The sequence below is a fragment of the Thalassobacillus sp. B23F22_16 genome, from assembly GCF_043496955.1.
Lineage (GTDB): Bacteria > Bacillota > Bacilli > Bacillales > Halobacillaceae > Thalassobacillus > Thalassobacillus devorans_A.
Genome location: NZ_JBIEKD010000001.1, coordinates 112913 through 228255, shown reverse-complemented (window position 1 = coordinate 228255; position 115343 = coordinate 112913). Strand labels below are relative to the sequence as shown.

At 44.1% G+C, this 115343-nt stretch carries 106 protein-coding genes and 1 riboswitch (2 of these 107 running past the window's edge); of the genes, 81 read left to right on the top strand and 25 right to left on the bottom strand.

Annotated elements, in window-relative coordinates; translation table 11 throughout:
- The 3 genes from ACGTNI_RS01160 to ACGTNI_RS01150 all read left to right on the top strand — a co-directional run.
- Window positions 1-1136 carry the 3' portion of a flavin-containing monooxygenase gene (locus ACGTNI_RS01160; protein WP_394459325.1) on the top strand. Its footprint begins 478 nt before the window's first position, so the window shows 1136 of its 1614 coding nt (coding positions 479-1614); its start codon lies off the left edge, out of view; it ends in the stop codon at window positions 1134-1136.
- A 32-nt stretch (window positions 1137-1168) separates the two neighbouring features.
- Window positions 1169-2098 (top strand): LipP1 family hormone-sensitive lipase, encoded by a 930-nt coding sequence (gene lipP1 / locus ACGTNI_RS01155; RefSeq protein WP_394459323.1) that lies wholly within the window; start codon window positions 1169-1171, stop codon window positions 2096-2098.
- A gap of 913 nt (window positions 2099-3011) precedes the next feature.
- Window positions 3012-4112, top strand: a complete 1101-nt coding sequence (locus tag ACGTNI_RS01150; RefSeq protein WP_394459321.1) for an NADH:flavin oxidoreductase — start codon at window positions 3012-3014, stop codon at window positions 4110-4112.
- A 211-nt stretch (window positions 4113-4323) separates the two neighbouring features.
- Here ACGTNI_RS01150 and ACGTNI_RS01145 read toward each other — a convergent pair whose 3' ends face one another.
- The gene (locus ACGTNI_RS01145; RefSeq protein ID WP_394459319.1) at window positions 4324-4725 is read right to left on the bottom strand and encodes a DoxX family protein; all 402 of its coding nucleotides are present in this window, start codon (window positions 4723-4725) and stop codon (window positions 4324-4326) included.
- A 182-nt stretch (window positions 4726-4907) separates the two neighbouring features.
- Here ACGTNI_RS01145 and ACGTNI_RS01140 point away from each other — a divergent pair, with 182 nt between their 5' ends.
- The 3 genes from ACGTNI_RS01140 to ACGTNI_RS01130 all read left to right on the top strand — a co-directional run bounded on the left by ACGTNI_RS01140 (window position 4908) and on the right by ACGTNI_RS01130 (window position 6812).
- On the top strand, window positions 4908-5354 hold the full coding sequence (locus ACGTNI_RS01140) for a MarR family winged helix-turn-helix transcriptional regulator (RefSeq protein WP_394459317.1): 447 nt from the start codon (window positions 4908-4910) through the stop codon (window positions 5352-5354).
- Window positions 5355-5358: 4 nt separating this feature from the next.
- On the top strand, window positions 5359-5904 hold the full coding sequence (locus tag ACGTNI_RS01135; RefSeq protein ID WP_394459315.1) for an NADPH-dependent FMN reductase: 546 nt from the start codon (window positions 5359-5361) through the stop codon (window positions 5902-5904).
- Between the two features lie 332 nt (window positions 5905-6236).
- Window positions 6237-6812: a cysteine hydrolase family protein gene (locus ACGTNI_RS01130; protein ID WP_394459313.1), complete on the top strand. Its 576-nt coding sequence runs from the start codon at window positions 6237-6239 to the stop codon at window positions 6810-6812.
- A 68-nt stretch (window positions 6813-6880) separates the two neighbouring features.
- Here ACGTNI_RS01130 and ACGTNI_RS01125 read toward each other — a convergent pair whose 3' ends face one another.
- On the bottom strand, window positions 6881-8407 hold the full coding sequence (locus ACGTNI_RS01125) for a glycine betaine uptake BCCT transporter (RefSeq protein ID WP_394459311.1): 1527 nt from the start codon (window positions 8405-8407) through the stop codon (window positions 6881-6883).
- A 245-nt stretch (window positions 8408-8652) separates the two neighbouring features.
- Between ACGTNI_RS01125 and ACGTNI_RS01120 the strand changes: the two genes are divergently transcribed.
- The 5 genes from ACGTNI_RS01120 (at window position 8653) to ACGTNI_RS01100 (ending at window position 13332) form a co-directional block, all read left to right on the top strand.
- Window positions 8653-9024 carry a VOC family protein gene (locus ACGTNI_RS01120; protein WP_394459309.1) on the top strand — a complete coding sequence of 124 codons (372 nt, stop codon included), beginning with the start codon at window positions 8653-8655 and terminating at the stop codon, window positions 9022-9024.
- 107 nt (window positions 9025-9131) lie between these two features.
- Complete coding sequence (locus tag ACGTNI_RS01115; RefSeq protein ID WP_394459307.1) at window positions 9132-9605, top strand: SRPBCC family protein; 474 nt, start codon at window positions 9132-9134, stop codon at window positions 9603-9605.
- A gap of 70 nt (window positions 9606-9675) precedes the next feature.
- Window positions 9676-10221: a flavodoxin family protein gene (locus ACGTNI_RS01110; RefSeq protein ID WP_394459305.1), complete on the top strand. Its 546-nt coding sequence runs from the start codon at window positions 9676-9678 to the stop codon at window positions 10219-10221.
- Between the two features lie 205 nt (window positions 10222-10426).
- Window positions 10427-11284 (top strand): manganese catalase, encoded by an 858-nt coding sequence (locus ACGTNI_RS01105; RefSeq protein WP_394459303.1) that lies wholly within the window; start codon window positions 10427-10429, stop codon window positions 11282-11284.
- A 134-nt stretch (window positions 11285-11418) separates the two neighbouring features.
- A complete protein-coding gene (locus ACGTNI_RS01100; RefSeq protein WP_394459301.1) occupies window positions 11419-13332 on the top strand; it encodes an SEC-C metal-binding domain-containing protein in 1914 nt (637 codons plus the stop codon).
- Between the two features lie 504 nt (window positions 13333-13836).
- Here ACGTNI_RS01100 and ACGTNI_RS01095 read toward each other — a convergent pair.
- The gene (locus ACGTNI_RS01095; RefSeq protein WP_394459299.1) at window positions 13837-14508 is read right to left on the bottom strand and encodes a GntR family transcriptional regulator; all 672 of its coding nucleotides are present in this window, start codon (window positions 14506-14508) and stop codon (window positions 13837-13839) included.
- A gap of 246 nt (window positions 14509-14754) precedes the next feature.
- On the opposite strand from ACGTNI_RS01095, the gene ACGTNI_RS01090 reads away from it, so the two are divergent.
- The 7 genes from ACGTNI_RS01090 to ACGTNI_RS01060 all read left to right on the top strand — a co-directional run bounded on the left by ACGTNI_RS01090 (window position 14755) and on the right by ACGTNI_RS01060 (window position 21919).
- Window positions 14755-15951 (top strand): CaiB/BaiF CoA transferase family protein, encoded by a 1197-nt coding sequence (locus ACGTNI_RS01090; RefSeq protein ID WP_394459297.1) that lies wholly within the window; start codon window positions 14755-14757, stop codon window positions 15949-15951.
- A 15-nt stretch (window positions 15952-15966) separates the two neighbouring features.
- Window positions 15967-16887: a hydroxymethylglutaryl-CoA lyase gene (locus ACGTNI_RS01085; RefSeq protein ID WP_394459295.1), complete on the top strand. Its 921-nt coding sequence runs from the start codon at window positions 15967-15969 to the stop codon at window positions 16885-16887.
- 60 nt (window positions 16888-16947) lie between these two features.
- Window positions 16948-17199, top strand: a complete 252-nt coding sequence (locus ACGTNI_RS01080) for a hypothetical protein (protein ID WP_394459293.1) — start codon at window positions 16948-16950, stop codon at window positions 17197-17199.
- 3 nt (window positions 17200-17202) lie between these two features.
- Window positions 17203-18690, top strand: a complete 1488-nt coding sequence (locus ACGTNI_RS01075; RefSeq protein WP_394459291.1) for a sodium:solute symporter family protein — start codon at window positions 17203-17205, stop codon at window positions 18688-18690.
- Between the two features lie 57 nt (window positions 18691-18747).
- On the top strand, window positions 18748-20004 hold the full coding sequence (locus ACGTNI_RS01070; protein ID WP_394459289.1) for an MFS transporter: 1257 nt from the start codon (window positions 18748-18750) through the stop codon (window positions 20002-20004).
- Window positions 20001-20609, top strand: a complete 609-nt coding sequence (locus ACGTNI_RS01065; protein WP_394459287.1) for a flavin reductase family protein — start codon at window positions 20001-20003, stop codon at window positions 20607-20609. The genes ACGTNI_RS01070 and ACGTNI_RS01065 overlap by 4 nt, the downstream gene beginning before the upstream one ends.
- A gap of 935 nt (window positions 20610-21544) precedes the next feature.
- Window positions 21545-21919, top strand: coding sequence for a VOC family protein (locus ACGTNI_RS01060; RefSeq protein WP_394459285.1), 375 nt, complete (start codon window positions 21545-21547; stop codon window positions 21917-21919).
- 67 nt (window positions 21920-21986) lie between these two features.
- Here the strand turns inward: ACGTNI_RS01060 and ACGTNI_RS01055 are convergent, their stop codons facing one another.
- Window positions 21987-22259, bottom strand: coding sequence for a hypothetical protein (locus ACGTNI_RS01055; RefSeq protein WP_085507272.1), 273 nt, complete (start codon window positions 22257-22259; stop codon window positions 21987-21989).
- Between the two features lie 179 nt (window positions 22260-22438).
- Between ACGTNI_RS01055 and ACGTNI_RS01050 the strand changes: the two genes are divergently transcribed.
- From ACGTNI_RS01050 to ACGTNI_RS01025, 6 genes are all read left to right on the top strand, one after another.
- Window positions 22439-22636 (top strand): hypothetical protein, encoded by a 198-nt coding sequence (locus ACGTNI_RS01050; RefSeq protein ID WP_394459283.1) that lies wholly within the window; start codon window positions 22439-22441, stop codon window positions 22634-22636.
- 19 nt (window positions 22637-22655) lie between these two features.
- Window positions 22656-22940 carry a hypothetical protein gene (locus tag ACGTNI_RS01045; RefSeq protein WP_394459281.1) on the top strand — a complete coding sequence of 95 codons (285 nt, stop codon included), beginning with the start codon at window positions 22656-22658 and terminating at the stop codon, window positions 22938-22940.
- 18 nt (window positions 22941-22958) lie between these two features.
- The gene (locus ACGTNI_RS01040; RefSeq protein ID WP_394459279.1) at window positions 22959-23246 is read left to right on the top strand and encodes a DNA-binding protein; all 288 of its coding nucleotides are present in this window, start codon (window positions 22959-22961) and stop codon (window positions 23244-23246) included.
- Window positions 23247-23328: 82 nt separating this feature from the next.
- Entirely contained in the window at window positions 23329-23706 is a 378-nt protein-coding gene (locus ACGTNI_RS01035; RefSeq protein WP_394459277.1) for a hotdog domain-containing protein, read from the top strand.
- A 116-nt stretch (window positions 23707-23822) separates the two neighbouring features.
- Window positions 23823-24074: a hypothetical protein gene (locus tag ACGTNI_RS01030; protein ID WP_085507282.1), complete on the top strand. Its 252-nt coding sequence runs from the start codon at window positions 23823-23825 to the stop codon at window positions 24072-24074.
- The gene (locus ACGTNI_RS01025; RefSeq protein WP_085507284.1) at window positions 24075-24353 is read left to right on the top strand and encodes a type II toxin-antitoxin system RelE/ParE family toxin; all 279 of its coding nucleotides are present in this window, start codon (window positions 24075-24077) and stop codon (window positions 24351-24353) included.
- A 63-nt stretch (window positions 24354-24416) separates the two neighbouring features.
- Here the strand turns inward: ACGTNI_RS01025 and ACGTNI_RS01020 are convergent, their stop codons facing one another.
- Both ACGTNI_RS01020 and ACGTNI_RS01015 read right to left on the bottom strand, forming a co-directional pair.
- Window positions 24417-25232 (bottom strand): hypothetical protein, encoded by an 816-nt coding sequence (locus ACGTNI_RS01020; protein ID WP_394459274.1) that lies wholly within the window; start codon window positions 25230-25232, stop codon window positions 24417-24419.
- Between the two features lie 452 nt (window positions 25233-25684).
- A complete protein-coding gene (locus ACGTNI_RS01015) occupies window positions 25685-26137 on the bottom strand; it encodes a hypothetical protein (protein WP_394459272.1) in 453 nt (150 codons plus the stop codon).
- Window positions 26138-26926: 789 nt separating this feature from the next.
- Here ACGTNI_RS01015 and ACGTNI_RS01010 point away from each other — a divergent pair.
- Complete coding sequence (locus ACGTNI_RS01010; protein WP_394459270.1) at window positions 26927-27778, top strand: GyrI-like domain-containing protein; 852 nt, start codon at window positions 26927-26929, stop codon at window positions 27776-27778.
- 39 nt (window positions 27779-27817) lie between these two features.
- Here ACGTNI_RS01010 and ACGTNI_RS01005 read toward each other — a convergent pair whose 3' ends face one another.
- Complete coding sequence (locus ACGTNI_RS01005; RefSeq protein ID WP_394459268.1) at window positions 27818-28576, bottom strand: DMT family transporter; 759 nt, start codon at window positions 28574-28576, stop codon at window positions 27818-27820.
- A 337-nt stretch (window positions 28577-28913) separates the two neighbouring features.
- Between ACGTNI_RS01005 and ACGTNI_RS01000 the strand changes: the two genes are divergently transcribed.
- Window positions 28914-29207, top strand: coding sequence for a GNAT family N-acetyltransferase (locus ACGTNI_RS01000; protein WP_394459266.1), 294 nt, complete (start codon window positions 28914-28916; stop codon window positions 29205-29207).
- Window positions 29208-29444: 237 nt separating this feature from the next.
- Here ACGTNI_RS01000 and ACGTNI_RS00995 read toward each other — a convergent pair whose 3' ends face one another.
- Window positions 29445-29921, bottom strand: a complete 477-nt coding sequence (locus ACGTNI_RS00995) for a CarD family transcriptional regulator (RefSeq protein ID WP_394459264.1) — start codon at window positions 29919-29921, stop codon at window positions 29445-29447.
- 549 nt (window positions 29922-30470) lie between these two features.
- On the opposite strand from ACGTNI_RS00995, the gene ACGTNI_RS00990 reads away from it, so the two are divergent.
- Together ACGTNI_RS00990 and ACGTNI_RS00985 are read left to right on the top strand one after the other, a co-directional pair.
- Window positions 30471-30932 carry a GNAT family N-acetyltransferase gene (locus tag ACGTNI_RS00990; protein WP_176224072.1) on the top strand — a complete coding sequence of 154 codons (462 nt, stop codon included), beginning with the start codon at window positions 30471-30473 and terminating at the stop codon, window positions 30930-30932.
- Window positions 30933-31380: 448 nt separating this feature from the next.
- Window positions 31381-31863, top strand: coding sequence for a hypothetical protein (locus tag ACGTNI_RS00985; protein WP_394459263.1), 483 nt, complete (start codon window positions 31381-31383; stop codon window positions 31861-31863).
- A 166-nt stretch (window positions 31864-32029) separates the two neighbouring features.
- Here the strand turns inward: ACGTNI_RS00985 and ACGTNI_RS00980 are convergent, their stop codons facing one another.
- Window positions 32030-32893 carry an AraC family transcriptional regulator gene (locus tag ACGTNI_RS00980; protein WP_394459261.1) on the bottom strand — a complete coding sequence of 288 codons (864 nt, stop codon included), beginning with the start codon at window positions 32891-32893 and terminating at the stop codon, window positions 32030-32032.
- Between the two features lie 153 nt (window positions 32894-33046).
- Window positions 33047-33463, bottom strand: a complete 417-nt coding sequence (gene arr, locus ACGTNI_RS00975) for an NAD(+)--rifampin ADP-ribosyltransferase (protein WP_394459259.1) — start codon at window positions 33461-33463, stop codon at window positions 33047-33049.
- A 326-nt stretch (window positions 33464-33789) separates the two neighbouring features.
- Here arr and ACGTNI_RS00970 point away from each other — a divergent pair, with 326 nt between their 5' ends.
- On the top strand, window positions 33790-34980 hold the full coding sequence (locus ACGTNI_RS00970) for an NAD(P)/FAD-dependent oxidoreductase (protein WP_394459257.1): 1191 nt from the start codon (window positions 33790-33792) through the stop codon (window positions 34978-34980).
- A gap of 49 nt (window positions 34981-35029) precedes the next feature.
- Entirely contained in the window at window positions 35030-35893 is an 864-nt protein-coding gene (locus ACGTNI_RS00965; protein WP_394459255.1) for a sigma-70 family RNA polymerase sigma factor, read from the top strand.
- A 575-nt stretch (window positions 35894-36468) separates the two neighbouring features.
- On the opposite strand, the gene ACGTNI_RS00960 is transcribed toward ACGTNI_RS00965, so the two are convergent.
- A complete protein-coding gene (locus ACGTNI_RS00960; RefSeq protein ID WP_394459253.1) occupies window positions 36469-36951 on the bottom strand; it encodes a MarR family winged helix-turn-helix transcriptional regulator in 483 nt (160 codons plus the stop codon).
- A 771-nt stretch (window positions 36952-37722) separates the two neighbouring features.
- Here ACGTNI_RS00960 and ACGTNI_RS00955 point away from each other — a divergent pair.
- The 3 genes from ACGTNI_RS00955 (at window position 37723) to ACGTNI_RS00945 (ending at window position 41101) form a co-directional block, all read left to right on the top strand.
- Window positions 37723-39066 carry an NAD(P)/FAD-dependent oxidoreductase gene (locus ACGTNI_RS00955; RefSeq protein WP_394459251.1) on the top strand — a complete coding sequence of 448 codons (1344 nt, stop codon included), beginning with the start codon at window positions 37723-37725 and terminating at the stop codon, window positions 39064-39066.
- 184 nt (window positions 39067-39250) lie between these two features.
- Entirely contained in the window at window positions 39251-39892 is a 642-nt protein-coding gene (locus ACGTNI_RS00950; protein ID WP_394459249.1) for a YczE/YyaS/YitT family protein, read from the top strand.
- A 369-nt stretch (window positions 39893-40261) separates the two neighbouring features.
- Window positions 40262-41101 (top strand): flavin monoamine oxidase family protein, encoded by an 840-nt coding sequence (locus ACGTNI_RS00945; protein WP_394459247.1) that lies wholly within the window; start codon window positions 40262-40264, stop codon window positions 41099-41101.
- A 27-nt stretch (window positions 41102-41128) separates the two neighbouring features.
- Here ACGTNI_RS00945 and ACGTNI_RS00940 read toward each other — a convergent pair whose 3' ends face one another.
- Window positions 41129-42076: an EamA family transporter gene (locus tag ACGTNI_RS00940; protein ID WP_394459245.1), complete on the bottom strand. Its 948-nt coding sequence runs from the start codon at window positions 42074-42076 to the stop codon at window positions 41129-41131.
- Window positions 42077-42261: 185 nt separating this feature from the next.
- On the opposite strand from ACGTNI_RS00940, the gene ACGTNI_RS00935 reads away from it, so the two are divergent.
- The 11 genes from ACGTNI_RS00935 to ACGTNI_RS00885 all read left to right on the top strand — a co-directional run bounded on the left by ACGTNI_RS00935 (window position 42262) and on the right by ACGTNI_RS00885 (window position 53128).
- Entirely contained in the window at window positions 42262-43074 is an 813-nt protein-coding gene (locus tag ACGTNI_RS00935) for a DUF899 domain-containing protein (protein ID WP_394459243.1), read from the top strand.
- A gap of 61 nt (window positions 43075-43135) precedes the next feature.
- The gene (locus ACGTNI_RS00930; RefSeq protein WP_394459241.1) at window positions 43136-43870 is read left to right on the top strand and encodes a DUF899 family protein; all 735 of its coding nucleotides are present in this window, start codon (window positions 43136-43138) and stop codon (window positions 43868-43870) included.
- Window positions 43871-44540: 670 nt separating this feature from the next.
- Entirely contained in the window at window positions 44541-44960 is a 420-nt protein-coding gene (locus ACGTNI_RS00925; RefSeq protein ID WP_394459239.1) for a flavoprotein, read from the top strand.
- A 32-nt stretch (window positions 44961-44992) separates the two neighbouring features.
- The gene (locus ACGTNI_RS00920; RefSeq protein ID WP_394459237.1) at window positions 44993-46024 is read left to right on the top strand and encodes a S66 family peptidase; all 1032 of its coding nucleotides are present in this window, start codon (window positions 44993-44995) and stop codon (window positions 46022-46024) included.
- A gap of 287 nt (window positions 46025-46311) precedes the next feature.
- Window positions 46312-46824 (top strand): GNAT family N-acetyltransferase, encoded by a 513-nt coding sequence (locus ACGTNI_RS00915; RefSeq protein WP_394459235.1) that lies wholly within the window; start codon window positions 46312-46314, stop codon window positions 46822-46824.
- 23 nt (window positions 46825-46847) lie between these two features.
- Window positions 46848-47483 carry a YdeJ family lipoprotein gene (locus ACGTNI_RS00910; protein WP_085509189.1) on the top strand — a complete coding sequence of 212 codons (636 nt, stop codon included), beginning with the start codon at window positions 46848-46850 and terminating at the stop codon, window positions 47481-47483.
- Window positions 47484-47537: 54 nt separating this feature from the next.
- Window positions 47538-48782, top strand: a complete 1245-nt coding sequence (locus ACGTNI_RS00905; RefSeq protein ID WP_394459232.1) for an MFS transporter — start codon at window positions 47538-47540, stop codon at window positions 48780-48782.
- 423 nt (window positions 48783-49205) lie between these two features.
- The gene (locus ACGTNI_RS00900) at window positions 49206-49577 is read left to right on the top strand and encodes an ArsR/SmtB family transcription factor (protein ID WP_085507337.1); all 372 of its coding nucleotides are present in this window, start codon (window positions 49206-49208) and stop codon (window positions 49575-49577) included.
- A 24-nt stretch (window positions 49578-49601) separates the two neighbouring features.
- Window positions 49602-52193, top strand: a complete 2592-nt coding sequence (locus ACGTNI_RS00895; protein ID WP_394459230.1) for a heavy metal translocating P-type ATPase — start codon at window positions 49602-49604, stop codon at window positions 52191-52193.
- 92 nt (window positions 52194-52285) lie between these two features.
- A riboswitch (guanidine-I (ykkC/yxkD leader) is annotated at window positions 52286-52387 on the top strand.
- A gap of 94 nt (window positions 52388-52481) precedes the next feature.
- Window positions 52482-52814 carry a DMT family transporter gene (locus ACGTNI_RS00890; protein WP_139823809.1) on the top strand — a complete coding sequence of 111 codons (333 nt, stop codon included), beginning with the start codon at window positions 52482-52484 and terminating at the stop codon, window positions 52812-52814.
- A complete protein-coding gene (locus tag ACGTNI_RS00885) occupies window positions 52814-53128 on the top strand; it encodes a DMT family transporter (protein ID WP_085507342.1) in 315 nt (104 codons plus the stop codon). The genes ACGTNI_RS00890 and ACGTNI_RS00885 overlap by 1 nt, the downstream gene beginning before the upstream one ends.
- 139 nt (window positions 53129-53267) lie before the next feature.
- Here ACGTNI_RS00885 and ACGTNI_RS00880 read toward each other — a convergent pair whose 3' ends face one another.
- A complete protein-coding gene (locus tag ACGTNI_RS00880) occupies window positions 53268-53705 on the bottom strand; it encodes an RDD family protein (protein ID WP_394459227.1) in 438 nt (145 codons plus the stop codon).
- Between the two features lie 337 nt (window positions 53706-54042).
- On the opposite strand from ACGTNI_RS00880, the gene ACGTNI_RS00875 reads away from it, so the two are divergent.
- Window positions 54043-54690 (top strand): GntR family transcriptional regulator, encoded by a 648-nt coding sequence (locus ACGTNI_RS00875; protein WP_085509190.1) that lies wholly within the window; start codon window positions 54043-54045, stop codon window positions 54688-54690.
- Window positions 54691-54741: 51 nt separating this feature from the next.
- Here the strand turns inward: ACGTNI_RS00875 and brnQ (ACGTNI_RS00870) are convergent, their stop codons facing one another.
- The gene (gene brnQ / locus ACGTNI_RS00870) at window positions 54742-56097 is read right to left on the bottom strand and encodes a branched-chain amino acid transport system II carrier protein (RefSeq protein WP_085507346.1); all 1356 of its coding nucleotides are present in this window, start codon (window positions 56095-56097) and stop codon (window positions 54742-54744) included.
- Between the two features lie 994 nt (window positions 56098-57091).
- Entirely contained in the window at window positions 57092-58777 is a 1686-nt protein-coding gene (locus ACGTNI_RS00865; protein WP_394459224.1) for an amidase, read from the bottom strand.
- 720 nt (window positions 58778-59497) lie between these two features.
- Here ACGTNI_RS00865 and ACGTNI_RS00860 point away from each other — a divergent pair.
- On the top strand, window positions 59498-59956 hold the full coding sequence (locus ACGTNI_RS00860; RefSeq protein WP_394459223.1) for a hypothetical protein: 459 nt from the start codon (window positions 59498-59500) through the stop codon (window positions 59954-59956).
- A gap of 45 nt (window positions 59957-60001) precedes the next feature.
- Here ACGTNI_RS00860 and ACGTNI_RS00855 read toward each other — a convergent pair whose 3' ends face one another.
- Together ACGTNI_RS00855 and ACGTNI_RS00850 are read right to left on the bottom strand one after the other, a co-directional pair.
- The gene (locus ACGTNI_RS00855; RefSeq protein ID WP_394459221.1) at window positions 60002-61444 is read right to left on the bottom strand and encodes an MDR family MFS transporter; all 1443 of its coding nucleotides are present in this window, start codon (window positions 61442-61444) and stop codon (window positions 60002-60004) included.
- A gap of 289 nt (window positions 61445-61733) precedes the next feature.
- Window positions 61734-62453, bottom strand: coding sequence for a vanadium-dependent haloperoxidase (locus ACGTNI_RS00850; RefSeq protein ID WP_394459219.1), 720 nt, complete (start codon window positions 62451-62453; stop codon window positions 61734-61736).
- Window positions 62454-62623: 170 nt separating this feature from the next.
- Between ACGTNI_RS00850 and ACGTNI_RS00845 the strand changes: the two genes are divergently transcribed.
- The 7 genes from ACGTNI_RS00845 (at window position 62624) to ACGTNI_RS00815 (ending at window position 68737) form a co-directional block, all read left to right on the top strand.
- Window positions 62624-63835, top strand: a complete 1212-nt coding sequence (locus ACGTNI_RS00845) for a Bcr/CflA family efflux MFS transporter (RefSeq protein WP_394459217.1) — start codon at window positions 62624-62626, stop codon at window positions 63833-63835.
- 149 nt (window positions 63836-63984) lie between these two features.
- A complete protein-coding gene (locus tag ACGTNI_RS00840; protein WP_394459830.1) occupies window positions 63985-65592 on the top strand; it encodes a catalase in 1608 nt (535 codons plus the stop codon).
- Window positions 65593-65729: 137 nt separating this feature from the next.
- Window positions 65730-66182, top strand: a complete 453-nt coding sequence (locus ACGTNI_RS00835; RefSeq protein WP_394459215.1) for a MarR family winged helix-turn-helix transcriptional regulator — start codon at window positions 65730-65732, stop codon at window positions 66180-66182.
- A 24-nt stretch (window positions 66183-66206) separates the two neighbouring features.
- Window positions 66207-66725 carry a spermidine/spermine N(1)-acetyltransferase gene (paiA, locus tag ACGTNI_RS00830; RefSeq protein ID WP_394459212.1) on the top strand — a complete coding sequence of 173 codons (519 nt, stop codon included), beginning with the start codon at window positions 66207-66209 and terminating at the stop codon, window positions 66723-66725.
- Window positions 66726-66737: 12 nt separating this feature from the next.
- Window positions 66738-67355 (top strand): FMN-binding negative transcriptional regulator, encoded by a 618-nt coding sequence (locus ACGTNI_RS00825; protein ID WP_394459210.1) that lies wholly within the window; start codon window positions 66738-66740, stop codon window positions 67353-67355.
- Between the two features lie 322 nt (window positions 67356-67677).
- Window positions 67678-67938: a hypothetical protein gene (locus ACGTNI_RS00820; RefSeq protein ID WP_394459208.1), complete on the top strand. Its 261-nt coding sequence runs from the start codon at window positions 67678-67680 to the stop codon at window positions 67936-67938.
- 298 nt (window positions 67939-68236) lie between these two features.
- Entirely contained in the window at window positions 68237-68737 is a 501-nt protein-coding gene (locus tag ACGTNI_RS00815) for an SRPBCC family protein (protein WP_394459206.1), read from the top strand.
- 105 nt (window positions 68738-68842) lie between these two features.
- Here ACGTNI_RS00815 and ACGTNI_RS00810 read toward each other — a convergent pair whose 3' ends face one another.
- Window positions 68843-70765: an alkaline phosphatase D family protein gene (locus ACGTNI_RS00810; RefSeq protein WP_394459205.1), complete on the bottom strand. Its 1923-nt coding sequence runs from the start codon at window positions 70763-70765 to the stop codon at window positions 68843-68845.
- A gap of 246 nt (window positions 70766-71011) precedes the next feature.
- On the opposite strand from ACGTNI_RS00810, the gene ACGTNI_RS00805 reads away from it, so the two are divergent.
- Together ACGTNI_RS00805 and ACGTNI_RS00800 are read left to right on the top strand one after the other, a co-directional pair.
- On the top strand, window positions 71012-71812 hold the full coding sequence (locus tag ACGTNI_RS00805; protein WP_394459203.1) for an endonuclease/exonuclease/phosphatase family protein: 801 nt from the start codon (window positions 71012-71014) through the stop codon (window positions 71810-71812).
- 170 nt (window positions 71813-71982) lie between these two features.
- Window positions 71983-72558: a YdeI/OmpD-associated family protein gene (locus tag ACGTNI_RS00800; RefSeq protein WP_394459201.1), complete on the top strand. Its 576-nt coding sequence runs from the start codon at window positions 71983-71985 to the stop codon at window positions 72556-72558.
- Between the two features lie 468 nt (window positions 72559-73026).
- Here ACGTNI_RS00800 and brnQ (ACGTNI_RS00795) read toward each other — a convergent pair whose 3' ends face one another.
- Window positions 73027-74406: a branched-chain amino acid transport system II carrier protein gene (gene brnQ / locus ACGTNI_RS00795; RefSeq protein WP_394459199.1), complete on the bottom strand. Its 1380-nt coding sequence runs from the start codon at window positions 74404-74406 to the stop codon at window positions 73027-73029.
- 178 nt (window positions 74407-74584) lie between these two features.
- Between brnQ (ACGTNI_RS00795) and ACGTNI_RS00790 the strand changes: the two genes are divergently transcribed.
- Complete coding sequence (locus ACGTNI_RS00790; protein ID WP_085507376.1) at window positions 74585-75121, top strand: TetR/AcrR family transcriptional regulator; 537 nt, start codon at window positions 74585-74587, stop codon at window positions 75119-75121.
- Between the two features lie 62 nt (window positions 75122-75183).
- Here ACGTNI_RS00790 and ACGTNI_RS00785 read toward each other — a convergent pair whose 3' ends face one another.
- Window positions 75184-76728: a BCCT family transporter gene (locus ACGTNI_RS00785; RefSeq protein WP_394459197.1), complete on the bottom strand. Its 1545-nt coding sequence runs from the start codon at window positions 76726-76728 to the stop codon at window positions 75184-75186.
- Window positions 76729-77027: 299 nt separating this feature from the next.
- Here ACGTNI_RS00785 and ACGTNI_RS00780 point away from each other — a divergent pair, with 299 nt between their 5' ends.
- The 4 genes from ACGTNI_RS00780 (at window position 77028) to ACGTNI_RS00765 (ending at window position 80081) form a co-directional block, all read left to right on the top strand.
- Window positions 77028-77918 (top strand): beta-keto acid cleavage family enzyme, encoded by an 891-nt coding sequence (locus tag ACGTNI_RS00780; protein ID WP_394459195.1) that lies wholly within the window; start codon window positions 77028-77030, stop codon window positions 77916-77918.
- A 2-nt stretch (window positions 77919-77920) separates the two neighbouring features.
- Window positions 77921-78874, top strand: coding sequence for a 3-hydroxyacyl-CoA dehydrogenase NAD-binding domain-containing protein (locus ACGTNI_RS00775; RefSeq protein WP_394459192.1), 954 nt, complete (start codon window positions 77921-77923; stop codon window positions 78872-78874).
- A gap of 13 nt (window positions 78875-78887) precedes the next feature.
- A complete protein-coding gene (locus ACGTNI_RS00770) occupies window positions 78888-79352 on the top strand; it encodes a thioesterase family protein (protein WP_394459190.1) in 465 nt (154 codons plus the stop codon).
- A 117-nt stretch (window positions 79353-79469) separates the two neighbouring features.
- On the top strand, window positions 79470-80081 hold the full coding sequence (locus ACGTNI_RS00765; RefSeq protein ID WP_394459188.1) for a hypothetical protein: 612 nt from the start codon (window positions 79470-79472) through the stop codon (window positions 80079-80081).
- Between the two features lie 21 nt (window positions 80082-80102).
- Here ACGTNI_RS00765 and ACGTNI_RS00760 read toward each other — a convergent pair whose 3' ends face one another.
- The gene (locus tag ACGTNI_RS00760) at window positions 80103-81380 is read right to left on the bottom strand and encodes a prolyl oligopeptidase family serine peptidase (protein ID WP_394459186.1); all 1278 of its coding nucleotides are present in this window, start codon (window positions 81378-81380) and stop codon (window positions 80103-80105) included.
- 338 nt (window positions 81381-81718) lie between these two features.
- Here ACGTNI_RS00760 and ACGTNI_RS00755 point away from each other — a divergent pair, with 338 nt between their 5' ends.
- The 19 genes from ACGTNI_RS00755 to ACGTNI_RS00665 all read left to right on the top strand — a co-directional run bounded on the left by ACGTNI_RS00755 (window position 81719) and on the right by ACGTNI_RS00665 (window position 111504).
- Window positions 81719-82708: a LacI family DNA-binding transcriptional regulator gene (locus ACGTNI_RS00755; protein WP_394459184.1), complete on the top strand. Its 990-nt coding sequence runs from the start codon at window positions 81719-81721 to the stop codon at window positions 82706-82708.
- Window positions 82704-85067 carry a beta-galactosidase gene (locus tag ACGTNI_RS00750; protein ID WP_394459828.1) on the top strand — a complete coding sequence of 788 codons (2364 nt, stop codon included), beginning with the start codon at window positions 82704-82706 and terminating at the stop codon, window positions 85065-85067. Before ACGTNI_RS00755 ends, ACGTNI_RS00750 begins: the two co-directional genes overlap by 5 nt.
- 38 nt (window positions 85068-85105) lie before the next feature.
- Entirely contained in the window at window positions 85106-86485 is a 1380-nt protein-coding gene (locus ACGTNI_RS00745; RefSeq protein ID WP_394459182.1) for an ABC transporter substrate-binding protein, read from the top strand.
- A 30-nt stretch (window positions 86486-86515) separates the two neighbouring features.
- Entirely contained in the window at window positions 86516-89443 is a 2928-nt protein-coding gene (locus ACGTNI_RS00740; RefSeq protein WP_394459180.1) for an extracellular solute-binding protein, read from the top strand.
- On the top strand, window positions 89436-90323 hold the full coding sequence (locus ACGTNI_RS00735) for a carbohydrate ABC transporter permease (protein ID WP_394459178.1): 888 nt from the start codon (window positions 89436-89438) through the stop codon (window positions 90321-90323). The genes ACGTNI_RS00740 and ACGTNI_RS00735 overlap by 8 nt, the downstream gene beginning before the upstream one ends.
- Window positions 90324-90352: 29 nt before the next feature.
- Window positions 90353-91231 (top strand): carbohydrate ABC transporter permease, encoded by an 879-nt coding sequence (locus tag ACGTNI_RS00730; protein WP_062445098.1) that lies wholly within the window; start codon window positions 90353-90355, stop codon window positions 91229-91231.
- 18 nt (window positions 91232-91249) lie between these two features.
- Window positions 91250-93271 (top strand): YIP1 family protein, encoded by a 2022-nt coding sequence (locus ACGTNI_RS00725; protein ID WP_394459176.1) that lies wholly within the window; start codon window positions 91250-91252, stop codon window positions 93269-93271.
- Window positions 93264-95534: a DUF5696 domain-containing protein gene (locus tag ACGTNI_RS00720; protein ID WP_394459174.1), complete on the top strand. Its 2271-nt coding sequence runs from the start codon at window positions 93264-93266 to the stop codon at window positions 95532-95534. Before ACGTNI_RS00725 ends, ACGTNI_RS00720 begins: the two co-directional genes overlap by 8 nt.
- Window positions 95531-96397 carry a carbohydrate ABC transporter permease gene (locus ACGTNI_RS00715; protein ID WP_394459172.1) on the top strand — a complete coding sequence of 289 codons (867 nt, stop codon included), beginning with the start codon at window positions 95531-95533 and terminating at the stop codon, window positions 96395-96397. Before ACGTNI_RS00720 ends, ACGTNI_RS00715 begins: the two co-directional genes overlap by 4 nt.
- Before the next feature lie 13 nt (window positions 96398-96410).
- On the top strand, window positions 96411-97370 hold the full coding sequence (locus ACGTNI_RS00710; protein ID WP_394459169.1) for a carbohydrate ABC transporter permease: 960 nt from the start codon (window positions 96411-96413) through the stop codon (window positions 97368-97370).
- 514 nt (window positions 97371-97884) lie between these two features.
- Window positions 97885-101232: a GH36-type glycosyl hydrolase domain-containing protein gene (locus tag ACGTNI_RS00705; RefSeq protein ID WP_394459166.1), complete on the top strand. Its 3348-nt coding sequence runs from the start codon at window positions 97885-97887 to the stop codon at window positions 101230-101232.
- A 76-nt stretch (window positions 101233-101308) separates the two neighbouring features.
- Window positions 101309-103723 (top strand): beta-galactosidase, encoded by a 2415-nt coding sequence (locus ACGTNI_RS00700; RefSeq protein WP_394459164.1) that lies wholly within the window; start codon window positions 101309-101311, stop codon window positions 103721-103723.
- A gap of 51 nt (window positions 103724-103774) precedes the next feature.
- Entirely contained in the window at window positions 103775-105247 is a 1473-nt protein-coding gene (locus tag ACGTNI_RS00695; protein ID WP_394459162.1) for a sulfatase family protein, read from the top strand.
- 7 nt (window positions 105248-105254) lie between these two features.
- Window positions 105255-106544, top strand: a complete 1290-nt coding sequence (locus ACGTNI_RS00690; RefSeq protein WP_394459160.1) for a hypothetical protein — start codon at window positions 105255-105257, stop codon at window positions 106542-106544.
- A 36-nt stretch (window positions 106545-106580) separates the two neighbouring features.
- Entirely contained in the window at window positions 106581-107375 is a 795-nt protein-coding gene (locus ACGTNI_RS00685; protein WP_394459158.1) for an endonuclease/exonuclease/phosphatase family protein, read from the top strand.
- A 30-nt stretch (window positions 107376-107405) separates the two neighbouring features.
- Window positions 107406-108347 carry a formylglycine-generating enzyme family protein gene (locus tag ACGTNI_RS00680; protein WP_394459156.1) on the top strand — a complete coding sequence of 314 codons (942 nt, stop codon included), beginning with the start codon at window positions 107406-107408 and terminating at the stop codon, window positions 108345-108347.
- A gap of 169 nt (window positions 108348-108516) precedes the next feature.
- Window positions 108517-110163 (top strand): DUF2207 domain-containing protein, encoded by a 1647-nt coding sequence (locus ACGTNI_RS00675; RefSeq protein ID WP_394459154.1) that lies wholly within the window; start codon window positions 108517-108519, stop codon window positions 110161-110163.
- Between the two features lie 248 nt (window positions 110164-110411).
- Window positions 110412-111194, top strand: coding sequence for an arylamine N-acetyltransferase family protein (locus tag ACGTNI_RS00670; protein ID WP_394459152.1), 783 nt, complete (start codon window positions 110412-110414; stop codon window positions 111192-111194).
- 61 nt (window positions 111195-111255) lie between these two features.
- A complete protein-coding gene (locus ACGTNI_RS00665) occupies window positions 111256-111504 on the top strand; it encodes a DUF3949 domain-containing protein (RefSeq protein ID WP_394459150.1) in 249 nt (82 codons plus the stop codon).
- Between the two features lie 41 nt (window positions 111505-111545).
- Here the strand turns inward: ACGTNI_RS00665 and ACGTNI_RS00660 are convergent, their stop codons facing one another.
- Window positions 111546-112295 carry an SDR family NAD(P)-dependent oxidoreductase gene (locus ACGTNI_RS00660; protein WP_394459148.1) on the bottom strand — a complete coding sequence of 250 codons (750 nt, stop codon included), beginning with the start codon at window positions 112293-112295 and terminating at the stop codon, window positions 111546-111548.
- Between the two features lie 167 nt (window positions 112296-112462).
- Complete coding sequence (locus ACGTNI_RS00655) at window positions 112463-112729, bottom strand: hypothetical protein (protein ID WP_394459146.1); 267 nt, start codon at window positions 112727-112729, stop codon at window positions 112463-112465.
- A gap of 120 nt (window positions 112730-112849) precedes the next feature.
- Between ACGTNI_RS00655 and rraA the strand changes: the two genes are divergently transcribed.
- Both rraA and ACGTNI_RS00645 read left to right on the top strand, forming a co-directional pair.
- Window positions 112850-113329, top strand: a complete 480-nt coding sequence (gene rraA, locus ACGTNI_RS00650) for a ribonuclease E activity regulator RraA (protein WP_394459144.1) — start codon at window positions 112850-112852, stop codon at window positions 113327-113329.
- Between the two features lie 15 nt (window positions 113330-113344).
- Window positions 113345-113716, top strand: coding sequence for an iron chaperone (locus ACGTNI_RS00645; RefSeq protein WP_394459142.1), 372 nt, complete (start codon window positions 113345-113347; stop codon window positions 113714-113716).
- Window positions 113717-113930: 214 nt separating this feature from the next.
- On the opposite strand, the gene alr is transcribed toward ACGTNI_RS00645, so the two are convergent.
- Window positions 113931-115115 (bottom strand): alanine racemase, encoded by a 1185-nt coding sequence (gene alr / locus ACGTNI_RS00640; RefSeq protein ID WP_394459140.1) that lies wholly within the window; start codon window positions 115113-115115, stop codon window positions 113931-113933.
- 76 nt (window positions 115116-115191) lie between these two features.
- A protein-coding gene (ald, locus tag ACGTNI_RS00635; protein WP_394459138.1) for an alanine dehydrogenase crosses the window boundary here: on the bottom strand, window positions 115192-115343 show its end. Its footprint extends 982 nt past the window's final position; 152 of the gene's 1134 nt are visible here — the last part of the coding sequence; its start codon lies beyond the right edge, outside the window; its stop codon occupies window positions 115192-115194.

The following is a 115343-nucleotide window of genomic DNA, read 5'->3' as shown; positions in this document are numbered from 1 at the left end:
ATTTTGAAGGGCAAGCTTATCATACCGGGCACTGGCCTCACGAAAAAGTCGATTTTACAGGTAAGCGTGTCGGTGTTATTGGGACAGGTTCCAGTGGCATCCAGTCGATTCCGGTCATTGCTAAAGAAGCAGCTCACCTGACTGTTTTCCAGCGAACTCCGCAATACAGCGTTCCAGCGCAGAACTATACATACACGAAGGAGTTCGTTGAGGAGGTAAAAGATAATTACAGTGAGATCAGAAGGCAGATGCAGGAGACTGTAGCCGGGTTGCGTTTTGAGTTTGGGGAGCAATCTGTACTCGATGATTCGCCGGAAGTTCGGCGGCAGAAGTTACAGGAAGGTTGGGAAAAAGGCGGCTGGGAGATTTTATTTACGTATAACGACCTTCTCGCTAATGAAGAAGGAAATGAGCTTGTCGCTGCATTCATTCGGGAAAAAATCCAGGAAATCGTGGATGATCCGGAAACAGCGAATAAACTGACCCCTGACCACTTTTATGGAACGAAACGGGCGATCGTTGACACCGACTATTTTGAGACCTATAACCGGGATAATGTCCGCTTAGTCGATGTAAAAGCGTCTCCGATCGAAGCGATTACTCCGAAAGGGATTCGTACGGAAGATAATGAGTATGAACTGGATGCTATTGTATTTGCAACCGGTTTTGATGGCATGACAGGGTCGCTCTTCAAAATTGATATTCGCGGCAAGAATGGGGTCACTTTAAAAGAAAAGTGGGAAAACGGGGCTCAAACAAGAACATATCTTGGATTGACGACGGCTGGTTTCCCGAACATGTTCATGCTGACAGGGCCGGAAAGTCCTTCGGTGTTAGGCAATATGCCGGCGACCATCGAACAGCATGTCGAGTGGGTCTCTGATTGTATCAATCATTTGCGAGAGAATAAGGTAGATATCTTTGAAGCGGAAAGCCAGGCGGAAGAGGAATGGAGTGCGCACTGTAAAGAACTTGCCGATGCTACCCTTTATACGAAGACGGATTCCTGGTATACCGGGGCGAACATTGCCGGGAAGGCCCGTGGATTCCCAATTTATGTGGGAGGATATGGTGCCTATCGGGAAATTTGTGATGATGTAGCGGCGAATGGGTATAAAGGTTTTTCTTTCAAATAATTTGAAAGCGCTATCAAAAAGGAGGCTATTATATGGTTCTTGATTCTCAAGCGAAGTTTCTGTTAGAACAAATGGAAGCGGCGGGTGATCCGCCGATGCACGAGTTAACACCGGAAGAAGCGAGGGCTTCTGCTGATTTTTCTCCTCTTGCAGGGGAACCGGTAGAAGTAGCGAAGGTGGAAAATCGTACGGTTCCAAGTACAGCAGGAGATATTCCCGTCCGTATCTATACACCAGAAGGGGAAGGGCCGTTTCCGGCACTGGTTTTCTATCATGGGGGCGGATGGGTAATCGGTGATTTGGATACCGTTGATGTTCCGTGTCGACTGCTTGCTAATCAAAGTAATTGTGTTGTTATTTCCGTAGATTATCGATTGGCGCCGGAGCATAAATTCCCAGCGGCAGCTGACGATGCTTATGCGGTAGCAAAATGGGCGGTGGAACATGGTGCATCGATTGATGTGGACAGTAATCGTGTAGCGGTTGGCGGAGATAGCGCTGGTGGAAACCTCGCTGCTGTTGTCGCCTTAATGGCGCGCGACCGAGGGGATTTCTCGTTAGCTTATCAATTATTGATCTACCCGGTTACCCACCATTCCTATGAGACGAAATCCTACAAAGACAATGCAGATGGCTACCTGCTGACCAAAGATTCGATGGAATGGTTCTGGGATCACTATTTACGCACGGAATCGGATGGGAGGCATCCGTATGCATCGCCTTTACTTGCCGAGAATCTGAACGGGCTTCCCCCGGCACTGGTCGTTACAGCAGGGTATGATCCGTTGCGTGATGAAGGCCAGGCTTACGCCAAGCGTTTGACAGAAGCAGGTGTTGCTGTCGAAGCGAAGTGTTATGAAGGAATGATTCATGGGTTCTTCTGGATGCCAGGTGTACTAGAGCAAGGAAAGCAATGTATCGATCAGGCGTCCTCTGCATTGAAGCGGGCATTTGAGGAATAGGATTAGAATAAGAGAAAAACACTTCTTATGGCGGAAGTGTTTTTCTCTTTATTATAGATGGTACCTTCCACTGCGCTATTGTTTTGCATGCTGTGAGGGTCAGGCATTGGAAACGAAAGAAGAATTAAGATAGCATGCTTAAGTGGACAGGTTGTTGTAAGAAAAGCACACCTTTGTCTTCAAAGGTGTCTAATAAGGACAGGTTTGCGCTAGAAAAGGGAAAAGTTGTCCGAAAAGGATGCCAATAAGGACAGGATTGCCCTGTCGAAAGAAAAAGTTGTCCAGAAACAAGGTTAATTAGGACAGGTTGAGAGGAAAATAGCCTATTCCTGTCCAATAAATGATTAATAAGGACAGGTTTTGTTAAAAAAGAACAAGATTAGTCCATAACCTTACTTATGGAGCGTGGTGTTACTCGGGCTAATCCAGTAAAACCCCAAGACGTCCAAACAGACAGGAGAATGCCAATGATGATAGTAGCGAATGTCTAGTCTCTTAAGATGGTTGTAAAGAGTTGAGTGGATCACCTATCGGAGAATTTACAAATAATTATAATTGTTAAAGGAAGTTTTTAATGGCACTGTTATTTCAATCGCTTGTAATTGGTTTTATATTTGGATTAGTTATCTTACTGGTAAATCGCGATAAACCTAAGAAATTCTTGACTTTTATTAAATACTTTTTTGTAGGTACGGCTGGTAATTTTTTATATGAATGGATAATGAATAGTCTGTTCAGCTAACGGGGGCATTAGTTGGAATTCTGTTTCAGTATCTCGAAATCAAACCTTCCTTATAGGGGGAGCGATGATAGAGGGAATGAAAGAATTGATGTGCTGGCTAGAAACAGATTTCTTTCGTTTCCTACTTTCATCTGTAATAATTACCTACATCGTTGAAAAAGGAGGCAGATTATGACAAACCAAACGACAATGAAACCTTTATTTGAACCTTTTACTAGTGATAAATTAAACCTTCCGAACCGTACTGTCATGGCACCGATGACACGCGGATTCTCACCTGGAAATGTTCCGAATGAGGAAGTGGCGGCGTATTACCGCAGACGGGCGGAGAATGAAGTCGGGTTGATTATTACAGAAGGAACAGGGATTGACCATCCTGCTTCTGTGTCTGGTGCGAGTATTCCTGTGTTTCATGGAGAGAAGGCATTGAACGGCTGGGCGAATGTGGTGAAAGAAGTGCATGAGGCCGGCGGTAAAATTGCCCCGCAGCTGTGGCATGTAGGAATGACTCGCAGCAAGGGAGATCTTCCGAATGAAGAGTCACAGCCGGTGGGGCCATCAGGACTAAGCTTAGATGGGGAGAAAGTGAATGAACCATTATCTACAGAAAAAGTAGAAGCATTGGTGGATTCCTATGCCAAAGCAGCAGCGGATGCGAAACGCCTCGGCTTTGATGCTATTGAAATCCATGGGGCTCATGGTTACTTGATCGACCAATTCTTCTGGGAAAACACCAATAAACGCACGGACCGTTATGGCGGAGATTTCGTTCAGCGCACGCAGTTTGCCGTAGAGATAGTAGAAGCGTGCCGTCGCGAAGTCGGGGAAGATTTCCCGATCATTTTCCGTTTCTCCCAATGGAAGATGAATGACTTCCAAGCGAAATTGGTCCATACGGCTGTTGAGTTGGAACGCTTCTTACAGCCACTTGTTGAAGCTGGTGTCGATATTTTCCACTGCTCCACACGCAGGTTCTGGGAGCCTGAATTTGAGGATTCCGACTTGAACCTTGCAGGCTGGACGAAAAAGCTATCAAGTAAACCGGTCATTTCTGTCGGTTCTGTCGGTCTTGATGGTGTCTTTACGGACTTCTCTGGTGCCGAAACAACAAAACTTGACGGATTAATGGACAAACTGGATCGTGATGAGTTCGACCTTATAGCTATCGGCCGTTCGTTATTAATGGACCCGGAATGGGTGAAGAAAATCCATGAAGGTAGAGCGGATGATCTGTTAGCCTTTAATAAAGAAGCGCTGCAAAAACTATATTAATGATAAAGTTCGAACGCAGGCGTCCTAATAGCAGGACGTCTGTTTTTACTGTTATTTCACACATGGGCAATATGCCAAATCCAGGTTTTAATTAAAGCGCAAATCCTACTAAGGAATTGCGCTTTTTAGTAATCGGAAAAAATTTTTATCGTCTTTACACCAACGGATAAGATGAAGATACTAGCATAGAAAGAGTCCCATACCATTTCGATCAAACAGGTATTTTACTGTTAATGACCTCTCTATCACTCGAAGTCTCGGAGTTTTGTTTTTTGTGGTAGCAGAAGTAGGAACCGAATAATAACAGGTAAAAGATCAAGAAAGAACTTACAGGATTTCCTACAGAAAAAGTCGAGTACATCGCTCCTGTGAGATCAATGGCAAACCCGGCGTACGCCCATTCTGTAATTCGAGGAAAACCAGGGACCAATATCGCAATCACACCCAGTAATTTGGCAACTCCGATAAATGGAATAATGTAATCAGGGTAACCCAAGTGATTGAATAAGGTAACGGCATCGGGATGAGAAAGAATATTAGTAATCGCACTAAAAAGCATCAAAGCTGTCAGAAGACCGGTGGAAATCCAATAAGCAATTGAAAGTTTTTTCACGTTTACTTTCCTCCTTTGGTTTACTACGGTATAAATCTTATCATTGATAAAAGCGGGAGGTTTCTTCTGAATTGCTAACTTTTTATGGAGGCTTGCACCGGATCATTACTTGAAGTGAAGATATTTTTTTCATATAATTGACTAGTCAACTATATAGTGTCGAAACTACTGAGGTGGTAGCAGTGAATTCCTATGAGAACATTGGGATTTTTATTCGAGATGTAGATTTAACTATTATCAATGCGGTTACAGATCAACTAAAGCCGTTCAACCTTGCTCCGGAGCAGAACCTTATTATGCTTCTGCTTTGGGAGCAGGAGGGCTACACACCAAATGAAATTGCTGAACAACTTAAAAAAGATCGAGCCAGTATTACCCGTATGATTTATAGGCTTGAAACAAAAGGTTATATCCGAAGAGAAAGTGATAAGAAGGATCGTCGATCTTTCAAAGTTTATCTTACGGAAGAAGGAAAAGACCTTGGTAAAGAAGTTATCCCATTTACACAAAGTATTGGTGAGCTTTTAACAACTGGGATCAAGGAGGAAGAGCTAAATACTTTAACAAGGACACTAATGAAGATTAAACAAAATGCTCTGGATATTGGAGCTGAAAATTATGGAGGGTGATGGAATGAAATTTGTCGTTATTGCCGGAAGTATCAGAAAGGAATCTTATAACAAGAAACTTGCTAATTATATCCGACTACGTTATCAGCAGAAAGCTGAAATCGAACTTTTACATATTGAAGAACTGCCTTTTTTTAACCAGGATGAAGAGGAAAATCCAGTAGCGACTGTAAGAGAATTTAAACAGAAGATAGTGGAGGCTGATGGTATTATCATTGTTACACCTGAGTACAATCATTCTGTGCCGGGTGTTTTGAAAAATGCGATAGACTGGTGTTCCAGGGTAGACAAAGTCATGACGAATAAACCAGTGATGATTGCGGGCGGTACGATGGGTGCACTAGGAACGGTCCGTGCCCAAATGCATCTGCGTCAGATCCTTAATGCTCCAGGTGTAGCCGCGCTTACTTTACCGGGAAATGAGGTTTTGATTGGCGCCATTCATCAAAAGATGGATGAAGAAGGAAAATTAATTGATGAACCAACGATTCAATTCTTAGATGACGTGATGAGTAATTTTATCGGCTGGATAGAAAAAACAAATAAATAAATAGATAGAATACGATGTTTTCGCTTGCTATTGCCTGAACTACTTTAGCATGCTCGGCAGGCATTATTTATGAATAAGTATGGAAAAAATGTGTAAATTGCATGTCCTTTTGATTACATCCGGCATTTCGGCCAAAATTTTTGTTAGTATAGAACCGTAGCACAAGCTACCCAACGCCCGCCCCCTGGCGTTCGGTCAAAAATAACTTTCCAACATGAGCAGGGACGCAGACACTATGGTGTCTGCGTCTTCTTTTGTATATTTGTATAGGTGAAAGTGTCTTTACAACTATACATACATATGTAAAATTATATCTGAGAGGAGGCGTTTGGATGAACAGGTGTTTACTTGTGATTGATTATACGAATGACTTTGTGGCAGATGATGGGGCGTTAACCTGTGGAAAGCCGGGACAGGAAATTGAAGGTGACATACAAGGGTTAGTGAAACAGTGGGTGGAAGACAAGGAAGCTGTCGTTTTTGCAGTGGACCTGCATCACCAGGACGATCGGTATCACCCCGAACATAAACTGTTTCCTCCCCATAATATTGAGGGGACCGATGGCAGGGAACTGTATGGCTCCCTTCACGACATGTATGAGAAAAACAAAGCCTTGTCCCATGTGAAATGGATGGATAAAATACGTTATAGTGCGTTTGCAGGAACTGATCTTGATCTTTATTTAAAAGAAAGAGGCATCAACGAAATTCATCTTACTGGCGTCTGCACGGATATATGTGTGCTTCACACAGCTATTGATGCATACAACTTAGGATATTCCATCGTTATTCATGAGCGTGCGGTGGCCAGTTTTAATGAAGAGGGACACCAGTGGGCGCTTGGCCATTTTGAACATGTACTTGGTGCCAAAGTCATAAAAAGCAACGAACGAGCTGAAAAAGCTTAATTTGGATGAGATGAATCAAGAACTGCCCCCAGTGCGTTCATGTTTTCGTGCACCGGGGGCAGCCTCGTTTATTTAGCTTTTTTCTTATTGGGCGGGTGGAACCGTCCAATACCTAATTCTCTTCCCTCTTTATAAATAGCTTTGACAAAGCTGATGACCATTAACAGCATGATAATAGAGAAAGGCAGAGCGGCAATAATCATCGTGTTCTGCAAGGCTTGCAGTCCGCCTGTATAGAGAAGGGCAAGTGCAGTAGCCGACAGCAGGACTCCCCAGGTCAGTTTGATCGTAGTTCCGGGAGTTTCAGAACCTCCGGTTGTCATCATCCCCAAAACGAAGGTTCCTGAATCAGCTGAGGTGATGAAAAAGGTGCCAATCAGGGTCATGGCTACAATCGAAGCAATCATTCCTAATGGCATATTGGAAAAAACACCGAAAAGTGACTCTTCTGTTGCCAGGGAGGAAATTGTGTCCACACCATTATGTTCCAGTGAGATTGCAGCACCTCCGAAGGTAGCAAACCATAAAAAGCCGATGACGGACGGGACGACCAACACCGTAAATACAAATTCCCGGATGCTACGGCCGCGGGAAACCCGAGCGATGAATACGCCGACAAACGGAGACCAGGCGATCCACCAGGCCCAATAAAAAATCGTCCAATTATTGATCCATTCCCGTGTTTCTTCATCTAACGGCGCGATGCGAAAACTCATAGTCGGAAGGTGTTGAAAATATGCTCCGATTGAGCTTGTAAATAAGTTCAAAATGAATAAAGTCGGGCCTACGGAGAAAACAAGCAAGAATAAAAGACCTGCCAATCCCATGTTGACATTGCTGAGTATTCTGATCCCTTTCCCCAGGCCGGTCCAGGCTGAAATCATAAATAATACGGTGACGACCGCGACAATGATAAACTGCACCAGAATGCCCGTTGGGACATTAAACAAGTAGGATAAGCCGCCATTAATCTGTACTGCTCCAAAACCAAGGGTGGTCGCAACACCGATAACTGTGGCAATAACGGCGAGGATATCAATAACTTTGCCAGTCACTCCATCCGCTTTATCTCCAATGATGGGTTTCAACGTGGCACTAATCAATCCGGCATGTCCATGGCGGAAATTGAAGTAAGCCAACACAAGTGCCACTATCCCATAGATCGCCCAGGCATGAATGCCCCAGTGGAAGAAGGTGTACTGCATCGCATCTTTGATTGCTTGATCTGTCCCCGTTTCTCCGGTTGGCGAATTGATGGCATAGTGACTGATTGGCTCTGCTGTTCCCCAAAAGACAATTCCAATTCCCATACCTGCGCTGAATAACATAGCAATCCATGTTGGTCTGGAGAACTCGGGTTTCTCGTCTGCTTTTCCCAGCTTTATTCTCCCCAGTGGCGTCAGCAAAAAAGCAAGGCATATGAGCACGAATAAAGTGACGGCGATTAAGTAATACCACCCTAGTTTGTTAGAAATGAATGCCTGTACATTCCCCGTTGCCTCTTCTAAGCCAGCTGGCCATACAACCCCAATAATTACGAGCACCAGCATAATTCCTACCGATATTTTAAAAACCGTTGTGAATTTTTCCTTCACGGTTGGATCCCCTTCCATTTTTGAAGATAGTTATATTATCTTGAAGGAAATCCGTTCTTATACTTTCTATTCGTTTTTTAATCCCCGGGCTCAGTAGAATAGTCGTGTCATTTTTAATGAAGAGGGTCAGTGGGAGTACGAGGTGCAAAAAAACAGAACCATTGCTTATTTGGTAATTTGAAAAGGATTTTTGCTTAATAAAAGAGAACCTATTATATACTAACGAATGATCTAGGGGGAATTGGATGAAACTTGGGGCATTTTCCGTCAGTTTGAACGTGAAAGATATTTACAAATCAAAAGAGTTTTATGAAAAATTAGGATTTGAATCCTTTGGGGGCAACACTGATAAAAATTGGATCATTATGAAAAATGAAGACTGTGTCATTGGTTTATTTCAAGGAATGTTCGAGAAGAATATATTAACTTTCAATCCTGGCTGGAACCAAAATGCAGAAAACATTGAACCTTTTACCGATGTTCGTGAACTTCAAAAGCAGCTGAAAGAAAATGGTATTAAAATTTTGTCGGAAGCTGATGAAGCTAGTGAAGGGCCAGAGAATATTGTCATCGAAGACCCTGATGGAAACCCTATTCTTATCGACCAGCACAGATAAATATCCTATAGCTAAAAGGGAGATTTAGGCTGGTGATTGGGTATCCTTTTTTACTTGCAGGGTCATGGTCAGTGCTGTAGTTGAATTAGAATAAGGAGGTCATCACCGTGAGTATACGCTTTGATGTGACAAGAAATATCCATGTACCTCAGCAAAAAGCTTACACATCTTTACTTGATCTGGATGCTGCTGAACACTGGATGAAGGGTTTCGTTCGTATGGAACGCTTGGATGAAGGACCAATCAGAGAGGGAAGTGAATGGAAGGAAACAAGAAAGATGTTCGGAAAAGAGGCTTCTGAACATTTTGAGGTAGTCGAGCTTTCTGAGCCCGACAAAATCGTCCTTCGCTGTGATGGTACGAAAGGAACAACCGGTAAAGGAGAATTTGTGTTTACATACCTTATCCATTCCTCAGGAGATTCTTCTGATATAAGACTTAAAGGTGAGATAAATGAGCTTACTGGCTTGTCAAAACTATTTGGTAAGCTGATGGCCGGGTCCTTTAAGAACGCTTGTGCAAAAGATATGGATGCGTTAAAAGCTTATTTGGAGGGTGAAGAAAAGCGCCATTCAGGTTAACGATGGTGAAGGCAGTACATAGCTCTCTGGTTTTCAATTTAGAACGGATGATGAATAGGAGGTGGTTGAAATGAAAGTTTGCGTAATATATGGCAGTACAAGAGAAAATGGAAATACAGAACTTTTAACAGAAGAAGTCGTCAAAAACTTACCAGACGTTACACGAATTGATTTGAAACGGTATCGGTACCACGATATTGTTGATCAACGACATGACATCAATGGATTCTCCCCAGTAGATGATGAGTATGATCAGATCATTGATCAAATCATGGATTGTGAAGTTTTAATTTTTGCTACACCAATTTATTGGTATGGCATGAGCAGTGTAATGAAACGCTTTATCGATCGCTGGTCGCAAACGGTAAGGGATGAAAAATACCCGGATTTTAAAGAGCAAATGAGTCAGAAAGACGCGTATATTGTTGCTGTCGGAGGTGATGAGCCTCGGGTGAAAGGACTCCCGCTTGTCCAACAGTTCCAGTACATATGCGAATTTATCGGATTGAATTATAAAGGATATCTCCTAGGGGAAGGCGGTAAGCCAAAAGATATTCTTACCGATAAAAAAGCTATAGAAGATGCGCAGAAGTTAGGGGAATTGATAAAGGGTTAAATGTACGCGTTTGAGAGGTCATTTCAGAAGCTAATTCGTTTACTAGGAACGAATGGCTTCTTTTTTTATGAATAAGTGGCAGCACTTTGAAAATGTTAAGATTCCCATAGTGGACCATTCTACCTTGGAAATTATTTATACGGGTAGTCAGCTCTTTTTGGCTTACATTAAAAAAGATTAAGTTTTATCAAAAGGAGCTAACTACATGTTTTCACATATTAAAGAATTACAGTATAATGCCAAGCCTTCCCAGCCTGATGCTGTTTATGCGAAAAAGCTGCAGGAAATATTAGGTGGGCAATTCGGCGAGATTTCCGTCATGATGCAATACCTTTTCCAGGGGTGGAACTGTAGAGGAAACAGTAAATACAGGGACATGCTGTTGGATATTGGAACCGAAGAAATTGCCCATGTCGAAATGATTGCTACCATGATTGCTCAATTACTCGATGGTGCTCCCGCCCATGATCAGGAGCAGGCAGCCGAGGATCCTGTTGTGGAAGCTGTGCTTGGCGGAATGAATCCGCAGCATACGATTGTGAATGGCTTAGGCGCGCAGCCAAATGACAGTTCTGGTTATCCATGGAATGCCCGTTATACCATTGCCAGCGGCAACTTACTTGCTGACTTCCGTGCTAATTTGAATGCAGAAACCCAAGGAAGACTGCAGGCGGTTCGTTTATATGAGATGACCACTGACCCTGGAGTCCGGGATATGCTTTCTTTCTTAATTGCCAGGGATAAAATGCATCAAAACCAATGGATGGCTGCTATTGAGGAACTGGAGCAGACACAGGGAGCGGTCGTTCCGAGCACGTTTAATCCGGAATATGAAAAGCAGGCTGTTGCTTATTCATTCATGAACTTCTCAGAAGGGGAAGAGAGCAGCACAGGGCGCTGGGCTAATGGTGCTACAATGGATGGAAAAGGAACATTTGAATATGTCCAATCACCACAGGCAAATGGTCAGAAACCGGCCTTGACTCCGGCTCCGGCCTTTATTCATGGTACACCTCCTGGGCAGGCTGAACTAGCACAGGATATGCCATTGCAAACGAATTAATTATGATAAAAAGCTTGAATCAGATGTGGGTTCAAGCTTTTTGTCGTTTTACATGGGGAGTCTTTAAGGGCGGGGTGTTGTGATAGGAACCATTTTCTATTACGCTTATTTTAACAGGAAGTAATAGAAAGCGAGTGAACATTGTGGAGAAAGTCGGGAGAAATGACCCCTGTCCATGTGGCAGCGGGAAGAAATATAAAAAGTGCTGCGGGAAATCGAATGTAGTGACATTCCCTGCCCAGCAGATAGATGAAGAACTAAAAAACTTTCAACAACAATTCCAGGAATATATGTTTGAATCTTATCCTTACCTGTTGCCTCATCGGGAACCTGAAACGGACGAAGATCAAATCCTGTTTTTGGTGAGCCTGCTATATCGTGGCATATTTGAACAGCTGAAGGATGGCATGACGCCTTATCAACATTTTTTATCGAAGCGTAAGAAAAATATTGTTCGGCCTGCGACGAGAAAAGCGGTTGAAAATTGGGAAAATACCATACCTGGATTTTTCTATCTGGAAGAAGTGGAAAGCGAAAGTGTTGTGGTGGTCCGTGATTATTTTCACGATCAAACCTATCGAGTGGATAGAGTAAGTATTCCGTTAGAAACAGAATACTTTGAAGAATTTCCGTTTTATCTCGGCCTATTATTCAACTGGGGGGAAAATTATAGTTTCCTTCCGATTGCTATGCCGGGTAGTGATGAGCTCAAAGATTATTATATCCAACAGCTCGAGAGGCGGAGAAAACAAGGTAATGCTATGATATCTGCGCCTGACTATATAAAAGAGCATTTTTTACAGGAAGTGGAACATTGGCTCCATGATATGCCGAACTCGGTGCAGGATATATGGGATGGAAGACCGGAAGAACTGGAGGTATTATTCCTGCTTGATGAACATGTTCCCCCTCACGTGCAAGGAAAGGAGGGGTATCATGGGCTAAAACACTTCTGGCAGAGTTTTTGTCAGGAGCACCAACCGCAAATCAGAAAACCAGCTGTCCTTGCAGCTGCACTTGAATATTTCATGGTGGCGACGCCATTTTTCGAGCTGGAGGACTACGATGTCACGCAAAAGGAGATCGCTGAAAAATATCGTGTCAGTACCGGCAGTATCGTCCGCAGGTTTGATGAGTTTGAAGATTTCATTTTCCAGATGATGGATGAGAAGATGGGCGAGCATCAAGACGCGGTAGTTCGTAATGTGGAACCGGGGAAAAATATCGACATGGAAAAAAGCATTTATGAAATGCACAAAAAGATCGAAGCGTCAGGGCTTACGAATGAAGATGATATCAATCGCTTTATGAAGGAGCAGCACCACGAGCCTTTTACCCCAGCCAATGATAAGGAACGCGCCCAAATCCTTGCTTATAATGCCATGCAGGTCGAGGACATCGACTTAAAGGAGGAGCTCGTAAACAAAGCGTTGGAGTATGATGATAAAAATATTGATGCGCTCGTCCTCCAGGCGCAAATGGAAGAAGACGTTCTGAAGAAAGAAGTAGGCTTGTTAAAGGCAGAGAATACCGGGCTTCGTTCGATGCGACCGGAATGGAGACAGGATGATGACCACAGTATCTGGGGATTTATCGAAGCACGTCCGATGCTCCGAGCACAGGAAGCGACTGCGGATTTTTATGTAGAAAAAGGTGAAGTGGAAAAAGCGATCGAGGGTTATGAATATCTGTTGCACTATAACCCAAATGATAATCAGGGTATTCGCTTTAAACTGATGACGCTCTATTTAGAACAGAGAAAGGTTAAGAAGGCGCGTGAGCTGTTGGAGAAGTATCCGGAAGATCATACGGTGGATTTTTATTATGCAGAAGTGTTAATTGAAATTTTAGAAGGAAGTTCTTATGAAGAGATAAAGGAATTGCTGGATAAAGCATTTGAGGCTAATTTATATGTCATGGGTTTCATTACAGGTAGAACAGATCTGCCGGAAGTAATACCGGATCAGTATACACCAGGATCTCTGGAAGAGGCTACCGTCTATTATCATCGCCATAAACATATCTGGGAGTCCGTGGAGTTACCTTAACTTTATGAGCCCAGATGAAAATAAAAATGCAGTCCCCTTTGAAGTTTCGGAGCCTGCCGAATAAACACAGCTAATATAAGTGCTAGACCCTATGTTGCAAATGCTTTAGCAGACAGGGGTCTGGCATTTTTTTTGTGAAAAGAAGGCTAACTAGGACGGGTTAGCCCCGGCGAGGGAAAAGTTGTCCTTAAAGCAGGTGAATAAGGACAGGTTAGTCCCGGTGAAGGAAAAAGCTGTCCTTAAAGCAGGTGAATAAGGACAGGTTAGCCATGGCGCAGGAAAAAGCTGTCCTAAAAGCAGACGAATAAGGACAGGTTAGCCCCGGCGAGGGGAAAAGTTGTCCTAAAAGCAGGCAAATAAGGACAAGTTAGCCATGGCGCAGGAAAAAGCTGTCCTTAAAGCAGGTGAATAAGGACAGGTTAGCCCCGGCGAAGGAAAAAGTTGTCCTTAAAGTAGGCGAATAAGAAGGTGGGACTCAGGAGCTTTTTACAAAAAGGTCCTTTTTTACTGCAATTCTTTAGCTGGCGAATATTGCTCATCTATCGTATCCATCTGTTTCAATACTTCATCTCTTCCGTGATAAATATGTTCATGCATGGCGACACGAGCCCGTTCCATATCCTGTTCTTCGATTGCTTTTAACAGTGACTTGTGAGCTTCCAGCGAATGCCTGAGCTGCTCTTCATTGAACCAGTAGAAGGAACGGAAAATCAGTGGAACGACGACCACTTTCGTGATGTGGGAATAAATATGCGGGTTTTGTGAGGCGTTGATGACGGCGTTATGGAACTGGTGATTGATATCCAGAATATTCTCGATTGTCGTCTCGCCTGTTTTGATATAGTTGTCGATTGCCTTTTCATAGGAGTCGTTCGCCAGTCGCATATTTTCAAGATCGGCTTCGGTCCGGTGGATGGCTGCCTGGGAAGCGGCATAGCCTTCCAACAGTGTCCGCAGGTCATAGATTTGCTGGATGTCCTTTTTCGTGAAATGACGGACGCGGACGCCTCGTTTCATGGAAACGGTAAGCCCTTCTGATTCTAATTGTTTTAAAGCTTCCCGGATTGGTGTCCGGCTCGTCTCTAGTTTTTTTGCTAAAAACTCTTCTGTCAGCCGCATTTTGGGCGGAAACTCTCCGTGTAAAATGGAACGTTTGATTGATTCATAGATGGTCATTCGTTCAACCTCCCCTTACTTCATTGTATACAAACAGGGTGGCTTCATCAAACGAATATAGGTAATTGTATACAAAGTAGGTATATTAAGCTTATTTTTTGTAATTTTAACAGACTGGGTTGAAAGTTTGTATACAAACTGTTAGCATATAACACAACATTCTGAAAATTAATCCAATTTCGAAAGCGCTTTTATCCGAAGGAAGCAAAAGACCAGCAGCTATAAAAAGACAAAGAGGTGTATGGCATGATGCAAAGTTTAGAAGGTATCAAGGTATTGGAGATGGGAAGCTTGATTGCCGGGCCGTTCGCGGGCAGGCTGATGGCTGAAAACGGGGCCGATGTCATTAAAGTGGAACCGCCGAAGAAAGGCGACCCGCTCCGTGATTGGAGACATGTGTACGAAGGGACTTCATTATGGTGGAGACTCCAGTCGAGAAATAAGAAGTCGATCACTGTTGATTTGAAAAGTGAGGAAGGGCAGGAAATCATCAAGTCCTTGATCAAGGAATGCGATATCCTGATTGAAAATTTCCGGCCGGGGACCTTGGAAAAATGGAACCTTAGCTATGAGGAAGTGTCGGCGATCAATCCCGGACTGATTATGGTGAGAGTTTCCGGATACGGTCAGACGGGGCCATATCGTGACAAGCCGGGATTTGGCAGTGTCGGGGAATCGATGGGAGGCCTTCGCCATCTGACCGGCTATCCGGATCAGGCGCCGACGCGGGTCGGTGTCAGCCTTGGGGATTCTGTTGCTGCCATGTATGCCGTAATTGGCGCCATGATGGCGATTTATCACCGGGACGTGAAAGGTGCAGGAAAAGGGCAGGTCATTGATGTGGCGTTATACGAAGCAGTATTCAGCCTGCTGGAAGGTGCGCTTCCTGAATTCGATAAGGTTGGTGCAGTCCGTGAGCGTACAGGAACTTCCTTGCCGGGCATCGCTCCTTCAAATACATACGAATGCAGCGATGGAAAGTACATTGTCATCGGTGGTAATGGCGATGCGATTTTCAAGCGACTGATGGATGTGGTTGGACGTCCGGAGCTGGGTGAAGATGAGCGTTATCAGAGTAACAGCGGACGCGCGGCTGATGCTGATTTTCTCGATGAAGTGATTGAAGCCTGGACAAAAACGGTCGATTTTGAAACCGCTTTAGCGAAACTTGATGAAGCGCGTGTGCCAGCGGGGCCTATATACAGCATCGAAGATATCGTGAAGGATCCGCATTACTTGAGCAGGGAAATGATCCAGAACTTCCAGCTGGGTGAGGGCGAAACTTTGAAAGTTCCTGGTGTAGTTCCTAAAATGAGTGAAACACCAGGGGAGACGAAGTGGCTCGGACCTGAACTTGGACAGCATACCGATGAAGTGATGAAGGACTGGCTGACGTATGATGAAGAAAAAATTGCAGCTTTGAAAGCCCAGGGCATCATTTAGAAAGGAGGAGGAAACTTGACACGGATTTATATTCAGGAAGTTGCAACAAGGGACGGTTTCCAAATGGAAGATCGTTTCGTACCGACAGATGACAAAATTGCATTGATCGATCAGTTGAGTAATTCCGGAGTAGACAAAATTGAAGTCACCTCGTTCGTTTCACCGAAGGCCATTCCAAATCTAAGGGATGCGGAGGAAGTGATGAATGGGATCAAGCGTAAGGAAGATGTCACTTACACGACTTTGATACCGAACGTCCGTGGAGCAGAGCGGGCAGCAGCGTGTCAGGCGGATGAAGTCAACCTCGTCGCTTCTGTCAGTGAAACGCATAACAGGAAAAACGTAAGGCGTACTGTCGATGAGTCGTTTGCCAGTTTTAAAGAGATTGCCGACTACTTATCCGGGACAGGAATTGATATTAATGGAACGCTTGCTACGACATTCGGCTGCCCGTTTGAAGGATCGATAGCTGAGGACCGTGTCCTGGAGCTTGCGGAAGTGTACCTTGAATTAGGAGCAGGTGGGATCACCCTTGCTGATACGACAGGGATGGCAACGCCGAATCAGGTACATGGCTTATGTGAAAAAGTGCGTGACCGCTGGCCGGATCTTCCGGTAACCCTTCATTTCCATAATACAAGAGGGATGGGGCTCGCCAATGTCATTGAAGGAATTCGCGCAGGTGTGACCCGATATGATGCTTCGCTTGGAGGTCTGGGCGGCTGTCCATTTGCTCCGGGGGCAACCGGAAATATTTGCACGGAGGACCTTGTCCATATGCTCGCCTTTATGGGCTATGACGTGAATGCGGATTTGGACAAGCTGATGGACTTATCCAAACATCTGGAAACGTTAGTAGGTCACGAAGTTCCAGGTCAGGTTATCAAAGCAGGCAAAATCACGGACTTACATGAGCAGTCAGCAGTTTCTAAGTAAGCAAAGTCTTTTTTTACTCTTTTAAATCTGAAAATTTTGAAATAAAAGGAGGCAACACACATGGGCAGCGAAAAAAGAGAACCGATCAAAAACCCGAGGATTTGGATCATATTAGGGATCTTGCTTGCGATGATTACCCCGTGGTATTTCCCGGCGAGCTTTGGTGAAATACTCGTGTTCGGAGTCCCGCTTTGGGCTGTAATCATCATTATTTCTTCATTATTATTGTCTGCTTATTTATCGTATGTGTTGAAATACCATTGGATGCTGGAAGAAGAGGAAGAAGAAGCCCAACAGAAAGGAGCGAAATAAGGTATGGAATTAGCATTTTCAGGTTGGTCCGGAATTTTGATTCTCGCCATGTATGGGTTGATCATGCTTGGTGTCGGGGTTGTCACTTTTTTGCGCAACCGCCATATCCATCAGAGTCTTGATGAGTATTACCTTGGCGGAAGAGGGCTTGGAGTCATGGTCCTGTTCTTTACTTTTTTTGCGACACAGTACAGCGGGAATACCGTTGTCGGTTATCCGCCGTCCGCTTATCGGATGGGGTATGAATACTTAGTTTCTGTACCATTTTTTATTACCATTATCATGGCATACTTATTGTTCGCTCCACGGTTATATCGACTGGGCAAAAAATATCGTCTTGTAACGCCTGCCCAGTGGTTTGAAAAGCGGTACAAGTCAAAAGCCGTCACGATTCTGGCGTCGCTATTGATGCTTTATGGCTTAGGCAATTACCTGTTGGAGCAGCTCGTTGCAATCGGACAAGGGGTGTCCGGTCTGACTGGCGGTACCATTCCTTATCAGGTAGGCGTTGTCTTCTTCGTCATCATTATGGTCATTTACGGTTGGCTTGGCGGAATGCGTTCGGTCGCCTATACCGATACGATGCAAGGGATCGCGCTGTTATTCGGTGTGTTCATGCTGTTGATCGGTTCGATCATCTATTTTGGCGGTCTGCCGACATCAGCGGATTACATGCAAGCCTACTCTCCGGAAAAATTAGGGGTTCCTGATGGTCCTGGTGTGATGAACTGGTTCAGCTTACTTGTAATGATTGGGATCGGTGCGGCTGTCTATCCACATGCGATCCAGCGGATTTTTGCAGCCAAAAGTGAGCGCACACTGAAACGCTCGTTCAGCCGAATGGCCTGGATGCCGTTTTTGACGGCTGGTGTTGTATTCATCATTGGGATTATCGGAATTAACGCGTACCCTGGATTGACAGAAGGGGAATCTGAGCAGCTGGTCGGAATGATGGCCAGTGCGGTCGCAAGTCAGAACGTTATATTCTATTGGGCAATGGTTCTTTTATTTGGCGGTGTCATTGCAGCTATTGTGTCGACGGCTGATTCCGTATTGCTCACTTTTTCTTCAATTATCTCGAATGATTTGTACGGCAGCTATATCAACCCGGATGCTTCCGAGAAGAAGAAGTTATTAGTAGGGAAATTGGTAGGACTGGCCGCTGTCGCCATATTGATTTTGGTTGCCTGGTTCCCGCCTGGCACATTGTATCAGATTTTCGTTCTGAAATTTGAACTGCTGGTGCAAATCGCACCGGGTCTGATCATCGGGTTATACTGGAATCGTCTCCATACGAAAGCAGTGTTTGCCGGTATGCTGGTCGGTACGATCATCGCTTCTTCCATGACGTTGTTCGGCCTATCCTACTTCGGGGTCGCAAATGGCCTATGGGGTCTTTTGATCAACGTAGGAATCTGTGTCGTTGGCAGTCTGGTTATGACCGTGTCGGTCGTAGAGGAAAAAGAAGCGAAGCAAGTCATTGGCATGTAAGGGCAAATAGGTTTAGTCTCTATTTATAGCAGTTTGATAGAAAAGAGATGACATACTATGGAAAAACCTGCAACAGCGCTCACACAAGCGAACAAGTTCGAGCCGTGGCGGATGCTTCTGTGGCTATTGATGGCTCAGATCATGGTCGCGTTCATCGGCCGCACCCTAGGACCGCTTGGTGTATTGATTGAAGAAGATCTTTCCTTAACAAAAGCACAAGTCGGACTGCTGCCGTCTGCCCTTTTCCTGGGGCAGGCGGTTGCCTCTATTCCGACCGGTTTCTTGGCGGACCGCTTCGGTTCCCGGCCATTACTCATGGTAATGTCGGTGACACTGGGCGTCAGCTTTTTGCTGATGACCCTTCAGCATAACTATGTCCTGGTATTGCTGTTGATTGTGATAGGCGGGATCGGCTATGGCGGGATGCATCCGACGACTAACCGGGGAATCGTCTATTGGCATGAACAAAAACAACGCGGGACCGCGATGGGCATCAAACAGATGGGGATCACGTTTGGTTCGGCGTTGGCTGCGATTTTACTTTTGCCGCTCGCCGAGACGTACGGATGGAGAATCGTTGTCTTGCTTGCCTGTATCGGGCTGATTGTGACTGGGGTGATTGCTTACTTTTTATACCGGGACCCCGAGCAGGAGAAGGATTACAAGCGGGTAAAAGCAGCGCCGGGCAGTACGTTCCAGTCGATTGCCGCCATGGCAAAAAACAAAGCATTGCTGCTGATCAGTCTATGTGCGATGGGGATCAATGGCTCGCAAATGGCGTTGAATACATATCTTGTTCTGTTTGCCTATGAACAACTGGGCATCAATCTTGTGTTAGCCGGCCTCTTGCTGGTTGTTTCCGAGGTTGGCGGCTCGTTTGGACGGATCGGCTGGGGAGTCATCAGTGACCGTGTCTTTGGTGGGGAGCGGCTGAAAGTGATGGCGATTATTGTGACGATTACACTGGTAGCCAGCGCAGTCGTGGCCTTTTTACCGTCGGGAACGCCATATGGCTTGCTCGTCCCGCTGTTTTTTGTATTCGGATTTGCGGTATCGGGTTTCAATGGCATCTGGATGAACCTGGCGTCAGAGCTGGTGCCGAAAGAGCAGGCCGGCTTATCGAGCGGCTTCAGTATTACGCTCGGTTCGATGGGGGTCATTTTTCTGCCGCCATTGTTTGGCCTCGTCGTTGACCAGACACAAGGGTACATGTTCGGCTGGCTGCTGATTTCCTTCCTGATGATTGTGGTCATGTTTTTATTAACGTTATTGAATAAGTTGAAAAAAGAGCAGGAAAGGAGTTATGGACAGTGAAATTCAATCCATCGCAACTAGAAACGAACCAAATATATAAACTACTGTCGGGGTCGGTCGTGCCTCGTCCGATCGCCTGGGTATCGACGATTTCAAACGACGGCATTCTGAACCTGGCCCCTTACAGCTTTTTTACCGTTGCTTCACGAAAACCGCCGATGCTCTGTATCTCGGTCGGTCCGGGTGTAGGGGAGCGTGTTGGAACGGTCAAAGATACGTTGACCAACATTCGTGATAACGGAGAATTCGTGATCAACATAGCGACAACACCGTTAGGCAATGAACTGCAAAAAACGGCGGAGCACGTCCCGGCTGAGATTGATGAATTTGCTGAAGCGGGACTGACTGCGGTTGCCAGTGACCTCGTGAAGCCGATGCGCGTAAAGGAAGCGCCGATTCAAATGGAGTGCCGGCTCGAGCAAATCATCCCGCTCGGCAGCGATTATCTTGTGATTGGCGAGTTGATCATGTATCACATTAAGGAAGAATTTTATCAGGAATCCTATAAAGTGGATTTGGAAACATTGCGTCCGCTCGGTCGGCTTGCGAATCAGTTCAGCGAAAACAAGGACTTTTTTACACTGCCGAAAGAGGATCTGGAATAGCCCGGCTATGCTAGGAACGAAAGTGGTTTTCTTTTATATTCCTTATGATTTTTCCAATCAAGCGGACCACCAATTTTCCTATTAAGAGGACAATTCCTGTGAAAATTACTACTGAATCCTGAGTCAAGGGTTTAAACCAGGTCACATTAGGTGGAGTGATCCATTCTTTTCCCAGCACTACCGACACCATGATAGTCACGAGATTTACGGCCATGATATAACGGAGTTTGACCTTTACAGACAACAAACCGACCACAATCACGAATAAAATTGTGCCAGGAAAAAGGAAAGGAGCTCCTCCATTTATGTATTGTGTTGTTTCGTAGTAATGAAATAAAAACGGTAGTGGCACTAAAGAAAGCAGCAGCCATATTAACTTGATTATGAACACCTTCTTTTTACTTGATATAAATTCTAAATGTTCATGGTACCACATAAAAGTGCCAAATACCCACTCCGTTATCGAAAAGACGTGCCTAAGAGGACAGGTTGTTGTTAAAAAAGCGCGAGCGTGTCCTCAATGATTGCTTATAAGGACAGGTTAGCCTTGTCCAAGCAAAAAGTTGTCCGAAAAGCAGGCATTAAGGACAGGTTAGCGCCGGTAAAGGAAAAAGTTGTCCGAATAGGGGGCAAATAAGGACAGGTTAGCCCGGGAAAAAGCAAAAGTTGTCCGAAAAGCAGACATTAAGGACAGGTTAGCGCCTATAAAGGAAAAAGCTGTCCGAAAAGAGGGCAAATAAGGACAGGTTAGCCCCTGGAAAAGCAAAAGTTGTCCTTAAAGAAGGCTTATAAGGCCAGGTTAGCTTTGGTAAAGCAAAACCTGCCCCATTGAGAGTAGCGTTACTCCGATGGGGCAGGTTTTTTATGAAGAATTAGAGGAGTATCGTCGGGTTCGTAGAAATTAATAAACTATCAATCTATTAAGGAGGTACCTGATGATTAATCAACTGGGGCAAGTGATGGTGTATGTCAATGATCAGGATAAGGCAGTCAGTTTCTGGACGGAGAAGCTAGGATTTCGTGTGATTGCGGATGAAAGTAATGGCAACATGAGGTGGATTGAAGTGGCACCAGCAGAAGGCGCGGGGACAAGTATCGTACTTCACGATAAACAATTGATTGCAAAAATGGACCCTGACATGAATCTCGACACGCCGTCTTTAATGTTTTTCTCGGATAAGCTCGATCAGTTACATAAGGACTTATCCGGTAAAAATATGACGGTCGGGGAGATTGTTGAGATGCCTTCTGGAAGAGTGTTTAATTTTGCAGACGAGGAAGAGAATTATTTTGCTGTTATGGAAAAGTGATAGGATGAAAAGCTAAGAGTCTGGCCGCCATTGGTACTAGCTACCGTGATGCTGGTCAGTCTCTTTTTTATTGAAAATAAATGGTTGCCCATACCATTCCTCCTATAATGAAGGTGGTTATCAGCGTTGCCTTGCCAATCCATAACAGCCGATGGTTATCATCCGATCGCCGATGAAGCAAAGCGATATAGTCGGCGATTATCCAAGTCGCCAGTGAAAACAAGACGATTCCTAAAACAGGAAAGGAGTCTTGTACATGAAGTTCAACAAAAGCATAGATAGCAAGTATTGCAAATGAAAAGTTTCCCAGAATGGTATAGATTAGTAACTTTTTATCCAATGGTGATCGCCTCCACCGTTCATCATAGATTAATAATTGTATGTGGTGTAACATAACAATAGTATAATTATGGAAAAAAATCCCTGCTGCGACAATGGAGGATGGGAAAAAGTTGAAACGATTTAGTGAGTGGTTCGTAGGATGTATAACAGCAGAAACGGTTGGGAGATGATCTAGGGATGTGGGACCGGCGGGAAGAAAAGAAGAAAAAGACGAGGAGAGCGCGGAAGAAGAAAGGTGATTATACGTTTTGGGATGGTTTCTTCGATCTTTTATTCTGGGTGCCTGAGCTGTTGATTTTACCTATCCGTCTGATTTTCTTTCTGTTCCGAGGGCTCGGAAAGCTGTTGAAGGATGCGTTTGATTTTATTCCGTAATAGAGAGGAGTGGGTTTGAATGGTATTTGCCGTCCCAATTGGAGTGATTTTGGCAGCTGTGTTCTTTGCTCACTTTTTGAGTACTGGAAAGTCCGTGAAACGTAAATATGTCGTGTGGGGTACGACGGTATTGTTCGTTATCGCACCCTTTTTGTCATTCCTTATTGGTATCATTTTTGCGAACATCGTAGGAGACGGGTTTGCCGGCGGAATGTTGATGGCTTTATGTTTTGTAGTTATTTTTTTGATTGGGCTGGTGGTACTGTTGGTGGGTTTGGTTAAGAAACAGGTAAGAAGCGAGTAAATATTGGAGGGACTATCGATGATGTGGATAGCTTTAGGTATCGCTGCAGCTGGATTTTTTATTGGGGAAGGGCTGAAGAATTTCAAGGAACCTGACGGGAAGAGTCTGCTGGATGCGTTTCAAGATGAGGATCGTTCTCATGAACTGATTCCTGAGAAAGATGTACATAACTTTATGGGGATATCCAAGAAGGATGCCAATGTTTTAAGACAAGAACATCCCGATATTCCACACCTTTCGATTAATGGCAATGTTTACTTTCCAAAAGAAAAGCTGCGGGAGTGGCTGTTGAACTTAGGAAAATAAAGTTGTTTTTTGAAGGAAGAGGAATTTACCGGGTGAGTGCCGTAAGTGATAGATAAAGAGATAACTGCAAGGAGGAATAAAGTTGTCATTAAAAGCAGGGGATATCATAACCTTCGAACGGACTTTTACAAAAAAAGACGTAGAACTATTTACGCAGATTTCTGGAGATGAGGGCGTGCATCACTTAACCCCGGATGAGCAGGGGAGGCTTGTCGTGCAAGGATTACTTACGGCCACCCTTCCGACGAAAATCGGTGGAGATCATAATGTCTTCGCCCGGACGATGAACTTCGAGTTTATGAGGCCGGTATTTACCGGGGACACCATCGTTTGTGAAGTGACCATTGACAACTTTGAAAAGACAGAGAACAATCGAACCGCGATTGAAGCTTCCTTTACCTGTATCAATCAAATGGATAAGGAAGTGCTGAAAGGGAATTTCGCTGGAGTTATTCTATAAAAAATCTTATGGTTTGTTTTAGGTGGGGAGGTCTAAGCCCACAAATTTAGCCTGGAGTGATTGTGTTATTCTTGTGGTATAATATGAATAAATACTACTCATGTGGTGGTGGATTCATGAAAAAACTTGAAGGTAATGAGGCAAAATTATTCAAAGAAATTATTCAGGAAGATGAAATGATCGTTGAGGTTGATGGGAAAAATTATTATTTATCGGTAATTGAAACCTCAGAAACAACAGTTAAAGAAGATGTGGAAATAGATCCTCATTTAAAGCAAAAGTTGCTACAAGCCAAAAAGGATATTATGGACGAAAATATATATTCAACTGAAGAAGTATTGGAATTGATTGATCAAGGTAAAGTTTAAATGGAAATAAAGTGGACAAAACAAGCTTTCCAGGCTTTTCAAAATATTAAAAGTAACCGTTTCACTTTGCAAGAGACTAAAGAATACAAAAAGAGATTAGTGAAAAAGATAGATAAAAAGATTCCTTTACTAGGCACAAGTATTCCAGTGCAAGACCACCATGGATGGGAAGGTAGCTATAAAGTAATTATCGATAACTTTGTAGTGTACTATTCTTTTTCACCTGACAAAAAGACATGCTATATAGAATATTTTAAGCATTTTAGACAAGAAAAATAGCTTCACATAAGAATCAAAAGAAATGGTCTGCCCTTCCTAAACGGCTGGGGCAGACCATTTTTATTATCGATCTCTTGATTGCAACAAAAATAGAAATGCAATCAGTGATGCAGGAATGTTATCTCGTTTTTTCCATTCTACTAAGTATCCGGGCATACGTTCGAAGCGATCGACCGCTTCTGTGGGAATGGCTCCCCGCTTGATGATCGCCCATCTTGCGCCGTCCTGATCAGTAATGGTGAAGTGGCCGATGACAGCATCACCCTCGGCGCTCCAGCGCCACTGGTCGTGTTCGATGTATTGCGTGATCTGCTTGCCTTTATTTTTCGTATCTTTTGTATAGGCCACGTAGTTCCCGTGCTTGTTCTGCACGTAACCCCGCCACGAGAACCCGCCTTTCTTTTCTACTCTATATAGCATGCTGCCGCTTTTATCTTTTAATAGGAAATCAGCCGAACGGACAGTATCAAAGGAAAATATGGCGGTAATCCCCGTGAGGAATTTTTGCTTGAGGCCGACTTCTTCCTGAATTTCCCCATAAAGCTCGCCATCCATAGCAAATAAACCCGCCTGATAGGATTTCATCGGCTTTTGTCCAAGGTACATCCGGGCAGGGACGCGTTCGTACGTGGCCTTTGTGTCATCGGTTTCGAAATCGGCTTCTGTCTGTTTGGCTTTTTTCCAGTCCAGATAGCCAGTCCGCAACAAACCGAGCCCGCTTATCGTGAAAATTGCGCTATAGATGAGAGAAAGGAGTATTCCGCTTGGGTTCATGGTAATAAACCCGATGATGAAAATAAGTGCAATAAAAGATAAAGCAGCGCCTGTGATCAGTTGGCGCCTGGCGTCTTGAAAAATAAGTTCTTTCACCTGAGTCATCCAATCTACCTCCTTACATAAGGTACGTTTAAAATTGGAAAAAGTTTCACTTTGAATTATAGGAGGAGGTGGATCTGATTATTCGGACAGAAAGAGGGAGAAAGCGCGAGAAGTTGTCCGAAAAGAGGTGGAATTCGGACAGAAAGAGGGAGAAAGCGCGAGAAGTTGTCCGAAAAGAGGTGGAATTCGGACAGAAAGAGGGAGAAAGCGCGTGAAGTTGTCCAAAAAGGGGTGGTATTCGGACAGGAAGAGGGAGAAAGCGCAAGAAGTTGTCCGAAAAGAGGTGGTGTTCGGACAGTTAGAGGGGGAAAGCGAAAGAAGTTGTCCGAAAAAGTGGTATTCGGACAAGAGGAAGGGTAACAACGTCTTGTTTAAATAGAATAAAAGGTTGTAAGCAATCCTGTTTTGGTTGTCCTATGATCTGTTCCTGCTTCAAGGGAAGATAGATAGGATTATGGGTAGACGTTGAGCTTTATTAATAGTCTGGAAATAGCCCCGATGGTCAGAAAACCGCCAACATACATAAGTATGGTGTAAATAAAACTCCATTCCTGCGCATAAGAAAGGGTTCCCTGGAGGAGCGCTAATCCTTCTAACGTTACCATTCCTCCGATAAACAAGCTGTATACCAAAATAGGGTGCTTCTTTTTGTAGACGAGCATATAGGTAAACCAGGCCCCGGCGATCGTGAAGATGCCCAGGTCTAAGAACAAAGAATCCAACAGCACAATCATTGGCATATGATTTACTTCCCATAACCCCATATGTATCCCTGCCTGGTTTAAAACGACAGCAATTAAAGCGGTAATGGGCGCTGTTGTGTAGAAAATTTTTGGTGCCTTTTTATATAAGTAAATTCCGGTTATCCATAGAAGGATAAAACCAACAATTAGTATAAATGCCACTGCCACCACCTCACGTTATTTTTCCTCAAATTACGATTTTTATACAGAAATATTCTCGTCCGGATAAGAACAGGATTGAATTCGAGGTAGAGTGATTTTTGGAAAAAGTATTGCGGTGATTAAAGAAGTTTGAAATGATTGAACTAACAAATATTTCAATTAATTGGAAGGCTGTTCATTTTGATAACCCACTTACTGGGATTGTGGAGGGTGGAGTAAAATGGTTTTTAAGGTGGTCCTTCTAACTTTTCTTCTTTTACAGGGCATTTATTTACTGCTTAAAGTTAAAAACAGTAAAGAAAAGAAATATTACATACCCGCCTTGATTGTATGTGTGATTACAGCCTGGTTTATTTACAAAACCCTTACGATGAATGGGTTTGCGGCTGTAAACCTAACTATTTTTTCTGCGTTTGGGCTATTTCTTTTATTTATCTTAACGAAATATCCTCCATTTTCTAATGGGAAAATTTGAATTCGGCAGGAGTTTAGTTGAATAATTACTTAAAAAGCAAATCCTTTAATAAAGGAAGGGAATTCTATGAATCAAGTAATTTCAGCCATTTACATATCAGTTTCTATTTTGCTTTTCACCTTGATAGGAATAGTGACATCTTTTCCTCAAGTCAGCTTTAGTTATTCCCATAGCATAGTCCCCTGGCTGCCATGGCTGTTGATGGGGCTGGGGGTTTTTTATTTGGTGAAAAAAGAGACCTGACAAAACAAAGCAGAGAATGACCGGAGGAGCAGGAAGGCTTTTGCTACGATGAAGTTAAGGGAGTGAGAGGCATGACTTGGGTGGAGTCTTTACATAGAGCGATTGACTACATGGAAGATCATTTACTGGAGGATATTTCTGTTTCGTCGATTGCTGAACAAGCGAATGTTTCCGTCTTTCATTTTCAACGGATATTTTCTATGCTGACCGATACCTCTGTAGGGGAATATCTGCGGAGACGACGGTTAACGTTAGCGGCAGAGGAATTGAACCGGACGGAATCGCGCATTATTGATATCGCCTATAAGTATGGCTATGAAACTCCTGAGGCTTTCTCGAAGGCTTTCCGCAGACAACATGGCGTTACTCCAAGCAAGGCAAGAACACATTCGGGAAAGCTGCAATCTTATAACCGCCTGGTCATCCAGGTGAGTCTGAAGGGAGCAGAACCGATGCAATACAAAATGGTAGAAAAAGAAGAATTTCAAGTGATTGGGGTTAAACGGGAGTTTTCCATCAATGATGAAGGTAACTTGAAAGGAATCCCAAAAATGTGGGATGAAGTTAATGCAAAAGGTACGAGTGCGGAATTGGCTTCTTTGAATAATGGTCCGATCGAAGGTGTATTGGGCGTATGTGTCGATAAAAAAGATAAATACATTGACTATTGGATTGCAGCTGCCCATGAAGGGGATATTCCGAAAGGATTTTCAAGTCTGGAATTACCGGCTTCCACGTGGGCGGTTTTCGAAGTTCATGGTGCGATGCCCGATGCTATGCCAAAAGCATGGGAGCAGATTTTTTCAGAATGGTTTCCCTCAAGCGGCTACGAGCACGCAGGTACTCCGGAGATGGAAGTATATTTGGATGGTGATCCTTTCTCTCCTGACTATTATTCTGAAATATGGATTCCGGTCAAATAGGGTAATATCGAAACTGAGTCTTCCATATAAGGGGAAGACTCAGTTTCGAGCTATGCTGCATTCCTGTTCCTTTGATGCTTGAGGTTGAGGAGGTTTTTTCACGCTAAGTGCGATAACCGTAACCAGGATGAGCACCATTCCAAGAAGTTGAATGGCGGTCAAACGATCCCCGATAAGCAGAAAGCCAAATAATGAAGCTGTTACCGGCTCAACCATAGCGACCATGGAAGCAGTAGTTGGGGCAGTCCACTGAATGCCAATTACATATAATATAAACGAAATTCCCGCCCCCAGGATCCCCAATAACAGAAACCAGCCAATGTCGTTTGATGTCACCACACTAACAGCTTCATCCATGTCCGCAATAAGCAAAAGTATGAGACAAAATGAAAAGAATGCGATGGTTAAGGTGGTCTGTGGCTTTCCGATGGAAGAAGCGTTCTTAAATCCGAATATAAATAATGCATAGGAAAGGCCGGCAGCAAGCCCGGATGCAATCCCTAGAAAACCCACAGATATCGTCTCGGTATTGTAGGCACCTGTAAGCAGGATAATACCAATAAGTACACAGAATATGCATCCCCATTTAAACCAAGTCGACCGTTCTATTCGCAATAGAAAAGAGATGACAAGCACGAACACCGGAGCTGTGTACATTAAAGTAGCAGCAACGGCCACGCTTGCTGCTTGGATAGTGAGGAAATAAAATGAGAAATTCCCAGCAACACCCACACCGGCCAATAAGGACCAAATGAATAAATGAGAAGAGGAGGGCCAATTTTCTTTAAGGCGTAGCATATAGCTGCAAGGATAACTAAGCTTACTCCTACAGACCTCATCGTTTCTATGCCTCCTAAAGAAATAGTAATGGTACAAAAGTTAATCCCTTGAGAAATCTAAAAGCGGGCTTAATAATATAGGAAATTCTAGATCCGAACCATCTTTTGTGATTTCCTAATAAAACGTGTGTTTTTTAGAAGGCATGAATAGTAATTCTTTTACTTTATCCTACATACAACTTAATCTACGTATACAATAATTATGCCTGGTAGAATATATAGAACTTTATGGTCAGATGATAATGGGGCCTGGCACTTTTTATAAAACTAGTAAACTACAAAGGGGGTACTTTTTGGTGAGCAATATAATGCTTCGAGACGTAATGGAAGAGGATCTTCCGGTTTTCTTCAAACACCAGCAGGATCGGGATGCCAATCATATGGCGGCATTTGCAAGTGAGGACCCGCGAGATTGGAACAGCTTCTTAACCCAGTGGAATAAAATTCTGGCGGATGAAGACATCATCAAGCAAATAATCACTGTTCAGAATAATGTTGCTGGAAATATTCTGTGTTTCGAACAGTTCGGCGTACCAGGAGTCAGCTACTGGATAGGCAAAGAATATTGGGGCAGGGGAATCAATTTTTGAAATCGATTCTTACGTAAATGGGGGCGATTATTCAATATAGACGATCGCTTTTTAAAAAGGCGAAAATGATGTTAATTAACTAAAGGTGGCTTTATTAAATATCTACTGAAAGGTATCTCGACATGTGAATTAACATCAAAAAAACTACAGCGATTTTACAATCGTTGTAGCTTAATAGTCAAAAAGCTATTTTCTCGTATAACTTATTATCATGATTTACATTATCGATAATTAACTTTAACTGAAGATTTTTATTTGATTTTCTGTGATTCCTTTAATTAATCTCAGTTCACTAATCAAAAATTCATGTGCGTTATCAAACATTTTTTTTTCGCTTGTGTTAAGCGCTTTCTCTTTCTTCATACGCTTTAAATCACGTACGACTTCAGCACTTTCTTGTATTTTACCTGTTTTTATTTTGTCCATGTTCACTTTAAACCTTTGTTTCCACGGCAGTAATCTTTCTGATTCTCCATGCTGAAAAATGTGTATGATGTGTTTTAATGCAATTATGTCAGTAACTGGGCGTATACTTGAACTCAATATTTTACCCGTAGGAATCATGACTTGCATATCACTGATTAACATTTTTATCACATAATACTGTTGTTTCTGCCCCGAGATTTCCTTTTCTTCTATGGCTTTAATTATACCTACTCCGTGCATTGGATAAACAATGTTATCGCCAATTTGAAACAAAAAATCCACCTCCATATATGGTAACCTAGTTAAGCTTAACACACATGTTGTTTTTTATCAAATATTTAATAATATCATAATTTAATTTTCGGAGTCAACTATTTTTTCTTTAAAAATTAGAAAAAGCAAAAAAGGGAATCGTTCCGGATCACCATAAAAAGTGGTTGATTTCCCCGCATATATTCTGAAATCTCTGCTAATGTAGATCAGTTTTCCCTTGAAAACGACTAAATCGGTCCCGTCACTTTTCACAAAGTCATCTGAAAACAAAAACATTCATTGCACAGTTCAGTTTACATCGTAATACAAGTGTAATGTGGTCACTCAACTATACAATAGTAATCGTATCTTGAATTCGAGTCTTCAAGTAATAGGGATTATAAGGGTAGTCGCTTCCTTACTTTAGTATTAGAGCAGAATTATAGAAGACTTAGTTTCGAGGTAATGAATCACACTATTTTGTGTATTTATATTGATAAGTATAGTTTCTTTTGAAATAATTTACAGTAAGTAATCAGACTAAAACTAGCAAACTACAAAGGGGGAAATTTGGTGAGCAATATAATGCTGCGAGACGTAATGGAAGATGATCTTCCGTTTTTCTTCAAACACCAACAGGATCGGGATGCCAATCATATGGCGGCATTTACAAGTGAGGACCCGCGAGATTGGAACAGCTTCTTAACACAGTGGAATAAAATTCTGGCGGATGAAGACATCATCAAGCAAACCATCACTGTTCAGAATAATGTTGCTGGAAATATTCTGTGTTTCGAACAGTTCGGCGTACCAGGAGTCAGCTACTGGATAGGTAAAGAATATTGGGGCAAAGGAATCGCTACCGATGCTTTAAGGGAATTTCTAAAACAGGTTACCATTCGTCCACTTTATGCGCGTGCTGCCAAGGACAACATTAGGTCACTCAAGGTATTGGAGAAATGTGGTTTTACAATCTCTGGGGAAGACAGTGGGTTTTCTAACGCACGAGGTCAAGATGTAGAAGAATTTGTTCTTATACTTGAATAAAGATTATTTGCACTACGAAATTGCGCTCGTTATTCTTAATCCTGCTAAATGATTTTTAGAAACTTTAGGGTTTCTGTAGGATGGAGGAACCCAACTTCGGGGTGAGTAAAATGTGCTCATTTAAGAAATTAATTGCTAAAGGTGACAGATAAGATGATAATTCTTCTATTTACAGCTGTTCATATATTGTTAGGCTTAACATTAATTTATTTCAAAGGGAATTTGCCAAAACCACTAAGTACTTTTTCTATTATCTTACTCGGTATGAGTTTCTTATATCTTGTCAAAGGATTTTTTATATGAAGCACGTACTTGCGTTCGAAAAATATTTATAGGGCGAGTGTTCAAGGATAGGAGATGATACGGTATCTCCTTTCAAGTACAGGAATATTGAACAGAGAAGTGAAGTTTATATGGGATGACGGTGAAAGGGTGAGGAGGGGTATGTTTGGGTAAAGCCTGGAATTTATTTTTAGGAATGTTTGTTATCTTTGCACTGACAGGGTGTATTGCGGAAGATTATGATGTAGGTGTTCCAACCGCACATTTATCTGCGGAATCTCACCTAGTTGCAGGGAGTCAATACATACAATTAACAGAAGCTAATATTGATTGGCGTTCCTCAAGTGGAGAAGTAGAAGAAAACATAGGTAATATCGAAGAATTTGGGTTGTCCCAAGAGAAAATAAATGTTTTTCCAAACCAGGAAGCTTCTGTAGAGTTTGAAGAGAACAAAGAAAATGGAGGAGATATTTGGACAGACCCCACGATAACAGCTGCCTTATGGAAGAATGGAGAAAAAACCGACATCAACTGGAATGAATATAGAGAATTTCAATTTCCGGCGAACAAGGGGAATTATGTTTTAGAAGTTACGTTTACCACTGGAAACAAGACTGCTCAATATGTAGGGAATATTGTTATTGAATGATAGTAAGCTGCTTCATTTCTTTATTTTAATGGCTGTTGGATATTTTATAAATTATATAACTGATGGTAAACCATAATTAGTTAAACGAAGATTATGTGCGTAAGAAAAGTGCCTGATCCCAGCTCCGTTATCAATCTAGCAAGGTGAGAGTCAGGCACCGTCCATTTTATTTTTTCTTTACGGGAATCCAAATTTCACTATATGCGTAATCCTTTTTAGTTTTATCCATTTTAGTAAAAGAAAAGGAAGGGGCATCGATAATTTCATAATCAGAAGAAGGAAGCCATTCTGAATATGTTTTTGCCATTGTTTCTTGTAACGTCGATGGAAACGGCCCCTCATTTGGAAAAATCGCCCACGTACAAGCCTCGACCGGCACTTTATCTAAATGATCACTTACATCATCCTTAGTCGTTAACACACCTATTAAGTGAGTTAGATCCCCTTCTTCTTTTAAAAAGCGAGTGTCCGCATCATAAGAAGCATTAACAACTTCATACGGCTCTATATTTTGAAGGGAATGCATTTCTTCCTTTTGTTCCTCCGTTATACTTTTTGCAAGCTTTACAATCTCGTTATTAACACCCTCAAATTGCATGGGTACACGTTTACTTACACCGACTAAATTAAACGCTGGTTTCTCTTCAATTCTATATTCCATAGCAGCTCCTCCTTTAACCGTTATAATAAAAGTAAACTTGGGAAATGTTTTGCTAATCCCTTTCTTTATTACTTCTGAGGGTAAAAATCCATTCCATTTTTTAAACGCTCTGGTGAAGCCATCCACTGACTGATAACCATATTTAAAAGCAATATCTGTGACTTTTTCTCCTCGTAATAGATCTTTATTTGCTTCAGATAGTTTCCTGTTTTTTATATATTCATTAAGTGTCAAACCTGATAGATAAAAGAATATTTTTCTAAAATGATAGTCGGAGACCCCGGCATATGCGGAAATTTCCTCAAGAGACAAGTCATCGGTTAAACGTTCTTCAATATAGTCAATTACTTGGTTTAATTCTTTTAGCAATTTACCCCTCCTTCCGTGTCTATAGGATAGCAAAGCCATTTTTCAAATACTCGACATCTCCTATATAAAAAGTATCGAATTAATTATTAAACTTTAAAACAAAATTGGAAATGCCTGCCCCCGTCAATCCGTTGGGGTCAGGCATTTTGAAAATTAATCGTATATGACTGCTTTCCCTTGTTCCCGCAGCCTTTTTAAAGATGTAAGCATGTGCTCTATTTCTTCATCGGAATGTCTTTCCCATGACTTTAATTCGGCTACTATTTTCAAAGGCGATTTAGACCTGTAAGAGCGTGTGGGGTTTCCTGGGAATTTTTTGTCGGTTACGTTTGGATCGTTTTCAAAATCACCTAATGGTTCTACAATATAAATTCTTTCTTTTGCTGAAGGTTTTGCTAATTCAGCACCCCATTTAGCAGCATCTAATGTTGCAGTGAAATAGATATAGTTTGATTTTTTGTCCTGGTAGTTGGATAAGTGTTGGGCTTCCAATAGGTCTCCAATGTCTAGTGCTGCCTTCGTACCATGAAAGAAAGGACCTTTATCTAAGACATCTTTTTTTTCATTCATACGGATACCCCTCTTTTTTAGATTTGTGTATAACAGTATAGCCCAGGAACTTTTGAAAGAGTAGTCTATAAATAATACCTATTTAGGAGTATAATGGAAGTAGAGAGATCGAAGGCGAGCGAAAATTACCTATTAGTTATGTGTTATTTAAATAAGGAATCCTATACAAATCAAAAACAGGGGCGATTATCCAACATGCGATAGTCGTCTTTTTACTATTAGCCTACAAATATTTTGATTTTTTCCTTTGTATTGTATTTCTTATGTCACAAATCAGCTGCTTCCATTGTTATATGTATGAAACACAAAGAAGGAGCTGAAAAGTGATGAGCGACTTGACATGTATCATTATCGGAGGCGGCTATGCAGGACTTGGAGCGCTCTATCAAGTCCAGTCAGCAACCCGGGAAATGGGGAATGGACGACGGATTCGGTTTGTTATGGTCGACAAGCAGCCCGGGCATGTGCGTAAATTAAGGCTGTTTCGTCCAACTTCGGTCGAGGAAGAAATCGTGATCCCTTGGAGTGATTTAAATATCGGAGGGTTCGAATTTGTGCAAGGTACCGTTACAGCTGTGGAGAGTGAAAAAAATTGTATTAATTATGAGGACGTCGAAGGAAATGATGCCTGTATTCATTATGATCTGTTAGTTGTGACGGTTGGCAGCATTGTTCGAAGGCCAAATGAGGACCAGGGTGGGATCGCCTTGACTGACCCGCAAACCGCGGAAGCTATCCGGGAGTGTTGGCAAGGTAATTTACGAAAGGCTGCTGAAGAGACAAATCAAGTCGAACAAAAACGCCTAATGACTATTGCGGTCGCTGGAGCTGGTATTAGTGGCATCGAGACTTCTGCGGATCTGGCTATCGCTATGCAGAAGGAAGCAACAGCATTGGGGCTTGATGCTTCCGATGTCTCCGTCTATTTATTGAATGCACAGGAACGGCTGCTCCCGGAAGTGTCGGAGAAATTCAGACGTAAGCTGGCTCACGAGATTGGTGAATGTGGTGTGACAGTGCTTCATAATTGTAAGGCGATACGGGAGAAAGGAGGAGCAGTGATGCTTAACAATGGCGATTCTCTGGAGGCTGGTCTGTTGATATGGATGATCGGTCTGGATCCGAATCCTGGTCTGCGTAGTTTGGGTTTGCCGCTTACATCTGATGGCCACGTACTGGTTGATGAAAGCTATCGTGTACCAGGTGCTCCAGGGGTGTACAGCATTGGCGACTGTGCGAAGATCATCGATTCTAAGACAGGAAAATTGGAACAGAAGACGTGCTTTGAAGCCGGCATACAGGCGATTCGACTGGGGAAAATCGTGCGGGCGGATCTGGAGGGCCGTCCCGCACCGATTCACAAAGCTTCGAAATCTAACTTTGCCGCTTATACGATCGGCTTAGGACAAAAAGGGCTGGTTTGGATTCGCAAATGGGGAGTTGATATCATAATGACAGGAAAGACACCAGGAAAAATCAAGAAGCTGATTGAGGATAAAGCCAGTTACTTACGATAGAGAAAAAGATATTGCCTTATTATTAACATTCAAGAAAGGGGAGACAGTGATGGAGGAACTTTATGATCAATATAAAGCGTTACTGTTTACTCTGGCTTATCAGTTAACAGGCTCTGTTGCAGACGCTGAAGATGCGCTACAGGATGTATTCTTTAAGGCATATGATGTGAATGTGGAACGTTTAAAAGAGCCGAAAGCGTATTTGTGTAAAATGGTAACCAATCGCTGTCTTAATCTGCAGATATCGGCACGAAAACAAAGGGAAGTATACGTTGGTCCGTGGCTGCCCGAACCGATGCAAACGACGGGAACGGATACTGTCGAGGTGACGGTCGTCCGTCGCGATTTATTATCCTACGGCATGATTGTTCTGTTGGAGAGGCTGGCACCGACGGAGCGGGTTGTGTTTGTCCTGCGGGAGGCGTTAGGGTTCAATTATCTCGAAATCGCCGAACTGCTCGGCAAGAGAGAGGATAATTGCCGCAAGCTGATGAGCCGGGCCCGTCACAAGATGGAAATACCAGCGGATGAGATAGTGGGGAACGAAGCGGTGGAATTGGAATGGCTGAACCGGTTCCTCACTTCTCTTGAGCAGGGGAACGTGGATCATTTGCTTTCCTTGTTGAATGAAAACGTCATGCTTGTCACCGACGGAGGAGGAAAAGTAAATGCGTTCAAGCATCCGGTACGAAACCGTGAACGCGTGGCTCGATTTCTGGCTGCTGCGCTTGAAGGCTTAGCGTCCTATTATCAGGAAGATATTTATATCGAGGCTGCTCCTCTGAATGGGGAGAAAGGGATAGTATTCCGGGCTGGGTCTGATACAGTGGCTGCTTTATTTATTCAACAACAGCATGGGAAATTTTCAAGAATTTATGTGGTACGAAACCCTGATAAGCTTACTCGTGTGTAAGTGGTGGATTACCATCCCTAAACATTAGTCCCTGAACCCACTCCGTTACTACTTAAAAAGGGTGGGGCAGATATTGTAAGAAGCAAATGTTCCGTTATAGTCCAGTCTCTTTCTTTGTCAGCAATCTGTAACTGGACGAAAGTTTAATATACAGGGTACAAAGGCCAAATCCTATAATATAAGTGATTCCAGTCCACACCATATTCCATCCCGTGTGATACACAACCTTGCCAGTAAGCAGAAAAATATATTCAATAAATGACACTACAAAAGTAAACAAAAGAACCAGATAAAACGGATGAATCCGCCTCTTTTTCAGCACATAAGCGAAAATAATCGCTATCATAGGAAAGTAACCAATGTTATAAGGGACTATCGATAAAGAAGGATTTAGATAGACTGGGTTTACCGTCCAAAACTGCACCAGACCTAAATCGTTAAATAAAAAGGCGATGGTGGCGCCCAAGGGAAATAACATGATAACTAACCGAGGTTCTTTCGTAAAGAAGTAAATGCAGATCATCCAGGGGATAATCATACCGAACATAATATTAAATAACATTGGAATCACTTCTTTATATTTGATAATCTAATGCCTCTTCTGTACGTTCACCTAATCCTATTCTTCCATTAATAACCTTCTGTTTAAATGGTTCCCCTATGTTTACATCCAAAATTTTCTGAGCATAGGCCAGGAAATTGACTATTTCTTCTTTCGAGAGACAGCTGGTGTCGCAGGGGAAATTCTCTATGTCTTTAACAGCGCCAACCAGTTGTTTCAGCAAGACGCTTCCTTCTGGAGTAATTTCTACTTTTTTGAACCTTGGTTTCTCCTTATCAATGCCTATACGAATCAAGCCCCGCTCTTTTAGTGGTTTCAATAGTCTAGTAACAGTGGAGTTGTGCCAGCATCCTAACTCCCCAATCTCTGTTGGCGTAAGAACATTCTGATTCGTAGACAGTAAAAATAAAATATGCTGTTGGGCAGGGGTGATATCATATCTACGACCCAGTTCAGCCCACTGTTCTTCCATACAAAAGTACAATGCTCTGATCATTAGAAGTAAATTTCTTTTCAGCCAAACGTCCACTTTTTTCAACCTCACTTGTAAGTACAATTGTAGATACAACTGTAGTATTCGTTAGTTTCTATTCTTTATTCATGTCAATAGAAAGTGCCGGGTCCCTGCCCATTGATGCATTGTTGAGGTGGGGGTTAGGCACTTTTTACTGTAGTCATATTTTTAAGACCATTACATGATAGAATAATCAGGTTGTCATTCCTAATTTAAAAAAAAGGAATTTACTCCCATCTTGTTTAATTACCAATAGGAGCACTATGTGAAAATGGGAGGCAGCAAATATGTTGTTAGAGGACTTTAAGGATTTTTTAGTAAAATACAGAACGTCTTGGAATAGCTTAAATTCCAAGAGGATGCTAGCGCACCATTCAAAGGATTTGGAAGTCAGGTGGGCTGGCCCTGAAACCATTGTTTCTGATTGGGGTTTTGATGAGGCTGAACATGGCTGAATTCAGGCATATAAGCAATATCAAGGTAGAAACCCTAAATGGTTTTTTGATGACGTTTTAATAGAAATCAATAAGCACAAAGAAGGTGTAGCTATCTTTTGGGTGAGCTTAGAAGTGGATGGGGAAATGACTGATGTAAAATTACTTTTTATAGAGACTTTCCGTAAAGAAAACTATGGATGGAAGAAAATTAGGGAGTATGTTGAAAATAGCTTTACTAGATAAAAGTGAAACATGTGTTTAAAGTTCTCTTCAGGGATGATGGGAACAAAGAATGCTGGATAGGGGATGTTATGGTTTGGAGCGAAGGGAAAAGGCTGTGGTTGTAGGGGGAGGCATATCTGGAAAATTGGCAGCACGTGTATTGGCTGATTTTTTTAAAGAAGTAATTATTCTGGAACGTGATGCAGAACCACAAGGTCCATTGCCGAGGAAAGGAGCACCTCAAGGCGAGCATATCCATGCCCTGCTTTTTGCCGGCGCGAATGGTCTCGAAGAACTGTTTCCTGGTATTACGGAGAAATTTAATGCAAGCGGAGCCGTGAAAATCAATGCCACCAAGGACATTGCGTGGTTTCACCATGGAGTTTGGAAACTCCGTTATGATGGGGAATACGCAACGATTCTGCAAACACGGCCGCATTTAGAATGGCTTCTGGAGCAATACATAAAAAAGATTACGAATGTGACGATCCAGTACAGCCAAAAGGTCAGTGATTTTCTATATAATGAAAAAGAAAATCAAATGACTGGAGTGGAAATAAGGGATGGCAGCGACTCGATTACTTTGCATGCCGATTTGATTGTAGATGCCAGTGGTGTTAGTAGCCTTTCTTCCAGGTGGCTGAGGAAACGAGGAGTCCCTATTCCGGAAGAGAAAGTTAATATTGATTTGTGTTATTTTACAAAAACAATCGAACTTCCTGACAACCCAGACAGAGACTGGGCGATTAAACTTGTCTATCCTAACCCTCCTTCTGAAAAAATCGGTGGAGGTATTTCGAAGGTAGAGGGCAATCGTTATTTAGTTACCTTTATGGGCTACCATAATGAAATAAATGAAAAGGAAGTACGGAAGAGTGATGCTAACTTTATAGATATCGCGAGACAATTGCCTATACTGGATCTTTATCATGAACTGCAGGATGCTACTGCCTTGTCAGGTACCTCGATCTTCCGGGTGCCGAATATCACGTGGAGAAGGTTTGATAAAGTGAGCAAATTCCCAAACGGTCTTCTGACGATTGGGGATACGTTTTGCAGAATTGATCCCTTTTTTGGACAAGGGATGAGCATTGCCGTCCTGGAAGCTTTAGCATTGGAAAAGCTGCTGGCTGACCGGAATAGATCGACTCAAAACCTAAGGGATCGCTTTCACCGTGAGGTTAGGAAAATCATTTCACCTATTTGGAATATGGTGCTAACCGAAGATTTCCGTTACCCGGAAACGGTGGGGAAGAAGCCGGCAGGTCTTTCTATCCAGCAGTGGTATGCGAAAAATATTTTTCTTCTATCCTCTGAACATAAAGGGACCTACAATTCTTTTATCCAGGTCATGCATCTGCTTCGCCCAACTTCCACTTTGATGCACCCGAAAATTATAAAAAATGTCTGGAAGCGGAAGTTTATCAATAAGCGTTAATGTTGTTTTCACAAAATGCCTGCCCCTCACTCTGTTACCAAACTAACAGGTTGGGGGCAGGCACGTTTCGGAAACGTGTCCAATTGGTTTCTTTTCTATTTATCTGTTACTTTATTGGTAGTAGGAGACATCTTTTTGGAAATAAGTCTATCAATGGCTTTGTTTTATAGAAAAGGAGATACATATGCGAAAAATCGGTAAATCATTTTTGATCTATTTTATTGGGATTTCGATATTAACATTAGGAATTACGCTCACCATTCAATCCCGATTAGGGACGTCACCATTTGATGCCTTACTCGTTGGTTTATATCGCACATTTGGATTAACCATTGGAACGTGGGAAATCGTGGTTGGTTCGACTATGGTGTTGCTTAATGCAGCGGCTTTAAAAGCAAGACCGGAATTTTTAGCTATATTAACTTCCATTATTACTGGGATGGGAATTGATACCTGGCTTTTTTTATTAGGAGATTGGTTAATACCTACTCATTTAATTGAACAAGTATTATTAGTCTTACTAGGCATTCTTTTAGGCGGAATAGGTATCGCTATTTATTTGGAATCAAACTTTGCCCCCAATCCTATGGATCGATCGATGGTAATTTTAACAGATAAAACAAGCTGGTCTTTTAGCAGGTCACGGGCGATCATTAGTATCGTATTAGTAATCATTGCTTTCTTTTTCAATGGTGCTATTGGTATTGGAACGCTGCTAAATGCATTAATCACAGGGGTAATCATTCAGTGGGCTCGTCCCTATGTGCTGGTTATTCTTTATAAACGTCCTATACAAGTGGCAAAAAAGAGTCACCAATCAATGTGAAAGTGCCTGCCCTCAATCCGCCAGGCTGGGGGCAGGTACTGCCGTTTTATAAAGACCGTTAAACGGTGGGAATAGGGAGCTAATGATCTTTATAAAGTGGATCATGACCATTAGAAAAGAAATACGCTGGAGTTATGGTCTTTATAGTCAGTATAAGAACCATAAGCAAATTTAAATTAGGATGGGACGGTCATTATAAGAAGGACCTCGTCCAGTCAAATAGAAAGTGCCTGTCCCCGTTGCATTAATGCTTTACTAAGGTGGGGGTCAGGCACTTTTTTCTGGTTCTGGCCGCAGTATGAGAAGACTATTACCAGCCTTGTTAAAGAACTCAATGTAGGAACGTTCGACCAGTATAATAAAGGGGCAATGCTCTCTGAACGAACTAAAAACCTGCCACCAGAACGTTTTGTCCTGCCAGAAAATGCAGGCGAAAGATCGGTTCGCATCCAAGGTGGTGTTCAGTCGCTTATTGATGCTGTAGCAAATACGGTTCCTCCAGGGGTAGTTGAGCTTGAAACGCGAGTGACAGCCATTCGACTTGGTGAAGCCGAAGCTATCACGGTTGAAGCAATTCGTGCTGATGGAAAGAGAAAAGAAGTTCCGGCGAGTGCTGTTATCCTGGCACTGCCGCCTCGGATTGTAGCGCGGTACATAACTTTCTCCCCTTCCTTACCAGAAAAACTTAAAACTGACCTAACAAGCAAACCGACATGGATGGCAGGACAGGCCAAGGCTATTGCAGTCTATGACCATCCCTTTTGGAGGGAGTCAGGACTTTCTGGATTTGCAACAAGCTGGGTTGGCCCCTTACAGGAAATCCATGATGCTTCTCCTGAAACAGGAGCTGGGGCGTTATTTGGATTTTTCGGCATGCCAGCGAAAACGCGCCATGAAATGGGAGAGGGTAAAGTTTTACATTTGGTCAGAGATCAATTGGTCAGACTCTTTGGACCCGCTGCTCAAAACGTCAAGACTATCCTCTACAAGGATTGGTCTAGAGAATCCGAAATGGCTGTCGAGGAAGATATGGAGCCGCTTCAAGATTTTCCGAAATATGGTTATCCACCTGCATCAGGGGTATGGGAAAAGAAGATTATTTTTGCTGGGACAGAGGCTGATTCGCGATTTGGCGGTCATCTTGAAGGCGCACTCCTGGCAGCTGAACGTGCAGTTTTTGAAATCACTGATTTAAATAACGAGCCTTAATTTAAAAAAACGAATCCATCCTAGCGTTCATTCAGCTAGGATGGATTCGTTTTGTCTCTCGTCTGTGGGAGCGGATTTTTTGTTAAAGGCAAGTAATAGCGTCATACCGATGATACAGGCCATCCCGACCCATTGAAAAAAACCAAAGGGTTCCCGTAACCAGAGAACCATCGTTAATACCGCGGAAAGGGGTTCCAGGTTGCCGATGAGGCTGGTTTCTTTAGGTAATAGATATTGCAAACTCTCAATGTAAAACCAAAACGCAAGCATCGTACCAAATATGACGACAAATAGGAGATACATATAAATTTCAGCGGTAAAGGCTGTAAATTCCGCTTGCCAGGGAGGATGGATAAGCCCTAAGGAAATTCCTCCAATGACCATTGCCCATCCAACAACAACAAGGGAATCAAATTCTCTAAGCAGAGGAATGGCATATAAGGTGTAAAAGGCAAGGGCAACCCCCGATAAAATCCCCCAAAAGATAGAGATACCAGGCACGGATAATTGTGAAATGGTTCCGTTGGTCAGTAATAAAAAGGTGCCGAGTAAAGCAAGCGAAACGGTCACTGCATCCTGTTTTTCGAAGGTCGTCTGTTTACGAATGAGTAAATAAACGATGATCATAACCGGAGCAAGATATTGCAAAAGCGTAGCAACCGCCGCATTCCCGTAATTGATGGAAGCCATGTAGGTATACTGCACCCCGAGCATGCCAAGTAATCCGAATATAATCATCTGGACAGCTGTGTGCTTATTTTTCCAAATACTAATGATAGAATAGTTATCTTTCCTGAAAAATTGGATAGTCAACAGTAGTATGCCGGCTATGAGCAAGCGAACGGTTACCAGCCAATTGACATCGATCGCGTGATCCTGGAAGAGTTTTTGGGAAACTGTCCCCCCTACACCCCAAAAGATAGCCCCCGTTATGACGAGCAGTAATCCTTTGCTTCTTGTATGTCCTTTTCTCATATGCACTCACCTCAAAAATATCACGATAGTGTTATAATAATTGAAAAATAGCGGGAGTCATACCTTTATCGCATAGAAAAGTATCACTAATTTGAGGTTGTCTTTATATTTTTAGCAATCGAGAAGAAATCCATAGTTAATGGTCGTGGTAAGCTTAAGAAAACACTAAAAAGGGAGAAGATGATATGGAAGAAAAGCAATTACAATCGCACCTTCCCAAAGCCGTCTCAAGAGGTGAGTGGCTTAAGGCTCGTAAGGAACTGCTTGCTAAAGAGAAGGAATTTACGAAGGCCCGGGATGAACTGAATGCCGAACGTCGCCGACTTCCAATGGTAGAGATTGATAAGGACTATGTCTTTGAGGGTCCGCATGGTAAGAGCACGCTGCTTGATTTGTTTGAAGGGCGCCCGCAACTTATCGTACACCACTTCATGTTCGATCCTGAGTGGAACGAGGGGTGTCCAGCTTGTTCGCTGGCTGCGGATAACATTGGTCATCTCGCCCACTTGTATGCCCGAAACACGTCGTTTGCTCTGATTTCCCGTGCTTCATTTCCAAAGCTCCAGCACTACAAAGAACGCATGGGTTGGGATATCCCATGGTACTCCTCCTACGATAGTAACTTTAACTATGATTTTCACGCTACACTAGATGAATCTGTCGCCCCTATCGAATACAACTACTTGACCAAGGACGAGCTTGTGCAAAAAGGTGTTCCCCTCGAGGCCGGGCAGTCAATGGAAGTGCCTGGCGTGAGTGCCTTTCTCCGTGATGGTGAAAAAATTTATCACACCTATACAACGTACGCCCGTGGGACGGATCTACTACTTGGTACCTTTAATTATCTTGATTTAACAGCGCTCGGGAGGCAGGAGGATTGGGAAAAGCCACCAGGACGCAGCGACGGCAATGGCAATTCATGGCTTCGTCGTCATGACGAATACGATCACTCTACTGAAACGGGTTCCTGCTGTCATTCAAAAAAGAGCGACTTGTAATCTCTATGTATTTATGTGATTAATTTTGATTGGGTAAAGACAATTGGGAAAGGGGCATGACATGAGTCAAAATGACAACGTTTCTGCGCGGCCTCCAGTGGTTGACCGCGCTACCTGGCAGGCCGAATTGGATGAGTTGCGGATCCGGGAGAAGGAGCATACTCGCGAAGGTGACGCAATTGCGGCAGCCCGTCGTCGGCTGCCGATGGTCGAAGTGGACTCGTCCATCCCGCTGATTGGCCCGGATGGCCCGGTCACACTGCTGGAAGCATTCGAGGGCCGCCACAAGCTGATCGCCTATTTTCACATGTGGCACGCAGGCAGGCCAGCATCGGAGCAGTGCGAGGGCTGCACCTTTTCCACGGCCCACATCAACGAGCTGTCCTATCTGAACTCCCGGGACGTCAGCTATGCCACTTTCTGTGAAGGACCGTATGAAGAGAGCTCTAAATATCGCGACTTTATGGGCTGGACGGTTCCCTGGTACTCCGTGCCACAGGAATCAGCTGACCAGTTAATCGTCGACCGGCATTTCGGCATCCTTGTCAGTTATCTCCGGGACGGCGACAAAGTATATGAGACTTACTGGACCACAGGCCGTGGCAACGAACGGATGGCCCCGTCGTACGGCCTGCTGGACCTGACTGTCTATGGCCGTCAGGAGTTCTGGGAGGATTCGCCGGATGGCTGGCCGAAGCATTGGGGTTCCAAAGGTGGTCAGTTTCAGTTGGACGGCCGCCCGACCGCCCAGTGGTCCCGCCTGGCAGCCGGACGCTCTGATGATCTTGGCACCTAGGCTGACTGCCATGTTTAAAGAATATAAAGTACTATTCAAAAAGCCGTCGGGTTTTGAATTTATCATATAATACACTTTCAAATGAGGGAGCGATTACTAAAGAAATGTAGTCGCTTCTTTAGCGGACGTTACTAAAATATAAGAACAGTAAGTAATATCTCGAGTTCAATCTTCTATATTTTTAAAAAACTCCATCCTCAATTCCTGTTATTGTACCTGTCAAGCTCCTCGAATGCTTTATACTTATACTCATTCCGATCTATTTTCTCTCTTACGTTATTGTATTTCTTATTTTTCCTATCTACATAAACACCGATTCCTAAAAATAGTATAAATGGGCTTAACGTATATAACCAGAAGATATTCATTCCTCCCTGTTTTATAGGATTTTATGTTCGTTAACGAAGGCTGTTTCCAACATATACGAATGAATTTGGAATACGTTTCAATCATCAAAAACTTTGGCAATGTGCGGGATAGGCACAGACCATGTCTTTTGGTTAGATTCTAGTGACAAAGAGGGATTCTTTTGTTCAAGTCGAAGTTGTATATATGGGGCCCATTCGTTAAATGGAGGATACATACCCGGCAACAGAGCATCATTTGTTGTGAAAAAATAGGAGCTTCATAGTTTTTACATGCTATTACATACTTTAGGAGGATTTTTATTTTGGAAAATAGTTCATTTAGCAAGTTTCTTGATTCTTATTTAGATGTTTGGAAAAGTTCGTCTTTAACAGACATGAAAGATATCATTTCCAAAGAATATCGAGCGAGGGAGATCTCCAACAACGAGATAGTAGACTTTGGTTATGAAGAGGCGATAGCTGGCTGGGAACAAGGATTTAATTTCGCAAGACTAGAAGGGAACGAATGGGACTTAAATGAAGTGTCGATTATTCCTTTACGAGAAGATGAAGTAATGGCAATTTTATCAGCTACATTAATAATTGATGGGAATCAATTAGAGAATGTCAGCTTATTTTTTCAGACATTTAAGCGGAATGAAGCTAATGAGTGGAAATTGATAAGAAGTTACATAGAAGCTGGAGTTCCAAATGTAAATATAAAAGAGATACAATTCAACTAAAGGATACGATTTTATTTAAGGGGGAAGTGGGTGTGTTAATAAAGCCAAAGAAATTGCAACGTGGAGATCGTGTTGCAACAATAAGTCTTTCCTGGGGAGGTGCGGGGGAGCCTGATCTTAGATGGCGTTATGAACAAGGTGTAAAGCGGTTAGAAGATATATTCGGACTGGAAGTTATCCCGATGCCCAACAGCTTGAAAGGCGGAGACTATCTTTATAACAATCCAAAGGCTCGTGCTGAAGACTTGATGTCGGCCTTTAAAGATGACAGCATTAAAGGGATTATTGCAAATATCGGTGGTGATGACAGTATTCGCTTACTTCCCTATATCGATTTCAATGTGATACGTGAAAATCCCAAAATCTTTATGGGTTACTCGGATGTGACCATTTCCCATCTGTTTTGTCTTAAAGCAGGGGTTTCTTCCTTTTATGGACCAGCTATTATGACTGATTTTGCTGAAAATGTGGAGATGGATCCGTATACGGTTGAGATGGTGAATCGAACGCTTTTCTCAAATAAAACTATTGGGCAAATCCAGCCTGCAGAAGCATGGACAAGTGAGCATTTGGAGTGGAAAGAAGCGAATAAAAACCGACGTCGGACCATGCAGCCGAATTCAGGTTACGAGGTTATACAAGGTTCTGGTACGGTACAAGGGCATTTGATTGGTGGCTGCATAGAAGTGCTGGAGTTTGCAAAAGGGACAGAGATTTGGCCTGATCAGGAACATTGGAACGGAAGCATTCTTTTCTTGGAAACATCGGAAGAAAAACCTGACCCTGGTTTTATCCGGTATTGGTTACGGAATTACGCTGTACAAGGTATCCTGAAAAGGGCGAATGGAATCCTATTTGGCAAACCTCAGGATGAGAAGTATTACGAAGAATATAAAGAAGAAATTCGAACGGTAATGAAGGAATTTGATTTGGGGGATTTACCGATCTTATATAACTTGAATTTTGGCCATACCGAACCGAAAATCGTTTTACCATATGGAGCAAAAGCAGAAATTAATTGTGAGGCTAAGACCTTTTCCATTTTAGAGAGTGGAGTGGACTGAGGACCCAAGGACAATACAGGTTTTATATTCTGAAAACTATAGTATAAAAAGACCTTAGATGAGCCAACATCTACGGTCGGTAATAGAACGGTTCCCTGCAAGGGGGATCGGCGCTTCAGAAGGAAATAATCCACCTGAGTCCTTAGCTCAAGGGTGGATTATTTTTTTTTGGTTGAACGAAAGCGTAATCCCAAAAAGGGATTGCGCTTTTTTTTTGGAATTAGTGTTGTGTAAATGATGGGGTTTTGAAATAATTGGAATTGAATCAAAAATAAGGGAGGGGAAGGATGGAAATTAGAAAGGCAGCTGTAACGGATGCGAAAGATGTGGCAAAGGTGCAGGTTGATAGCTGGCATTCCACGTATAAGAACATCGTACCTGATGAATATTTAAACAACATGAGTTACGAAAGCCGGGAGGAAAAATGGAAAGAAATTATTTCCAGTCAACCTGTTTATGTAGCTGAAAATGATGATGGTAAGATCATAGGCTTCTCGAATGGCGGTGCAGAAAGGACGGGGAAGTACCCTGCCTTTGGAGGCGAATTATATGCTATATACATATTGAAAGAACATCAAAGAAAAGGGTTAGGGAAACAGTTATTAGCGCCAATACTTCAAGAGTTAAGGGTTAAAAGTGTTTATTCCATGCTTGTATTAGTGCTGGAAGATAATGATGCCAGTTTTTTCTATGAGCATCTTGGAGCTGAAAAAGTGGATACGGTTGAGATTGAAATCGCAGGTAAAAAACTAAAGGAAGTTGTTTATGGATGGAAAGACATAAGGGAAATTCCAATTTAATAAGGAAAGGAACAGACTTACATATGAAAAACTTAATAAAGGTATTTGGTGATGTTTCCCTGCTGTTGCTTCTGGTATTACTTCTGGGATGTACAGCAGGTACGGGCGAAGAGACTAACAAAGATACTGCTGTAGATGCAGAAGAAAAGAAAACAAATAATAATGAAGATAGTGAAACAGAAAAGTCAGGAGAGGGAGGTTCTGAGGAAGCTTCTTCAGGAGAAGAGACAAGTGAAGAGGAGTCAGATCATGCAAACGGAAGTGCAGAAGAGGATCCGCTAGCTGATTATTCTTCAGAGGAGATTGAATATGCTCGTGTTTGGCTGCAACTTGGCGAGTTAAAAGAAGTGGACGAATTGAATGTCAGACATATTCCGTCTGGTACTCCACTCAACCCTGATGACGAAACCAGTGCGGATTATCCGGAAGATGTCATCCAATTGGCAGGCAGTCGATTAGTAGCTGGTTCGGTCACATACAGCGGGAATGGCGATGGAACCATTAATGTCTATCAGGTTCCTTTACGCTGGGATGGAGAATACCCTGCAGGAGAAAGTTTTTACAAAGAAATTATTAAAAGTACGGAGCTTGTGGCGGTGGACCCTGGTAACGAAAAAGATATTATTGAATTGATCGAAGTCCTGAATATCCATAACTGACTTCCCGGCTGCTAGCCCGGAGAGTGGTGCCAATTTATACATTAGGAGTTCTATATGATACCAAAATCAAAGAGTTGGAAAGATCCTGCGCTATTATTATCTTCGATTGGGATTTCTAGTATTGGTGATTTTATCTACTTAGTTGCCATCAATATTATTGTCTATCAACTGACGGGTTCTGCCGCTGCTGTGGCCGGACTCTGGATCATTGCGCCATTAACGAATATCGTAACAAAATTATGGACTGGCAGTTTTATCGATTATCGCAGCAAGCGTAAAGTCATGGTCGTCACTTACATCATGAGAGCTGTGTTTATCAGTTTTATCCCATTTGCTCCCAATATGATCGTCATCTATGGGATTCTAGTTATATTGAGTGTAGCAAAGTCCTTTTTTAATCCATCCTCTATGACGTATGTTGCTATTCTTGTAGAAAAGGAGAAGAGAAAGCGCTTCAACGCCATTCGTTCTTTCACTGATTCTGGAGCTTTTATTATTGGACCGGCAATTGGAGGAGCACTCATATTATTAACGTCAGTCGAAACAACTTTATTGCTTAATGCAGGGTTCTTTGTTCTATCAGGAATTTTGTTATTATTTCTTCCTGAAAAAGAGAAGATTGATAAAGAAAAGATACCGGCTTTAACCTTTTCGCAAGTGGTTCGTGATTTTACAGAAGTACGTACATTCATGTCCAAAAATAAATATGTAGCATTTATTTATCTCGGCTTTATTATGGTGATGGTTTTTTCCTTTGCCATGGACACCCAGGAAGTTGTGTTTACACAACAAGTCATCGGTCTGTCTGAATTAGAGTACAGCTTGTTAATCAGTATAACCGGAATCGGTTCGGTGACAGGAGCCGTTTTGTTATCCTTTTTTTCAAATAAATTCTCGTTAAGGTATATGATTGTTATCGGACTTACCATGACGACGGCTGGGTATATCATTTATGCATTTTCCTGGTCTTTTGCTTCTATCGTCGCTGGTTTTGTCATACTAGGATTCTTTAATGTATTCCTGAATGCAGGAATCATGACGTTCTATCAAAATAATGTTCCCGTTGAGATTATGGGAAGAGTAACAAGCATCTATCAGTTAATTCAAAGCGTTATTCAAGTGCTATTTATTCTCGGAATCGGATTTCTTGCTGATATGATCTCTTTACGAATCACCATTGTTGCTTTAGCGCTGGTTATGCTGCTCTCATCATTTATATTTTCTTATTTAGTAATCAAGCCGAATAGGAAATCTTTTTACCAGGAAGACACAGCGGAAAAGAAGGAACTAAGTATGTAGGTAAACATTTTTTATTAAATGAAAAAGGTGGAATTTTAATGGGTGTACTAATTGCCATATTAGCTATCCTGTCTTCCGCTGGGTTTCTATATTATTGGGGAAAATCAGGCTTTGACTGGGGTACAACTGAACCAAAAAAGAAGGAGGACGAATAATGATTTTATTGGGGTATCTTTCAGCGATGGGCGTTTGCTGATTGAGTAATCGGCTACCTGCCCTCCCTCTGTTACCTTTTAGCAGGAGGGGGGAATGTACCATTCCTGTAAAAAACAATAGAATCGTGCACGTAAAGAAGAGGCTTCAGCAATGAAGTCTCTTTTTTCATTCAAACGCCCATTTTATTGTTTTGTGTTGACTTGGAAGCATAGGAAACATACACTATAAACAAACATTCAAATAATTATTAGAATGAAGGTGAACATTATGAGTGAAGAGATAGTGAAAAAAGCACCGAAAGATACGTGTGATACGTTTTGTTATGATGAAGAGCTTGTTCAACGCGTGCAGCCGGAAATCGAAAAGGTGGAAGGCGTGGAGTTGATTTTCAAAGCTCTGTCGGATGCCACTCGTATGAAAATTGCCTATGCGTTAACACTGGAGAAGGAACTATGTGTCTGTGATGTGGCCAATATCATTGGCTCAACGACGGCCACGGCTTCTCATCATTTAAGGTTATTGCGCAACATGAAATTAGCCAAATATCGTAAAGAAGGAAAGCTTGTGTTTTATTCCTTAGCGGATGATCATGTTCACCAGTTAGTATCGATTGCTTTATTACATTCAAAAGAAGGATGACTGGAATAGATAGGGGGCACACCAATGAGTCGCATAGAGCCAGAAACAACATCAAGTTGCTGCACGAATCACACAGAGCCGGAAGTCCAGGAAACAAAAGAATCCTGCTGTTCTGAGAAGAAAACCGAAGAAGCTTCTGCCAATTCTACATGTTGCGGAAGTGAGCCGAACGAAAAAGAAACGTCTCCGATAGCTTCATGCTGTGGGAGTGATTCAAAAGAAGAACATACAGGAGGCCCATCTTCCTGTTGCAGTTCGGGAGAGAGTACAATCGAGCAAGTAAATGACGTGAGTACTCAGCCAGCAGGGCAGCAAACCATGGAGTTCAGAGTAAATGGGATGGACTGTCCTTCCTGTGCAGCTACCATTGAGAAAGGGCTGCAAAAGACCAAAGGAATCCAATCGGTCCGAGTAAACTATGGCACCGGAAAAATGGCCGTAGGCGCCGCTGATCGTTCGGTATATGAACTTATTCCGAGTCAGGTGCGCAAATTGGGCTTTGAAGCTGAGCCTATGGATAATAATAAAAACATGCAAACGTATAAAATCGAAGGGATGGATTGTGGTTCTTGTGCCATGACGATCGAAAAGCACTTAAGCAAAAATCCGAATGTTCAAGCGGTCAAGGTGAATTTTTCTACAGGAAAAATGCAAATTGATCATTCCACAAACCAAAAAGAAATAATTAAAGAGGTTCAACGAGCTGGTTTCGATGCTTCCTTAAATACGGTCCGTAACCAGAGTGAAGCATCTGATAGCAAGAAAAAAGGAGCCTCGACGACCACCCTCTCCGGAATTTTCCTGGCTCTTGGTTTTATCGGTTCTTTTACTGACGTAACCTCCGGATTAATTACGGCACTATATGCGGCAGCGATTGTGATCGGTGGATATAAACCGGCGAGAAGTGCCTTTTATGCGATTAAAAGTAGTTCCTTAGACATGAATGTGCTCATGGCCTCTGCAGCCATTGGAGCTGCCTTGATTGGTGAATGGTTTGAAGGAGCGACGGTCGTATGGCTTTTCGCCTTAGGTAACACGTTACAAAACAGGTCGATTGAGCGTACCAGAGATTCCATCCGAAGTTTAATGAACCTGACTCCATCAGAAGCTACTGTTAAAGAAGGGAATCAACTTATCCGGAAGCCCGTAGAAGAAGTGGGAATCCATGACATCATTGTCATTAAACCCGGGGAGAAACTTCCGCTGGATGGGGAAATTTTATCAGGGGCATCGAGTATTAACCAGGCTCCGATTACCGGAGAATCCTTGCCTGTAGATAAACAGGAAGGGGATACGGTTTATGCAGGTACGGTCAATGAAAGTGGAGCGTTAGAAGTAAAAGTTACAAAGTTAGTGGAAGATACAACGATTGCAAAAATCATTCACCTTGTGGAAGAAGCCCAGGAGAAAAAGGCTCCAACGCAGGCCTTTGTCGATCGCTTTGCAAGTGTCTACACGCCGATTGTCTTTATTCTTGCCTTGCTTGTCATGGTGGTACCGCCATTACTTGGTTTCGGAACATGGGGTGAGTGGCTCTATAAAGGCCTTGCATTATTAGTGGTCGCCTGCCCTTGTGCCTTGGTGATTTCCACGCCCGTGGCGATTGTATCTGCGATTGGAAATGCCGCTAAAAACGGTGTCCTCATCAAAGGTGGCACATTCTTAGAAAAGGCTGGAGCCATTCAGGCGATTGCTTTTGATAAGACAGGGACGCTGACAGAAGGCAGACCGAAAGTTGCCGAAGTGATCTCCCTTCATAACAACAGGGAAGAGCTGATTAGTATTACACGGACGATTGAAGAGCACTCCACTCATCCAATCGCTCAGGCAATCACCACTTATGCAAAAGAGCGTAGCATTCCAGCTATGGAAGGGGAAGCCTTTAAGGCGATTGCGGGTAAAGGAGCCCAGGCGACGATTAACGGTGTGGAATACTTTGCTGGTAATCCTAAGCTGTTTCGAGAGATGGAAGTTCCTTTTCATGAATTAGAAGAACGTATGGACTCCTTACAAGGCAACGGAAACACGCTTGTAGTGGTAGGTACTCGATCAGAGGTGCTGGGTCTAATTGCTGTTGCAGATACCATCCGTGACATTACGGTTCAATCCATTCAAACGCTCAAGCAAGTTGGTATGAGAGAAATGGTGATGTTGACGGGTGATAATGAAGGAACGGCGAAAAAAATTGCAGGCGAAACTGGAGTCGATCGTTACTTTGCTGAGCTGCTTCCGGAAGACAAAGTGTCTGCGGTGAAGAAACTGCAGGCGGAAGGAAAACGCGTTGCGATGGTAGGGGATGGAATTAATGACGCTCCGGCCCTTGCGACAGCTGACCTTGGCATTGCCATGGGGGGTGCTGGCACAGATACAGCCATGGAGACAGCCGACATCGTTCTCATGGCGGATAATTTGGAAAAACTTCCTCATACGATCCGTTTGAGCCGTAAAGCCCTGGATATTATTAAGCAGAACATTTGGTTCTCCTTAATCACTAAGTTAGCCGCGCTGGTTTTAATTTTTCCAGGAATCTTAACCTTATGGATGGCGGTGCTAAGTGATACCGGCGCTGCGTTAATCGTTATTCTTAACAGCATGAGATTGTTAAGGAAAAAATAGGGGATATGGAATCCACATGATAAAGGTAAAACGATAGCCTTGTTCTTGATTCCCCGACTCTATCGTGATAAATTAAACACAATTCAATAAAAAAAGTTGTTTTCTAGGGTTCCGTAACTTTTACAAGTTAGTCTGGTCCGAGAGAAAACACACAGTGATGAGCTGTGACACGGAAGGACAAAAGCCTGGGAGATGCTGTATTTACAGTGGTCTCTCAGGCTTTTTACTGTTTGACTTGAAAGGGATTTCGCTACATTTGCTAGGCGATATGATATGGGGGGATATCTAGTGAACTGGTTGAAAGTTTTTATTGCGGCGTTGTTTGAAGTACTGTGGGTAATTGGACTGAAACACGCCGATAGTTTTTGGGCATGGGGAGGTACAGTCGTCTCCATCGTCATCAGCTTCTATTTATTGATCATGGCCGGAAAAAGGCTTCCTGTAGGAACGGTTTACGCGGTTTTCGTCGGACTTGGGACAGCGGGTACGGTCATTGCAGGAATTCTGTTTTTTGAAGAACCTTTTAAATGGTCAAAAATTATGCTGATCGGCTTTTTGTTAGCGGGGATTATTGGTCTGAAACTAGTGACTGAAGATAAAGAGGAAGGAGTGGAAGCGTAATGGCATGGCTATCCTTAATCCTTGCAGGACTTTGCGAAATGTTAGGTGTATTAATGATAAACAGGGTGCACAAGCATCGTAATTGGCAGTCGCTTGCACTCCTGATTTTGGCGTTCGGTGCCAGTTTCCTTTTCCTTGCCCTGGCTATGGAAACGCTGCCTATGAGCACGGCCTATGCGATTTGGACAGGTATTGGTGCCTCTGGCGGAGCGGTTATGGGGATGTTTTTATATGGAGAACCGAAGGACCTGAAGCGAATCGTTTTTATTTCCATGATATTAGGTGCTGCGATAGGCTTGAAGTTAATTTCATAACAAATGCCTGACCTTCCGCTGGAGAAGTTCAGGCATTTTTTTATCCTTTAAGAAAGTTTAACTTTGTTAAAGGATTAAAGTATAAGAAAAGACTAAGGCTTTCGCCATAAGTACTTGGCGATAAGCCAAGTTTTTCTAATTAATATTCGGCATACTCATTTTTTTCTGGCGGATCGTAGGTGACATAGGTGCCTCCGATGAAGTCATGGATCGCTCGTTTATCGTGTCTTAGACCGACCATGAATGTACTGACGATCAGGCCGATTCCCAATGTGAGCGTATAAACAAAAATACTTACCAATTCCCTCATCAGCATGTTGCCTATGCCTACATTTTCTCCATTTTTCTTCACGATGCGCACGCCTGTCGCGCGTTTTCCTACGGTATATCCGTACCAGAAGAGAGGGAGAAGGATGCTATATAAGAGGCCGATGCCATCTAAGGGGTTATAATCGTCATTCGCAAATTCTCCAAACAGGATGGCAGAAATGATTCCTGTCACGATCCCCATTAAAATACCATCGATGATTCTTGCGCCTAATCTGTTCCAGAAACCTACCGGGTTATGTACTTCCATCATCTTTCTCCTTTCTTTTGTACTTTAAGAAAGTTTAACTTTGTTAAAGAATTAAAGTATTAGAAAATCTAAGGCTTTCGCCATAAGTACTTGGCGATAAGCCAAGTTTTTCTAATGTAACCTTTCACTATCGTATCATATCCATATTATTCAACTGAAAGATTTTGATGCAAGGAATTCTTCTAAAATGTTCCTGAGATCCGACTTGATCCAGGCAGGGGGAGGCAGGCACTTTTTATCGAATATACGTCATTGGTGATATATTGCATATTTCAATCTAATGTATTTTCCTGTATACTTTTTCATACAGAAAGATTATCCAGAAAGGCTGATTCCCATGCCCATACCAACAAACCATTCGAAGCCCGTTCGTCAATCTGCCAAGGAAAATGCATTCAACCAGATCCAGCAATGGATTATTGAAGGAACCTTGCGTCCAGGCGAAAAACTGAATGATACGGAACTGGCTAATGCGTTAGGAAGCAGCAGAACACCGGTCCGTGAGTCCCTGCAGCTGTTGGAAGTACAGGGGTTTGTCAAAATGTTTCCGGGGAAGAGTACAGAAGTCACGGAAATCGAACGCGAAGCTATCAAGGATCTCCTCCCGCCATTGGCAGCCTTACAGTCGTTATCCGCGGAACTGGCAATCGATCATATTACTGCGGATCAGCTGGCCCAGCTGGAAAATATCAATGAACGGTTTGCCGAATTGATTTCTGCCAACCATGCCTATGATGCATTGAAAGTCGATGAGGAGTTTCATCAGGTGATTATTGATATATCGAAAAATACGTATATCAAAAACATGGTAGCATCCTTGCAGGCACACGTTCGCCGGCATTTTTTTCATAATTCTATCATCCTGGCCGAACGATCCATCGAAGAACACAAAGTAATCCTTGCCGCCATGAGAGATGGGGACAAGGATAAAGCAGCAGCCATTATGAAAGATAACTGGCTCCGTACCGTAGAAGATTTTAAATAGCAATCGAAAAAGCCGGCCCCTCTGGTAATGAGGAGGCCGGCTTTACTTCGTTTATGAGGCATGAACGGGAGCCTTTTGCAAGCGACTGATGATACCAGTAAGGGCAATGACGATAATTGCCGGCAACAGCCATCCAAGCCCCTGGTTATATAGTGGCAAGGTTTGTTCGTAAAAGCCTACAATCGGCTGCATCCAGCTGAAATACTCGATTCCCAGTGATTCACAGAGCGATTTAAGCCCATCGAAGATGCTGATTAAAAATGTGACAGCGATGGTTGAACTATAAACGATCGTGGCATGATTGAACAATGGAGACACGAATGTCAAAAGAATCAGGACGATCGCTAATGGATACAAGAACATCAAGACTGGCACAGAATACGTGATGATGTTAGCCAGTCCAAAGTTCGCAATCACAAAGGTGATCGTAGCAAAGAAGACAACCAGTGTCTTATAACTAATCTTCGGAAACAACGTATGAAAGTATTCCGCATTGGCTACCGTCAAGCCAATCGCTGTTGTCAAACATGCCAACGTGATCGCAATGGCGAGCAGCACAGAACCAAAGGTCCCGAAATAATGGGAGGCACCGTTACTTAAGATCGGTCCGCCGGTTTCAAAAATCCCATAAGCCTGTGTGCTTGTCGCACCTAAATAGGCGATACCGACATAAATCGCTCCAAGCAGCACGATGGCAATACTGCCTGCCTTGACGGTTGCTTTTAGGATTTCAGTATTGGAGGTGACGCCCATGGAGCGGATCGCGTTAATAACGATAATTCCAAATACCAAGGATGCCAGTGCGTCCATTGTATTATATCCTTCGAGAAAACCCGTGATGAAAGCTCCATTGGTATAAGTTTCCTGAGGAGCTTCCATCGCTCCCATTGGATTGGTGATGACCGCTATTAGTAGAACGGCAAGCAGAACGACCAACCCAGGTGCCAAAAACTTTCCAACATTATCAACAAGTTTGGCAGGTTTTAAGGAAAACAAGAGAACGATTGCAAAAAATAGCAGGGTGAAAATAAATAATCCCAATTGCTGCGATGATTCATTTATATATGGTGCGATCCCGACATCAAACGCAACGGTCCCGGTACGGGGAGACGCGAAAAATGGCCCGATGGTCAAATAAAGCAGGGACGTGAAAAACACGGCATAAACTGGGTGTACACGGCTGGAAAGCTCCTGCAGGTTACGGCTTCCCGAAAAACTCATTGCAATAATTCCAAGCAGTGGTAGTCCCACGCCAGTAATTAAAAATCCAATGACGGACGGCCAGAGATTGGTTCCGGCATTTTGGCCGAGCTGTGCCGGAAAGATCAGGTTCCCGGCTCCAAAAAATAATGCAAATAGCATGACGCCGATCGATGTGTAAGCTGAAAAAGACAATTTCCCCTTCATGAAGTCTTCCTCCTCATATGGTTTTTTAGTAGATTAGCAATATGCAATATATCAATGAAACCTATCATACTCCTCCTATATGCAAAATGCAATATATTACAGAATATTTTTATATGTAAAATAATTCATGTAATAAATTACCATTCGGTGGAATTTATAAGCTTTTATCCCGGGAGTTTCTGCGGGCTGCTAGTTAAAAGGTTGGGAGGATGTGGTGATTCGTTTTTTAATAACCGCTAGGAAAGGGAAAACGATGACGGACGGTCATTAAAAAGGTTATTAAGACTGTTAGATAGGAGTAGGTAATGTCGGGTGGTCTTTAAAGCGGAGATCAGGACCGTAAGCGGATGAATTTTCAAGTGGAACGGTCTTTATACTATGGTTTTTGCTTTTGGGAAAGAATAGTGACTGGTTCCTTGGACGGCTGCAATCCCTTTTACTCGATGTGTATCGAGTTTTTCCGTTTCAATGAGATGGGTTGTTATATAGCATGAATTTAGCGCCCTTGTTTTCTTCGGTTTTAAAGGGACTCCAGTGCTGCATAGAAGGAAGAAAACACATATGTTTTATATCCGGCATTTTATGGTATAATAAACGTAGAAGTTATATATATTAAAAAAGACCGCAGATGCGCCAACATCTACGGTCGGTAATAGAACGGTTCCCTTCAAGGGGGATCGGCTAAAGCGGAATAATCCACCTGAGCCTCTAACTCAAGGGTGGATTATTTTTTTTGGTCAAACGACAATATCGCTATGATCAAAGTCGCGAATGCAACTGCGAAGATCAATGCTTCATATACTGTCATCAGCACCACCCCCTTTCTGTTGGGGATGCTGCCGACCACCCTTGAGTCACCTATTCTATTACATAATGTCATTATACCATGGTTAATATTTCCTGAAGAGGAAATATTAGAGTTTTATCCCTGTGAAAGTAGAAACGGCTCCAGCACTATTTTATATAGCTGAAGCCGTTTCTTTTCGATGGTGGTTTAATTTGTGTTGGTTGCTGATTCAGCTTCTAAGACTGGAACTTCTCGATATTGCGTGGATTGCTCATAATCATAGGCCATTGCAAGCAACTCGGCTTCGCTCCACATTTCTCCGAAAAAGGCGAGCGAAAATGGTGTGCCGCTTTGGTAAAAGCCGGCAGGTACGGTGACGAGTGGCTGCCCGCTGATATTGACCTCTGGTGCTGCTGTCGGTTGATGGATGCCTTCTTCGAGTGGCGGGATTTCATCAGCCATCTGCGGGTAGACAAACGCATCCAGGTCATGCTTTTCCATCACTTCATTGATGTAGGACTGAAAGTTTGCCCTTGCTTCGAAAAAGTAGTCTAAGTCAGGCTGCTGATTCGGGTTTTGCAAATTCATTTGTAACTCCGTTTCATCGAAGTTCTGAAGCGGCTGGCCTGCAGCCCATGGCTTTGTTGCTGATTGATTGAACAGTTCCGTTACTGTCGGAATATCGCCTTCCGGGTCCATCCGGTTGAGATAGGTTTGGATGTCATAGACGAGCGCATCGTAACCGATATTTCCGGTGGCTTTTACATACTTAGCGAAACCGGACCCGGCGAAAGGATCGGTGACAACTTCGGCTCCTTGCGCTTCGAGCTCCTGGATCGCGCGGTCATACAGTTCTTGTGTTTCTGGAGATAATGATTCTCCTCGCCAGCCGGGACCGTAGAGCCCGATGCGTTTTCCTTCCAGGGAATCTTCGCTTAAGCCGGCGGCGTAGCCTTCCTCTGGCAGGTTGGCATCTGCCTTTTCCGTTTTCGGATCTTCGGGGTCAGTCCCGGCGATGACATCGAGCATCGTTGCTGCATCCGCAACCGTCCGGGCGTGCGGGCCGAGTACGTCTCTTGTGCTTGCTGCAAACGGAGCGGCTCCTGTATTCGAGACGAGCCCGAAAGTTGGTTTTACTCCGATAAGGGCCTGGGAAGCAGCTGGATTCTGAATCGATCCGCCGGTTTCTGCGGCGATGCCTAAAACTGCCAGATTACCAGACACAGCAGTTGCTGTACCGGAGCTGCTGCCTCCTGGTGCGAAGGCTGGATGGATGGCGTTCAACGTTTTTCCTGCCCAGCTGGTGTTGGCATTGGTCGCTGAAATGCTGAAGGCGGGCATGTTCGTTTTGCCAAGAATGATTGCACCTTCTTCTTTTAACTTGTGCACGATTGGTGCGTCGACCTGTGGCAAGAGTTCGATGCCGCCGGCTTCTTTACTGAAACCTTCCCAGCCGAAAGTGGAAGGGAAACCAGTCACATCCACCGTTTCCTTGAGGACGACCGGTACTCCTGCCAGTCGGCCGGGAGACTGTTTTTTGTTGATACGGTCCTGTATTTCACTTGCTTCCTGTAAAGCGTGCTCGTTAATGAAGGTGAAGGCATTATATGTATCTTCAAATTCCTCGATGCGCTCCAGGTGGGCCTGGACAACCTGCGAGACAGTAAACGCTCCGTTTTTATAACCCCGGCGGAGATCGTTGACGGTCAATTCTTTCCCATCTTCCAGTCGTTCGGTCAGGTCGATTTCCTGGTGTGGATAGGTTTTATGTTCGATTGAATTTGTATGTCCAAAAGCATCCTTTGGTGAAGTGGAAGTAAAGTTTCCACTAATCGCAAAGGTGGCCGCAATTGCCACCATTAACGTTATGATTATCGCTCTTATGTTTTTCATATGGTACTTGTCACTCCCTTGCTTATCAAAGGTAGAATAACATAGAATCATAGGCTATTAAATAGTTTTTGAGTAGCAGATGGTAACTATAAGAACCGGGAGAAGGTTGGTTTGTTCCGCGCGCGGTCTTTATGGAGGGGGTTAGGTACGTTGGAACACATTGATTTAGATCGGACGGTTATTAGCGGGTGTATAAAAACCTTTAGAAGAAAGAAAACTGGGTAGGGTGGTTCTAAGAAAGCTGCTTAGAGTTAGATAGTTTCCAGTTATTGGTTTCTGGCGAGGGGTTGAGGCTGGGGTTCGGACAGGTTGGGGGCAAAAGCGCGTGAAGTTGTCCTCAAAGGGATGGTATAAGGACAAGATGCAGGCGAATACGCATGAAGTTGTCCTCAAAGGGATGGTATAAGGACAAGATGCAGGCGAATACGCATGAAGTTGTCCTCAAAGGGGTGGTATGAGGACAGGATGCAGTCGAATAGGCGTGAAGCTGTCCTCAAAGGGCATGGATAAGGACAGGATGAAGATGGAAAAGCGGAAAGCTGTCCGCAAAGCAGTTGAATGCGGACAGGAGCAGAGGAGAAAAGGAGAAAGTTGTCCTAATCCCAGCGAATCGGATACTGACTGAAGTATGGGCAAGTATCCTCGTGGAATAGTAAAAAAAGCAGGCTTACTGCACCAGCATTCGGGAATAGGAGTAAAGCAGGAAAGGAGGCTATCGTAATGGAACATCGAGTTTCGCATCAGGATATGGATGAGTTATTAAAGCAATTGGAATATGATTACGTCAATGCCGTCAAAGATAATGACCGTGCGACTGTAGCGGGTTTTATCGAGAAGTTTTTGTATGATTCGTGGGATTATAATGAGGAAAATATCGACAGTATTAAGTACGTGTTGAAAAGGTACTCCAATGGAGACATTGCCCAAGGAACCTTCAGCGGGGCATTCAATGAGATGGTTGACCATCTTCAAGCAAAGCTGGAGCAGCTGGATCATAAAAAGGAATACCCTGTTCTCCACACGGATAAAGGAGCCTCGCTGCTAGTCGCTTTCGTCGATGGGCTGGTTGTGCAGTATTATTTAGGTGTGTATGATGTCGATCAGCTCAAAGAAATGACTCCTTACTTAAAGCAGGTTATATTACAAGCTTTGAAGACAAAAGAGGATGGAAATCAATAAAAGGCGTCTGCTTCCCACCACTCAAGGTGGGGGCGGACGCCTTTATTAGGATTCTGCCGGTTCTTCGGCATGAAAATCGGGAGCGATTGCTTTTTTTATAAACAAGGAAGTCACAAACACGCCGATGGACAGCGCGAGCGCGAACCAGTAGGCGTGATGGACACCGGCGGTCATCGCCTGGTTGGCTACTTCCTCCGTAGCGGGCCCGCTCTGGGAGAACAGGTAGCTGTTCTGTCCCTGGGTCATGATGCTGACGAACACTGATACACCAAGCGCGCCGCCGATTGGCTGGAGCGTGTTGGCGATGGCGGTGCCATGCGGGTACAGATGCTTTGGCAATTCGTTCAGGGCGTTCGTCTGGGATGGCATCAAAATTGCTGAGACCGAAAGCATTAAGGCGATATAGGCAAACACAAACAGCCAGATTGGTACGGATGGGCTCAGGTTGCTGAAGAAAATCATCACGGCGACTAAGACGAGACTGCCTGGAATGATCAGTTTTCGTGGCCCGAATTTATCAAACAGTGATCCCATCACCGGGGACATCAGGCCGTTCAATAATGCTCCGGGAAGCAGCAGGAGTCCTGCCATTTTTGCCGAATACCCGAGCGGTCCCTGCAAGTACATCGGCATGACGATTTCTGACGCGAACATCGCCATGATGACTATGACGAAAATCGTGATGCCTCTGGCGTAACTTTTATAGGTGAACACCCGGACATCCAGTAATGGCTCCTCGAGTTTCAACTGGCGGAACACAAACCATATCATGCTGATCAGACTGATACCGATGATAAGCATGATGTGAAGGGAGGAAAAACCTTCTCCGCTTTCCCCGGCACTGCTGAAACCATACACGATTCCACCGATGCCAATCGATGACAGCACAATCGACAGCACATCAGCTCTCGGTCGCGTGATTTCTCCGACGTTCTGTAAGTATTTCCACGCAAAAACGATGGAAAAGGTGGCAAACGGGATAACGGTAATAAACAGCCAGCGCCAGCCTAGTAAATCCACGATGACACCGGATAGTGTCGGTCCGATTGCCGGTGCAAACATGATAACGAGCCCGAATGTCCCCATGATTTTCCCCCTGACTTCCGGAGGGTAAAGCAATAACATGGCGTTCATGATGACTGGAATCAACAATCCCGTTCCGACGGCCTGGATCATCCGTCCTGTAAGGAGCATGGGAAAATTAATGGCTGCGGCCGCGATGATGGTCCCGGTCAGGAAGGTGGTCATGACGCCAATGAACATCTGCCTGGTCGTAAACCACTGGATCAGCAGGGCTGAAATCGGCATCAGGACGCCCATCACGAGCATGAAGCCGGTCGCCATCCACTGGACCGTTGGTGCTTCGAGCTGGAATACTTCCATTAATTCTGTCAGGGCGATGTTGAGCAGTGTTTCATTTAACACGGCAAAAAACGCGCCAATCATAAATGTAACTAGTATAATCTTTCTATTTAATTGTGGTTCCATGGTATCCCCCGTAACTGTTTCTAAAATAAACACTTAATCATAATCCACCATTTTCTAGGTGATGGCAAGTATTTTAATTCTGCCAGTGGAATCTGGTCCATATAAAAGTATAGCATGTGAAATTGTGGAAAGTTTCTTTTGTATTGCTAAATCAGTTTAGGGAGAAAGTTAGCGCTGTTAGCTCGAAAGCTTTTTCCGTTAAGGGAAGAACATGGCGGAGTTAGGACAGAAGGTATCGTCGTCAGGTGGAAATTTCCCGATCTGCCCTATTCGAAAAAAGGTGAGCTCCTTAGAAACGATTCATCGTGGAGTTTTCTCGTTTCATTACTTCTACGACCATTTCCCCAATTTGTCTGCCTAACCGTAACCCTTCATCATTATCCACCTTAAAATGGACTCCGGCATACAGCCGTGACATCGCACACTGTTCCATGATGGTTTTTATATCCGGTGCGTCTGCTGGGAAAATATTACTTAAGATCACTTCCCCGCATCCAGCCACAGTGGCATGAGCCGAAGGGTAGGCGGGAAAGCGTGGTGTAGGCAAAATCGGGTTAATATTCCGGCCGTATTGATTGGGTCGCGCTACATCCCAAAGGTATTTGAAATACCAGGAAATAACAAAGGCATCATTAATTCCTGCATGAAAATAGGCAAGGATTCTTGCGACTAAGGGAGAGCCAAGTTTGTATTTTTTTGCTAGATGAAAGATGATCGGGGTCATGTTCTCTGTTGTTTCGGCGTTGGCCCAATAGTTTGCAATCTGCATTTGCTGTGACGTCAGGCGGGATAACGTTTGTTCCACAATCAATAATTCGCTCTCCCAATGCACACTGGATGGATCCTTAATCTTCCACTTAATTGGCTGCCCAAAAGGGTTCAGGAAGGAATTATTTTCTCCTCTGGTAATGAAAAACATGGGATAGGATGCTGCTGCAGGGTAAGGCGTCGGGGGGTTTTGCTCGCCTTGGTATGGGTAAGCTGACCATCTTCTGTAGGCAGTTCTCATTGTTTCAGCCCCTAACATTTCTAGTTATTGCGTAAAAATATATGTGGAAGCGGGCTGAATAAGAACACGGGTATGAAAAGTAATGGTCAACAGGCTTTTTGTTGGCATTCTTTTTTTCATAGGAGTAGAATCATAGTTTAATAATGTTTAAAAAAGGGTGTTTGGGAATCATGTTACATAATCCAACAGGAAAAGAGCGCATCGGTCTGGCGTTTTTGCTTGGCATGCTGGGGATATTAGGCCCGCTGAACATTGATATGTATTTGCCAAGTTTCCCTGGAATTGCAGAGGATTTTGGTACGACAGCTTCGTTTGTACAGCTCAGTCTGACGACGTGTCTCATTGGTCTTGCGGTCGGGCAGATTGTGGTGGGCCCTATCAGTGATTCACAGGGGAGAAGACGGCCGCTGCTCGTTTTTATTTTTCTTTTTGCCCTAGCCTCCTTGTTATGTGCCCTGGCACCAAATATTTACATATTCGTAGTCGCCCGCTTTTTACAAGGGTTCACCGCTTCTGCGGGTGTGGTGTTATCCCGGGCGGTAGTGCGGGATGTTTTTGACGGAAGGGATCTGACGAAATTTTTCGCCCTCCTGATGGTGATCAATGCGACGGCTCCGATGATTGCGCCGATGACCGGTGGAGCAATTCTGATGCTGCCATTCGCCACGTGGAGTACGATTTTTTATTTCCTATTTTTTGTTGGACTGGTGATAGTCCTTACGATGTACATCAAATTACCGGAAACGCTGCCGAGAGAAAGACGGATTCCAAGCAAGCTCGGGGAAACAATCCGCACGATTGGCAGGCTGCTGAAGGACCGCTCGTTTATCGGATATGCGCTGACAATCGGTTTTGTTCATGGAGGAAGTTTTGCTTATGTTTCAGGAACACCGTTTGTTTACCAGGGGATCTACGATGTTTCGCCGCAGGTGTTCAGTATTTTGTTTGGCATTAATGGTCTTGCGATCATTTCCGGCAGTGCGATTATCGGGCGACTGGGCGGGATTATTCACGAACGCAGCTTGCTGCGCACAGCGGTTATTGTTGCGGTAACTGCGACTGCGTTTCTCCTGACGATGACCATCATCGAAGGTCCGCTTGCCTCGCTGGTTATTCCAATTTTTATTTATATGACCGCGATGGGGATGGTGCTCACCAGTACGTTTACGCTCGCGATGGAGCATCAGGGTCATCGGGCAGGGAGTGCCAGTGCGGTGTTAGGCATGCTCCCGTTATTATTCGGCTCGCTTGTTTCTCCTCTTGTCGGTTTAAATGAATCGACCGCTGTACCGATGGGGGCAACGTTATTCATCACCGCATCAATCGGATCTGTGGTGTTTTTTACAATGACAAAGAAAAATCAAGTGGCACAAGCGCAATAGAGAGTCCTTATATAAAACCTGTTAATAGGAAGTAAACCTCCTTCATCCTGCATAAATTTTCCGTTTCAAGAAAAGCTAATGGCAGATTAGTTAAGGAGGTTTTCCTTTTGGACAACAGTAAAAATAACCATGGTGCCAACGATAAAAACATGGAGCGGGAGACGTTAACGACACGGCAGGGGCGCCCTGTGACGGACAACCAAAACATCCGTACGATTGGAAATCGCGGCCCGGCTACACTTGAGAACTACCATTTTATCGAAAAGATATCCCATTTTGATCGGGAGGAAGTACCGGAACGGATTGTACACGCCCGGGGTTCTGGTGCATTCGGGTATTTTGAAACGTATGGGAAAGTCGGAGACGAGCCGGTCGAAAAATATACCCGTGCGAAAGTATTTTCAGGTGCCGGTAAGAAAACACCGTTGATGGTACGTTTTTCTACGGTAGCGGGAGCGAAGGATGCCCCGGAAACGGATCGGGATCCCAGAGGATTTGCTGTGAAAATGTATACGGAAGACGGCAACTGGGATTTGGTCGGGAACAATTTAAAGATTTTCTTTATCCGTGATGCGATGAAGTTTCCAGATATGATTCACGCGTTTAAAGCCGATCCCGCCTCAAATATCAAAAGTCCGGAGCGGATGTTCGACTTTGTTTCCCGCACACCTGAAGCTACCCATATGATTACGTTTCTATTCTCGCCATGGGGAATACCTGCTACCTATCGTCATATGCAGGGCTCCGGGGTGAATACGTATAAATGGGTGAATGACAAAGGCGAGTCTGTGCTGGTTAAATATCACTGGGAGCCGAAACAGGGAATCCGAAATTTAACACAGGAAGAGGCCGACATGATCCAGGCCAAGAACGTCAGTCATGCGACACAGGATTTATATGAAGCGATTGAGCGCGGTGAATATCCGGAGTGGGAACTGTTTGTCCAGATCATGGAAGATGGTTACCATCCAGAGCTTGATTTTGACCCGCTCGATGATACGAAGCTATGGCCCGAGGAAATGTTCCCATGGCATCCGGTCGGCCGGATGGTGCTGGACCGTAATCCGGAGGACTTCCATGCAGAGATTGAGCAGGCGGCATTTGGTACCGGGGTACTTGTGGATGGAATGGACTTTTCCGATGATAAAATGCTGCAGGGGCGTACCTTTTCGTACTCCGATACGCAGCGCTACCGTATCGGGGCGAATTATTTGAAACTTCCGGTCAACGCTCCGAAAAAAGGTGTCCGGACTAATCAGCAGCGCGGGCAGATGGATATCCGCGACCCGAGAGAGTCCGATGACAACCCGCACATCAATTATGAGCCTTCCATGGTCGGCGGTTTTAAGGAAGCCGATGGATCGAAAACGCCGCCCCATGAGCCTACGTACCATGCGGCGGCGATGAGCGAGCCAATTGACCGCCCGAACAACTACGGTCAGGCCGGTCACACGTACCGCAGCTTTGAAGATTGGGAGCGTGAGGAATTAATCAAAAACCTTTCGAATGCACTCGCGATTTGCGACCAAAGAATTCGCGATGCGATGATCGATCACTTTACACAAGCTGATGAAGATTATGGCCGCCGTGTAAAGGAAGGGATCGAAGCAAAAATGAAGGAAATGCAGGAAATGCAGAAGGAGAATAAAGTTCCGGGCCGGAAATCAGGCGAGTCTAAATACGGTCGCGGTTCTACCGCGCAGCACCAAGCAGTAGAAGAAGCGGTGGAGACTAGCCACGAGGCTGACCCTTATTAACTAGTGAGAGCTGTCTGTCAGGATAATCTGATGGGCAGCTTTTTTTGTGAGTATAATATTGCAAATGCAACAATAGTGAGTTATACTACATATAATATTTTGTTGCATTTGCAATAAAAAACAGTGAGGAGTTTGTTATGACTGAAATTCTTCGGGAAATTGGCATGATTGCAAGGGCGTTGGATTCGATCAGTAATATTGAATTTAAAGAATATGACCTGACGAAAGGACAGTATTTGTATCTGGTACGAATCGTTGAAAATCCAGGAATCATTCAGGAGAAGTTGGCCGAGATGATAAAAGTGGATCGAACGACAGCAGCTCGTGCCATTAAAAACCTTGAGGCGAACGGTTTTATTGAGAAGAAGGAAGATCCGCATAATAAAAAAATCAGGAAAATCTATCCGACCGAGAAAGGGGAACAGGTTTCGCTTATTATCAAACGAGAGAATGACTATTCCAATAGCGTCGCTTTAGCGGGCTTTTCCGATACAGAAGCGGAAACCATTCACCAGCTTCTGCAACGAGTACGAAAAAATATTGAGAAAGACTGGGAATTTGTGAAAAAGGGAAACAGGAGAAACTATTAAGGATAGAAAGCGGGGCAAGGGAACATGGAGGTAACGATAAGCAAGTGTACGGTTGAAGATGTATTCCAGCTTCGAGAGATTGGTTATGAAACTTTTAGAGAGACATTTGAGCACCAGAATTCACCAGAAGATATGGATGCCTATCTTGAAAAGGCGTTTACGTTGAATCAATTAGAAAAAGAATTATCAAACGTGTCCTCGCGATTCTTTCTTGTTTATTTTAATGGGCAAGTCGCTGGATATTTAAAAGTTAATGTCGGTGAGGCGCAGACGGAAGATATGGGGGAGGACGCACTTGAAATCGAAAGGATTTATATCAAAAATAAATTTCAAAAACATGGGCTTGGTAATCGTCTGCTGAACAAAGCTATTGATATAGCAAGGGATCACAACAAGCAGAAAATCTGGCTTGGTGTTTGGGAGAAAAACGAGAACGCGATTACTTTTTACGAGAAAATGGGGTTTATACAAATAGGAGCTCATTCTTTTTATATGGGTGATGAAAAACAGACGGATTTGATTATGACCAAGAAACTTCAATGAAAGGTGGATTCTATGTATATTCCAAAGCATTATGAAATGAAAGACTTTGAAGAAATCAAGGCCTTTATAGAGAAGCACTCCTTTGGAACACTGGTAACGGCCCTTGACGGTAAACCGCTGGCGACGCATTTGCCTATGGAGCTGGTTAAACGAGGGGATGATTATTATTTGACCGGCCACTTGGCTTACCGGAACCCCCAATGGCAAACGTTCGGCGATGATCCTGTTTTGGTTATGTTTCAGGGCCCGCATGCTTACATATCCTCTTCGTGGTATCAGTCAGAAGATGTGCCAACCTGGAACTACCAGTCGGTTCATGTTTATGGAACTGCGACGCTCATGGTGGAGCAGGAATTACAGGAGGATCTTAGCCGGCTTTTGCAAAAATATGAGAACCATCGGAAAGATCCAGTTTTGTGGGAAAAACTTTCTCCACAAGCTAAAAAACAAATCAAAGGTATCGTGGGGTTCAAAGTGAAAGTGGAAGATGTTCAAGCTGCTTATAAATTGAGTCAAACTCGCCCTGAAGAGGACTATGAAAATATCGTGGAACAACTGAGTCAGGCAGATGACTTAAACTCTCAACAATTGGCAGTAGCAATGAAAGCGAATAGGCAGAAAGGCGATTAAAGCGTCTGCTTTGTAGAACGCTGTCTATAAAACTGGTCTGGATTTCTTCCAGGCCAGCTTTTTTTGCTGGATTGAATAGGAACTTTCTATTAAGCATTGGTATGACCCTGTTTGTATTGGTCGTGGATCTTGCTATTGTAAGGGTAGACTTCCCTCTCGATGCTATCCCATTTATCGGGGGCTGGATAGGCTCTAATGTGGGTGAGATGGTTAGGATAAAAAAGTTAAAGGAGCAAGAGATGCCCGTAGGAGATAACTACCATCACGGAACTTAATGACCTGTGTTGGAAAGCCAAACTATCTGAAGCAGGGGGATGGGAGAATGACAGATAATAGCGAAAAGCACCCGATACTAGATGATCCTTACGCAAAAACGCCTGATTTTACTTGGTTCGACGGTTTATTCTTCTTGCTCGTACTCTTCGAGCCTATTCATTCCGGGGTTGGTATTTTACTTGCAGCTTCCCTCACATTCTACGTCCGGGCTGGCTATTATTTGTTACGTAAGGAGTCGATGAAGCGGATAGGAATAGAGTTTATCGGTGCGACGATATTTCTTATCGCCTGGCTATTTCTAGACTGAATAACTGCTAGTATGTTGATAGAATACATATAGTTTTTTTATAAAAATGGCTCCCACACTATAGGAATATAGATTGCATATGACTCCTTTCAATAAGTCATCATAGCCAAGGCGCAACTCCAACCAGGGATTGTGCCTTTTTTATAGCTTTTTTATTAAAAGAGTTTTGAGCAATCGAGAAGAAATATTTTTCAGTCCTACGTGATACAATCTAAAAAATCGGATTTGACAGAAGCTCAATAAGAAGGGTATATCATGAATCATTCATTGAATAAAAGAGTGAAAGGAGTAATGATAGATGGGAAAGCGTAAGAACTTAGCACAACTAGAAACAATGTCAAAGGATTCTTCACAGATATCTGCCGAATCTAATTCAGAACGTGAAATAGTCACGACACGTCTCTTCCATGCAAATAAAGAACAGATGTACAAAGCATTCAGTAATCCGGAGCACCTGGCGCAATGGTGGGGGCCGAAGGGATTTACAAATACGTTTCATGAATTTGATATGAGCGTCAATGGTGTATGGCGTTTCACCATGCATGGACCAAATGGAAAAGAATACGAGAATAAAAGTGTTTTTCTTGAGGTAGAAAAGCCAGAGCGAATTGTACTCCGTCATCTTGAACCAAATCACGAGTTTTTATTGACGATTACCTTCACCGAACAGGAAGACAAGACGTTGCTTACCTGGCACATGCTGTTCGAATCAGCTGCTGAATGTAAAAAGGTGAGTAGATTCGTTCCTGAGGCTAACGAGCAGAACCTGGATCGTCTTGAGGCACAGCTATTAAGATAGTGTGAGAGCAAAGGATTAAGGTGGGGAACCCATTAAAATAAACGTTTACGTAGCCATCTACGTAAACGTTTATTTTATGTGCTGCTTGTGTACAGTAGGATTTTTTCAATTGTAGGGAGAAGAAGATGTCGCATTGACCGTACTGTTATCTTCCGTTACATTGATCGACACTTCGCCGTTTGGTATTTCACATTGCCATAACAACTCTTTTGAGGCAGAAGGTTTTTCAATATTATCAACGGAATAGGCGGTCCATTTTGCTTTGGTTTTCGATAGTTCCAATACAGCGTAACCGTGTGTGGTGCTGTCAAAAAGCTGAATCCATGGGTTTTCTGCTTTTACAATGTTTTGCAGTTCTTTGAATAGTAATTCTGCGGTTATCGTACTGGCGTCTCCAAGCTTTCCTCTAAGCAATCGGATCATTTCCTCTGTTGCTCCGGGGGCTATTGGGCTTGATGGGTCAGGGACATCATTCAGGCTGTTACGTAGCGTTTCCCGAAGATTGCTTGACGTGACTGATCCGACCATTAATTCTACGCCATATTTTTCACCGGAATCGCTGTACTCTGATTGCAAGTAGGAGGCTTCGTACGTATGGAAGTCTCCAGTCAATGCGATAAAGTTTTGAATCCCTTCCTTGATCACGGTCTCGGCAATAGCATTCCGTTCATAAGCGAATCCATCCCAGGCATCAAGGTTCATGAACTTATTCAGAAACTTCAGTTGTGTATTCTGTACTTCATTTCCCCATAGATTCCATGTGCTTTCCGATTGTTTCAATTCGTTTAAAAACCAGTCTTTCTGTGTAGTTCCAAGCATCGTGCGGACAGGGGCATTCCTATTCGGGCAGCCGTCGGTGACATAGCGATCTAATTCCCCTTCACCGCATGGGTGGGAGCTTCGATACAGCCTCTCGTCCGTCATATAAATGGATGCCAGTTTGCCAAGGGTGATCGAACGGTAGATTTTAATAGATTCTTCGAATGACTTGGAACCATCATACGGTACACGAGCCGGCATATACTCAAACCAGACCTGATTGGCAAACAGTCTACGCTCTGGATCTGATTCCAGACTGTCATCGGGTGCGACTGCCGGGTGGTAAGTATCGTTGGCAAATTCATGATCATCCCAGGTAGCTACCATGCCATGTCTTTCGTGAAGCTTCTGCAAATCCTTGTCGGTACGGTAAGTTTTATATAACATTCGATAATCTTCCAATGTGAAGGCTTTTGCTTTCCCGCTTGGAAGGCTGACCTGCCTGTCTTCTAAACCGCCTTGATACATGGCATCTCCAACTGACTCATAGATGTAATCACCGACATGAAGGAAGAAGTTCATTTCTTCATCGGCCATGTGACCCAAGGCATTAAAGTAACCATTCGTGTAGTCCTGACAGGAAACATAACCGATTTTAGCTGAAGCAATATCGCTGTCTGCTACAGGCAGAGTCCTGAATCTTCCGGTTTTACTGACAAGACCGCTTTTCGTGATAAAGCGGTAGTAATAAGTATGATTGGACTGCAATGTACCACCGAGGTCGACACGTACCACATTATCATGATCTTTCCAAATAGGGGTGAAACCAGTAATTTCAGTTGAAGAGAAGTCCTCATTTTCACTAACTTCGAACATAACGAACTTACCCTGCTCAATGGCATCGACAAGAGAAGCATCATTTGATGAGCTGTGTTCTTCCATCCAGTAGACAACATCGCTGTCTATTTCCTGATTGGAGAAGCCCGTTTCAAGTGAAGAATCTACCCTTGTCCAGAGCATCATTCCAGACGGCGTCGGGTCACCGGAAGCAATGGTTTGCGGAAAACCTTTCCCAGGTGTCTGTGATGGTGCATAAGGCGTTACTTTTGATGCCGCTTCTGTTTTGGTCACCATCGATGTCAAGCGTCCAATTCCTGAGGTTTCGAGGGCGAGTACCGCTGAGCCTGCTAAAAAGTACTTGAGAAATGTTCGCCGGGATTTGTCATAGGAGCTGTTTTGGTTTTGTTGATGGTCATTATTGGAATTCATGCAGAATCCTCCTTTCATGATGTACACCACCAGCGTAATTTATGAAATTAAAGAGGGTATAAAGAAATTGTTACAATTCATGTTAAAGTGTAAATTTTGAATACGGATTTTTTAAAATTTAAGAATTAAAGAGAGTTGGGCGGCACAATCTAGATAAAATTTACAAAAGAATAATGATTCCTAAATATGTCGTTTACCTTTATTGTGTATATTGAAAGTGACATCAATGATAAAAGGGGTGGCATGATGAAAAAGCTGTTGCTTGTATTGCTCACTGTCCTGTTTTTTATCTATTTTCCTGATTTCAAAAGCGAACCACATGAGGAAGAGAAAAGTGTACCTGAACCTGCGCCGGTCGATGTCAAGATGATGAGTTATGAATTATCTAATGCAGAAAAAGAAGGGGTCAGGGATGTTGAGCGGATGGCGGAAGATATAGAGGAAGCAGGTGCAGACGTCATCCGTTTCAGGAAGCTGGAATCCTCTGATCCTTCTGATTTCCAGCGCCAGACCAAAATGCTTGCGGAGCGGCTGGGTATGTCCTATATCAGTTCAGAACAGCTTGTTTCCCAGACAGCAACGGGTGATATTGGCAGCGGTCGGAACGATACAGCAATTTTAAGCAAGCATCCAATTATCGATGCCGTCAATCACACCGCTCCACAAACGGGGAACAGTACCATGAAGGGTGATCTGATTGAAGCAATTATTAATGTCAACGGCATACAGGTCCGCCTTTTCAACACACAACAAACAATGTACGCAGAAAGTCAGACACAGCAGATGAATGAAGTCAAAAAAATTGCCGCCGATTCAGAAGGTCCGAGTATTATCATGGGGGATTTGGGCGAGTCAGGCTACGGTTCCGAAATTGGATTGGAAACGAATGATCTTGCGGATGTTAAGGAAATTGAAACATACACGTATTCCTTATCTGATCCGGAGAATAGAATGGATTACTTTTTTACTGACAGAAACAGAGGAGAATCCTTCTCGACCGGTAATCTCCTGCTTACCTCCGACTTTGGATTGAAAACAGTGGATTAATAAATCAGAGACTCTTCGAAAGCGGAGAGTTTTTTTAATTTGGACAAAACTGCGGGATGATATTTTAAGTGGAATGGATTTTAAAACTATTATGAGTACGTGGCAAATTATTCACGATTGATGTATATTCAAGTAAAGATGAAAGTTCTGGAAAGTGAGGTGGTGTAAAAATGAATCCGAAGGTTGATGAATTACTTCGTCATACAGAAAAGTGGCGAGAAGAATTCGAGCAGATGAGGGAAATCGCTCTTGATTGTGGGCTGACGGAAGAAGTGAAGTGGAGGAATCCCTGCTATACGCTAGAGGGCAAAAATATCGTGTTAATTCATGGTTTTAAGGAGTACTGTGCGTTTCTGTTTTTCAAAGGGGCCTTGTTAAAGGACAAGCATGGGATACTAATCCAACAGACGGAGAATGTCCAGGCGGGGCGCCAGATTCGTTTTACCAATGTCGAGGAAATCATTAAATTGGAAGCTGTTTTGAAAGACTATATACTGGAAGCGATGGAAGTGGAGAAGGCAGGTTTGGAAGTGAAAACTGACAAGAGGATAGAAACTCCTGAAGAGCTTCAGCAGAAATTCGAGGAAAATCCTACGGTGAAAACTGCTTTTGAAGGGTTGACACCGGGACGGCAACGAGCTTACATCCTTTATTTTTCCAATGCTAAAAAGTCGGAGACGCGCACGGCAAGGGTTGAAAAATATACATCGCATATTTTGGCTGGAAAAGGTTTGAATGATAAGTAGGGGACCGGCTATTGGTGATGACTATTAGCAGGGTGAGCTTTCGAGCGGGCGGTTCTTATACAGGTTATAAAGACCACTAAGCAGCAGGGATGCGGGTCTGGCGGTCATCATAGAGGGGGTTAGGACCGCTGGGTAGCGGATGTCCAGCTGGGCCGGTCTTTATAAGAAGGATAAAGACTGTTGGGTAGAGAAAAAACATAGCTAACAGTCATTATGAGGACAGGATTATGTGAAAACGCTTGGATCTTGTCCAGAAAATGGTGTTATGCGGACAGGATTATGTGAAGAAGCTTAGATTGTGTCCAGTAAAGAGCGTTATGAGGACAGGATTAAGTGAAAAAGCTCTTCTCGTGTCCGGAAGAGGTATTTATGAGGACAACTTTAGGCAAGAAGACTGGAATTCTGTCCACAAAGGTGCTGGCCGACTCCTATATAAAAAGACCAACCCGAGGATTGGTCTTTTCTTCGTTATGATGATAGGTTTTCAGCTTTTCTGTCCAGCACGGCTGGTGTTTCGCTGTTGTTTTTCCAAAAGTAACCGATAACTGCTCCGATAAGAGCTGGCAGCATCCAGCCAAGTCCAATAACGTAGAGGGGCAGGTAGGCTGCGTACGAATTACTGATCGATTCCAGCAGAGAATGGGAAGCGCCAGGGATCGTTTCTGCCAGTGCATTATAACCATCGATGGTACTCACGAAAAACGTCAGGATCATCGCGCCGGCGTAGACACCCCGCTTGTGCTGGAAAAAATTCGAGCTTAGTCCTAATAAAATCAGGACGATCGCCAGTGGATATAAGAACATTAACACTGGCACAGCGAATAGAATGATATTCGTCAGGCCGAAGTTCGCGACCATGAACGATACCAGCGATAGAATCAGGACGAATGTTTTGTAGCTGATTTTCGGATAAATGGAATGGAAAAATTCGCTGCAGGCAATAATCAGTCCGATGCTCGTTTTTAAACAGGCGAGCACGATAATGATCGCCAGCAGGATGGCACCGAAAGTTCCGAAATAATGCTGGGATACGGCGGCGAAAGTGAGTCCGCCATTTTCCAGGGTTCCAACAATCGATACGCTGGAGGCACCCATGTAGGTGATCAGTCCATAAATGAGCATCATCAGTCCCATGGCGAACAGGCCGGATTTCCATGTTGCCTGGGCAATCGCCTTTTTGTCGGTGATGCCGAGGTTTTTGATCGCATGGATGACGACGATTCCTAACGCCAGCCCACCGAGTGCGTCCATCGTGTTGTACCCTTCTTTAAAGCCGGTCATAAAGGGCAATTCGCTGTAGTCACCGGTAGGTTCACCAAAGCTGCCCATCGGTTTAACAATGGCGGTGATGATTAACATGGATAAGAACAATAAAAAAGCCGGGGTCAAATATTTACCGACGATGTCCATGACCTTGGCCGCATTCAGGGAAAAATAATAGACAATAGCAAAAAACAGGAAACTGAAAACGGCTAGCCACAAACTGCTTTGCCCTGGTTCGATAAAAGGTTCAAAACCGACGACGAACGGGACAGTTGCTGTTCTCGGAATGGCAAAAAACGGCCCGATTGTTAAGTAAAGAATGAGTGCGAATGCGATTCCGAATACAGGGTGTACCCGGCCTGCTAAATCCTGCAGTCCGTTGCTGCCGGACAAAGCGATTGCGAGAATTCCCATTAATGGAAGTCCGATAGCTGTTACAAGGAATCCGATTAGGGCAGGCCAAAAAGAAGTACCTGCGAGCTGGCCCAGCTGGATCGGGAAAATTAGATTCCCTGCTCCGAAAAACAGGCCAAAGAGCATGGTGCCGATAACGGCATAGGTAGAGAATGGTGTTTTCTGTTTCATCTAGATGTTCCTTTCCTGGTGTATAGTGCTTTTTGGACGAATAAAGATAATCCTACCAATAATGTCGGAAAGGGACAACCGTTTGCGGGTATTTGGTAAAAAATATCGACTGAGTTCAGATTCCTATTAAATTGTGATAACATTAGTGAAAAATGGACTTGTAAATGAGGGAATGATCATGCCAAGAGAATCGAAGCGCCAGAAATTATTAGAAGCGGCTGCACTTATTGTAACGGAACAGGGCAGTGACGCGCTGACACTGGACGCCGTTGCGAAACGGGCGGAAGTCAGTAAAGGCGGGCTTTTGTATCATTTTTCAACCAAGGAAGCGCTCGTTAATGGGCTTGTGCAATATATGAATGATATCTACCGGGAAAACGTCGAAGAATTGGTAGAGAAAGACGATGGAGAAACCGGAAAATGGGCCAGATCTTTTATTAATGTCATGCATGATAAAAGTAAGGAAAATCGGACGATCAGCGCCGGAATGCTCGCTGCTCAAGGGATTAATCCGAAACTGCTCAAACCCCTGCAGGATACGTATGCCGACTGGCAGAATCATATTGAACATGATGGAATCGACCAGGTGGACGCAACGATTATGCGTCTGGCCGTCGATGGTTTGTGGCTATCAGAAATTTTTGGTCTCGGACCGTTGCCGCCGAAATTAAGGGAACGTGTGCTTGAACGTCTGCTCGAACAGACCTATGAATAGACAGTGAAATGATGACATTAAAAAAGTCACCGGCTCTTCGTGAGCCGGTGACTTTTCGTTATTCACGATACTTCTCTTTCTGCTGCCTCTGCTTTCTCTCTGTCTTCATTTACCATTTTGATAAACGACCAGCCTAACATCGGCAGGATGAACAGCAATGGGAAACCACCAATGATACTGATCGTCTGCAATGTCGTCAGTCCGCCCATGTTCATGAAAATCATCGGCAGGATGGAAAGGGCAAGTGCCCAGAACAGACGGTTCCAGCGAATTGGTTCCCCTTCAACATGTTTTTGTACGACGGAAGCGATCACATAAGATCCGGAATCGTACGTCGTTGATAAGAAAATCGTCGCAAGCAGGACGAATACGATAATCGCGAGAGTCGCCAGTGGCAATTCTGTCAGCGTACCGATGATGGCTGCCGGTGCGCCTTGCTGGTTCAATGTTTCAATGACTGGATATTGACCGGTCAGCTCCAAATACATGGAATAGTTTCCTAGAATTCCGAAGAACAACACGGTACCAAGACTACCGAACAACACGGTTCCGAACACGACCTGGCGGATGGTTCTCCCTTTGGAAATACGGGCGATGAACAGTCCGACAAACGGTGCGTAGACAATCCACCATGCCCAGTAGAAGACGGTCCAGCCTTCCGGGAACCCGGTCCGTTCGAACATGGCAAGGTCATTGAATGGTTCGGACCACGTGCTCATCAGGAAGAAGTTGTCCATCATTCTTCCGAGTGCCGTTCCGGTTGACTCCGTGATGAAAGTCGTCGGTCCGACTGCAAATACGAATAGGAGTAAAATGAAAGCGAGCCAAAGGTTGATGTCACTCAATCTGCGAATACCTCTTTGCAGGCCCGAGTAGGCACTTAGACCAAAAATCAGCGTACAGAACATTAAAATGATGGACTTGGTTGTCATCGTGTCCGGCATGCCGACCAGATGGTTCAGTCCGGCAGAAATGATTGGGGCGGATAACGCTAGTCCGGTACCGCCACCACCGAGCAGGCCGAACATGAACAGGATGTCCACGAGTCGTCCGATCGGGCCGTCTGTATATTTTCCAAGAACCGGGCGACAGGCTTCGCTGATTTTGAAAACTTTCGTCTTTTTAACAAAGAACATATAGCCGATTGGCAGGGCCGGGATTGCGAACATGGCCCACGCGATCGGTCCCCAATGGAAAAATCCATAAGTGGAAGCCCATTGAATCGCTTCTTGTGATCCTGGTTCCAGACCGAATGGCGGGCCCTCGTAATAGTAGGCCCACTCGATGACACCCCAGTACAGAATACCGGTGCCAATCCCACTCGTAAATAACATCGCAGCCCAGGAGCTTGTTTTAAATTCGGGCTTCGTGTGTTTGTCTCCGAGCTTGATATCCCCGTACCTGCTAGTTCCAATGAATATTAAAAAAAGAAGCAGGGCAAGTCCCACACCTAAAAATAGGAAACCCAATCGTTGGGTCATTATCTCATTAACGGCTAATACCACTTCTTTACCTTGTGTCGGAAATACGATGAGGGGCAGGGATACAAGCAGTAATAAAGCCAGCGCCCCTCCAAACGTTTTCCAATCCATGAGTTCTTTTCTCAAAAGAAATCCTCCTCTATGTGTTGAAGTTGTTTCATTTTCTTGACGTATTAAACTGTACAATCCAGACGGTTTTCTTTCAAAGTCCGGATAGCGTAGTAAATAGCAGATAGACGTATCATATTGAAAATGCGACGAGTTCAGTTACTTTTATGCTTGATTTTGCCTGCTGAATGTGGAGGCTGGTACTGTATAGATGTTTTATATTTATTTTTTAAAAAAGGTTTGAAAGTTAACAGTCCGGATGGTATAGTTTTGTCGTGATCAAAAAACAACGTTCACCTATTGAAGGAGGAATTGTCATGAAGCATAAAGTAATCCTTACTTCTGCCGTAACAGGAGCAGGAGATACAATAAAGAAAAACCCGCATGTACCTGTAACACCAAAGGAAATTGCCGAATCAGCGATTGAATCGGCGAAAGCGGGGGCTACGGTTGCCCACGTACATGCCCGTGATCCGGAGACTGGCGGGATTAGCCACAATGTTGAGCATTATCGTGAGATTGTCGACCGTATCCGTGAATCAGAAACCGATGTGATCATAAATATCACCTCTGGTGGAGGCGGCGACTTCATCCCGAGCCTGAATACGCCGGCAGCGGGTGGTGATGGAACGGACATTCAGACACCGGCTGAGCGTCATGAACCGGTTGGCGAGCTGCTTCCGGAGATGTGTACGTTGGATTGCGGAAGCACGAACTTCGGTGACATGATTTATATGAGCCCGACAGATTGGCTCCGTGAACAGGCGAAGCTTATCCAGAATAGTGGTGTAAAGCCGGAACTGGAATGCTTTGATACCGGCCATGTTCGCTTTGCCAACCAGTTAGTGGAAGAAGGACTGATCGATGGTGATCCGATGTATCAGTTTTGTCTTGGAATTCCCTGGGGAGCAGCGGCTGATGTCGAAACGATGTCCTATATGAAAAATCGCATTCCTGACAATGCGCACTGGTCCGCTTTCGGAATCGGACGTATGCAGATGCCGATGGCTTCTCAATCTGCCCTTCTTGGCGGTAACGTACGTGTCGGACTTGAAGATAATATTTATCTGTCCAAAGGTGTTGTGGCGAAAAACGAACAGCTTGTTGATAAAGCCGTCACGATGCTGAATGGCCTGGATTTAAAGCCGATGACACCACAAGAAGCTAGAGAATTGCTGAATCTGCGTAACCCGAACGGAGGTAAATAAACATGAGCGTACAAAAAACAGCAGTAGTCGGAACAGGAGTTATTGGTACAGGCTGGATCGTCCGGATGTTAGCAAACGGTTATGATGTCGTGGCGACCGACCCCGCAGAAGGCGCAGAAGAACGCATCCGCAGAGCGGTGGAACAATCGTGGCCGTATGCCGAGCAGCTAGGTTTAGCAGAAGGTGCTTCGAAAGATCGTCTCACGTTTGAAAAAGATCTGGCAGAAGCAGTGAAAGACGCCGATATCATTCAGGAGAATGTGCCGGAAGTAGAAAAACTGAAGCAGACCGTCCTGCAGAACATCGATCGACATGCGAAGCCGGATGCGATAATCGGTTCCAGTACATCTGGTATTATGCCATCCGAACTGCAGGCCAACCTGCAGCATCCGGAGCGCTTTGTCGTGGCGCATCCATTCCACCCGGTTTATATTTTGCCATTGGTGGAAGTGGTACCAGGAAAACAGACGACAACGGAGAATACAGATAAGGCGAAAGCTTTTTATGAAGCGATCCAGATGCGAGTGCTATTAGTCCGGCATGAAATTGAAGGTCATATCGCGGATCGTTTGATAGAAGCGATCTGGCGCGAATCACTTCATATTGTTAATGAGGGAATCGCAACAACTGAAGAGGTGGACAAAGCGTTCACTCATGGCGCCGGTATGCGCTATGCCCAATATGGTCCGTTCTTGACCTTCCATTTGGCCGGTGGTGAAGGTGGCATGCGCCACATGCTGAAGCAGTTCGGCCCAGCATTGAAAAAACCATGGACGAAACTGGAGGCACCGGAGCTGACCGATGATTTGTATGATAAAGTGGTATCCGGATGTGAAGAGCAGTCCAACGGCATGTCCATGAGCGAACTGGATGCGCACCGGAATGAGTTTTTGGTCAAGTTATATGATCTTGTGCAGGAATACTGGGCGAAAGAAACAGAGAAAACACGCGTATAAGGAGGATAGCGTCATGGATTTTAATTTTCAACAAACCGTCCCGGCGGCGTGGGTGGATTATAACGGTCATATGAACGATGCGGAATACAACCGGGCGTTCAGCCAGGCGACCGATGCTTTTATCGATCATATCGGTTTAGATGCCGCAGCGCGCAGTGAGTTTGATTACACGATTTTCACACTGGAAACCCATGTTTGCTACTTGCAGGAGATGAAAGAGGGACAAGCATTCGAAATCACTTCCCAGGTGCTTGATTATGACCAGAAGCGAATCCATCTGTTCTTATCCATGTATAATGCCGATGGTGAACTGGTTGCTACATTAGAGGAAATGCTGATGGGGATTGATGTAAACGAGGGAAGAGGCGCACGTTTCCCGGGAAATATTGAAGCTGTTATTGCTCACTTATTTGAGAAAGATAGCGGGCTCGCGAAGCCAAAACAGGCAGGCAGAACCATTGGTATTAAAAGAAAATAACCTTAAGCAGGCTCTCTATTCATAGGGGGTCTGCTTTTTTATGGGAAGTTCTACCCATAATTGGAAATAACATGTTAAAATTTTGAGATAGGTAACTTGTACAAAGGAGGGGCAACATTGAAAAAAATCTATTACTTATTGGGGGCGATCACCGTAATGATGCTTGCTGCGGGGTGTGCAAAGGCGGAAAGCGGCGACGTGACGATACAAAAGAACCCGGATTCTGATTATGAAAAAACATTCGATGAATTATCGTTAGGTGAATTAAATGAATACACGTATCATCGACTTAAGGATGAAAGTTTGACAGGTGAAATTTTCGTTGAACTTTATGAAAATGGGGTAAAACAGGAAAACACTACTTCCTTATCTCTTGACTGGGAGGAAGGGGGAGAGCAAAAGGGCGTCCTGGGAATGGGACTCATCGAGCACAACCAGGAAGAGCCTTCTCTGTTGCTCTACAGCCCGGATGGCACACTGAAGTCCAGTAATTTACAAGGAACTAATTGGACGGATTTAAGTATAAGAGGCTGGCAGGGTGCTGTCAGGGGAGAAGAATTGAGCCTGGAAAAAGGAAAAGAGTATATTTTAGGTGCTTATACTGGCTCGACGGGTAACGAAATGAGCATGTATGATTTAACTGATGAAGAAGAGTTAGAGGAGATGCTGAATGCTCATGAATTTGTTTTGTTGTTTAAAATAAGACTGGGTGAGAATGACCAAGGTTAGACAGCCTGAGGAATAGCCATGCTACCCATTTAACGATTGGTCAGCCAGCCATTCCATAATCGTCATTGTTTTTCCATTAACTTCCATCGAAGGATCATTGTTGAACAGGTAAATCCATATACAGTGAGGATGATATTGAAAGGGTGATCCATCGCTGTGTTTGTATAGTCCAGACTTATCATGAACATGCTCGTATAGGGATAAATGGACATTGTCTGCGCCAGCTTCAACCATCCGGTTATACGTTAAAAGTGTGTAACATTGGGGCGGCAAAACAGGGTCCTGACTAGCATGAACAAACCAGGTTGGCGTAGTTATCATGTTTTTAAGATCTGTATCGGTGATGAGAGAGTCATCCAAACCTTCACATACCGGAAATGCGCCTGCAAAATACCCTGGATAATCCCGGGTCATGAGCAAAGTCATATATCCGCCGTTCGATGCTCCTCCTACGTATATTCTAGTGACATCGATAGCAGGGTGCTTTGAGATATAGGTTTTAATTAAAGCCATTAATGCTTCCTGATAGATGGAAGTCCCATCAGCTTTTCCGGTAAAACCGTCCATCCATCTTGTCGGAGCCTGGGGAACCAATATATATGCCCCCTCAAAATATGATTGAATATCATTTGTGATAAAGCTGACAGCTTTATTTGCAGACAGGGGAAGTGTCGGATCGGTGCCGCCTTCCCCGCCGCCATGAAGCCAGATGATCAATGGTTTTTTCTGTTCGCTTTTCCTCGGCACATAATCAGCATAGTTCAACGTAATATCATGATATGTAAATTTCCCGGTCGAAAAGTCTTCCACACCTTTTTTAATGTCCCCTGCAAATGTGTCAACTATCAATTCAGAAATTGTTTCCGTATCCAGTTTGATATCTTCCACTTGAGTGATCGTATAGTGAAAATCGATCCTATGATTAGCTCCCCCATCGAAATGTAGCACAGGCCCCAATTTTTCAGTGGGTCCGATTTTCATTTCCAGGCATATGTACTTATCCTTGTTTTCAGCGGGGAATCCTGCTTCGTTACAGACGTAAGCTTTCGTTAGGGGACGGTAGCCTTCTCCCAACAATGGCGTAGTTAGCCGTTTGTCTATCCTTTGTACATGTACCTTGAATGTATACCTGGTAATAGAGTTAACGGGTATTATTTTACCTAAATGAATAATCACCTTTGTAATAACAGCACCCCAATCTTTAACCTCCGTGACTGTACGATAAGACGTCTCTTTTCCTGATAAAATATCTACCAGCCTCCCCGGGTTTACTAGATAATGAATGATAATTCTCTTCATGTAATTTTACCATGTTTTTATGAAAGGATCGGTTAAAGTTTAATGTCGATATTAAATATCCCCTATTAAAGGCGCCGCTGAAAAAGTAGTGAATCCCCTTACCCCTGATTCGGAAACGGACCTGAAATATCTCGAGATCGCGCATTTCATAAGTTGGTTTATGCTTAATAAAATGGTAAAACAAACCAATAAATAGCACTAAAAGACTAAATTACAACAAACATTAAAAAATTTCTGAGAATTGTATTGTAATCGCTTTCTTAACAAGCTATAATTTTCATTGAAACGTTTCAATGAAATGTTAACTTGCAGATGAATGCTGGAGAAGAGGGAATATATTGGCTACTTTGAAGGACGTAGCGAAAAAAGCTGGTGTCAGTGTTGCAACTACTTCTTATGTGATGAATGGAAGTAAGCTGATCACGGAAGGAACAAAAGAAAAGGTTTTGGCGGCGGCGAAAGAATTAGGCTATCGCCCCAATGGAAATGCCAAAAATTTAAAGAAGAACAAAACCCATATCATCGGCTTTTTCTTAAGTGGATTCACAGGCCCCTTTTTTAACGAATTGCTAGAAGGGATACAGGATACGGTCATCAAAAATGGATATGAGATGGTCGTATGTGCCTCGGATGATAAGCACCGTCTGTTGCTGGAACAATATGTGGATGGTGCCATCATCCTGAACTATCATATCGACGATGAATTACTGGACAGCTTAGCGAGTGAAAAGTTTCCGTTAGTTGTTCTGGATCGGGACTTGAAGAATCCTCACATCAGCCAGGTATTACTTCCGAACAAACTTGGCATGAAGCAAGTAGTCGATCATCTGGTAGAAGAAGGGCATCAACGAATCGGTTTTATTGCCGGCTCCGAAGAATCGTTTGATGGTGAAAGTCGTTTGGAAGGATTCAAGGAATCCCTTGCCACTAGAGGTTTGAGTTTTGATAAGAAAGATTTACTCAGGGCTGATTTCACAGAGATCAGCGGTCTTCTCTGCATGAAAGAATATCTGGACAAGGAAGCTGATTATCCGACAGCGTTTGTTTCTGCCAATGATGAAATGGCGATGGGGGCGATTAAAGCTGTTCAGCAAAAAGGGATGAAAGTCCCGGAAGATATCGCTTTTACCGGTTTTGATGATATTGACTTAGCCCGCTATTTCCACCCGTCTTTATCAACCGTCTGTGTTCAAAAGAAACAATGGGGACGGATTGCTGCAGAAACGTTGTTCCATATGCTGGAGAAAAAACACGCAGTGGCAGAGGAGGATATTACGATTGAATTTATTCCGAGGGAATCAAGCTTGAAAGGAGTGATGAGAGATTAAAGTAGAAAGCGAAAAAATCATTATTAATGGGGAGGAAACCTTGCTTTATGGGGCTGAACTTCATTATTTCCGTATTCCTAAACAGGATTGGCGCAGCCGAATCCAGGAAGCGAAAGATGCCGGAATCAATATGATCAGTACCTATGTGCCGTGGATGTTCCATGAATATGAAGAGGGCTCCATTGACCTTACAGGGGAAACGAGGGGTGAACGCGATTTTCAGTCATTTTTACAAGTGGTTTCTGAAGAGGATATGTATTGTCTTGTCCGACCGGGCCCCTATGTAATGGCGGAAATTGTGGATCATGGGGTGCCAACATGGTTCATTGAAAATTACCCGGAGGCACTGGCGCAGACAGACGAAGGGAATGCACATCCGACCAGGGTGGTCAGTTATATGCACCCGACCTTTTTAGACAAGGTGGAGCGCTGGTACAGCGAAGTCTGTTCCATCATTAAGCCTTATCAGGTCGATGCGGGTGGCCCGGTCATTATGTTCCAGCTTGACAATGAAGTCGGTATGTTCCATTGGGTTACCAATCAGGGTGATTACAATGAAGTAACAATCCAACAATTCGAACAATACTTACATGACAAACAAGCAGAAGATTCTACGAACCAGGAAGTTTACGAAACTGCCTGCAAAGTTGATGAACCTGCCAACTACATGCTGAACCATCCCGAGGAACCTGCCGCACAACTTTTAAAAAATGAGTATTACCTATTTATGCGAAGTCATTATCGAATGTACCTCGAGCACCTGAAAGAACTGGCGGAGCAAAATGGAATAAACGTTCCGTGGATCGTCAATATACACGGATTTCATACGATTGATTATCTGAAAAGGGGAACCATGTATCCGATTGGTGTTGCGCAATTGTTGGAAGCGGCCCAAATGGAAAATACCATGATGGCAGGCGATTATTACATTGGCAATATTGAGTTTGATAATTATGTCGATATTGTACTGGCTAACGCTTTTACGAAATCGATCCAGTCGCCGGATCAGCCTCTCTTTTCTGCTGAATTCCAGGGGGGATGTTCTTCGGACAAGCCGCGACTTCAGCCGAGTACTTTTGATTTAACAACACGTCTATGTTTTGCAAATGGGATGAATGGCGTTAATTACTATATGTTCACCGGTGGCGAAAACTATGAAAATATCGGTTTGAATGGAAGAAGGCATGAATGGCAGGCGCCGCTGTCAGCTTCTGGAGAAAAAAAGCCCCATTTTCAAGCCATCCAACATTTAGGCAGGATGTTTCAAACATTTGAAAAACCGTTACTCGATTCGAAACAAACCATTGATACCTGTGTGGCGTTTTATCCGGATTACTACATGACGGAATATAGTAATCTTTTTTCTTCCACGATTATTGAAACGTTTCAACAGGAGCGGGATCTCAATATCTACAACGGTGTAGCAAGGGGGTTGCGGGTAAATAACATCATTTTTGATAGTCTCAATATTCAAAACAGCAAGCGAATCAATGTGGAAGAAGTACCGACATTGTGGATGTTCTCGATGAACTGGATGCATGCCGATGTACAGCAGAAGCTGATTGATTATCTGGAAGATGGCGGAAACCTGGTCTTGTTCCCGTCTATTCCGACTAAGGATGTGAACAACAACCACTGTACGTTGTTGAAGGATTACATTGATGTCGGCTTGAGAGGCAGGAAGACAGGTTTTGCCACTGTTGGTGACATTGACAGTGTCCAAACGACATACATGGAGACATTTGAGGTGGATGATGGTGCATTTGCCTGGTCGGAAGATGAGGAAAAAAGTGTGGCAGCCTTTGAAAAAAGGTTAGGAAAAGGAAGGCTGATTGTATTCGGTGTAGGCTTGGAGCTTAATTACCATTATGAATATGATGTTGTTCAACAGCTGGCTGACCGTGTAGGCATAACAAGCAACTTTAACTTGGAGCAGGAACTGGACGTCTCTGTAAGAGCAATAGATAACGATAGCTATTTTGTTTTTCTTCATAATTTTGATGAATACAAGAAGGAAACTCCTGTTTTTAAAGGTGATCAGCCCTTATTTGGTGGCGCATCGGTTACAGTACCGCCAAAGGGCGGCCTGATGCTTCCCGTTCAAATTCCACTTACGGAAGATGTGCAACTTATTTATGGCACCGCAGAAGTTTTTGATGTTAGCGAATCCACAGATACATTATCTCTGGATGTGAAACTGAAACAGACCGAGGAAGAAATTGTGGTTGAATCGAGCCGTTGGCAGCCGTTGGCAGCTGCGGGAGTGGAGGTGGAAAAGAAAACTGACGATCAGTACAAAGTCAAACTGCTTCCCTCATTGGAAGAGAAAGTGACCATCCATTTTGTTGAAGCTACTTAGGCCCTTTGATTTACAAAAAATTAGAAGAGGTGTATAAGATGAAAAAATGGTTTACTCTTGTATCTTTATTTGCGATTTTCGCACTTTTGGTGGCATGCTCGGACGATTCCCAGTCAGAAGGAAAAGAATCTGAAGATGGCGGCAGTGACAGTGGTGAAGAAGTAACACTTACTATTGCAAGCTGGTCGTTCGGTTCAGAAGGGGAAGCGAACCTGGATCGTATGATGCTGGAAGCGTTCATGGAAGAGCACCCGAACATCAAGGTAGAAATTGATGATTCGATCAGTGACCCTTGGAATGAATCGCTTGCTTCGGCAGCCAGTGGCGGTGAGATGCCAGATGTGTATGCCATTCCTCACATTCCGACTGGTGTTGCCAATGACTGGATGATGGATGTGACAGAGTATGTCGAAGCCGATGAAGATTATAGCAACCTGCCTCAAACTGTACAGGAAGCAAACGAATACAGCGGTACAGTTTATGGCATTCCTTCCGCTCAGCACATCCTTGGTTATTACGTAAATAAAGATTTATTCAATGAAGCTAACCTTGATGTTCCTTATCTTGGTATGAACATCGATGAATTCACATCAGCTGTAAGAGATATTACAAACGTCAACCAGGGCGTCATCGGCTTGAATGAAGCTAATGCAATTCCGGAATGGTACCCTGCTGCTGCAAGCGAGGACATGGGCTGGTATACATTCAATGATGGTTTCCATTTAGATAGCAATGAGTTTATCAGTGGAATCGAAGTGGCAAGCAATATCAATACAAACGGATATGCTTTTGCAACACTTTCGGAAGACGAGCAGGCCAGTTTTGATGGTGAAGATGTCAACGAAGTATGGATGAATAGTGGTATCGGAATCCGATGGGATGGCAGCTGGGCAATCGGCGTCTATGAGCAGAACGCAGACTTCGATTGGGACTTTATCGGTATTCCGGGTGATAGAACTGTAATTACCCATGATTACTATGGTATTTCCAGTGCGACAGAGCACCCGGAAGAAGCATATGAGTTAGCGAAATGGATGGGATTCGGTAAAGAAGGTTATATGAAGCGGATGGAAATTGCTGAGCAGGAAGAAGAAGTCAGCCTGAATGGTGTACCAATGCTAAACGATGAAGAAGTATTGGATGTTTATTTTGAAACAGTAGACGTACCTGGACTTGAGGAAGCCTACGAGAACATTGAAAATGCGGTCGTAGAGCCGTTCAAAACGACACCAGGTTATGGACAGGCACGCTGGGAAGCGCCGACAGGGGTATCGGTAGGTGATGAAGGAAATGCAACGATTGGTGCGTTGATTGATGCAAGTACCAGAGGAGATATCAATATCGAAAATTATGCCGGTCAAATAAACGACTTGGCTAATCAGAAATACCAGGAAGAACTTGAAGCAATCGGAGAGTAAAGCTATGAGAAAGGTTGAGGAGGTAACTTCATGAAGTCTAAGGTGCTGTTATGGTCCCTGTTAATACTGTTTTTTATTCCACAAACGGTTACTCAAGCTAACGGTGATGAAGCCGATGCTGTCGAGCAAATAGAAGAACAGAGTTATCGCCTCGAACTCAACAAATGGAAGGAACAAGGTTTGGATAGCACTGCTCCATACGAGCGTGCTATCTCACCTTCTTCATTTACAGGAATTGATGATGATGAACTATTGCCCTCAACGGAGAGCCAAGGTTATGGGGATCGCGTATTCTATTGGCGTAATCAAAAATCATTAACGGTTGAAGTCGAGGTAGAAGAAGAAGGATTATACGAGATTGGCTTTGATTATTTACCACAAGGTGATTTGATAATGCCAATAGAGGGTGCAATCCAGGTTAACGGCGACTATCCCTTTTCAGAAAGCAGGCAGATCATTTTTCCAAGTAAATGGAAAAACGAAACAGAAGATTTCGAAACAGATCGATTGGGAAATGAAATCATCCCGAAACAGCAGTCTATACAGGAATGGTCGCATGTAAAGGCTGAGGATTCCACTTATTTATACAAGCGGCCGCTTAAGTTCCATTTGAATGAAGGGAAAAACACGATTACATTACTTAACTTAAGGGGTGAGATGCTTGTAGGAGATGTTCATGTAACTTCTCCTGAACAAATCCCTGATTACCAAAGCTACGTAGACAATCATCCGAATGCAGAGAAACAGAAGGAACTGAATGTATATGAAGTGGAACATCCTTCCGAGAAGAACAGTTCTTATATCAGACCGGAGTCGAGAGAGGATCCATCCGTCCACCCTTACGACAAAGACCACTTATTATTGAACACATTTGGCGGTGAGTCCTGGAGTGAGCCGGGACAGACGGTCAGCTGGGAAGTCGAGGTAGAAGAAGAAGGATTCTATCAATTGACATTCAAGGCGTTACAAGATAAAGAGTCAAAATCCCCTGTATACCGGAAATTATTGATCAATGACCGCGTCCCTTTTGAGGAAGTGGAGCACTATCAATTCAAATATAGTAATAAGTGGTACAACGAGACCATGACTAACAAGGATGGAGAACCTTTCTATTTTTATTTAGAAGAAGGAACAAACAAGATAAGTCTGAAGGCAGACCCTTCTCCACATTCTCGTGTTTTATTCGTGATTGACGATGTCATGCGGGAGATAGATAAGCTATCATTATCGATTCGAAAATTAATTGGTAATCAGTCGGGAACCCGTGATTGGAAGATGGAAGAATATATCCCTGGCGTGGATAAACAAATAAAAGGCTGGACCGGACAATTGAAAGAAGAAGTGGCATATCTCCGTGCCCTGAGTGGCGGGGAGGATTCAACCGAAGTTACTTCGTTGAATATCGCAATTGATAAGTTAGAAAAGCTGGCAGCTGAACCGGATGAGATTCCGAATCGGCTGACCCAATTGTCGACAGGGTCCAACTCCGCAGCCCAGCTGCTGGGTGAAATATCAATGGACCTATCTGCCCAGCCATTGTTATTGGATCGCTTCTATGTCCACGGAAATACTGGACTCCCGGATGCCGAGGCTGGATTTTTCACAAAAGCGAAAGACTCGGTCGTAAATTTCTTTCAATCATTTGGAGAGGATAATCTCGCTACTACTGAAGTGGCGGACGACACACTTGAAGTGTGGGTAAATCGCCCAAGACAGTATGTTGAATTGCTTCAAAACATCACCGATCAGAATTTTACTCAGCAAACAGGAATCAAAGTGAAATATTCATTGATGCCGGATGAACAAAAACTAGTCCTGGCAAGCGCAGCCAACACGCAGCCGGATTTGGCGCTGGGGATCAGTAACTGGGTGCCGTATGAACTCGCGATTCGTGGAGCTGCCGTTGACTTAAGGCAATTCGATGATTTCAACGAGGTAGGGAAACAATTTTCACCAGGTGCCTTCCTGCCGTTAGTGATCGAAGACGGTGTCTACGCATTGCCTGAAACGCAGGACTTCTTCGTCCAGTTTTATAGGAAAGATATCATGGAAGAATTGGACATTCCTATTCCAGATACGTGGGATGAGGTTACGGAAATACTGCCGGAATTACAGCGTTACGGGATGAATTATTATACACCTTTAGCTCAGGAATCTGCATTCAAAGCGTTCCAGGTTACTTCTCCGTTCATTTATCAATTTGGCGGAAGCCTATATGAAGAAGATGGCATGGGAACGACCATTGATGAAGAGAATGCATTGGAAGGTATGCAGTTCATGGCTGATTTAAGCACGATTTACAGCATGCCTTTGCAGGTGCCGAGATTTTATAACCATTTCCGGTATTCGACACTTCCGATCGGTGTAGCGCCGTTCGGAACCTACGTCGAGCTTACGACAGCAGCCCCGGAAATCTCCGGGTGGTGGGATATCACCCCGCAGCCTGGTATCGAACAGGAAGATGGAACTGTGGAAAGATGGGCCCCTGGTTCTGGACAGGCATCGATGATATTTGACGGAAGCGGAAAAAAAGAAGATGCCTGGGAGTTGTTGAAGTGGTGGATGTCAACAGAAACCCAGACAGAATTCGCCGTCACGTTACAAACATTATTCGGACCGGAATATATGTGGAACACAGCCAACCTCCAGTCGTTTGAACAATTGCCTTTACCGCAGGAACACAAGGAAGTCGTGCTCGAGCAGTGGGAGTATTTGAGGGAAGTACCAAAAACACCATACTCCTATATGGTAGAGCGTGAGATTAGTAACGTATGGAATAAGGTCGTGTTTGATGGCGAAAATGCCCGTGCTGCTGTAGATGACAGCGTTATATTGATCAACCGGGAAATGCGAAGGAAACTTGAAGAGTTCGGGTATATGGATGATGGCGAAGTGGTCAAGCCGTATACCATTCCGACGATAGAAACGATTGAAAGGTGGCTGGAAGCAGATGAATAACAGAAATTATTTAAGTACCTCGGTATTTCTGGCTCCTTACTTGATCTTGTTTACAACCTTCATTGTCATCCCGGTGGCGATTGCGATCGGTTTGTCATTTACGTACTTCAATACAATTGAAATGCCGTCGTTCATCGGGTTGTCCAATTATGTCAATATTATCACGCAGGACAACACGTTCATGCAGTTTGTATTGCCGAACACCCTTATCTTTTCCCTGATTGTCGGACCTGGCGGGTACATCCTGGCCTTTTTACTGGCCTGGATGCTTGCCCAGATTTCAAAAGGCCCTCGAACGGTACTCGCCTTGATTCTATTTTCCCCGTCCATGACAGCGGGTGTGGCGATGGCCGTCGTTTGGAAAATCATTTTTAGTGGAGATCAGACCGGTTATTTGAATAATTTATTGATCTCGATGGGGTTCATCAATGAACCGATCCAGTTCCTGCAGTCACCGAATTACTTGATGATCATCATGATTCTAGTAACCCTGTGGGGGAGTATGGGAGTCGGGTTCCTGGCGATGTTATCCGGTGTTTTGAACATTGATAAGGAAATCTATGAGGCCGCCTATATCGACGGCATCAGGAACCGTTTTCAGGAAATCATTTATATTACCATTCCTTCGATGAAACCACAAATGCTATTTGGTGCCGTAATGGCAGTAGTCACGACATTCCAGGCCGGGGCGATCGGTGTTGAGCTTTCCGGACAGAACCCGACACCGCAATATGCCGGTCAGTTGATCGTCAACCATTTGGAGGATTTTGGGTTCATCCGTTACGAAATGGGTTACGCTGCCGCGTTGTCCGTACTATTGCTTTTGTTCATTTATGGCTTTTCGCGGGTGGCTATGAAGTTATTTGCAGAAAAAGATTGATAGGTTACTAACTTGAGAGGGGTGGGGAAATGGCATCTTTTCATGGTACGAAAATAAATCCAGACAGGTTTCACCGGAGTCAATTGAAGTTTTACTTCTTTCTGATACCAATGGCAACATTGATGATCATTCCGATCGTTTATATCTTTTCCCATGCATTCAAACCGATTGATGAGCTGTTTGCTTATCCACCGCGGTTCTTTGTGCAGAAACCAACGCTACAGAATTTCTATGACCTGGCCAGCAACACGAATGCTACCGGTGTACCAATGTCCCGATATCTATTCAACAGTATCGTTGTCACCGTTATCGTCGTTTTCCTGACGGTGTTGATCAGTACGATGGCTGGCTATGTGTTTTCGAAAAAGAACTTCAAGTTCAAGAAAACGTTGTTTGAAATTAATACGCTGGCCTTGATGTTCGTGCCGGCAGCAGTCGTTATTCCACGTTATTTGTTGATCGATGAGGTTGGATTATTGGATACATTTTTCGCTCATATCTTTCCGTTATTAGCGATGCCGGTCGGATTGTTTCTGGTAAAACAGTTCATTGACCAAATACCGGATGAATTGATCGAAGCGGCAAGGATTGATGGTGCCAATGATTTTCATATTTTCTTTAAAATCATCATTCCATTAGTGAAACCTGCCATTGCAACTATTTCCATTCTTGCTTTCCAGGCTGTGTGGAATAACGCAGAGACATCTACCTTATTTGTCGATGATGAAAACTTGAAGACATTCGCCTTTTTCATGTCTACATTAGCGGCAGAAACAGGCGGCAACTCTGTGGCAGGACAAGGGATGGCCGCTGCTGCATCATTGATCATGTTTGTACCGAACCTGATCATCTTCATCTTCATGCAAAGCAAAGTCATGAACACGATGGCACACTCTGGAATCAAGTAATTATTAGGAGGAAGGGAAATGAGGGAATTCTTCATTGCAGTATTTAGCTTTTTGTTGATCATATTGTTTCCCACACTTTCCTCTGCTTCCGTTTCTGTCCCTTATAAAACAGAAACATTGACAGCTGATGGAAATGTTATCGAAACACAAACAGCATATGTCCCTATCGGTCTATTTGCCAAAGGTACAGAAATTGTCAATCCAGAAGATATTTATATCGATCAGGAGGGCTATATCTACGTCGCGGATTCCGGTACGAAAACCGTCACCAAGTTTGATAATGAAGGAAATGTCATAAAGGTATATGGTACAGACGTACTGAATCAGCCAATGGGCGTTCATGCCGACCGGAATGGCGATGTATATGTCGCAGATTATGGGAATCAGAAGGTATTCAAATTCCAGGAAGATGGTGATTTAGACGAGGAGTATGCAAGGCCGGAATCGCCATTATTCGGAAAAAACGCTCCGTACAAGCCGGAAAAAGTATCGGTAGATAAACGCGGGAACATCTATATCATTGGTGAAAGTGCCAATAACGGGATTATCCAATTAAGTCAGGATGGTACCTTCCTTGGTTACTATGGGGCCAATACCCTGCCGCCGTCTGTCGGTACGTTCGTGCAGGATATGATTACGACACAGCGGCAAAAAGCAAACCTATTCATGAAAGAACCACCTGCTTCAGGCAACATATCGATAGATGAACAAGGGCTGGTCTACACAGTAACATCCGGCACCAGCTGGGAAGCAATCCGCAAATTGAATATCGCTGGCGGAAATGTGCTCCCTTCCGATATGACAGAGGAGAACAACCTGGTCGACATTTCTGTCGGTTCGATCGGAAACATATATACGATAGGAAACGATGGCATCATCTATGAGTATGACAGTTCGGGTAATCTACTCTTCTCTTTTGGTGGTAAAACGAATGAAAACAATCGCCTGGGATTAACGATGCAGCCGTCCAGTATCGAAGTGGACGAGGTGGGGCGGTTGTATGTGACTGACCGGGAGCAAGGAAATATCCAGGTCTATGAGCCGACGGAATTCACTACTGTACTTCATCAGGGCTTAGCCCTTTTTGAAGAAGGCTACTATGTTGAGAGTGAAAAATATTGGAATGAAATTCTTCGATTGAACTCTTCTTTTGGCCTTGCCCACACGGCCAAAGGGGAGGCGCTTTACAAACAGCAGCAATATGACGAGGCGCTGAAAGAATTCGAATTAGCCAATGACAAGGGCGACTATTCCAATGCCTTTTGGGAAATCCGTTACCGTTGGCTTGAATCTAACCTGGCTAGTGCTTTTATGATTATCTTTGCTTTCTTTACTGCCAGATTTGCGATTAGATACGCCGATAAAAAGAAGAACATTCTCGAACCTGCCAGAAGAAAGACGAAGAAGTTCAAATCACAAAGTCTTGTTAAGGAGCTGTTGTTTCTAACGAGGTTCATCAAGCATCCGATTGATAGTGTCTATTATTTGAAAAACTATGAGCGTGTATCGATTTTATCCGCAACCTTGCTGTATCTCGTTCTGGTCGTGGAATACTTGTTGACAATCTATTGGACGGGCTTCCTGTTCACCAATAGAATACTGGAAAACGTCAACTTCTTTTTTGAGATTGGTACCGTTCTAATTCCACTGTTATTATTCATTGTCGTCAACTATTTAGTCAGTACAATCACTGACGGAGAAGGAAAATTCCGAGACGTCTACATCGGTACGATTTACTCGCTGGCACCGATCATTTTATTTTTACTGCCTGTGACACTGATCTCAAATGTACTTACTTTTAACGAGGCGTTCATTTATACATTTTCGATGCAAATCATCATCGTCTGGTCGGTCATCATTTTGTTTACTACGATCAAAGAGATTCATGACTTTACCTTCTGGGGAACTGTCCGAAACATTCTGGTCACCTTGTTCGGAATGTTCCTTACCGTATTAGTGTTCTTTGTTCTCTATGTATTGTTCGATCAGGTAATTGACTTTGTAATTTCTATCATCGAGGAGGTGATTCTTCGTGTCTAGCAAATGGAAATGGATTGTAATTGTGGTTGTCCTGTTATTTCCTATACAAGTAATCGCCAACTCACTGATCGATGATGATCCTGATACAGATATAACGGAGGAACAGGAGAAGCGTTCAAATGAAATGTTCCGTTATAAATCGAATCAGTACACTCAGCCGGAAAATGAGGAAGCGACCGTAGATAATGCCGTTTCACTCGATGGCTATGAGCGGGTGGCAGAGAATGATCACCTCGCTCTTTATGTAGAACCGGAGTCCTTAGCGTTGAAAATAGAAAATAAACATACTGGCTATCTATGGAGTTCGGGTCTTGAAGAAGGTAAGGATTATAATTTGAACAACACCTGGTCGCAAATGGCTCATTCGGCTATCACAATTGATTATATCGATGATAAAGATAAATCGTCGACCGAAAGCATTTTGACCAATGAATCCGAGGTGTCCCTAACCAAACAGGACAATGGTTTCTCCGCAAAGGTCTCGTTTGAAGATGCAGAAATTACGGTCCAGCTGGACGTCCATTTGGATGGCGATTCGATTGAAGTCCATGTCCCGCAAAACGGGATTGAAGAGGATGAAAATAAACTTGCCACCATGAGGCTTTACCCATTCTTAGGTGCTGTCGAAGGTACAGACACAGATGGTTACCTGTTTATCCCAGACGGGAGCGGGGCTCTCATGCGATTTGATGAAAAACAAGTGCAGTCGATGGCGCCATATCGAGCTTCTATTTATGGAGATGACGAAGGATTCAAACGGTCGGCAAAGGAAGAAGGAGACGTTCAAGTGAATCCTGCTCAAAAAATTACGATGCCAGTATATGGTGTAACGAACGGAGTTGATGAGAACGGCTTTATTAATGTGATTGATGAAGGAAAAACGTTCGCAGATATCATCGCCTACCCATCCGGTATCGCAACCGACTTCCATTGGATCACGGCCCAGTATAATTACCGCTATCAATATTATCAGCCAACCAGTAAAAATATGAGCGGCTATAATGTCTATCAGGAACAAAGAAACAAATTTGATGTAAACGAGCGCATTACGTTCCTGGAAGATGAAGCCGCCAATTATGTCGGGATGGCACATACCTACCAGCAGTACTTGATTGATCGGGAGATGCTCGCTGCCCGGGAAGACCATGCAGATATCCGGTTGGAATTTTTAGGCGGGGAAGTGAAAAGCGGTCTTTTGCGAGATTCTGTTCAGCCGATGACGAAAGTAACGGACTTGCCTGACTATGTAGAACAACTGAAACAACAGGAAGTAGAAGATATGCATGTCGTTTATCGTGGCTGGACGGAAGGCGGTTATACAGGAACATTGCCGAAGAAGTTTCCGTTTGAGAATGAACTGGGCAGTGATTCCGAGTTCAGTGATGTAAATGACTTTTTCAAAGATAACGATATTCCGCTTTATTATTACACGGATTATACCAAGGCGTATCATGGGGCGTCCGGTTTTTCTGGAAAAACAGACATTGCAAGAAAAATAAGCGCAGAGACGATGGGAGGAAAAGATGGGGAGACAGATTTTTATTATCTCAGTCCATTAAAATCATTGGAAATAGCGAAGGATGACCGCTCCGAATATGAGAAGAATGGGGTGGAGAATTTAGCTGTCGATTCCAGTGCCAATCTATTATTCTCCGATTTTAACAATGGCGCCACGAGACCTGAGGTAATGGAAGTCTATCAGGATATGTTCGAAGAATTGCAGACATCGGTAGATTCTCTTTCGTTATATAAACCGAATGATTATCTACTTGCTGAAGCAGATCGTTACTTGGATATTCCGCTATATTCGTCCAATTATAGTTTTGTGACAGACACCGTTCCATTTTTGCAGATCGTATTGAAAGGTTATGTTCCTTACTACGCATCTTTTTCGAATTTCCAGTATAGTCCTGAGGATGAAGTGCTGCGCATGATTGAATACGGTGCTTATCCTTCATTCTATTTGACGACGGAACCTTCACACCAATTGATGCACACACCTTCTGAAGATCTCTATACCTCCCAGTTCCAGGATTGGGAGGGAGCGATTGTCGAGCAATACAAAATGGTGAAAGAAAGCCTGGGACCAGTCGAAGGAGAGACTATCACATCTCGGAATGTCTATAAAACAGGGGTTGTCGAAGTCGGTTATTCGAACGGGAAATCGATCATCGTCAATTATACCAACGAAGATATAAACATAGAGGGAACCGAAGTGAAAGCCAAAGGATATACGGTTACCGACCGGGGGAATCCATCATGAAGCAAATGTCACTGAAAAAGAAGCGGAGTCTAATAGGTCTCTCATTTTTATCTCCCTGGATTATTGGGTTCCTGGTCTTTACGGCATTTCCGCTCATTTATTCTCTGTTCCTTAGCTTTCAAAAGGTGAAAATCACGCCGAGCGGCATAAAGACCGATTTCATCAAGTTTGAAAATTACGTCTATGCTTTTACTGTCGATAGTCAATTCACAGCCATCTTGATCAAGTTTCTGCGAGAGCTGCTCATTTCGACGCCGATCATCATCGTGTTTTCGTTGATTATTGCGTTGTTACTCAATCAGCCGATCCGGATGAAGGGTTTCTTCCGGACCATATTCTTCCTCCCTGTCATCATTGCCAGCGGTCCAGTAATCACGGACTTGATGGCCCAGGACGTAACATCGATTCCTTCGATCGAGGAATATGCCATTTTTGCCACGGTCTTATCGAGCACAGGCGGGCTGCTGAATACGATTCTCGTGTACTTGATGGATAACCTCATCATCATTCTCTGGTATTCAGGTGTCCAAATATTGATTTTCTTAGCGGCATTGCAAAAGACGGACAAGCAGATCTATGAAGCAGCAAAAATCGATGGTGCCTCCAACTGGGAGTGTTTTTGGAAAGTGACCTTACCGACGCTTTATCCAATGATCATCGTCAATCTGATCTATACGATTGTCACCTACTCGGTATTCGCATTGAATCCAGTAGTAGACCATATCCAGGCGAACATGTTCGAAATTTCAACCGGCTTTGGTTACGCTTCGGCATTATCGTGGATGTACTTTCTAGTCATCGCTTTAGTATTAGCTGTCAGTGTAGGGGTCATGGCTGCCAGGGGTAATAAAAAATACAATTAAAGGAGGGATGAACATGTTGGATACCAGGCTGTCCCATGCTCAAAGAAAAAGGATCGATAAATATTCGACGAAAGCGAAGGCTTACCTGCTCGGGGTACAAGGAAATAATGGGCTGTTGTTTAAACTCGCTGTCTACAGCCTCTTGATCGGAATAGGATTTGTCTATCTTTTTCCAATCATTTACATGGGTTCTTACAGCTTCAAGTCATTAGAAGATCTGTTGAATCCATTGATCAGCTGGATTCCATCTACTGTTTACACGGAAAATTATCAGGTCGCCTACAAGGTGTTGAATCTATTTCCAACTTTACTGGAAACACTGTACGTAACGGTTATTCCAGCACTTGCACAAACAGCGGTAGCAGCGGTGATCGGTTATGGGTTTGCCAGGTTCGAATTTCCGCTCAAAAAAATATTACTCGTCCTGGTGCTGATCACGTTTATAATACCGCCTCAGGTGCTGTTGATACCGAGGTATGTATTCTTCAATGAGCTGGAGTTGATCGGTAGTATTCTCGCATTCTTACTTCCGGCTTTGTTCGGGCAGGGTTTGAACAGTGCGATTTTCATCCTGATTTTCTATCAATTTTTCCGGATGATGCCAAAGGCGCTGGAAGAAGCGGCGCATTTGGATGGGGCAGGAAACTTTCGTATTTTCATTACGATTGCTATTCCGATGGCTGTTCCGGCAATCATCATTTCTTTCCTCTTTTCATTCGTCTGGTATTGGAATGAAACAGCGCTCGCCAGTCTCTACTTTGGGAATGCGCTGACAACGTTACCGATTGAGTTAGGGAAGTTCAATGCGACGTTTGAGCAGCTGTATGCAGGAGACACCTCGACGCAAAACATCAACGAAGGAATCAGTATGGCCGGCACGATGCTTTCAATTTTGCCGCTCTTGATCGTCTATTTCTTTACACAGAAATGGTTTGTCGAAGGAGTGGACCGTTCCGGTATCACAGGAGAATGACAACTTTTCATATCAGTAGGAGATTTTGGTTCCAATATCATATTGGTAGAATCGGGTCAGGGAAATGGCTCGCTTTCCAGCTCCATCGCCTAGACACTTGCGTCATAAGCAGTCCATCAACGGGAAGAAAGATCACTTCCCTTTTGCTGTTCTGCTTATGCGTGTCGTGTCTCCCAAGGCGATTACGCATTACTACCTTTTCGTGGGCGTACGCTGAGCCTCCTCGGGCTATCGCCCTGTGGGGTCTCACCTAATACGCTTATCCCGCAGGAGTCTCACCATTTCCCTTCCCCTTATTGTTAAATGAGTTGAATGGAACCAGTGTCAAGTGTTAAAGACTCTGATTCTTTGTAGGGAAAGGCATTTGTTGTTATTTCTAATGTATTGACTAGCTCATTTTAGCATGAATTCCCTCACCATCCATAACAATTATTATCATCAATAGTTTTTTTTAGAAATGAATTGAAACGTTTCAATTAATGATTTCACATGAACATAAACGGAGGAATGCGCAGTGACGATAACGATAGACTCTACTTTTAAACTGACAGCGGGAAATTATTGTTTTTCTTTTTTGCCAAGCGGTGATATTCAGGAAGCGACCTTCCAGTCTGTCATGATCAACCAGCTGATATCTAATCCTGTGGATGGGTCGTTGAATAACCTTTACTTACGAATCTATAGGGAAAACGGTATTCAGGCTTATCCCTTACTAGGTACAGCTTCTCCAAGTGAAGTGGCTTTCGGTGACGACCAGGTAACATGGACGGGTACGGTTGAAGACATCGATTATACGGTTGATTTTCATTTGACGGATCACGGTGTCTGGTTTTGGGACGTCCAGGTGGATGGCGATGGAAAAGAAGTCGACGTCATCTATGGACAGGATATTGGGCTAGCAGAAAAAGGTGCCCTCAGGAATAATGAAGCGTACATCTCCCAATATATCGATCACCGGATATTTGAGGATGACGAGAAAGGATTTGTGGTCTGTTCCCGTCAAAACCAACAGCAATCGACCGGTTTTCCGTATTTACAGCAAGGATCGCTGACCCCGACAGTCGGTTATGCAACAGACGGATTCCAATTCTTCGGAAAAACCTATAAAGAAACAGATCGACCAGCTGCTTTAACTGAGGATACACTTCCTAATGAAGTGTATCAATATGAATTTGCCTATACGGCTTTGCAATCGGAAAAAGTGATGTTGGCTGGTTCCCGTGAATTTGTCTTTTATGGGTATTTTCGGGGAAATCAAGAAGAGGCAGTGTCTGAGTTGGAATACCAGGAAATCATCAATGAAGCCTGGGCCCAGGTGAAAGCGAAGGAAGCTTCACCTCAAGCACCTGCGGAGAAGGTGAGTAAAGCTTCCGGCATCGGAAGCAATATTGTCGGGGAAACGATGAGCCTCGATGATATCAATCACTATTATCCGAACCGCCATCAGGAAGAATGGGAAGGCAATGAATTGTTGTCCTTTTTTACTGATACCCATGAACATGTAGTTTTGAAAGAAAAAGAACGGCTGTTAGAACGTCCACACGGCCATATTGTGATGTCGGGTTTGAATGACCGGCTCAAAGAAGATACGATCACCTCTACATCCTGGATGTACGGCATTTTCAATGCGCAACTGGTAGTCGGTAATACCAATTTCAACAAACTTTTAACTAATGCACGCAATGCACTAAATGTGTTGAAAACGTCAGGACAGCGGATTTATGTTGAAATCGAGGGTTCTTATGAATTGCTGACATTGCCGTCCGTTTATGAAATCGGCTTTAATTATGCCCGCTGGTACTATAAAACAGATAAAGACATGTTCATCATTACCAGCTACACAACAGTAGATACACCGGAAGTGCGACTGCATGTCCAAACAGAAAGCGGACAGAAATATCGCTACATGGTGACGAACCAGGTCGTTATGCATCCAAACGAATATGAAGTACCGTATCATGTGGATCGAGACGGTCAAGTGATTACGATTACCGCAGATGAGTCTTCCATGACTGCTGGCATTTACCCGAATCTTACTTACAAGCTTCATGTGGAGGGAACAACATTCGATTTAGTGGATGAACAAAAGCTTGTTACGAATGTAAAACCAGGAGCAGCTTCCCTTGTTGTCTGTGAACTGGAAGATTCCAGTGACTGGACTATGATTTTTCAGGGGCAGCTTCACGCGAAAGAGCTGCCTGTCGAGGAACGATCAGCAGTTGAAGAAATTGAGAGATATCGCAGCTACTATCGTAAAGTGATGAACGGTTTCCGACTTTCCAGCAAAGGTGAAATCACGGAGGAAATGGATAAAGTGAATGCACTCGCCTGGTGGTATACCCATAATATGCTCGTTCATTTCTCCGTACCCCATGGATTAGAACAATATAGCGGGGCGGCCTGGGGAACCAGGGATGTTTGTCAAGGTCCGACGGAATACTTCATGGCGACGCAAAACTATACGTCGGTCAAGGAAATCATAAAGACGGTATATACGCATCAATTTGAAGAAGATGGAAACTGGCCGCAATGGTTCATGTTCGATAAGTACGCGCATATTCAGGCAGGCGAGAGCCACGGGGATGTCATCGTCTGGCCGCTGAAAGTGTTAGGTGATTACTTAGCGGCAACCGGGGATTATAATCTGCTGGAAGAAAGGGTTCCATACTCGAAGCGGGACGAAGGTTTTGAGCTGACAGAAGAGACGGCAACAATCCTTGATCACGCGAAAAAGGAAATCAATTACATCAAAGAACATTTCCTGCATGACACATATTTATCTTCTTATGGTGACGGGGATTGGGATGACACCTTGCAGCCTGCAAACGCCCAGTTGAAGCAGTTCATGGTGAGCAGCTGGACAGTTGCCCTGACCTATCAAGTGGTGGACAAGCTGGCTGAAGTCCTTGAAGCCTACGACGAACAATATGCAGGAGAACTGGCCTCCATCGCCTCTGGGATTGAAAAAGACTATAAAAAGTATATGCTGAAAACAGATGTACTCCCAGGGTTTGTCTTTATGGAAAAGCCAGGGGAAGCAGAAATGATGCTCCATCCGGAAGACAAAAAGACAGGTATCGACTATCGTCTTTTGCCGATGCAGCGAAGCATCATCAGTGAATTATTGAATGCGGAACAGGCAGAGAAACACTATCAATTGATCAAGGAAAAACTATATTGTCCTGATGGTGTACGTTTGATGAACCGTCCTGCCAATTACATCGGAGGAGTCAGCACACATTTCAAACGTGCCGAACAAGCCTCCAACTTCGGCCGTGAAATCGGGCTGCAATATGTCCATGCCCATATCCGTTTCGTCGAGGCAATGGCAAAACTCGGGAAACAAGAGGAAGTGTGGCAGGGGTTACAAATGATAAATCCGATCGGGATCAGAGATGTCGTTCCAAATGCGGAAATCAGACAAAGCAATGCCTACTTCAGCAGTTCAGATGGGAAGTTCAACACACGTTATGAAGCGGATGAAAACTTTGACAAGCTCCGTGACGGTTCCGTTCCAGTCAAAGGTGGATGGCGCATCTATTCCAGTGGGCCTGGCATCTATATGAATCAATTGATTTCCAATTGCCTCGGCATTCGTGAGGAAGAAGGAGACCTTGTCATCGATCCGGTACTTCCAGACGACTTTAACGGCTTAACATTTGATTTCCAATGGCATGGTAAAGCCGTCACCTTTATCTATCAATTTAACGATGGAGAAAAACGTGTCGCCATCAATGGTCAGCCGGCAGAAAATGCCGAACGGCTTAAAAATATCTACCGCGAAGGCGGAGTCAGAATCAGCAGCAAGGAAGTTGAAAGTAAACTAAATAAAGAAAGTAATGTGATAGCTATTTACCTATAAATTAGCCGGTGAAGCCTCTTGTTCTGTGAATAGGGGGCCTCATCCATCATATTTTCATAAGGAGGGAGAAGGTAACGTGATTGAGATTAAGAATAAGCAGATAATGATTGATGGAGAGCCGAAAATCATCATGTGCGGGGAAATTCATTATTACCGCCTCGACCCATCAGAATGGCAGGATCGCATAGATAAACTGAAAGATGCCGGCTGTAATGCGGTCGCTTCCTATGTCCCCTGGCTTGCTCATGAGGAAGTGGAAGGGGAGGTTGACCTGTACGGAAAAACTCGGCCGGAACTGGATTTAGCAGGGTTCATCGACTTATGTGCTGACAATGACCTTTACTTTTTCTTACGACCGGGGCCATTCATCATGGCAGAGATGAAGAATGAAGGAATCCCTTACTGGGTGATCGAGAAGCACCCGGAAATTGTCCCGATAACATGGGATGGCAAGAAAACATTGGCGAAGACACTGGACTACATGGCGCCGAATTTTTTGAAAGAAACGAAGAAATGGTATCAGGCTGTCTTGGAACTCACAGTTCCGAGGCTGCAACCGAATGGAGGAAACATTATTGGCATCCAGCTGGATAATGAAGTCGGGATGCTTTCCTGGGTCAGTAACTGCCCGGATTTGACCGATCATGTCCTCCGTAACTTTGCAGGCTGGCTGAAAGAACGATACGATGAAGCGACTTTACAAGAACGTTATCCGTTTCAACTGGATCACTCCGAGGCATGTTTTACAGCGATACGTTCACCGAAAGAGCAATACGCAGCGGAACTCCATATCGATCTCGGATACTATATGCGAAACCGCTTCGCAAACTATATAGCTGCATTAAGGGAATATGCACAAGCGTTCGGCGTCAAAGATGTTCCGTTTGTCGTCAACATCCATGGAACTGGAGGCGGCCGGGGTTTCACCTACCCGATTGGTATCAGCCAATTATATGAATCCTATACCCAGGACCCGGGTTATCTGTCTGGATCGGATATTTATTTTGGGGACTTAAATATGGAAAGCTTTCAGGATCTATACTTGATCAATGGCTTTATGGATGCTGTCCATAACCCGGACCAGCCGTTGACTTCTGTTGAATTCAACTGCGGGGATGGAAACTTCGGTAACAACTTTAGTGGGCGTTTGGATCCCTCTGCTTCTGACTTCAAAGCGAGGATGTGCATCGCACAGGGGAACCGTCTGATTAACTATTATCTGTTGACTGGCGGCAGAAACTATCGACTTAGTGAAAAACGGGATGATGGCAATGACAGGATCGCTTCCACCGGGGAACGGCACGGGTTCGCTGCTCCTATCAGCCCGGAAGGCGAACTGAATTACACGTATCCCAGAATGGCCCGTTCCATACAAACCATTATGGCTGTTTCCGATAAGCTTGCTGTTATGGAGGAGGAACGTGATGACGTAGCCTTCGCCTTCATACCGGATTACTATATGACGGAAGCGTGCTATCCCGATAGTGTGAAGGTGAGAGACATCCACCAGAACCTGGGAGCAAACCGTTCAACAGCGGCATGGGAAAACATGGCCCGCGCCATGCTGCTTGCCGGCTATCGCTATGGTTCCGTAGATATCCAGAATAAATCATTGGACGCATTGGAAACGCCCGTACTTGCGATACCATCCGCTCGTTATATGGCGGCACATGTGCAGGATAAACTGGTTGATTACTTGAACAATGGAGGTGGTCTTCTCCTCTACGGAGAACTTCCTGCCTATGATATGGAAGGAAACCCTTGTGATCTCCTGGCGAACGCTTTAGAAGTACAGCCGACTGGGATTCGTCAGGCAGGCCCTGCTTATGATTTATCCATGTATGCAGATGGCTGGGCAAAAGATCGTGCGGAATTGCGTGTGCATAAAGCCCAGGTATTTGATATAGCCGACCAAGCCGAGCCATTGTTCCGTGTCTATGGGACTGATGAGGTGTGCGGTTTTGATACCAAAGCAGGAAAGGGGAGGGCGATTGTGATTGCAGCCCCTTATACTTGTGATATCGACTTTTTCAAAACTGCAATCGAGAAGCTGGGTGCTAAGGCGAGCTTGACGAATGACAGTAAGTATCACGGCGTATTCATGACATCGACTGCTACAAAAGAAGGCGAAAGGTTCATCCACCTCCTTAATTTAGATGGCTTTGATAAAGAGATGCATGTCTATGAAGAAGGCGTCCCGTTATTTGATGGACGCAAGCTGGAGTTACAGGCGAAAGAGGGGGTAATGCTTCCTGTCGATATGGTCTTCGGTGATGTGGAAATCAGTTATTCTACTGCTGAAATAATGAAAGTTGCTGATGATGCAATCCGGTTCCGTCTAACCCAGTCTGAAGATGTTATCGCCATTAAGACGGATCGTGAAATAGCTGCAAGTGATGATTATACGGCTCGTCAGGAAGGCGATGTGACTTGTCTTTATTCGAAGAAGCATGCGAAAGTGGATGATCGATTAGTCGTGAAGTTTCAGTAGTTGGATAGTTTTTCGGGTTGAATATAGAAATTAATAGGAAGGAAGATTACTATGAAAATTCTTTACATTGACATTGATTCACTCCGCCCCGACCACCTGGGAGTGTATGGCTATCACCGGAACACATCACCGAATATTGATCGCATCGCAGAAAAAGGAGTACGGTTCACTAATTATTACGCTTCCGATGCACCGTGTGCCCCGTCCCGAAATGCCATGTTCCAGTCGAGATTCGGTATCCATACTGGGTCGATCAACCATGGCGGACTGAATGCGGACGTCCAGCCGATCGGAATCGACCGTCCCTTCAACCATCACCACAGTCCCTATCAGGCGTGGGTGGAAGAGCTTCGTTTCAGAGGTCACCATACCGCGATGATCAGTCCATTCCCTGGCCGTCATGCCAAGTGGAATGTGCTGGAAGGGTTCCTCGAAATGCATGATACAGGCAAGCATGCCGGAGAAACGGCTGGAGATGTATCATCCGAGGCATTGAGGTGGATCAAAGGAAGAGGAACGGAAAAAGAAGACTGGTTCTTATATTTGAATTTCTGGGATCCACACACCCCTTACCGGACTCCGGAGGAATACGGCAATCCATTTGAAAATGATCCAGCCCCTGATTGGCTCACCGATGATATGATTGCGGAGCACCGGCAAAGCTTTGGCCCGATGAGCGCTCGGGAAATTCCATCCAATCACCTGATGCCGAATCTGCCAGAGGAAATTACTTCTGTCGAGGATTTTAAACAATGGATCGATGGGTATGATACTGCCATCAGACATGTTGACGATCATATCGGTCTGCTGCTTGATGCCCTGGAAGAAGAGGGGATGCTAGAAGAGACGATGATCATCATATCTGCCGATCACGGTGAAAATCAAGGTGAGTTGAACGTTTATGGCGACCATCAGACGGCAGACCATATTACAAGCCGGATACCGTTGATCATGTCAGGACCAGATTTAAAGGAAGGACATGTCGATGAGGATTTCCATTATCAAATCGATATCGGTCCGACAGTAACAGAACTGGTTGGAGGGGAACTGCGTGATCGATGGGACGGTACGAGCTTTCTGCCTGCCATTACAAAAGGGGAAGAAGCAGGACGTCCTTATCTTGTCGTCAGCCAGGCAGCATGGAGCTGCCAGCGCGGTGTTCGTTTCGATAATTGGATGTTGATTCGTACGTATCATGATGGCTTGAAAGATTTCCCTGAACTGATGCTGTTTGATATTGAAAATGATCCCCACGAAACTACCAATCTAGTTGATGAAAAGCCGGAAATAGCAGGAGAAGGATTACGGCTTCTTGATGAGTGGGTAGCAGAGCAGATGGCGAGCTCTGATTCACCGACCGATCCGATGTGGAATGTCATCCATGAAGGAGGACCTTTCCATACGAGGGGCAATTATCATGGTTATGTAGAAAGACTTCGGAAAGAAGGCCGTAATGAGGCAGCCGACCGACTGGAACAACGCCACCAGAAATTTCAGAAGATCTATAATACATTAAGGGAGTAGTCGACTTATGACGAATACGACAGCATTTTATACAAAGTTGCCAGAACAAGTAAAGGACTTTTTCGATCGTCAATATGAAGATTCCTATCGCTTGCTGGATGCATCCCGTCATCCTGAGACGGGTCTGTATGCAGATAGTTACAGAACGTTGGAAGACAACCCGGAGTCAAAATGTTCAATTGCTGCAACAGGTGTAGGGTTGATTGGCCTCTGTGTCGCTGATATGGAAGGCTGGGACGAGAAAGCCGCTGAAAAAGCCTTGGTGACAATAAATACTGCCCTTGGGAAAACGGAAGGCTGCCAGCCCGCCCGTGATGAGCAAACCGGTTTTTTTGCTCACTTTACAGATATGGAAACCGGGGAAAATCTCCATTCTGAAATTTCGACGATTGATACTTCTTTGTTAGTTGCCGGCGCGCTTTTTGCCGGCCAGCACTTTAAGAACACAGACCCGGATATTGATGCATTGGCCAATGAGCTTTTAAATGAAATTGACTGGAGTGTAGTTGTCGCTGATATCGAGACTGGGTCGATTAATATGGTGGTAAAGGACGGGGAAGGAACACTGCCTCTTCCAGCTTATAATGAATATGTTTTAGTAGCCCATCTGGCCATGTTAGGTCAGCCTGGTAATGAAGCCATTCGGGACTTGTGGCATAACAACTTCTCTGAAGAAAGAATGACCGACTTACCACAAGTCGACTTTCGTGGCTTTCAAGTCTTGACTGATACCAACGGTGAATATGGAAAAGATTCGTTCCTATCATCCTTTGTCCATCAATTTCCATTCTATCTTGTGCCAGACTATGCGGAAAGCGCTGTTTACCGGGAGTTTTACTACAACGCTTGCATGGCCGATCGCTTAAAATGGAAAGAGCTGACCGACGTACCTTCCTATGTATGGGGGTATGGTGCGGGTCCTAACGATGGGTTGCATGGCGGGTACCATGCCGATCAGGTAAACAACTCACCAGGAGATATAGCCTCTGCTTATATCGTGGGAGGCTTTCTCCCAGTCTATCCTGGGGGAATCTACGATTTATATGCTCTCTATCAAAATCATTTGCCATATGACGGGTACACTAATGATGAAGACAAAGAAGACGAAAGAAAACTTCGCGCTGCCTATCGTTATGGTTTACACCGCTATTCCTGGTGGCATCTCGATCAGCCCGATCGCTGGTACCCGACCAAGGTTACATTGATTGATTGGAGTTCGATGTTATATGGATTCACCGCTTTCAAACGAGGAATGTCATTTTTTACATCTCGATTAAGGAGCAATGTAAATCAATAAAAAAACCTAGGGTTTACGTGGAAGGTGGGTGTGCAAATGGATAGGAAACTAGTAACATTTAACTTAAGGGTAGATCTTCCCCAGGATGGTGAAAATTCCTGGGTCAATAGGGTAGACAAAGTAGCCAGGATCATTCGAAAGCATCAACCGATGTTGTTCGGTGCTCAGGAAGCATTATTGCTGATGATCAATAACCTGGAGGGTGCCTTATTTCACTACCGTTGGATTGGTGAAGGCAGGCGAGGCGGAATGAGCAATGAATTCTGTCCGATATTTTATGATAATCGACAGTTGGAAGTGGTAGATTCCGGACAGTTCTGGCTGTCTGAACAGCCGGATGTCCCTCACAGCGTCAGCTGGAAAAGTGACTTTCCAAGGATTTGCACTTGGGGAAGGTTCCGTTTCATTGAAGAACCGCATAAGAATTTCCTTGTTTTCAACACCCACCTTGATCACGTGAGCCAGCAGGCGAGGGAAAACGGTATCGCTTTGATTTGGAAAAGGCTTCATAAACAATACATAGAAAAGAAAACACCAATTGTGTTGATGGGCGATTTGAATAGTAAGCCTGACAATCATGTGATTCAATTTTTGCAAGGGCAGGTATCACTCCAAGGAAACACGTGTCAATTTCAGGATGCCTATGACTGGCTGGATGGCAATCCCGGACGGACTTTCCATCAGTTTGAAGGTGGTACGGAAGGGGAACCGATCGATTATATTTTTTGTACCAAAGAAATCAAGTGTATCAAAACTGAAATTGATAGAACATCCTATGGTGGCAGGTTCCCTTCCGATCATTACCCGGTCATTACATCCCTGTCTTTTTAGGAAAAAGCATCACGAAAGGAGTAGAAAATCATGAGGGAAGAACCAAAAAATCAACCGTCCTGTTGTGCAGCAAGCAGAGACAAAATGGAGTTATTACCACCGGAGGGACGCACGCTCAATACTCGGACTACCGCAGAAGAAGCTAAATTTAAGGATAAAATGGTATTGTTACCTGGTGGCGACTTCTTAATGGGAACGGAAGATGAAGATGGGTTTCCTTGGGATGGGGAAGGTCCTGTAAGAAAAGTGACAGTGGATCCGTTTTATATGGATAGTCATACCGTAACTAATGCTGAATTCCAGCAATTCACAGAAGAAACCGGGTATAAAACAGAAGCTGAACAATACGGTTGGTCATTTGTCTTTTACCTGTTCGTCCCTCATGATTTTTCTTATAAGGTGCAACAAGTTCCCAATACTCCATGGTGGCTTGCTGCAGAAGGAGCGTTCTGGTTCCAGCCGGAAGGGCCTGGTTCTGATATCCAGGAAAGGATGGATCATCCAGTCATCCATGTGTCCTGGAATGATGCTACTGCATTTTGTGAATGGGCAGGGAAGCGTCTGCCTACCGAAGCGGAGTGGGAATATGCAGCCCGTGGAGGTTTGGAACAAAAACGCTATCCATGGGGCGATACGCTGACTCCAAATGGCGAACATTACTGTAATATATGGCAGGGGAATTTTCCAAAAGAAAATACCAAAGAAGATGGGTATTTGGGAACGGCTCCAGTGACAGCTTTTCCTGCGAATGGATACGGTCTCTATCAGATGTCAGGAAATGTCTGGGAATGGTGCTCGGATTCCTTTCAGAAAAAGGGACATGCGAATTCTTCCTCCTCGAAAGTAATGCGGGGAGGTTCCTATCTCTGTCACAAATCCTATTGCAATCGTTACCGTGTAGCCGCCCGTACCTCTAATACGATCGATAGTTCGACGGGTAACATCGGTTTCCGTTGTGTAAGAAGCAGCTAACATTGACGAGTTTAGATTAGAACAAAGAGAAGAAATGAAAAAGGGGGCTTCCTGCGTGTGGAAGCCTCTTTTGTATGAATACCTACTCGGAAGAGTGATAGGGGACAGATGTTTTTGAAACTTTTTCCTTTAGTAGTCCGTAGAAATAGATAGAAAGCGGGGGACGAACGTGAAAAAGTTAATGATGATGATGCTTCTGTTTGTTATGGTCTTACCGGTGAGTGTGTTGGCACTTGATTATGAAATCGACCGGACAGTGATTACTGCTGAGCTGCTTAAAGACGGAAATGTGGAAGTGAAAGAAACACATACGTATAGATTTGAAGGTGAATTTAATGGAATCACGAGAACACTGATTCCGAAAGAAGACACAGCGATCACGGATGTGCATGCATCGGAACATGGTAAGGATTTAAAAGTGGAGCAGGAAGATGAGCTTTATAAGGTTCATCGAACTGGCGAAGATGAAACAGTCACCATAGACATTTTTTATACGATAGAAAATGGGGTCGAAGTATTCCAGGACGTTGCGGAGTTTTATTGGCCATTTTTCGATAAAAGTAATGAGTCTGACTACGAGAATATGACGATCACCATTGTTCCGCCGGAGCCGACAGAGGTGAAAGCGGCTTATGGGTTCGATGAGGCTTATGATACAGCACAAGTGTCCGGGGAAGGAGAAGTGACCTTCCAGCTCGGAAACGTATCGAGCGGTAAAAACGGCGATATCCGGGTTGCTTATGTTGCGAGCCTGTTTCCTAATGCGCAGGTAACAAGTGACAAGGCGATGCTCGATACGATCCAGGCAGACAAAGAAGCTTTGGATGAACAGATCGCGGCAAAATTGGAGCAGCGGGAGCGCTGGAATCGCTTGGGTCCGTTTATTATCGGCGGATTACTGCTAATTGCTTTCGTCATTAGTGTTCAGGCATGGAAAAAGAGACAGGAAACGTTACAGGAAGCGAAGCGGCAAATCAGTGGAACTGGCCGTTTTCCGAAGACTTCTATGAGTCTTCCGGCTATGCTCGCATTTTCAAGCCATGGTCAGGTGAACACGAAAGCATTGACGCCGGCGTTACTTGAGCTGGTTAGAAAAGGCCATATCGAGAAACTGTCAGAAAAGGAATTCAGAGTGGTGAACCGTGATACCGAGTTTGACCATGAGAGCCGCTTGATCCATTGGTTATTTGATAAAATCGGCGAGGATGGCAATTTTCACGTCGACGATCTGGAGTCTTATACAAAAAATAAGGATAACCATGAACGCTACCGGAAGGATTTTAATGCGTGGAGGGAATCGGTCAGGCGGGAATTCCGCCAGCACGAATTGTATGAAACCAATACGAAACCGCGCTGGATGGCAGGGATTGCGGCGTTTGTTACATTGCCATTCATGATCGTTTTTCCAGTGTTTGGTGTATTTAGCTGGATGATTGCAGCGTTCGTGTTATTTGCATTCTTCGTCGCGTTTACTATTGCGTACCAGCCTTTAACGGTGGAAGGACAGCGAATCAAGCAGGAACTGCAGCCATTGAAGCTGGGTGAGCAATGGAAGCAGTGGGAGGAAGAAGATCAAGTGCCTGCCTTACTCTATCAGGTAGGGATGGGGAAAAGAAATCTATCTTCACAGCCGTCGGGTGCCTTCGCGGGGTCAGGAAACGATTGGGTTATCTTTATGCTGCTGGCCGCCACGATGCAGAGCAGTTTCCAAGAGGCCGATAAGCACGCGTCCGTATCAGCGGCTACTGGCGGAATGGGTTCTGCCGGTGGTGGTGCTGGTGTTGGAGGCGGCGGGGGAGGCTCCGGCGCGTTTTGACAAAAGTCCGGCTTTTTACTGCCGGGCTCTTTGTATGTGCTAATTTTCGTTAGGGAGGTATATGTTCGCGTTAGGGCGGTATATGTTGGAGTTAGGTCGCTATGTTGCTTCGTTAGGGCGGTATAGGCTGGAGTTAGGTCGTTATGTTGCCCCATTAAGGAGGTATTTCGCTGGGATAGCCTGGATGAAACCTCTATAATGGGAGAGAACTGACAAACAAAAACTTTCAGGTGATCGGGGGTACGATCATGACAGAATGTAATAATTTATTTCGCAAGCGAATCGGCATGGCTGAAGATAAAACGCTCACGATGGATTCGCTCGGTGAATTGCTTGAAAAAACAGGACGGACGTTTCCTTTTGAAAACGCACGGATTTTGTCCAGGACAACACTCCCCCTGACAAAAGAAAATCTTGTTACGAAGTTACTGAAGGAAAAGGAAGGCGGTGTCTGTTACGAGCTCAATCCGTTACTTTATTTTTTCCTTCTCGAAAATGGTTTTGATGTCCAGCTGGTACGCGGGGAAGTTTTTGTGCAAGCGAAGCAGGATTGGACACATCTTGGGAGGACGCACGTTGCCATCATCCTTGAACAAGATGGGAAATCCTGGCTGGTCGATACCGGCTTTGGGGGCAACGTACCGCTTCGCCCGGTCCCTCTGACAGGTGAAACGGTGAGTTCTGAGAATGGCCAGTACCGGGTAAAACTGGAAGACACGAAGTATGGAAATTATGTGCTGGAAATGAGGCTCAATCGTAAACAGAGTGACTGGCAGATCGGGTATACTTTTGATACTACCCGGCCGGTGACCGAAGTTGCTGAGCTGAATGAAGTGCAGGAAATCATTGAAACGGACGATAACTCTCCGTTTAATCAAAATCCACTGGCCGTTAAGCTGACAGATCGAGGCAGCAACACATTGACCGATTCCTCTTATACAGAGTGGATAGATGGGAAGCAAGAGAAGAGGGACATAGACAATACAGAATTTCGAGCACTGGCAAAAGAGCAGTTTGGTATTGAATTTTAAATGAAACAAATCCTGATTCCATTCGTATATCTTATTAGGTCAGGAAAGTGGAGGGATGGGCATGGAGCTGTTCGTTTGGATATTACTCAGTGTCTTCCTTATAGTTACGATGATTATGATTCCCATCCAGGTTCGTTATTTACGAGCAATTAAGGAAGAGATGAACAAGAAAAAACTGTCCCAGGATAAGTATTTCGATCAGATGGAATTCCAGGAAGAGCTGCTGCACATGAATTCACAGGGGAATTTGTTTTTTATGCCGGCGAATTTTATCGCCTGGTTATGGCTGCGTATGAAAAAAGAAATATAAAGAAACGCTTGGATTGACGTCAATCCAAGCGTTTTTGCTGTTTATTTGGTATTCGTAAAGCCACCGTCTATCCGGATGACTTCTCCGTTGATATATTCAGCTTTGGAGGTTAATAGGAATGAGACCAGTTCGGCCACTTCTTCTGGTGTTCCCAGACGTTTTTGCGGGATGCCCGCTTCTGCACTTTCCTTCATTTTCGGGTTAGCATCAAAGTAGGATTTGACCATCGGTGTTTCGGTCGGGCCTGGAGCGACGGCATTTACGCGCAGGCCGTCTTTGGCATATTCGGCAACGAGGCTTTTGGTAATTCCAACGATTCCGTGTTTCGTTGCAGAGTATGTCACGACGGTGTCCTGTCCGATGACACCAGCGCTGGAGGCTGTATTAACAATCGCTCCGCCGCCATTTTTCACCATGACTTCCGCTACATAACGGATCCCGTACAAGGCGCCCATCAGGTTGATCCCGACGATTTTTTCGATTTCATTGATATCGGTTTCCAGGTAGTAGGCACCGCTTCCGGAAATTCCGGCATTATTGAAGAAATAATCAATGGTACCGAATTTCTCCACGGTTTGATCCACGTAATTCTTAACTTCCTCGGCTTTTGAAACATCAGACTGGATGAAAATGGCGTCCGGACCGGTTTCTTTCACCATGTCTACGGTTTTGTTGCCGCCTTCTTCATCAATATCAACGACAGCAATGTTCACGCCTTCTTCAGCCAAGCGAAGTGCTGTCGATTGACCCAAGCCACTGCCGCCACCGGTTACAATCGCTACTTTACTCAAAATAAAACCTCCTTTATAGTCAATAACCTGTACAATTTCATTATAAAGTTTAGGAGAACGATAAGAAAATTCCTCGCTCATGCTAATTTTAACCCTGGCAAAACGTTAAGTCGGAAGGTGTTTGCGTTAGGTCAGAACCTTCCTTCGTTAAGTCAGAAGTTGCCTACCTAACTCCAAAAGATATTTTTAATCCGGTCTAAATCGGCGATGAATTCCTGCAGCTCTTCCTGACTCAGGCGAACCAGTAATTGGTCATTCAAGGATAGTACCTGGCCGCCGGAGTCATCCTGGTTCATTATCAGATAGTGGTAAATCGCATCGAACTGATCTTTATTAAGAGAAGATGTAGTGGATAACTGCTTCACCTGCTGTAAAATAAAGGCGTCACTGCCGTGGTCGAACTCGCCGGCTATGATTGCTCCTGAAAAATTCATGCGCTCACTCCTTTAGAAGGTTAGTTTGTCCAGTTTAGAAATGAAAATGTAAACAGGAATTTTTGCATTTTTCTAGAAATAGATACAGGGATAAACCAAGTAGAAAGCGAGGCAGAAAAAATGACTATGAAAACAACCGATTTATGTGATCAATATCCGGAAAAGATTCGTATCGTCGATCCAGCTTATGTTAGCTTTGGTAAAAAGAAAAGCTTTTTTGGCCCGATTTCAACGGTAAGGGTGAGAGATGATAATGTGCTTGTTCGGAAAGCACTGGAGACGATTCCGGCTGGCAACGTATTAGTTGTCGATGGCATGGCTTCGAAAAACTGCGCACTGTTGGGAGGCAACCTGGCAGAAATCGCCGCAGATCGAGGGTTGGCCGGGATTATCGTCAATGGCTACATAAGAGATCGCCTGGAAGTTTGTGAAGCGGATGTTGGTGTCATGGCTTTAGGCACAATTCCATTAAAAAGTAAGAAAGAAGGCAAGGGTAAGACAGATATCCCGTTAGCGTTTGGGAATACCGAATGGAATCCGGGGGATTATGTGTATGTCGATGAAGATGGCATCATCGTGACATCAGAACCGTTGGAATGATGAGGAGGAAATGAGATGCAAAAGTTTGAGGAGTTTTTGGCGAAGATCGATGATCCGGACCACCGCGACCAGACGGAGGAAGTGCTGCAGTGGGTTTCGGAGAAATTCCCGCAATTAAAGCGGGAAGTAAAATGGAATCAGCCGATGTTTACGGATCACGGAACCTTTATTATTGCTTTCAGTGTAGCCAAAAAACACTTGGCCGTTGCGCCGGAACAGGCTGGGATTGAACAGTTTTCAGATGAAATCAAACAAGCTGGCTACGATCACACGAAACAGTTAGTGCGCATGCCGTGGAATCGTCCAGTTGATTATTCCTTATTGGAGAAAATGATTGAGTTTAATATTAAAGATAAAGAGGGTTATTCCGCTTTTTGGCGGAAATGAGGTGCTTCATCTATTACTATTGGTTAATTGGTAGATATATTAAGAGCCTGTCCATGGCACGTTAATATTCATTCACGAACGTTTCCTTTAAACTGCATACAGGCGAGTGGTGAAGAAAGTTTCTACTTTTCATATGGAAAAGGATAGAAAACCCAGACAATTTGTGTGAATTGTCTGGGTTATTTTTGTTGATAGATTGCGGGGCCATAAGATTTTACTTATGCATTTTATCGGCAGTCTTTAGTCTTAATAATTTTTTTCCAGTAAGCTCTCCGTTTTTTACATAGACGCGAGGGACGCGTTTTCCGATCAGACAAGCTGTTTCGTAATGAATTGTTCCCATATGATCGGCTACTTCTCCCATTGAAATAAAACCTTCCGATGGTTCGCCGAAGACGGTGACGGTATCTGTTTCATTTATTTCGCCGAGTTCCGTGACATCGATCATCGTCTGGTCCATGCATATTCTTCCGACAATCGGGGCTCTCTTGCCACGGACCGTGACATCGCCTTTATTGGAAAGGGAACGGGAAAGGCCGTCGGCATATCCGATCGGGAGGGTAGCGATGGTACTGGTTTGGGCTGTTGTGAACGTGCGGCCATAGCTGATCGTCTGATTCGCTTCCAGTGTCTTCATCAGTACGGGTTTGACCTTCAGACTCATGACTTGTTTCAAGGAAATGAGTGGTCTTAAATGCTCTTCCGGATACAATCCATACAGGCTGATTCCGACCCGCACCATATTCAGGTGCATCTCAGGGTAAGCGATTGTCGCTGCGCTATTGCAGCAGTGTTTGATTGGGATAGTTACGTGATCTTCTAAAATATCAACAAACCGGCAGAAGGCCGTAAATTGTTCCTTCGTATAGGCGGGATCCGGATTATCGGCATCTGCAAAATGGGTGAATGCCCCTTCGATGAGAACATAATCGGAGGTGAGGGCTTCGATAATCTGCAGCGCCTGCTCTTCTTCTATAATTCCAATCCGGTTCATGCCGGTTTCTATTTTCAGGTGCACGCGTGCGGTCTTTTTCAGAGACTCCGCTGCTATTCGTACGGCTTCCGCTGCCTCTGTTGTAAAAACAGTGAGGGTGATTTCCTGGGTGATCGCTGTTTCCACGGCGTCCGGCGGCGTATAGCCGAGCACAAGGACCGGTTCATCGATTCCTGCCTCGCGAAGCTGAACCGCTTCCTCCAGGAGTGCAACAGCCAGGTAATCAGCACCGGCAGCAACTGCTTCTTTTGCCATTGCTTCCGCTCCGTGTCCGTAACCATCGGCTTTGACTACGGCCATCAGTTTTGTGTTCGGTTGAATATGTTTTTTGAAGGCCAGCACATTTTCCCGATAGGCTTCCAGGGAGACTTCCGCCCACGCCTGACGATAACTTCCTTGATGCATTGGGTTCCCTCCCTTAGTCGATGATAATGGTAAAAAAGTATCCTGTCTGTCACTATGACGGCAGGATACTTTTCGATTAATAAGCGAGTTCCGCTTCGCGTAATGCGCTTTCTGGAGAAACATACTCGTAACCAAGATCCTGTGCGACAGCTTCATACGTCACTTTGCCATTGACGACGTTCAGCCCTGAAAGGATAGCTCCATTATCCTCAACAGCCTTGGTCACAC

Bases quoted from the DNA above. Each gene is read 5' to 3' on its own strand.
- arr (WP_394459259.1), bottom strand. From the start codon at position 33,463: ATGAATGAAAAAAAAGATGTCTTAGATAAAGGTCCTTTCTTTCATGGT.
- ACGTNI_RS00725 (WP_394459176.1), top strand. From the start codon at position 91,250: ATGAGGGAATTCTTCATTGCAGTATTTAGCTTTTTGTTGATCATATTG.
- ACGTNI_RS01030 (WP_085507282.1), top strand. From the start codon at position 23,823: ATGAAAAAACTTGAAGGTAATGAGGCAAAATTATTCAAAGAAATTATT.
- ACGTNI_RS00710 (WP_394459169.1), top strand. From the start codon at position 96,411: ATGTTGGATACCAGGCTGTCCCATGCTCAAAGAAAAAGGATCGATAAA.
- brnQ (WP_394459199.1), bottom strand. From the start codon at position 74,406: ATGAAACAGAAAACACCATTCTCTACCTATGCCGTTATCGGCACCATG.
- ACGTNI_RS00780 (WP_394459195.1), top strand. From the start codon at position 77,028: ATGAAGCATAAAGTAATCCTTACTTCTGCCGTAACAGGAGCAGGAGAT.
- ACGTNI_RS01070 (WP_394459289.1), top strand. From the start codon at position 18,748: ATGGAAAAACCTGCAACAGCGCTCACACAAGCGAACAAGTTCGAGCCG.
- brnQ (WP_085507346.1), bottom strand. From the start codon at position 56,097: ATGAAGGGGAAATTGTCTTTTTCAGCTTACACATCGATCGGCGTCATG.
- ACGTNI_RS00815 (WP_394459206.1), top strand. From the start codon at position 68,237: ATGGGAAAGCGTAAGAACTTAGCACAACTAGAAACAATGTCAAAGGAT.
- ACGTNI_RS01040 (WP_394459279.1), top strand. From the start codon at position 22,959: ATGATGTGGATAGCTTTAGGTATCGCTGCAGCTGGATTTTTTATTGGG.
- ACGTNI_RS00915 (WP_394459235.1), top strand. From the start codon at position 46,312: ATGGAAATTAGAAAGGCAGCTGTAACGGATGCGAAAGATGTGGCAAAG.
- ACGTNI_RS00885 (WP_085507342.1), top strand. From the start codon at position 52,814: ATGGCATGGCTATCCTTAATCCTTGCAGGACTTTGCGAAATGTTAGGT.
- ACGTNI_RS00855 (WP_394459221.1), bottom strand. From the start codon at position 61,444: ATGGAACCACAATTAAATAGAAAGATTATACTAGTTACATTTATGATT.
- ACGTNI_RS00910 (WP_085509189.1), top strand. From the start codon at position 46,848: ATGAAAAACTTAATAAAGGTATTTGGTGATGTTTCCCTGCTGTTGCTT.
- ACGTNI_RS00960 (WP_394459253.1), bottom strand. From the start codon at position 36,951: ATGATCAGAGCATTGTACTTTTGTATGGAAGAACAGTGGGCTGAACTG.
- ACGTNI_RS00735 (WP_394459178.1), top strand. From the start codon at position 89,436: ATGAATAACAGAAATTATTTAAGTACCTCGGTATTTCTGGCTCCTTAC.
- ACGTNI_RS01075 (WP_394459291.1), top strand. From the start codon at position 17,203: ATGGAATTAGCATTTTCAGGTTGGTCCGGAATTTTGATTCTCGCCATG.
- ACGTNI_RS01010 (WP_394459270.1), top strand. From the start codon at position 26,927: ATGACTTGGGTGGAGTCTTTACATAGAGCGATTGACTACATGGAAGAT.
- ACGTNI_RS00775 (WP_394459192.1), top strand. From the start codon at position 77,921: ATGAGCGTACAAAAAACAGCAGTAGTCGGAACAGGAGTTATTGGTACA.
- ACGTNI_RS01120 (WP_394459309.1), top strand. From the start codon at position 8,653: ATGAAACTTGGGGCATTTTCCGTCAGTTTGAACGTGAAAGATATTTAC.
- ACGTNI_RS01095 (WP_394459299.1), bottom strand. From the start codon at position 14,508: ATGACCATCTATGAATCAATCAAACGTTCCATTTTACACGGAGAGTTT.
- ACGTNI_RS00845 (WP_394459217.1), top strand. From the start codon at position 62,624: ATGTTACATAATCCAACAGGAAAAGAGCGCATCGGTCTGGCGTTTTTG.
- rraA (WP_394459144.1), top strand. From the start codon at position 112,850: ATGACTATGAAAACAACCGATTTATGTGATCAATATCCGGAAAAGATT.
- ACGTNI_RS00665 (WP_394459150.1), top strand. From the start codon at position 111,256: ATGGAGCTGTTCGTTTGGATATTACTCAGTGTCTTCCTTATAGTTACG.
- ACGTNI_RS00965 (WP_394459255.1), top strand. From the start codon at position 35,030: ATGGAGGAACTTTATGATCAATATAAAGCGTTACTGTTTACTCTGGCT.
- ACGTNI_RS00990 (WP_176224072.1), top strand. From the start codon at position 30,471: ATGCTGCGAGACGTAATGGAAGATGATCTTCCGTTTTTCTTCAAACAC.
- ACGTNI_RS01130 (WP_394459313.1), top strand. From the start codon at position 6,237: ATGAACAGGTGTTTACTTGTGATTGATTATACGAATGACTTTGTGGCA.
- ACGTNI_RS00865 (WP_394459224.1), bottom strand. From the start codon at position 58,777: ATGAAAAACATAAGAGCGATAATCATAACGTTAATGGTGGCAATTGCG.
- ACGTNI_RS00685 (WP_394459158.1), top strand. From the start codon at position 106,581: ATGGATAGGAAACTAGTAACATTTAACTTAAGGGTAGATCTTCCCCAG.
- ACGTNI_RS00740 (WP_394459180.1), top strand. From the start codon at position 86,516: ATGAAGTCTAAGGTGCTGTTATGGTCCCTGTTAATACTGTTTTTTATT.
- ACGTNI_RS01025 (WP_085507284.1), top strand. From the start codon at position 24,075: ATGGAAATAAAGTGGACAAAACAAGCTTTCCAGGCTTTTCAAAATATT.
- ACGTNI_RS00645 (WP_394459142.1), top strand. From the start codon at position 113,345: ATGCAAAAGTTTGAGGAGTTTTTGGCGAAGATCGATGATCCGGACCAC.
- ACGTNI_RS00905 (WP_394459232.1), top strand. From the start codon at position 47,538: ATGATACCAAAATCAAAGAGTTGGAAAGATCCTGCGCTATTATTATCT.
- ACGTNI_RS00745 (WP_394459182.1), top strand. From the start codon at position 85,106: ATGAAAAAATGGTTTACTCTTGTATCTTTATTTGCGATTTTCGCACTT.
- ACGTNI_RS00945 (WP_394459247.1), top strand. From the start codon at position 40,262: ATGCTCTCTGAACGAACTAAAAACCTGCCACCAGAACGTTTTGTCCTG.
- ACGTNI_RS00810 (WP_394459205.1), bottom strand. From the start codon at position 70,765: ATGAATTCCAATAATGACCATCAACAAAACCAAAACAGCTCCTATGAC.
- ACGTNI_RS00940 (WP_394459245.1), bottom strand. From the start codon at position 42,076: ATGAGAAAAGGACATACAAGAAGCAAAGGATTACTGCTCGTCATAACG.
- ACGTNI_RS00950 (WP_394459249.1), top strand. From the start codon at position 39,251: ATGCGAAAAATCGGTAAATCATTTTTGATCTATTTTATTGGGATTTCG.
- ACGTNI_RS01080 (WP_394459293.1), top strand. From the start codon at position 16,948: ATGGGCAGCGAAAAAAGAGAACCGATCAAAAACCCGAGGATTTGGATC.
- ACGTNI_RS00900 (WP_085507337.1), top strand. From the start codon at position 49,206: ATGAGTGAAGAGATAGTGAAAAAAGCACCGAAAGATACGTGTGATACG.
- ACGTNI_RS00790 (WP_085507376.1), top strand. From the start codon at position 74,585: ATGCCAAGAGAATCGAAGCGCCAGAAATTATTAGAAGCGGCTGCACTT.
- ACGTNI_RS01005 (WP_394459268.1), bottom strand. From the start codon at position 28,576: ATGCTACGCCTTAAAGAAAATTGGCCCTCCTCTTCTCATTTATTCATT.
- lipP1 (WP_394459323.1), top strand. From the start codon at position 1,169: ATGGTTCTTGATTCTCAAGCGAAGTTTCTGTTAGAACAAATGGAAGCG.
- ACGTNI_RS01090 (WP_394459297.1), top strand. From the start codon at position 14,755: ATGATGCAAAGTTTAGAAGGTATCAAGGTATTGGAGATGGGAAGCTTG.
- ACGTNI_RS01105 (WP_394459303.1), top strand. From the start codon at position 10,427: ATGTTTTCACATATTAAAGAATTACAGTATAATGCCAAGCCTTCCCAG.
- ACGTNI_RS00800 (WP_394459201.1), top strand. From the start codon at position 71,983: ATGAATCCGAAGGTTGATGAATTACTTCGTCATACAGAAAAGTGGCGA.
- ACGTNI_RS00690 (WP_394459160.1), top strand. From the start codon at position 105,255: ATGACGAATACGACAGCATTTTATACAAAGTTGCCAGAACAAGTAAAG.
- ACGTNI_RS00825 (WP_394459210.1), top strand. From the start codon at position 66,738: ATGTATATTCCAAAGCATTATGAAATGAAAGACTTTGAAGAAATCAAG.
- paiA (WP_394459212.1), top strand. From the start codon at position 66,207: ATGGAGGTAACGATAAGCAAGTGTACGGTTGAAGATGTATTCCAGCTT.
- ACGTNI_RS00695 (WP_394459162.1), top strand. From the start codon at position 103,775: ATGAAAATTCTTTACATTGACATTGATTCACTCCGCCCCGACCACCTG.
- ACGTNI_RS00805 (WP_394459203.1), top strand. From the start codon at position 71,012: ATGAAAAAGCTGTTGCTTGTATTGCTCACTGTCCTGTTTTTTATCTAT.
- ACGTNI_RS00730 (WP_062445098.1), top strand. From the start codon at position 90,353: ATGGCATCTTTTCATGGTACGAAAATAAATCCAGACAGGTTTCACCGG.
- ACGTNI_RS00860 (WP_394459223.1), top strand. From the start codon at position 59,498: ATGGAACATCGAGTTTCGCATCAGGATATGGATGAGTTATTAAAGCAA.
- ACGTNI_RS00820 (WP_394459208.1), top strand. From the start codon at position 67,678: ATGACAGATAATAGCGAAAAGCACCCGATACTAGATGATCCTTACGCA.
- ACGTNI_RS00835 (WP_394459215.1), top strand. From the start codon at position 65,730: ATGACTGAAATTCTTCGGGAAATTGGCATGATTGCAAGGGCGTTGGAT.
- ACGTNI_RS00880 (WP_394459227.1), bottom strand. From the start codon at position 53,705: ATGGAAGTACATAACCCGGTAGGTTTCTGGAACAGATTAGGCGCAAGA.
- ACGTNI_RS00770 (WP_394459190.1), top strand. From the start codon at position 78,888: ATGGATTTTAATTTTCAACAAACCGTCCCGGCGGCGTGGGTGGATTAT.
- ACGTNI_RS00875 (WP_085509190.1), top strand. From the start codon at position 54,043: ATGCCCATACCAACAAACCATTCGAAGCCCGTTCGTCAATCTGCCAAG.
- ACGTNI_RS01045 (WP_394459281.1), top strand. From the start codon at position 22,656: ATGGTATTTGCCGTCCCAATTGGAGTGATTTTGGCAGCTGTGTTCTTT.
- ACGTNI_RS00680 (WP_394459156.1), top strand. From the start codon at position 107,406: ATGAGGGAAGAACCAAAAAATCAACCGTCCTGTTGTGCAGCAAGCAGA.
- ACGTNI_RS00930 (WP_394459241.1), top strand. From the start codon at position 43,136: ATGAGTCAAAATGACAACGTTTCTGCGCGGCCTCCAGTGGTTGACCGC.
- ACGTNI_RS00895 (WP_394459230.1), top strand. From the start codon at position 49,602: ATGAGTCGCATAGAGCCAGAAACAACATCAAGTTGCTGCACGAATCAC.
- ACGTNI_RS01050 (WP_394459283.1), top strand. From the start codon at position 22,439: ATGTGGGACCGGCGGGAAGAAAAGAAGAAAAAGACGAGGAGAGCGCGG.
- ACGTNI_RS00670 (WP_394459152.1), top strand. From the start codon at position 110,412: ATGACAGAATGTAATAATTTATTTCGCAAGCGAATCGGCATGGCTGAA.
- ACGTNI_RS00995 (WP_394459264.1), bottom strand. From the start codon at position 29,921: ATGGAGGTGGATTTTTTGTTTCAAATTGGCGATAACATTGTTTATCCA.
- ACGTNI_RS00935 (WP_394459243.1), top strand. From the start codon at position 42,262: ATGGAAGAAAAGCAATTACAATCGCACCTTCCCAAAGCCGTCTCAAGA.
- ACGTNI_RS00970 (WP_394459257.1), top strand. From the start codon at position 33,790: ATGAGCGACTTGACATGTATCATTATCGGAGGCGGCTATGCAGGACTT.
- ACGTNI_RS01020 (WP_394459274.1), bottom strand. From the start codon at position 25,232: ATGACTCAGGTGAAAGAACTTATTTTTCAAGACGCCAGGCGCCAACTG.
- ACGTNI_RS00715 (WP_394459172.1), top strand. From the start codon at position 95,531: ATGAAGCAAATGTCACTGAAAAAGAAGCGGAGTCTAATAGGTCTCTCA.
- ACGTNI_RS01150 (WP_394459321.1), top strand. From the start codon at position 3,012: ATGACAAACCAAACGACAATGAAACCTTTATTTGAACCTTTTACTAGT.
- ACGTNI_RS00760 (WP_394459186.1), bottom strand. From the start codon at position 81,380: ATGAAGAGAATTATCATTCATTATCTAGTAAACCCGGGGAGGCTGGTA.
- ACGTNI_RS00655 (WP_394459146.1), bottom strand. From the start codon at position 112,729: ATGAATTTTTCAGGAGCAATCATAGCCGGCGAGTTCGACCACGGCAGT.
- ACGTNI_RS01135 (WP_394459315.1), top strand. From the start codon at position 5,359: ATGAAATTTGTCGTTATTGCCGGAAGTATCAGAAAGGAATCTTATAAC.
- ACGTNI_RS00850 (WP_394459219.1), bottom strand. From the start codon at position 62,453: ATGAGAACTGCCTACAGAAGATGGTCAGCTTACCCATACCAAGGCGAG.
- ACGTNI_RS00840 (WP_394459830.1), top strand. From the start codon at position 63,985: ATGGAGCGGGAGACGTTAACGACACGGCAGGGGCGCCCTGTGACGGAC.
- ACGTNI_RS01060 (WP_394459285.1), top strand. From the start codon at position 21,545: ATGATTAATCAACTGGGGCAAGTGATGGTGTATGTCAATGATCAGGAT.
- alr (WP_394459140.1), bottom strand. From the start codon at position 115,115: ATGCATCAAGGAAGTTATCGTCAGGCGTGGGCGGAAGTCTCCCTGGAA.
- ACGTNI_RS01110 (WP_394459305.1), top strand. From the start codon at position 9,676: ATGAAAGTTTGCGTAATATATGGCAGTACAAGAGAAAATGGAAATACA.